Raw genomic sequence first — 115,343 nt, 5'->3', positions numbered from 1 at the left:
CATGTCCAGGTAGAGGGGGGCGCTCTCCGGCAGGTAGCCGATCTTGTGGCGTACTTCCAGGGAGCGCTCCACCACGTCCAGACCGTCCACCAGCACCCGGCCGCCGGTGGGCGGCAGGAAGCAGGTGATGACGCGCATGGTGGTGGTCTTGCCGGCGCCGTTGGGGCCGAGGAAGCCGAGGATCTCGCCGCTGCGCACGGTAAAGGAAACCGCGTCCACGGCGCGAGTCTCGCCGAAGGTTTTGGTCAGCTCCTGGACTTCGATCATCGGCAACAGCTCCCCTCGCGAGCCTCGAACACGCCGCTGCCGCGCGCGGTTCCCAATCGACGTGGAGGAGACATGGCCCTGAGACTCCAGGACCCACTGGAATGCGGAGCCAGCCGGGCAGATTAGGACAGGGCGGGGCGCAGGGCAAGCCCCCCTCCTGCGGCGCGGCACCGTGGTCGTGCCGCCGGCGTCGCGCCGCCGGGCTGTCGCGCCGTCGCGCCCCGCGCCCTTCCAGGCGGGGTCGGGCCGCGGCATTGACAGGCCTGGAAGGAGCGACCTAGATTGCCCGTCCGAGCGGTGGGAGCGGAGGGGATGGATGGCGGGGATGACGTGGGGTGGCGAGGCCGAAGGCCGCCTGGCACCGCCGGCGGCGGCGCACCTGGTGGCGGCACTGTGCCGTCACGATCCGATCACCGGCTCCCACCTGCAGCGCCTGCCGGTGTACACCGAGATCCTCGCCCAGCAGCTCGCCGCGCACCCGCGTCACCGCCTGGCGCTCCAAGACCTTCTGGAATGGCTGCCCCTGGCGAGCACCCTGCACGACGTGGGCAAGCTGCGCGTCCCCCAGCGTCTGCTGCGCAAGCCCGGTCCGCTCACGACGGAAGAATTCGCCCTCATGAAGCGCCACACCACGCAAGGGGGGCGGACGCTGCAGGAACTCTGCTGGCGCGATCCGCAAGATCCCTGGCTGCGCCTGGGCTGCGACATCGCGCTGCACCATCATGAACGCTGGGACGGCAGCGGCTATCCCTTCGGCCTGCACGCCCAGGCGATCCCGCTGGCGGCGCGCATCGTCGCCCTCGCCGATGTGTACGACGCTCTCACTTCGGAGCGGCCGTACAAGCCTGCCTACGACCATGCGCTGGCGCGCAAGCTCATCCTCGGGCAAGCGGGGGCGCACTTCGACCCCGATCTGGTCGAAGCCTTCATGAGCTGTGAAGCCGCGTTCCTGCAGGCGTCGCGACAGGCGGTGCGCGAGGCAACGCCCGCCACACCCGCGCCGGCGCCCTGAAAACACTGCTCCCTGAAAGCAGAAGAATCCCGGCACGACGCGCCACGCCAGGATGCGACGAGGCATGGCGCATCGTCCGGGATCGGTCACGAGGGACGACCGCACGCCGTCGAGCAATGTTTCTGCCAGCGTTCGTGGGTCTGGACGCGTGGGCGTGGCGACGTCGCCGGGGCGCGAACGGCGCTTCGATCGGTGGCAAGCGGAAGAAGCGAACGGCGTCTCAGGCGGTGGCGAATTCGACCGGCACGGGGGCGGGGACGAGACCGGCCGCATGGCCGCGGCGCAAGAACTCCTGCAAGCCGGCGCGGCCACGCTCCCCCAGGTCGCGGGTGAGATCGTTCACGTACATGCCGATGAAACGATCGGCGAGGGCCCGATCGAGGCCGCGGCCGTAGCGGAGCGCGTACGCCACCGCCGGCTCGCGATGGCGCAGACCATAGTCGATGCTGCGGCCGAGGACGCGCACGATCTTCTGCACCACCGGCTCCGACAGATCCCGGCGCACCGCGTTGACGCCGAGGGGAAGCGGCAAGCCGCCGGTCGTCTCCTGCCACCAGGCGCCGAGATCGAGCACCTTGTTGAGATCGTGGCCGGCGTAGGTGAGCTGTCCCTCGTGGATCAGCAGACCGGCGTCCGCCTCGCCGGCCTGAACGAACTCCATGATGCGATCGAACGGCACCTGCACGTGCTGGAAGTAACCGAGGGCGAGCCGAGCCGCCAGGAAAGCCGAGGTGCGCGTGCCCGGCACGGCGATCCGCGCCTCCTTCAGGTCCTCCACACGCATGGGCCGGCGCGAGACGAGGAGCGGGCCGTAACCGTCCCCCATGCTGGCGCCGTGTGGCAGGAGCAGGTAGCGATCGTGGAGGAAAGCGTAAGCGTGGGCCGAGAGCGCGGTGATCTCGAGCTCGCCCTTCTCGGCCCGGCGATTCAGGGTTTCGATGTCCTGGAGGACGTGCTCGAACTCCAGGCCCTCGCGCTCCACGAGGCCCTCGGCAAGGGCGTAGAACATGAAAGCGTCGTCGGGGTCGGGGCTGTGTCCGAGTCGCAGCAGCACGCTCTTGCTCCTCGCGGCCTCGCGGTCCGGCGCACTATAGACGTCGCGACGACAGCCGTCCAGCGGTGCTGGGCGGGCGTGGCTGACCTCGCCCGCGGTCCTGCCGGCACGGTGGATGTACGGCACCTCGACGACCTTCCTCTCACCCGGGGCTGAGGCGCAGGCCGTTGAAGGCATGACACAAGCCGGAGACGAGGCTCTCGTAGGTGTCGCGGTCGGGCTCGACGGCGCCGAAGTCCAGCCGGGCGCTCGCTTGGATCTCGGTGCACAGGCGTTGCCGGGCGCCGTCGACGCGCTGGCGCTCCTCGCGGCTCCACTCGTACAAGTGGAACTGGTCCACCAGACCGACGATCTCCAGGCTGTGGCCGAGGAATTTGAGGCGCTGGTCCAAGGCCGAAACCGCAGCTCTCTCCTCGCCGATCCGCGGCACGTTCAGTTTCTCCACCTGCTCGATGACACCCATGTCGTAGACGAAGCGCCGGCCCAGGGTGCGCATGTGGGTGGCGAAGTCGGTACGGCGCGCCGCGTTCGTGTAGCCCGAGGAGAGCGCCGCCGCCAGCGCATAGAGCATGTGCAAACCACCGCAGGCCCGGGTGAAGGCAGGGCAGTCCCGCGGCAGCTCGGCTTGGGAGAGATCGACCTCGCGGACGAGGGCGGTGTCGGCGAGGAGCGCCGTGGAGGTGTCGTCGTAGAGTCGCTCGAGGTCGAAGCCGCGGCCATGCGCGTTCACCCACCGCGCCGCAGCAGGCGGCGTCACCCGCGCCAGAGCCATGAGCGTCCAGGAGTGATCGTCCACCGGCCCGGGAGCGGGATAGGCCGAGAGCGCTCGAGTGCTGGCGACGAAAGCGCGGAAGTCGTAGCTGCGGCCCTCGTGGGTGAAGCCGAGATCGGGCTCGCACTGGCGCTCGATGAGCGTCTTCAACATGGCGTGCCCGTGGCCCTCGTCGTGCACCGGCACTTCCAGGAAGAGCTTCCCGCCGAGGGCGGTCTCCCGGGTGTACTGTTGCAGCAGCACCTGATAGGCGTCGCCGCCGAGGGGGAGCTCGCGCCCGAGAGCGCGGACGCCGTGGATGACGAGGTTGGAGCGCGAGAGAGCGGTGCAGTGAGCGAGGATGTGCCGGCGCGCCACGGCGAGCGCCGGCAACACCGGGCTCCTCGCCGAGGAAGGCTCGCTCCAATGGAGAGGGAGGCCGGGGCCGTAGTGCAGTTGCCAGGCGATGTCGGCGCTGGATACCGCCGTTCCCGCGGTCGGTGCCGCTCCCCCACCCGCAGCGCCTGCGGCCGGTACCGCTCCCCCGCCCCCAGATCCCGAGGCCGGTGCCGTTCCCCCTCCAGCAGCCGAGCGGGCGAGACGTCGTCGTTGCCCGAACCAGAGAGCCGACGACAGAGCGGACACGAGGGCCACGAGAACGACGAGGAAACGGCGCCGGCTGAGGGGCGATCCGCTCGGTGCCTCCTTGTCCTTCTTCTTCACGCCGCCGTCTCGATCTTTTCGATCCGGATGTGTACCGGATGGCCGTTCAGGTCCACCGGCGCGCCGTCCGCTTGCGGGAGCGCTAGCAATTCGAGCGCCTGGGTCTCGACGCGGATGCCGTCGCCGTGGACCGCCACCGCCCGGCCCACCTCCGGGGCTGCACTGTGGTAGAGAATGCGGATGCGCTCGGTGACCTGCAGGCCCGCTTCCTTGCGCAGCCCCTGCACGCGGTTGACGAACTCCCGGGCCAAACCCTCCTCGAGCAGCTCCGGGGTCAGCTCCTTGTCCAGCGCCACCGTGAGCGATCCCGAACATTCGACGAAGAGCCCGCTCTTCTCGTGGCGTTCGATGGCCACGTCCTCGGGCCCCAGGGTCACCTCCACGCCGTCCACCACGACGGTGGTGGAGCGGCCGCTCTCCAAGGCCAGCACCTCGGCGAGCGGCAGGGCCGCGATGGCACGGGCCGCTTTCTGCACCTCCTTGCCCAGGCGCGGGCCGAGGCTCTTGAAGTTGGCTTTCACCACGAAATCCACCAGCTCCGCCTCGCGTTCGTCGAAGTGCACTGCTTTGACGTTCAGCTCGTCGCGGATCTGCTCGGCGAACTCCTCCAGAGTGCGCCGGGCCCAGGGATCCCGGGTGACCAGGTGGATGGCCCGCAACGGCTGGCGCACCTTGAGACCGTGACTGGTGCGCAACGCCCGCCCCATGGAAACGGCGCGGATGACGAGATCCATGCGCTGGTCGAGGTCCTCGTCCTCCTCCGCCGGCCGGGCTTCCGGCCAGTCGCGCAGGTGCACGCTGTCCGCCACCGCGGCCCCGCGCGCCAGCAGCGGCCCCACCAGGTTGCGGTACATGGCATCGGCGATGAACGGTGTGTACGGCGCCAGCACGTGACAGGTGTGCAGGAGCACGGCGTACAACGTTTCATAGGCTTGGAGCTTGTCCTCGTCGTTCTCGGACTTCCAGAAGCGCCGGCGACTGCGCCGGATGTACCAGTTGGTGAGCTCGTCCACGAACTGCACGATCGGATCGATGGCGCGCTGCAGCTCGTACTCCTCCATGGCCGCCGTCGCCTGGCGCAGCAGGCGCTCCGAGGCCGACAGGATCCAGCGGTCCAGCTGGTGGCGTCGCGACGACGCCGCCGGCCGCTCGAGGCTGGCGGGCTCCCAGCCGTCCACGTTGGCGTAGGTGACGAAGAAGCTGTAGGCGTTCCAGAGCGGCAGAAGGATGGTGCGCAGCACCTCGCGCACGCCGTCCTCGCTGAAGCGCAGGTTCTCGCCGCGCACCACCGCGGAATTCATGAGATAGAGGCGCAAGGCGTCGGCGCCGTAGAGGTCGATGACGGCGTCGGGTTCCGGGTAGTTCTTCAGGCGCTTGCTCATCTTCTTGCCGTCGGCGGCGAGCACCAGACCGTTGACGACGACGTGCTCGAAGGCCGGCTGATCGAACAACGCCGTGGAGAGCACGAGCAGCGTGTAGAACCAGCCGCGCGTCTGGTCGAGCCCCTCGGCGATGAACTGCGCCGGGAAGTTGGCTTCGAAGCGCTCCTTGTTCTCGAAGGGGTAGTGGTTCTGGGCGTACGGCATGGAGCCGCTCTCGAACCAGCAGTCCAGCACCTCCGGGATGCGGCGGCACACACCACCGCACTCGGCGCAGGGCACGGTCACGGCATCGACAAAGTGCTTGTGCAGATCCGTGAGCCGCTGTCCCGAGAGTTTCTCCAGCTCCGCTCGGCTCCCCAGGCACAGATCGGCGCCGCAGCCCTCGCAACGCCACACCGGCAGCGGCGTTCCCCAGTAGCGGTTGCGCGAGATGGCCCAGTCGCGGGCGTTGGCCAGCCACTGGCCGAAGCGGCCGTCGCGCAGATGCTCGGGCACCCAGTGGATGCGGGCGTTGCAGGCGAGCATGCGCTCCTTGATGGTGTCGATGCGCACGAACCAGGTGGTGATGGCCCGGTAGATGAGGACCGAGTCGCAGCGATAGCAGTGCGGATAGCTGTGCTGGAGCGTGGTCCGATGCAGCAGGCGTTTCTCGTCCCGCAGCCGGCGCATGATGTCGGCGTCGGCGTCCTTCACGAACTTGCCAGCGTAGTCCGGGACTTCCGCAGTGAACCGCCCCTCTGCATCCACCGGGCAGACAACCGGGATGCCGTGCTTTTGCCCCAGAGCGTAGTCGTCCTCGCCGAAACCCGGCGCCACGTGCACGATGCCCGTGCCTTCGGCGGTGGAGACGAAGTCGCCGAGACGGACGCGGAAGGCGCCCTGCGCCGCGAGCGCGGTGAAATAGGGAAAGAGCGGCTCGTATTCCAAACCGTCGAGAGCCTGGCCCGGGAAGGTGGCGCGTACCTCGAGGCTCGCCGGATCCTTCCAGTGCGCCGCCACGCGCTCCGCGGCGAGGATGTACTCCTGCTCCCCATCGCGGACGCGGACGTACGGGATGTCCGCCCCCACCGCCAAGCCCAAGTTGCTCGGTAACGTCCAGGGCGTCGTCGTCCAGGCCAGGAAGGAGAGCGGTTTCTCCGCTCCGAGCGCCGACGCCGCCGCCGCGCTGGCGCGGAAGCGCACCGTGATGGCCGGATCCTGCACGTCTTCGTAGCCCTGGGCGGTCTCGAAGTTGGAGAGCGGCGTGGCGCAGCGCGGGCAGTAGGGCATGACCTTGAAGCCCTGGTAGATCAGGCCCTGCTCCCAGAGACGTTGGAAGGCCCACCAGATGGACTCCATGTAGTCCGGGTCCATCGTCTTGTAGTCGTTGTCGAAGTCCACCCAGCGCCCCATGCGCCGCACGGTCTTCCGCCACTCGCCGACGTAGCGCAGCACGATGCTCCGGCAGGCCTCGTTGAAGCGGGCGATGCCGTAGCTCTCGATGTCGCGCCGGGAGCGGAGCTCGAGCTCCTTTTCCATCTCGTATTCCACCGGCAAGCCGTGGCAATCCCAGCCGAAGCGGCGCTCGACGATGGCGCCCCGCATGCTGCGGTAGCGCGGTACCACGTCCTTGATGGTGCCGGCGAGCAGGTGCCCGTAGTGGGGCAAGCCGGTGGCGAAGGGCGGGCCGTCGTAGAAAACGTACTCCGGTCCCCCGGCGCGCTGCTCGATCGAGCGCTGGAAGGTGCGTTCGCGCTCCCAGGCCTGGTTGATCTCTTCTTCCAGGGCAGCGAACTCGACCTTGCTCGTGACTTTGCGGAAAGGCATGACGCTTCCTCGGCCCGGCGTGGCGGTACAAGGTCCGGGCGCCATCATAGCCTGGGCCCGAGTGGAGCTGCCACTCCGAGCCCCGGCCTCGGGGGTGCTGCGACTCCTGGAGGCTCGCGTCGCGGACTACGCCAGGTACTGGCGGTCGCGAATCTTCTGCGGCAGATACTCCTCGGAGATGAAGGAGATGCCCTTGGAGGACAAGGCTTCGAGCTCGAGCTTGACGCCGACCTTCAGCATCTTGTGCAGCTCCTTTTGCCATTCCTTGCGCTCGAACCAGGGGTAGGCGAGCATCTGCTTGGCCCGGCGCTCGTCGATGTCATCGAGCTTGATCTTGACGTTGTCCGACAGGCCGTAACGCTCGGCGTCGAAGGAGGAGAGGCCGACGAAGCGCGCCTGGGGCACGGCCATGCGCAAGCTCTCGTAGGCCAAGTTGATGGAACCCTGCTTCACCACCGAATAGATGTAGAAACCCCAGGGGTCGTTGTCCACCAGCACGTAGAGGGGCAGCTTCAACTCCTGCACCATGCGGTGGCAGAGCCGCCGCACCCCCCGCGGCGCCATGCCGTTGCCGTGCACGATGATGGCGTTGTGCTTCTTCCAGAAACGGTCCTCGTTCAGACGCCGCCAAACGGCATCCTTCTCCACCAGCACGATCATCGCTGCGTCGCTCTTCTTGAACTGGATGACGTTGGCCTCGACGATGGAGGGCACGCTCCAGCCGCCGCTGCCCAGGCGCCGCAGGTCGATGGTGTCGCCGGAGTCCACGATGGTGAGGGGGCCCACCATGGAACCACGGTTGGAGGCGAAGAGGTGCATCTCCTCCCGCAGCGAGTCCATGGTGACCTCCAGGTCCTCGATGATGGGATCCGATTCCTCCTGCTCCTCGAAGGTGTTCTGCCGGCTGTCGGGGATGGTGTGCTTGGTGATGTAGTAGAGATCGCGGATGCTGGTGGTCTTGCCCACGTCCACCAGGTCCTTGCACGCCGACGCCACCAGCATCGTCTGCATGTATTTGCGTGCCTGGGCGACATTGAAGAGGGCGCGGCTCTGGGTCTCGTCCCCGAGCTCGATGATGGACTTCTTGGGGTCGAACTTGACGTTCGCCAGAGTGCGCAGCGGGATCTCCACGTTCGGGTTCTTGCCGGCGTGGATCTGCCGCACCGCCTCCTCGCCGAGCTGCACCAGCTTCTGGGCCACCCCGGCGGCGCCGTCGCGCTTCTTCGTCGTTTTCCGCCGCGCGCTCATCCGTTCTCCTCCAGTCCGAGCCGCAGTTGCGCTTGCTCGTCGTCGTCGTCCCTCGGTTCCGCCGGGCTCTCCACCCGCACCCGCCGCGACGGGGCGACGTACGCTGTCGCCGCCTCGCCGGCGTCGCCGGTGTGCTGGCGGGCGAGCTCGAGGAGCTTGGCCTGCAGCTTTTTGCGGTCCGTCTGGGTGAGCTTGCCGAGAGACTCCACCAGCTCACCGATGTACATCTCGAAGATGCTGCGGCGCCGCTCCTCGCGGCGCGCGTGCTCGCGCCGGCGGAGGTAGGTGCCGAGCTTGCGGCCGCACTCCAGGAGCGCCAGGCGGATCTCCTTCACGATCTCCGGGTAATGGGCCACCGCTTCCTTCGACTCGCTGGTGAACGGCACCCACACCGAAGCCAGGTGCACGAGGAGCACCATCGGGCCCTGGGGCAGCGACGCCTTGGGCTGCGACAGGCCGTACTGCCGCCAGTTCGTTTCCACCGCGGCGCGGAAGATGGCGCACGACGATTGCTGATACTGGAGCGGGGCGCGGTTGGCGAGACGGAGCAAGGTGATCGGCCCCTGCTGCGCGTCCTCCGCCCGTGCCGTCGCCAGCGGTTCGCTGTCGTCGTCGCTCACCTGGCGGAGATCGCCGCCGTAGGCGAGCCCCGCCTCGACGATGAACGGGTTGCCGCGGTAGACCGCCGGCGGGCGGGTGGAGGAGCAGGTGAACTCGGCGCGGATCTCCCGCTCCAGGCCGCGCTGGATCAAGGCTTCGCCGATGGGCACGACACTGGTCGCAGGCGGCGCCAGGATCTTCACCTTGGGGATGGAGCGGTGCAGCAGCTCCACCTCGCCGGGCTTGAGCTCGTGCGGGCGGCGGTTGGGGGCGAGGCCGGCGAGCCCGAGGATCTCGCTCGCCACCTTGGGGGAGACACGGGAGAACTCGCTCTGCAGCGCCGCCGACAGGGTGCGCGCCTTGGTGTCCTTCAGGAGCTGCTGCAGGACTCCCAGCTCGACGCCGTAAGGATGGGGCTGGATCTCTTGCGGCTCCGGCGGCAGCTCGGCGCTCAGGCGCTCGAAATGCACCTCGGGCCGGTCGCGCGGCGGGGAGTAGAAGATCTCGGCGTGCGGATTGGCGAGGGCCACCTGCTCCAGATACTCGTCCACCGAGCGCCTGCCGCCCTTGTAGCTCCCCTGCAGCTCGATTTCGAGACGCGTGCCGTGGTCGGGCTCCCATTCCAGGGTGTCGTCCTTGACCACGACGGGAGCGTTCTTGGTGGTGTCGATGACGATCTCGAAGTGGTGCGCCGGCTTTCCCTTCCCGGTCTTCGAGGTGATCACCACCGGTTTCCCCGTGGTCAGCTGTCCGTACATGCCCGCCGCGGAGATGCCGATGCCCTGCTGGCCGCGGGACATCTTCAGGCGATGGAACTTGGAGCCGTAGAGCAGCTTGCCGAAGATCTTGGGGACCTGGGCCTTGACGATTCCGGGGCCGTTGTCCTGCACCATGACGCGGTAGCGATCCTCGCTGATCTCGACCAGCTGCACCCGCACCGTCGGCAGGATCCCGGCCTCTTCGGCGGCGTCCAGGCTGTTGTCCACCGCTTCCTTCACCGTGGTGAGGAGCCCCCGCGCCGGACTGTCGAAGCCAAGGAGATGGCGGTTCTTGGTGAAGAACTCGCTCACCGAGATCTCGCGCTGCCGCGAGGCCAAGGTCTCCGCCGAGGCGCGTCTGCCTGCCGCCTGGCTCTTTGCCGTGCGCGCCTCGCGCCGGTTGCGCGGCTTGGCGGTCGAGGCCTGGGCGCCGGAGGATTCCGGCTTTTCACGACTCGAGCTCACCCGCGCCGGTTTCTCCGTCGCGGGCATCGCCGGTTCCTCCCGCCGGCTCTTCCTTGGCACCGCCTTCGCCGTCGCTCCTTCTGGCCGTTTCTTCGGCCGCACCGCCCTTGCCGCCGCTTCCCGCCGCTTTTTCTTCGCCATGGGCTTCGCCGCTGCTCCTTCGGGCCGCTTCTTCTCCCGCACCGGTTTCTCCCGTCCCGCTTTTCCTGACCCAGGCTTCTTGGGCGTCGTGCTCGCCGCCCCTCGCTCCGGCGCGGCAGTATGGAGGCGCCGGGCGCTCTCCTCCCCGGCGTCCGTCCCAAAGACCACCGGGGCGCCGGTGGATTTCTTGATGCGAACCGTCACCGGCGCTGATCCTCCCGTGGACAGCGTGCATCCTTCCCGTTGCCAGCGAAGGCAAAGTCTCCCTACATTACGACATGCCCTCGCCGCGGCGGCAAGTGGAGTCGCCACGGGTCGCACGGGGCCTGGAGAATCGCATGCACCGCGCCATCGTGCTCGCATGGCTCGCCGTCTCGCTCCCGGCTCTGGGGTGCGCCAACAGCACGCCGCCCTCGGCGCACGCCGAGGCGCTTCTGGTGCGGCTCCTGCAGCGCAACCAGGTCGCGGTGGTGAGCCTGCCCGAGACGCTGCTCGCCGCACGCCAGACTGCGTGGCGGACGCTCCCGGTGGGTGAGCGCGTCGCCCGCTGGGCCGAGCTCTTCCTGGAGCGCGGCCAGACCACCTATGTCTTCGGTCTCAAGCCCGGCGGCTACGTCGCCGACAGCCTCCTGGTCCAGGATTTCAAGCAGGACTGTGTGCTCTTTTGCTACCGCTGCGCCGAGCTGGCGCAGAGCGACACGCCGCGGGACGCAGTGCTCTGGGCGCTCCGCACGCGCTTCGCCGGGGCCCCGCCGGAGTCCGTCGTCTCCCCGAGCGGCGGCGTCGACTACCAGAACCCGGCGCACCTGGACGATTCCCTGGACATGGTGCGCTCGGGCCACTGGGGACACGACGTCACCGAAGAGGTGGGCGTCGCGGTGCGCGACAAGGCGGGAACGACGCGCTACCCTCCAGGTTCGTTCAGCTACATCCCGAGCGGGCAGCTACGACTGGAGCGCCTGGAGGACGGCGACTTCCTCTACTTCGTCGCCGACGAGAACCAGCCCCGTGGCCGCAAGCTGCGGCAGGAGGCGGGCACGCCCATCGGGCACCAAGGCATCGTCCGCCGCCGCGGCGATACGGTGTACGTCATCCACGCCGCCATCTCCGCTCTGCCCGGAGAGTACGAAGGCAACCGTGTGGTCCGCGTGCCCTTGACCACCTACCTGCGCCGCATCGAGAGCTGGAAGGGCGTCATCGTCACCCGACTCGGCAGCCCTGCGGCAGCGCCGCGCTGAGCCGTCCCGCGCTCGGAGCGCCCTGGTGGGATCGGCCACGGGAACCTCTCTGGAGGTCATTCTCTGCCTTTTTTGTTTTGACACCGCCTGGCGGCGCGCCTACAGTTCCGGCGGTTCGCAAGTTCACCCACTCACCATCGGAGGTATTCCCTCTATGGCAGCGAAGCCCGCGAAGAAAGCCGCAGCCAAGGGCGGCAGCGAGCTCATCATTTCCAAGAGCCGCACCAAAGCCGCGGCAAAGAAGTGCAACGTGTCGCGCGAGTTCTACGGAGCCCTCGACAAGAAGGTCCGCGGCATGATCGCCGAGGCCGAGTCCCGGGCGATGGCGAACAAGCGCAAGACGCTCAAGCCGGGCGACCTCTGAGAGCCGCCCCCCCTTGGAGCCGATCTTCCGATGCAGGGCCGAGTCGACTCGGCCCTGCGCGCTTTCCGCCCCTCAGGTGCGCACCCGGGCCCGGTAGGTGAGGACGGTCTTGCCGCCTGCGGGCACGGCGAGGGTGAACACAGCGGTGGTCGCGTCCTTCTTCACGTGGGGCTGGGAGCTCTCCAGGATCTTCCAGTCGCCGCTGAGCGACTCCTCGACGTCGACGCTCACCGCCTCCTCCTTGTGGTTGCGGAGTTCCACCTCGTAGGCCATCTCGACCGTGTGCTCGTCCACCCGGTTGAAGTCCTTCTGCGTCCGCTTGCTCACCACGTCGAAGGCGCGACCCACCGAGAAGCGCAGCGTCTCGTCCTGGGGAGTGTGCTGTACCTGATTCTCGCCGAGGAACTGCGCTGCCCCCTCCTTGTCGCGCTTGTAGACCCGGACGATCCCCTGTGGGATCGGCTGGCCGAGACCGTTGTCCTTGGAGTTCTTGAACTGCAGCGTCACCTCCACCGGCTCGGCGTCGCCGGAGCGATAGCCCGGAGAGAGGAGCACGTAGGGCATGCTGCGCAGCGTGTAGCTTTTGCTCACCGTGACACCGTCGGCGTCGAAGAAAAGGATCTGCTTTTGTTGCCGATCCATGACGTCGGTGCGCCGCTCCAGGGTGTAGAGGTGGTATTCGAAGAAGGATTCCTGGGCGAACTGCGGCGCCGCGGGTCGCGCTGCTTCCGCAGTGAACATGACTTCCTTCTGCAACGCCGGCGTCACCCGGTTCACGTCGCCGGCGACGAGCTGGAGCCGGGCGTTGCGGAAGCTGCCGCCGCTCGTGTTGTCCAGCGTCACCCAGCCGGTGAGGCCGGCCTTGGTCTCGCTGGGCTCGAGCAGGAGCACGTAGTCGGCGCGCCAGGAGAAGCCGCGGGAGAGGTAGGTGACCTCCACCTCCCGTTCGCCGCTCGTCTTGCCGTCCAGCGTCCACACCAGCGTCGGGGTGGCGATCAGCTGCTCCGGGATGGCGTCGAGGACGACCTCACCGGGCAGCTCGAAGACGATCTTGCCGTCCAGGTCGTAGACATAACCTTCGTTGGCGGCGAGCAGCTTCGCCCGGCCATAGGTGCCTTCCTTGGTGCGGTAGCCGAGTTCGCGGCCGACGTACTTCTCCATGAGCTTGGCCCGCGAGATGAGGTCGTACTCGTAGTTCTGCTCCACGAGATGCAGCGCCCCGGTGCCGACGGGCTGCAGGTGCACCGCCGAAGGTTCGATGCCCGAGGTGACGTCCTCGTAGCGCAGGCGGAAGACACCGCTTTGCGTCGGGATCTTGCGCCGTTCCCGCACCAGGCTCAGATCGTGGTTGTAGATGGTGAGGCCCACGTCCTGGCGCCCGCTGGCGGCGCTCGTGAGATCCGCCGCCGGCGCTGGTCTGCCGCCGGCGAGCAGCAAGAGCCCGCTCAGAACTCCTGCCCATCCTTCGGGCCGTCTCGATCGCTTCATGCTTCTCCTCCTGCCAAGGTGGCCGAGCGGTTGGCCCGGCCGGGGTGTCGCCGCGCGACATTACTACCGGGCACGAGGGGGGAAATTCCAGTGTCGCGCGACGCCGCCTCCGCGGCGGGATCGCCGTCCTTGAGAGGCCCCGCCCCCGTTGCTACGGTCCTCGGATGCTCGATTCCCTGCTGCGGGAGCTCAGCGCCGACGACTGGTTCCAGTCCGCGGTGGCCGCGAGCCGGGTGCGGGAGCGCCGGCCGGCTGCGGCCGCCACCCTCGCGCTCCGACCCGACCTCCGGGCGGCGCTCGAGCGCCTCGGCATCGGTCCGCTCTACACCCATCAAGCCGAAGCCCTGCGCCTCGCTCGTGCGGGCGCCCACGTGGTGGTGTCGACGCCGACCGCGAGCGGCAAGACGCTCTGTTTCAATCTCCCGGTCCTGGAGACGGTGCTCGAGGCCCGCGCTGCTGGCCGTGCGGCGCACGCTCTCTATCTGTTCCCGCTCAAGGCGCTGGAGCACGATCAGCTCAAGAGCCTGCACCGGCTGCGGGACGCCCTGGGCCTGGAGGAAGCTTTCCGCGCCGCCATCCTCGACGGCGACAGCCGCGACGCCGAGCGAAGGCGGCTGCAGGAGCAACCACCGCACCTCCTGCTCACCAACCCGGACATGCTGCACGCTTCGTTGCTGCCCGGGCACGAGCGCTGGTCGCGCTTCTTCGCCGGCCTGCGCTGGATCGTCCTCGACGAGCTGCACACCTATCGCGGCGTCTTCGGTTCCCACGTGCTGCAGATCCTGCGCCGGTTGCGACGGCTCGCCGCCCATTACGGCGCCGCACCGCAGGTGCTGGCGGCATCGGCCACCATCCGCAATCCCGGCCAGCTCGCCGAGCAGCTGTTCGGTCTCCCCTTCGTCACCGTGAGCGAGAGCGGCGCTCCGGCGGGGCCGCGCTCCCTCTTCCTTCTCGACCCCCAGGCGCATGCCCTCGACTTCGCCACCACCTTGTTCGGTCGCTGCGTCGGCGCCGGCGTGAAGACCATCGTCTTCTGCAAGTCGCGCCGCGCCACGGAGCTCCTCTACACCTGGGCGCTGCAGCGCTTCCCGGCGCTGCGCGGGCGGACGAGCGCTTATCGCTCCGGCTACCTGGCGGAGGAAAGGCGGGAGATCGAGGCGGCGCTCTTCGGCGGCAGCTTGCAGGGCGTCGTTTCCACCAGCGCCCTCGAGCTCGGCATCGACGTCGGCGGCATGGATGCGTGCATCCTCGTCGGCTATCCCGGCAGCATCATGTCCACCTGGCAGCGCGGCGGCCGCGCCGGCCGCGGCGACGGCCCGGCGGCGCTGTTTCTCGTGGCCGGGCGCGATGCGCTGGACCAGTACTATGTGGCGGCGCCGCAGACTTTCTTCGCCGCCACGCCGGAGCCGGCGGTGGTGGACGCCACCAACCCAGGTATCCGGGCCGCGCACCTGCTCTGTGCCGGCGCCGAGCAACCGCTGCGCCACGACGAACCCGCCTTCGCCGACCTCGAGTGGCCGCAGGCGCGGGCGGCGCTGCTGCGGCAGGGGGCGCTGCTGCAGAGCGTGGACGGCGAGTTCTGGCTACCCTTACAGGCGCGGCCGCACCGCTTGGTGGATCTGCGGCAGTGCGGCGAGACCTACACCATCCATCGCGCCGAGTCACCGCGCCGCGTTCTCGGCACCATCGGCGGCGCCCGTGTGTTCCACGAGTGTCATGAAGGCGCCATCTACATGCATCGCGGCGCCCACCTGCAGGTGACGGATCTCGACCTCGAGCGACAGCGAGTCCACGTCGTTCCTGCCGACGGCAGCAGCATGACGCAGGCGCGCAGCGCCAAGCACACCGAGATCCTGGAAGTCTGGGCCAGTCGCCACGCCGGGGCCACGGCGGTGCACTTCGGCCGGCTCCGCATCACCCAGCGCATCACCGGCTACGAGAAACGCTCGACCTACGATCAGAAGCTCCTCGGCAGCTTCGAACTGGATCTGCCGCCCACGATCTACGAGACCGAGGGCTGGTGGCTGGAGCTGGATCCGAACCTCGTTCCGGCTCTCGCTGCCGCCTCGCACCACCGCATGGGCAGCCTGCACGCCATCGAACACGCCTGCATCGCCCTGTCACCGCTCTTCCTCCTCTGCGAGGCCGCCGATCTCGGCGGCATCACCTTCACCGAGCATCCCCAGGTGCCCGCCGGCGCCATCTTCGTCTACGACACCTTTCCCGGCGGCATCGGCCTCACCGCCCGTACCTTCGAGCTCGCCGGCGAACTGCTGCAGGCGGTCTTGCAGCGGCTCGAGCGTTGTGACTGCTCCGCCGGCTGCCCGGGGTGCGTGCACTCGCCCCGTTGCGGCGCGGGCAACTATCCGCTGGACAAGCGCGGGGCGCAGGCGGCGCTGCGTTGGCTCCTCGGGCACGAGCCTTTGCCGCGTCCACTGCGCCCGCCGGAATTGCCAACCGGACTGCAGCCGGAGACGTCGCCCGGAGTATCACGGGCGGCGACGACGTCCGGCGGTCCCGCCGCGTGGACGCCCGAGCCGCCGCGGGCCCTGCTGCTCCGGCGCGAGCCGCGCTTGAGCTACCTGGATCTGGAAACGCGCTACGCCGCCGCCGAGGTGGGCGGCTGGCGCCACATCGAACGCATGCGCCTGGCGCTGGCGGTGGTCTACGACGAGAAGCGGGACCGCTTCACCACCTACCACGAGCCGGAAGTGTCCGCCCTCGTCGAGGCGCTCTTTGCCGCCGATCTCGTGGTGGGATTCAACGTTCTGCGCTTCGACTATGCCGTGCTCGCCCCGTACACCCGCCGGCTCCTCTCGCGCCTCCCCACCTTCGACATGCTGCGGGGTTTGCGGGAGCGCCTCGGCTTCCGCGTCTCCCTCGACAACTTGGCGCGCTCGACCTTGGGGACGCCCAAATCCGCCGACGGGCTGCAATCCATCGCCTGGGTGCGGCAGGGAAGACTCGATCTCGTGGAGGAGTACTGCCGGCGCGACGTCGAGCTCACCCGCGACCTCTTCCGTCACGCTCTCGCCACCGGGTCGCTCTGCTTCGAACGCCGGGGCGTACGCTTCCGCACCCCGCCGCTGGACTGGGAGCTGCGACGTCTGGGCGACGAAGCCCAGCGCGCCTGTGCCGCCCGCTGGCGGAGCGCCACGAGCCGGCTCGGGCAAGCGCCGCGCTCTGCCGCCGCCTGGTGACCCCCCGCGCTTCCGTTGTTCGGCTATGATGCCGGGCGGTTTCGGCCCTACCGTGTTCGCCGTGCGGTCCGGCCTGACGAGTCCCGGCGCCAGAGCCGGGGCCCCGAACGCGAGTGGAGCATGAGGAAACGCGAGGTGTGGATCGGCGTCGGCTTGGTGGCGCTGGCGATCGGTCTACGGCTCGTCGGCCTCGACTGGGGTTTGCCGGAAGTCTACGAGGAAGCCTATCCCTTCAAGAAAGCCTGGCCCATGTGGGGCTGGGGCCACGAGCCCCTCGACCTGAACCCGCATTTCTTCAACTACCCGTCCCTCTTCTTCTACGTGCAATGGCTCGGTCAGGGGCTGCTCTTCCTCCTCCTCCGCTTGTTCGGCGTGGTGCACTCGGTCCTCGATTACCGCGCCCTCTACGAGCTCGACAAGACCCCCTTCTATCTCATGGGGCGAACACTCACCGTGCTCTTCGCCGCCGGCACTGTTTGGGTGACCTGGTCTCTCGGCCGGCGCCTGCGCGGGCCGTGGACCGGGGCGCTGGCGGCGTTCCTCCTGGCGGTGAACGCCTTCCACGTCTCCAAGTCGCAGGTGATCGAAGTCGACGTACCCCTCACGTTCTTCGTGATGCTGACTCTCGGCTTCGCGCTGCGCCTCCTGGAAGAGCCGAGGCGGCGCTACTACATTCTTGCCGGCGTCTCAGGCGGCCTGGCGGCGGCGACGAAGTACTCCGGTCTGTTCCTGGTCCTCCCCATCCTCGCCGCCCATGTCCTGGCGTGGCGCCGGGCGGCGCAGGCGCGCGGCGAGGCCCGCGGCCGGCGGCCCCGGCAAGCGGGGTTGCGCTCGGAAGGGCCCGGGCTCCGGCGCGAACCGCTCCTCGCTTTCGTCGTCTTCGGCCTCGCCTTCCTCGCTGCCTCGCCGTACGTCCTCCTCGACTTCCCCAACTTCTGGATCGGCTTCAACTACGAGAGGCTGCACCTGGAGCTCGGTCACTTCGGTCTGGATGCTTCGCCGGCGTTCCCCTACTACGTGCACGCCCTCGCCGCCAACCTGCTGGGCTGGCCGCTCGCGCTCCTCTCCCTCGCGGCGCTCGTGCTCTACCTGGTCGTCCGGCGTTGCGGCTGGGCTCTCGTGCTCGGCATCTTTCCTCTGGTGTACGTCGCCGCCATCAGCTCCTTCTCCATGAAAGCGGAGCGCTACGTCCTGCCGCTCGTCCCCATCGCCTGCCTCCTCGCCGCTGCCTTGGTGGAGGAGATGCTCGCCCGAGTGCAGGCGCTGCGTCCGCGTCTCGCCCTGCCGGCCGGCGTCGCCGCGGCGCTGGTGCTCGCGGCACCCGCCTTCGTGGGCTATGCCCATGGCCTGTCGCGGTTGCGCGACGACACCCGGACGCTGGCGCGTCAGTGGTTGGAGGCGAACGTGCCCGGCGGCGCCTACCTCGTCTGCGAATCCTACGGGCCGGAACCCCTGACCGCCGTGGACGTGGCCAACTTCAGCGAGGACCTGCGAGAGCGTGTCCTGAAACAGATCGAAGCCAGGAAGACGAAGATCTATGCCATTTATCCCCTCCCCATGCTGCAGGTGGGCTCCCAGTACGTCACCCCTTTCTATGCCCTGTACCGTTACGAGGGCCTCGCGGATTACATCGTCACCAGCAGCTCGGTGAGCTCGCGCTACCGCAAGGACCCGGCGCTCTTCGCGCCCATGCTCTCTTTCTATGATTCCCTCGCCGCGCGCTGGACTCTGGCGAAGGAGTTCGGCCCGGCGGAGGGCACCGGGCCCAGGCTCAGCATCTACAAGAACCCGCGCTTCGCTGTCGTCTTCGCCCGCCGCGGCCACATCCCTTCGCCCGCGGCGCTGCCGCCGCTTCCCGAGCCGGTGCCCCGCGTCGTCGGACCTTGTTACCAGCGTGAGGGCGTGAACCTGGAGACCTTCGGTTACTTCGAGGAAGCGGCCCAGGCCTTCCTCATGGCCTCCGACTATGCCGAAGCAAGGCCGAACTTCCGCATTGCCGTCATCACCAGCGCGCTGCGCTGCTACCTCCGTGCCGGCCGCAGCGCCCAAGTCTTCTCCGTCCTCGATCTGGCAGAGCGCGGTGCCAAGACGTCGGAGGAGCGCGAGTATTGGCGCGAGCTACGCCGGCAAGTGCAGTCGGCGGCGGAGGCGCCCAAGCCATGAGCCTGCCGGGACGGGACACTGGCGCCGGCGTGCTCCTGCTGGTGGAGAATCACTCGGTCCCGGCGGATCGCCGCGTCTGGGCCGAAGCGCGCAGTCTCGCCCGCGCCGGCTACCGCGTCTCCGTCATCTGCCCGCGCGGCCGCGCCACCGACCGCGAAGCTCGGGCCAGCCTGGACGGCATCGAGATCTACCGCTTCTCCATGCCCTTCGCTGGCCAGAGCCGGCTGCATTTCCTGCTCGAGTACAGCTGGGGGCTGCTCGTTTGCGCCGGTCTCGTGCTGCGGGTGTGGCGCGAGCGCGGCTTGGCGGTCCTCCACGTGGGCAATCCCCCGGATCTCTTCTTCCCCCTGGCCTGGCTGCTGCGGCCGTGGCGCAAGCGTTTCATCTTCGACCAGCACGATCTCTGCCCAGAGACTTATCTCTCCAAGTTCACCACGGCGCGCCGGGGCTTCACGCACCGGCTGTTGCTGTGGATGGAACGATGGAGCTACGCGGCGGCGAACGCCGTCATCGTCACCAACGAGTCGTACCGCGAGGTGGCGCGCCGGCGCGGCGGCGTCGCCGAGGATCGGCTCTTCGTGGTGCGCAACAGCCCGGACCGCCAGATCTTCCGGCCCCGCCCGCCGGTGCCGGAGCTCCGACGGGGCCACCGCCATCTGGTGGCCTATGTCGGCGTCATGGCGCGGCAGGATGGGGTGGACTTGCTGCTCCGAGCGGCCCACCATGTGGTGCACGAGCTGGGGCGGAACGACGTGCTCTTCGTCCTCGTCGGCACCGGCGACGCCTGGGAGGAATTGCAACGGCTGCACGCCGAGCTCGAGCTCGAGCCGCACGTGCTCATGACCGGGCGCATCCCCGACGAGCCCATGCTCGACGTGTTGGCAACGGCGGACGTCTGCGCCTCCCCCGACCCGTGCAACCCGCTGAACGATGTTTCCACCATGACCAAGGTGATGGAATTCATGGCCATGGGGAAGCCGCTGGTCTCTTTCGCGCTGCGGGAAGCGCGCGTCTCCGCCGGCGACGCCGCGGTGTACGTGCCCGGCGACGACGTCCGCGCCTTCGGTCGCGCCGTGGTGGAACTGCTCGACGATCCGGAGCGCCGGGCGCGCATGGGCGAGGCCGGGTTGCGCCGCATCCGCGACGAGATCGGTTGGGAGCGCTCGGAAGAGCAGCTCCTCGCCGCCTACCGCCGCGTCCTCGGGGCGTGATCACACCCGGGGACGCCGTCAGCCGCTGGAACACCGGCGAGGGTGAAGACGAGGGCGCGGAGATCCGGGGGCAGCGGCGCGGTGAATCGGAGCGGCGTCCCGTGCCGCGGCTGGGTGAACTCGAGCCGCGCTGCATGCAGCGCCGGGCGCCCGAGCCCCAGCGGCTCTCGCGCCGCCTTCTCTCCTGCCGGCGCGGCGCGAGACACCCCGCCGCCATCCGGCACGCCGCCATAGAGTGGATCCCCCCAGAGCGGCATCCCCTGCGCTTGCAAGTGCACGCGGATTTGGTGCGTCCGTCCGGTGTCGAGCTCGAGCCGCAGGAGGGAGCTCTCTCCCAGGCGGCGCAACAGTCGATAGCGCGTCCGGGCAGCGCGGGGACGGAAGTCGCGCCGCGGGTCACTGTAGCCGCTCGCCGACACGGGCGGGACCACCGCACGCCGGAGCGCCGCGGCAGCGGCTTCGGGAAGCAGGGCTTGCATTCGCGTCGGCCGGCGCGGATCGCGGCGGATGGGCAGATCGATCCGTCCCGCCACTTCCCTGGGCACACCGTGGACCACGGCGAGATACAGCCGCCGCATGCGCCGTGCTTCCACTTGCGCCGCCAACTGCCGGCGCGACGCCAGCGTCTTGGCCACCACCACCAGGCCGGAGGTGGCGCGGTCGAGACGGTGCACGATGCCGAGCTCCGCCGCCGGCTCGCCCCGGCTCTGCAACCGATGGAAGAGGCCGTTGAGCAAGGTGTGGCGGAACTCGCCGCCCACCGGGTGCATCAGCATCCCCGCCGGCTTGTCCACCACCACCAAGTCCTCGTCCTCGTAGACGAGGTGGAACTCCGCCGCCACCGAGGCCGCCTCGAGGCCGCGCTGCAGGAGCGCGGGCAGGGTCACGATCTCGCCGCCATGGAGGCGGTGGTTGGCTCGCACCACGCGCCCGTCCACGAGCACGTCGCCGCGGGCGATGTGGCGCTGGATGCGGCTACGCGACACCTGCGCTAGCCGGCCGGTGAGGTAGCGGTCGAGACGCTGGCTGGCGCGCAGGCGGACGGTGAGACGTTCCGGTTGCATTCCGCGGCACTCCCGGAGATCGGTGCCGCTCGAGAGTCTAGTCTTCGCGGCGGAAGACGGCGAGGACGTCCTCGGGCGTGGACGCCTGCCGCAGGCCTTCCTTGAAATCTTCGCTCTGCAGCAGGCGCGAGACCCGGGCCAAGAGTTTGACGTAGACGTTGCTGGCGCTCTTCGGACCGACGGCCATGAACACCAGATCCACCGGGCTGCCGTCGAGGGCGTGGAAATCCACCGGCGTTTGGGTGCGGGCAAAGACGAGGGCCAGGGAGGGGATGTCGTTGGAGAGAGCGTGGGGGAGAGCGATGCCGCCGCCGATACCTGTGCTCATGACGTGTTCGCGTTTGAGCAGCTCGCGCATGATCACTTGGGCTTCGGCGACGCGGCCACCCTGGACGAGCAGATCCACCATCTGCGCCAGCAGCTGCTCTTTGTCCGCGGCCTCCAGACCGAGGGCGACGAGCTCGGTTGCCGCATAATCGACGATGTGCACTGCCCGCCTCCGCTCTCCCCACAGACCGGACGCTGCGGCTCGGAGCAAAACCCAGACAAGCTAACCGCATCGTCTTGCACTGTCAACGGGTCTGGAAGTCGTGCACGTCCGGCGCTGGAACGTTTTCTGCACCGGCCGTTACACCCGGCGCGCGTCGTCCGGAGGGGAGGCGGTCGCGTTTGGCGACCTTCATTCTCGACACCAACGTCCTGCTGCACGACGCTCGGGCCCTCTACGCCTTCAGCAACGCCACCGTCGTCATTCCTCTCGATGTCCTGGAAGAGCTCGATCTCTTCAAGAAGAACGTCGACGAAATGGGGCGCAACGCCCGCGAGGTGATCCGCGAGCTCGATCGCCTGCGCCAGGGCGGCTCGCTCCCCGACGGCGTGCCGGTGAACGGCGGCATGTTGCGCGTGCTGGTGGACTACCTGCCCGAGCGCATTCCCCAGGGCATGGACCTGAGCGTCGCCGACAATCGCATCCTCCTCTGCGCCAAGTATCTCGAGGAGCGGGGCGAGCAGGACGTCGTCGTCGTCTCCAAGGACATCAATGCGCGGGTCAAGGGCGACGCCCTGGGCCTCACCATCCAGGACTTCGAGGCGCAGAAGATCAAGATCGACGAGCTCTACAAGGGCTGGACCGAAGTGGTGGTCACGAGCGCCGCGCTCGACACCTTCTACGCCCAGGGTTACCTCGAACCCCAAGGCCCCGCCCTGATCAACCAATGCTTCATCCTGCGCGACGGCGCCAACCCGCAGAAGAGCGCCATCGCCATTTGCACCAACGGCCGCCTCGAACCCTTGCGCTGCGGCGACGCCAAACCCTGGGGCATTCGGCCGCTCAACGTGCAGCAGAAGTTCGCCCTCGAGCTGCTCCTCGCCGAGCGCTTGCAGCTCGTCACCCTGGTGGGCGGCGCCGGCACCGGCAAGACCTTGCTCGCTCTGGCGGCGGGACTGCAGAAGGTGGTGGAGGAGCGCGCTTACGGCAAGGTGTTCGTCTCCCGGCCGATCATGCCGCTCGGGCGCGACATCGGTTACCTGCCGGGCAGCAAGGACGAGAAGCTGGAGAGCTGGATGCAACCCATCTACGACAACCTCAAGCTGCTCACCGGCTCGTTCTACGACGACGAGAGCAAGCTCAGCTATCTCTTCGACAGCAAGAACCTCGAGCTCGAGGCGGTCACCTACATCCGCGGCCGCTCGCTGCCGCGGCAGTTCATCATCATCGACGAAGCTCAGAACCTCACGCCCCACGAGACCAAGACCATCATCAGCCGTGCCGGGGCACAGACCAAGGTGATCCTGACCGGCGACCCCTTCCAGATCGACAACCCCTATCTGGACGCGTCAAGCAACGGCCTCACCTACGTGGTGGACCGCTTCAAGGGCCAGGAGATCTTCGGCCACGTGCTGCTCACCCGCAGCGAACGCAGCCCGCTCGCCGCCCTCGCCGTCGAGCTCCTCTAGCCGGCACTTCCTGCAATCGGCGCAAGGCTTGCTGGATCGCTGGGGGCGGTGTACCCTGGGAGCAGGTGGCCTCCTTCGAGCCGCCGCTTCCTTTCGAGCTCCAGGCGGTTTTTATGCGGCTCCCGCACCACAAGCTGGTGTACACGATCCAGCGCAAGCCTCCTCCCTGGGCAGCGACCGGCGCCTGACGCCCGCTTCCGCCTCGAACTTCCTTTCCGAGTCTCCGACTCGCGGCATCGAATCAGGTCGATTCCGCCGCTTCGGCGCGCGGAGTCCAGCGAGGAGAAATGGTCATGTCGGTCACCCTGCATCGCATCGCGCCGGAGAACGTGCACGAGACCCTGCGCCGTTCCATCCTGGCCGATGGTTTCGAGATCGTTCTGGATCTGGACAAGAGCCAGGGCGTGCGGCTCTACGACGCCAAGAGCCGCCGCTTCTTCTTGGACATGTTCTCGTGCTTCGCCTCGGCGCCCCTGGGTTTCAACCACCCGCGCCTGGTGGAGCCCGAGTTCGTCGCCCGGCTCGGGCGCATCGCCGTCGGTAAGCCCTCGAACTCCGATCTCTACACCGTGGAGCTGGCGGAGTTCGTCGACACCTTTGCGCGTCTGGCGGCGCCGTCCACCCTGCCCCATCTCTTCTTCGTCGAAGGCGGCACGCTGGGGGTGGAGAACGCCCTCAAGACCGCCATGGACTGGAAGGTGCGGCTGAATCTGGCGGCCGGCCGGGGCGAGCGCGGGCACCAAGTCCTGCACTTCCGCGACTGCTTCCACGGCCGCAGCGGCTACACCTTGTCGCTGACCAACACGGCGCCGGTGAAGACGCTGTACTTCACCAAGTTCGACTGGCCGCGGATCACCAACCCGAAGCTGCGCTTCCCGGTGACTCCGGCGGAGGAAGAGCGCGTCGCCGCCGCCGAAGCGGGCGCGGTCCGGGAGATCGAAGCGGCCTTCGCGGCGCACCCGCACGACATCTGCGCCATCATCCTCGAACCGATCCAGGGTGAAGGCGGCGACAATCACTTCCGCCCCGAGTTCTTCCGTGCGCTCCGCCGGCTGGCGGACGAGCACGAAGCCTTCCTGATCTTCGACGAGGTGCAAGCGGGGATGGGGATCACCGGGCGCATGTGGGCGCACGAGCACTTCGGCGTGCAGCCCGACGCCATCAGCTTCGGCAAGAAGACCCAGGTCTGCGGTACCGCCGTCGGCAGACGGGTGGAGGCGGTGGAGGACAATGTCTTCCGCGTCCCCAGCCGCTTGAACTCCACCTGGGGCGGCAACCTGGTGGACATGGTGCGCTGCCAGCGCATCCTGGAAGTCATGCACGAGGAGCACCTGGTGCAGAACGCGGCACGCCTCGGCGAGGGGCTGCTCGCCGGCCTGCAGCAGGTGGTGGGGCGCCACGGCGACTGGATCGACAACGCCCGCGGCCGGGGCCTGATGTGCGCCTTCGACGTGCGCGACTCGCAGACGCGTAAGCGCCTCCTCGGCGGCTGCGCCGAACGCGGTCTCATGCTCGTCGGTTGCGGCGAGCGCACGGTGCGCTTCCGCCCGGCGCTCACGGTGACGGCGCCGGAGCTGCAGGAAGCCCTGGAGCTCCTGGATCAGGCGGTGGCGGCGCTCTAGCCGCGCTGGGAATCCACCGGCACCTCGATCTCGCCGGTTCCGAGCCGCTCGAGATCGAAGGGCAGATTGATGAGCACCGTCGGCGCCAGCAGGAAGGTGGCGCGGTCCCCGAGGCCTTGCGCGACCACGTTCACGCCACCCCGGGGATCGCGCCGTCCGATGCGCAGACCGGCGAGGAGCCCGTTGTCGCCGTAGAGATCGACGCTCCACTGCGGCGGCACCAGCTGCACCAGCGCCGGTTGCTTCTCGGGGAACTCCGTCACCTCCAGCGTCGCCATCTGCTCCAGGAGCGCTTGCACCCGTCCCGGATCGAGGGCGAAGGTGGAATCCACCTTGTCGCTCGCCACCACCTTCCAATCCTGCAGGCCGTGCCGTTGCAGAACGAAGGTGTCCGCCGGCGCCTTGACTTCCAGCCTGGTCACCGCCGCCGGATCGAAGGGCGGGAAGATCCGCCGGTCCCGGGGTTGCTGGACGAGAGACACCATGCTCTCCACCATCTGCCCTTCCACCTCGAAGACCTCGGGCTTGTCGGGCACCACGGCGTAGTAGCCGCCCTCGCTGAAGGCGAAGCCCAGCACCAGATCGCCGAGGACCTGTCCGTTCCGGCCTTCGAGGACGACGCTCAACTTGCGGTGGCCGAGGCCGAAGCGGAGGGGATCTTCCTTGTCCTCCGCCGCCACGCCGATGCCGCGCAAGCCAGTGAGCTGGAGCAGCAAGCCGCGCAGGCGCACGGGATCGACGCGCCAGGCCACCGGCCCCTCGGTGACCCAGCCCGCGGTCGGATCGCGCCGCACCACGAGATTCCCCGCATTGAGGGTGTTGAAGCGCAGCAGGGCCACGCTGTCCGACGGCACGTCGATCATGCGCTTGTCGCGCCAGCCGAAGGCGCTGGTGAGGGCGCCGCTCAAGAGCGCCGAGGTGGTGAGGAGCACGTCGTCGCCGCCGTCCACCTGGACGTACACCAGGGTCTGCAGGGGATTGATGCGCCCGCAGCGCAGTTCATGGCGGGCCCCCGTCTGGGTCTCGATGCGCACCAGCGCCGCCGGGTGGTCGAGGCCATAGCGGATGAGCTCGCCCTGGCCGAGATTGTCTTCCTGCCGCGCCGCTGCCAGCGTGTCGAGGAAGCTCGCCACCGCCTCGGGCTCGCAGTTGGCCGAGACCGGCTCGACGAGGACCCAGCCCGCTTCGCGTCGCTCCAGGCCGATGCGGCTGTCGCCATAGGCGAACCCCAGGCGCACCACCTCGGCGGGCTGCACGGGCAGGAGCCGCGCCAGCGCGGCGCGCTCCTGCACCGCCTGCCGGTCGCGCCGCTGCTGCCAGAAGACGTAGCCGCCGAGGCCGAGGGCCAGGACGAGAGCCGCCAAGGTGGCGCGGAAGCGCATGGATCCTCCTCCGTCTGCGTCAGCCGCGGGCGCGGCGGTGCAACGTGGCTGCCAACCCCGCCGCGAAGACGACGACAGGGAGCACGATGATGGCGAGGACGTTGAGCAGACGTACCTGCGCCACCGTCATCGCCACGGCGCGCACCTGTCCCTGCTGGTGGCGCACGGCGATCAGGTCCTCGTCCTCGGCGAGCCAGGCGACGGCGTTGAGGAAGAGGTTGCCATTGCCCATGTCGTTGAAGCTCTGGTTGCTGGCGAAATCGGAATCGCCGCAGACGACGAGGCGCGCCTCGGTGCCGCTGGCTCCCCCGGCGCTTTGCAGGTCCTCGCCGCTGCGCAGCGGCTGGCCGGGACGATGCGACACCGCCGGCTCCAGCTCCGGGTGCAAACCGGCCACATCGAGCCGCACCGCCATGGCGACCGACACCGGTCCGGCGAGGTCGCTGGCATCGAAACCCACCTTCGAGCTCAGCAGGTCCGACTCGGCCCAGCTCTCGGGGCTGGTGAAAGCCAAGGAAGCGGTCTCGGCATTGCCGCCGTAGAGCTGCAGGCGCCGCACGGAGCGCACGTTCTGGAAGTAGGTGGGCTGGACGAACTGCTTGGTGATCGGGTGCACGCCGTAGCGGTTGACCAGCGGCGTCTGCGGCCCGCGATTGAGGAGCTGCCCGGTGGGGCTCGGGTCCACCACCCGGTCGTTGCCCACCTGCACGCCCCAGCGCCCCACCCAGCCCTCGAGATTGCTGAGGAAGAGCGGGTCGAAGAGACAGAAGACGCGGCCGCCGCGCTGCAGGTAGCGCTGCACCGCCTCGATCTCCTGATCCAAGAGCCCCGACTTGGCGCCGGGCACCACGAGGACGTCGCAGTCCTCCGGCACCACCCGGGCCTCGGTCAACTGCAGCTTCGCGGTGAGGTAGTTTTCCCGCTGCAGCGCGGTGGCCGCGGCGGAATAGCCCGAGATGCCCTTCTCCACCGGGTCCTTCTCGCCGTGACCGGAGAGGAAGTAGATCTTCTTCTGCCCCGGCCGCGACACCTTGATGAGCGCGTTGGTGATGTCCTCCTCGCCGAAGGTGCGGAGCCTGAGCGCCTTGTCGCCGGCGTCGAAGACCAGGGTTCCCATCTCGTGGACGCCGAAGCGCTCGGCCAGCTCGGGATTCTTGTTCATGTCTTCCAGGCGGATGCGCAAGCCGCGGTTGCGCCGGGAGTACTCGGTGAGCAGGTCGCGCACCGCCTCGCGGGCGTCGCGCTCGTAGTAGACATAGATGTCGATGTCCCGGTGCAGCCCTTGCAGCACGTTCAGCGTCTTCTCCGACAGGGTGTACTCGCCGGTGGAAGAGAGGTCGCGCCTCCAGGAGTGACGGCTCCCGAGGGTGGTGACCAGGAGGAGGATCACTCCCACCAGGAAGGAAAGAACCACGGCGTTCATGCCGTAGCGCGTCGAGCGCTTGCTCAGGTGCCGGGTGAGGTCGCGCCAGGAGAGTACCACCGCCAGCGACCACACCAGGCCGCCACCGGCGAGGAAACCGGTACTCCAGCCGCCGGCGCCACCCCGGGCCAGGGACAGCAGTGCCGCCGCACCGAGAAGGAGCACACCGGCGGCGACGAGGATGAGGAGACGGCGTTGCATCGCAAGCTCCCTAGCGGTACTTCAAGGATTCCAGGGAACGCAGGGTGAGGAAGAGGCCGAAGACGATGAAGCAACCGTAGAAAACCACGTGCTTCGTGTCCAGGACCCCCTTGGCGAAATCCTCGAAGTGCGCCACCAGCGACAGTTCCTGCAACCAGGTGCCCAAGGTGGAGGTGGGATCGCCGAGCAACCCCGCCAGCCACAGCAGGAGCGCCGCCCCCAGCCCGCCGATGCCGGCGACCACCTGGCTACGGGTGAGGGAGGAGATGAACATCCCCACCACCAGGAAGGATTCCCCTTGCAGGAAGACGCCGAGGAAGCCGACGAGCACGCTCGGACCGTGGGGGTTGCCGTAGAAGAAAAGGGTCCCCACCAAGACGAGGGCGAAGAGCAGGAGCATGACGAAGATCGTGCTCGCCGCCAGGAACTTGCCGAGCACGATGGCGCGCTGGCTGAGAGGCGAGGTGAGGAGGAGCTCCATCGTTCCCGCCCGGTGCTCCTCGGCGAAGCTCCCCATGGTGACGAAGGGCAAGACGAAGAGGCTGATCGCCCCGAGGGTGGCGAGGAAGCGGCGCAAGAGGAACTGGTGCACGTCCGCCGGTCCGGCTTCCTGCCCGAGCGAGAGCAGGCGCTCGCGGTAGAAGGTGTCGAAGGCCAGGTAATTGCGCAGCAAGGTCATGAACACCAGACCCACGACGAGGAGGAACACCGCGGTCACCACGTAGGCGATCGGGGAGGTGAAGTAGGTGCGCATCTCGCGCTCGTAGATGGAAGGCAATCCCCTCATGCCCCGCCTCCTTCGGCGCTCACCACGCCCAGGTAGATCTCCTCCAGGCTCGTCTCCTGGGGGCGGAGTTCGAGCAGCTCCCAGCCTTGCTGCACCACGAAGGCGGCGAGGCGGGAGCGCACCGCAGTGCCGCCCTCGCACTGCAGGCGATAGCGCCGGTTGCCGCCGCCGCGCACCGCTTCCAGGCCCTGCACGCCTTGCACCTGGCGGAGCGCCGCCTCCGGGTCCGCTTGCGGCGACTGGAGCTCCAGGAACAACGCCTGCCGCCCGGTTGCGCCGCCGTCCAGCTCGCGCAGCTCTTGGGAGAGCACGATGCGCCCGTGATTGATGATGATCACGCGCTCGCAGGTCATGCTCACCTCGGGAAGGATGTGGGTCGACAGGATGATGGTGTGCTCGCCCGCCAGCGAGCGGATGAGCCGGCGCACTTCCACCACCTGCTTCGGATCGAGGCCGGAAGTGGGCTCGTCGAGGATGAGGACCGGCGGATTGTGCAAGAGCGCCTGGGCCAGACCGGCGCGCTGCCGGTAACCCTTGGAGAGCTTGCCCAGGATGCGGTGCTGCACGTCCCCGAGGCCGCAGCGTTCCAGCGTGTCCTCCAGGCGCGGGCGCTGCTGGCGGCGCGGCACGCCCTTGATGCGAGCGATGAATTCCAAGTATTCCCGCACCCGCATCTCCAGGTAGAGTGGTGGGCTCTCGGGCAAGTAGCCAATGTGGCGTTTCACCGCCTCGGCCTGCTCGAAGACGTCGAAACCCGCCACCTGCGCCGTCCCTGCTGTAGCCGGTTGGAAGCAGGTGAGGATGCGCATCGTCGTGGTCTTGCCGGCGCCGTTGGGTCCGAGGAAGCCGACGCTCTCGCCGCGGCCCACCTCGAAGCTGACGCCGTCGATGGCGCGCTTGCCCGGATAGATCTTGGTCAAATCCTTGGCGACGATCATGCAGGGGTCTCCAAGAGGCCGCAGGGACGCGGGTTTCGGGCACCGGCCATTATAGGGGACGGCGTCGCCGACGCCACAAGCCCGCACCGCTTCACAAGCGGCGGTCTTGGGCATCGGGTATATTGAAACACTGCTCCGGGAGGCCGCATGATTCCCCACGCGACAGCGAGCCTGCACCTGCACGCAGGACGGGAGTTCCGCGAGGCCCAGCGCCGGGTACTCTATCTGCTGCAGGGGCTCGCGGCGCGCGGGCATCGCGTCCTCTTCTGCGGCCCGCGCACCTCGGCGCTCTTCCGCAAGGCCCAGGCCGCCGGCATTCCCTGCGAGGCGCTGACGCTGCGCAGCAGCCACGATTTCCCTTCGGTGGTGCGGCTGGCCCGGTTGGTGCGGGACCAGCATTTCGATCTGGTGCACGCCCACGACGCGCAGAGCCACCACGTGGCGCGGGCGGCGCGGGACCTGAGCGGCGAGCGCTCCCTCACCGCCAATCTCTTCCTCGGCCATCGGGAGCTCGCCGAGCCGGCGGCGACGTTGCTGCCGGCGCACTACGCCGGCCCTGGACTGCACCACATCGCGGTTTCCAAGCCCGTGCGCGACGGCCTGGTGCAGCGCGGCGCCGAGGCGGCGCGCATCGCCATCGTTCCCGACGGGGTGGACTTGCCCGGCCTCCGCCGCGCCCGGAGCAATGGTCACGACCCCTGGGGCCTGCGCGCCCGGGGCCGCCGGGTCGTGGGGACTTGTACCCGCCCGGGGCGGGAGAAGAGCCTGGGGCCCTTGCTCGAAGCCTTCGCGCTCCTCCACCGCCGCCTGCCGGATACGCACCTGCTGGTGGCGGGCGACGGCCCGGGGCGCCCGCAGGTGGAAAAACTCTGCCGCGATCTCGGCCTGGCCGAGGCGGTCACCTTCGCCGGGGTGCTCGAGGATCCGGCGGCGATGTACGCCACGCTGCACGCCTTCGTCGCCCTCACCGACTACGAGAACACCCATACCTGCATGCTCGAAGCGATGGGATCGGGCACACCGGTGGTCGCCGCGGCGGTGCCCGGCGTCCTCGGCCTGGTACGTCACGGGAGCTCCGCCCTGGTGGTGCCGCCGCGAGACGTCCCGGCCCTGGCACAGGCCCTCGGTCTCCTCCTGCTGCAACCGGAACTGGCGCAGCGCCTGGTGCAGGGAGCCAGCAGCGTCGCCGAACAACACTCGGTGGAGCGCATGGTGGAAGCCACCCTCGGCGCTTACCGCGGCCTGGGGCAGATCGACGCCGCGGCGCGGGAGGCGATGCCTCGGGAAGCTCCCCCCCCATGACCGCGTTCGTGAAGATGCACGGCTGCGGCAACGACTTCGTCGTCCTCCGCCATGCCGATCTCGAAGCCTTCCATTTCGACTCCGCCTCCCTGCCCCGCTTCGTGCGCGACGTCTGCGACCGTCACCACGGTCTCGGTGCCGACGGCCTGCTCACTTACGCCACGCTGAGCGGCGAGCGCTTGCGCATGCACTACTGGAACCGCGACGGCTCCCGGGCCGAGATGTGCGGCAACGGCGCGCGCTGCGTCGTGCGCCTGGCCTGGGAGCGCAGCGAGGTCGGCTCGCCGCTCGAGCTCGAAACCGATGCCGGAACCCATGCCGCCGCCATGCTGCCCCGTCCTCCGGCGCCCCCGTGGGTGGAGATCGAGATGGGCGCACCGCGCTGGGACGGGGCGAGCGTTGGCCTCCGCGACGGCAGCAACCTGCTGGACACGCCACTCGACCTCGGCGCTGGGGAGCTCCGGGTCACGGCGCTCGACCTGGGGAACCCGCACGCGGTGGTCTTCGTGCGCGATCGCGCCGCCCTGGCCGCGGTGGAACTGGAAGGCACCGGCCGGGCCCTGGCGGAGCACCCGCTTTTCCGGCGTGGCGCCAACGCCAGCTTCGTCGCCGTCGAGGGCGACGCCCTGCACCTGCGCGTCTTCGAGCGCGGCGTCGGGCCGACCCTCGCTTGCGGCAGCGCCTCGTGCGCCGCCTTCGCCGCCGCCACCCGCCTCGGCCTGCTCACGGCCAGCGCCGGCCCGGTGCATTTGCCCGGCGGCAGCGTCGAGGTGCGCGCCGACGCCGACGGGCGTCTCTGGCTGCGCGGGCCCGCGCTCCGCGTCGCCGCCGGGACACTGGATCCGGAGTGCCTCGGCGTCTGAGCGTCTTCAGCTTCTCTCACCGCGGAGGAATTGGAGCAGCGTCGCCACGTCGTCGCTGCTGCCGATGAAGAGCGGCGTGCGCTGGTGCAGGTCCTGCGGCTCGAGGTCGAGGATGGGCGTGATGCCGTCGGTGGCGGCGCCGCCGGCTTGCTCGGCGACGAAGGCGAGCGGGTTGGCCTCGTAGAGGAGGCGCAGCTTGCCGTGCTGCGCCTTGGCTTCCTTGCTGTCCGCCGGATACATGAAGATGCCGCCGTAGAGCAGGGTGCGGTGGAAGTCCGCCACCAGGGAACCGACGTAGCGGGAGCTGTACGGCGGCCTGCCGTCGGGAGTGCCCTTGATGTGCTCGAGATAACTGCGCACCCCTGACGCCCAGTAGTGGGAGTTGCCCTCGTTGGCGCTGTAGATCTTGCCGCGCTTCGGCAGCTGGATCTCCGGATGGGAGAGCAGGAACTCGCCGACGCTCGGGTCGAGGGTGAAACCGTGCACGCCGTGCCCGGTGGTGTAGACCAGCATGGTGCTCGGGCCGTAGACGATGTAGCCGGCGCACACCATGCTCCGACCTTTCTGCAGCAGGTCCCCGAGGGTGCCGTCTTCCCCCGCGCTGGTCTTGCGGTGGATGCCGAAGATGGTGCCGATGTTGACGTTGGCATCGATGTTGGAGGAGCCATCCAGGGGGTCGAAGAGGAAGACGTACGGCCCCTTGCGGTGATGCTGTGGGATGAGGATCGGATCGGCCATCTCTTCCGAAGCCATGATGCAGAGATGCCCGGTGTGATCCAGCGCCTTGACGATGGTGTCGTTGGCGAAGTCGTCGATCTTCATCACCTGCTCGTCCTGGACGTTGATGCGCCCCGCCTGGCCCAGGATGTCGACGAGACCGGCCTTGTTCACCGCCCGGGAGATGACCTTGGCGGCGATGGTGAGTTCGAGGAGCAGGCTGGTGAACTCCCCTGTCGCTTCCGGATAGCGTTGCTGGCACTCGACGATGAAGCGTGACAGGGTCATGCCCTTGAGAAAGGTCATGGCGGTGCTCCTGGACCTCCGGGTGCGCGGGCGACGAGCGGCCGGCACGGCCGGCAGTATACGACCTCACGGGCGGCGCAAGTGCAGCCCTTTGAGGTACTCCCCTTCGCGGTGCGACAGGCTGATCGGGTGATCGAAGCCGGCGCCGAGCTGCGCCAGCAGTTGCGTCCGGACTCCAGCCTGCGCCGCGGCCTCGAAGACGGCGCCGCGGAATTCCAGCGCGTCCACGTGCTGCGAGCAGGAGAAGGTGAAGAGCTCGCCCTCCGGCGCCAGCAGCTGCAGCGCCACCAGATTGATGTCCTTGTAGCCCCGGCGCGCCGCTTCGGCTTGGAGTTTCTTCTTGGCGAAGGCGGGGGGATCGAGAATGACGAGATCGTAGCGCGCCCCGGCCTGGCGCTTCTCGCGCAGCACCTCGAAGACATCGCCGTGCACGATCTCCCCGGCGGCGAAGCCATTGAGCTCCATGTTGCGCCGCAAAAGCTCCACGCTCGCGGCGCCGCTCTCGACGCTGGTGACGTCGCGGGCGCCGCCGGCGGCAGCGGCCACCGAGAAGCCGCCGGTGTAGGCGAAGCAGTGCAGTACCCGGCGGCCGGCGGCGCGCTGGCGCACCCGGGCACGGTTGTCGCGCTGGTCCAGGTAGAAGCCGGTCTTCTGCCCGCTGTCCGGTTGCACCAGGAAGCGCAAACCCTGCTCGCGGATTTCCACCGGAGCGGCGAGCGGCTCGCCGTGGAGCACGCCCTTCCGCGCCGGCAGGTTCTCCTCCCGCCGCGCCGGGATGTCGCTGCGCTCGTAGATCGTGCGCGGCTCGATTTCCGCCGCCAGGATGTCCACCAGCCGGTCGCGCAGCCGGTCGGCGCCGGCGGTGGTGAGCTGCAGCACCAAGACGTCGGCATAGCGATCCACCAGGACGCCAGGGAGGAAGTCGCCTTCGGCGCCGACGAGGCGGCAGCAGTCGGTGTCGGGGGGCAGGCATTGCCGGCGCAGCTCGAGCGCCGAGCGCACCCGGGAACGCAGCAGCGCACTGAGATCCTCGATCTCCTCCCAGGCGAGGAGACGCACGGCGAGGCTGCGCTCCGGGTTGACGTAGCCGATGGCGACGAAGCCACCCTCGGAATCCTCGAGGCGGCAGAGGCTGCCCGCTTCGAGGGGCGGCATGCTTTCGAAGGCGCCGGAGAACACCCAGGGGTGGCCGGCGCGGGCCGGACGTTCGCGACCCGGTTTCAAGCGCAGGACGGGCAGGGTGAGCATGGCGCCGCCGTGGTTCACTCGCCGCGGTAGCGCGGCGGGCGCTTGGCGGCGAAAGCCTCGAGACCCTCGAGCCGATCGCGGCTGGGGAGCAACTGCGCGTACGCCGCCGCCTCGATCTCCAGGCCCGGAGCGAGGCCCGCGTCGGCACCGGCGTCGATGGCGTGCTTGGCGGCGCGCACCGCGAGCGGTGCCTGCGCCGCGATCTCTCGGGCGAGATGCAGCGCCGCCGACTGCAGCTCCGGCGCCGGGACGAGACGGTTGGCGAGCCCCCACTGCAACGCCTCCGCTGCCTCCAGCCTGCGGGCGGCGAAGATCATTTCCTTCGCCCGTGCGACGCCGACGAGACGCGGCAAGCGCTGCGTGCCGCCGGCGCCGGGCATGATGCCGAGACTCACCTCGGTGAGACCGACACGAGCGTCCGTGGCGAGGAGCCGCACGTCGCAAGCCAGCGCCAGCTCCAGACCGCCGCCATAAGCGATGCCGTGCACCGCCGCGAGGGTCGGGAACGGCAAGCGGGCTACACCATCGAAGGTAGCGCGGATGAGGGTCAGGTACTCGCGCACCTCGTCCAGGGAGAGTCCGGCGCGTTCCTTGAGATCGGCGCCGGCGCTGAATGCCTTGCCCGCACCGCAGAGGATGGCACAGCGGATGGAACGGTCTTGCCGCGCCGCTTGCGCCGCCGCGCCGAGGGCGCGCAAGAGCGGCCGGTCGAGCGCGTTCAGCACCTGCGGCCGCTGCAGCGTCCAGCAGACGACGTCTTCTTCCCGGCTGATTTGCAGCGGCTCCGAGGCGCTCGTGCTCACGTCGTCCTCCGCGTCTCCAGGGTGGGAGCGCCGACGATAGTCGCCTGCTCTGGCAGGATCAACCGCCTGGACCGTGGCGGCAACCCGGCGACGCCGCGTGCAGCACTGTAAGCCTCTTTGTCGCCTGCAATTGCAATGTCAGGACGGTTCCTCGCTCTTGCGGTCGGCGACGGCTTCCCGCATGCTCCGCGCCGGAGGCCCATGCCGCAACACGGACAGGTCGTGCTCGAGCCGGAGATCTTCCTGGAGAACCTGCTCGCGGATCTGCGCCGTCCGGGGCAGATCCTGGTGGCGACGCACGACAACCCGGATCCCGATTCCCTCGCCTGTGCGCTCGGGCTCAAGACCCTGTTCGAAACCGAGCTCGGCCGCGACACCTCGATCGGTTTCGGCGGCATGGTGGGACGGGCGGAGAATCGCGCCCTGGTCGAAGCCTGCCACATCACGTTGCTGCCTCTCGACGACCTCCGCTTCGCCGACTTCGCCAGTGTCGTGCTGGTCGATGCGCAGCCCGACACGGGGAACAATTCCATCCCCGCCGAGGTCATGCTCGATCTCGTGGTCGACCACCATCCGCTGCGCGAGCACACGCCGCAGCGGTCGCGTTGGGTGGACGTGCGCAGCGACTACGGTGCTTCCGCCACCATCGTGGCTCAGTACCTCCTGGCGCGGCAGGTGACGATCACGCCGCTCTTGGCCACAGCGTTGCTCTATGCCCTCAAATCGGAGACCCAGGACTTGGGGCTGCGGGCCAACGCCGTGGACCGCCAGGTCTACTTCCATTTGTTGCCCCTCGTGGACCCACGCGCCCTTTTCGTCATCACCCACCCCAAGGTGTCCCACGAGTATTTCCGCATCCTCGGAAGGCTGGTGCGCCAGACCCAGCTCTACGGCAAAGCGGCCATCGTCTACCTCGGCCGCGTTTCCAATCCGGACCTGGTGGCCGAGATGGCCGATCAGCTGATGCGGCTCGTAGGGGTGGAATGGGCGCTCAGCATGGGCAGCTGCGGCAAGGAGCTCTTCCTCTCTCTCCGCACCAGCCACGAGGGCGGCGGCGCCGGGCAAATGATTCAGCGCCTCGTGCGCGGTCTCGGCCGCGCCGGCGGTCACGGCATGCTGGCCGGTGGTCGCATCGGCGCCGTGCCCCGGGATCGCAAGTCCAGGCTCGACCTCGCCGCCATGATGCGCGATCGATTCCTCGCCGAGTTCAACCTCGGCGGCACCCAGCCCCGGAGCATCCTCGACGATTGAACCGTAGCCGATCCCCGGCCAGCTCAATCCATGTAGACGAAGGCGCTCCGCCGGGGACGCGCTGCCTGGGCGCGCTGCCGCCGCGCCCGGTAGCGACCTTGCTTGGCGGCGAAGTAGCGCGGCTCCTGCTGCGCCTTGCGGGCGGCGAAGCTCGAGTTGCTGCAGGCCTTGCTGCAGTAACGGCTGCCACGGTGGCTCCAGACCAGGCGCGGGCACTGGTGCAGGCTCGCGGCGGGGAGGAAGGCACCGAGTTCTGCCTGAGCGGCGAAGCGCTTTTCCCCGTCCACCGGCCAGCCCGACTCCGGCGCCGCACCGCGCACGAGGCCGTGACAGCGATGCACGACGGTACCGAAGGAGTCTCTGGGCAAGGCGAGGACCTGGAGGAGGGAGGTGGAGAGCAGGGACTCGAAGGGGTCGCCGAGCTCGCTCAGGGGGCGACGGGCGACGAAATCAGGCCAGCCTTGCGCAGTCGCAGCAGCGCCCGACGGCTGCAGCGTGACAGCGGCGAGCCACTGGGACAGGGCGTTTTCTCCCTCCGCCTCCAACCGGTGGTCGAGGAGACGCACAGCGATGACCCGGCGCAGGAGTCCCACGTCCCTGCGTCGTGCGGTCGAGGCGAGGGGATCGATCGGTGCGCCGGCCTGGGGGTGCGGCTCCCGAGCGGATCCGACTCCGTCCCATTCGAGGGCCCGATTCACGACCTCCACCCAGAGCATCCCCGCCTCCCTTACCACCCCGCCGGCCTACCTGCCCTCGCCGACTCTCCGCATCGAAGTAGCTGCACTGCCTCCTTGTCAAGCACGCGCCCGGTCGCTTTGGCACAGCCCGCCGGCGCCGAACCTCCCGACCCGCCCCACGCAGCATCGCTCCTTGGACGGCGAGATCCCGTCGACGACCCCAACCCTTGACGGTGTCGATCGGGGCGCCGAATACTCTGAAAAGCAAGGAGGGTGCACGCATGCGTCGCATGGTTCTCGTTCTCACCTGGGGTCTGCTCTCGGGCCTCGTCCTCCAGTCGGGCGCGGTGGAGATCACCGGCGCGCCGTTGCGCCCGGCGCAGCTGCAATCCCGGGCCCAGCTCGCTTCTCCCCACGCCTTGTTGCAGACCGACAGTACGCTCGCCTGCTTCGAGGGCTACCTCACAGCCCTCCTCAATCCCGGGTGCTTCGAGACACTGGATCCGCCGCACACCGCCGACTGTGTTTCCGCTTCGAGTCATTTCATGGTGCAGTACTTGTTTCCCGACGTCACGGTGACGCACAAGGTCATCGGCTTCGGCTTCTTGAGCAACGACGACGACACGGTGTTCCCGTCGGCGGGTGTGCTCCAACTTCCTATTGTCCAGGGACAGGTGCGCTTCCCGAGCCCCGCGGAGCTCGCGGACTTACCGGTGAAAATGGTCGAGACCTTCGGCGACACTTCGCTCGTGTTCGTCGATATCGAAGCGCAAAACCTCCTCGTGCAACCCGGGGCGAACACGGCGCTCGTGTTGGCGCTGCAGTTCCCGCAGGGCGGCGACCTGACGGCGGTAGGCGTGGGCCCTGGAATCGCCGCCGATGCCGATTATCCCGAGCAGGAGTGCGACATCTTCACGCTCGATGGCGGTACCATCTGGTTCGAATCGGTCTGCTCTCCCACGGACCCGACCTGCGAGCCCCTCGACTGGGGCTTCGTCCTCCTCATGGAACCGGTCCTCCCGGTGGAGTCCATCACCTGGTCGCAGGTGAAGAATCTCTTCAAGACGCCCTGAGGCCGGACGGACGCCTCCATGTGCCCAAGCTTCCTGCCGCGCCTCCTCGTGCCGAGCCTTTGCTGGGCGCTGGTGACCGCGGCGACGGCGGAACCGCGGCGCTTCCCGCTCGCTTCCCCGCTCCTGGGAACACCGGTCGAAGTTCCCCACGACACGACCTTCGCCTGCTTCGAATCCCCGCGTCTCGCCCCGGCCATCAACCCCGGCTGCTTCGTCACCTTCGACCCGCCGCAGCCAGGCGATTGCACCTCTCACGCCTCGCACTATCTCTTGCAGGCCATTCGCCCGAACCTCACGCTGCCGCATCGCCTCTTGGGCTTCGGCTTCCGCAGCAACGACGGGGCGACGATCTTCCCGGCCGCTGGGGCTCTCCTGGTCACGGGGAGCACGATTCCGCTGCCCGGACCGGCTGAGCTGGCGGCGCTGCAGGCTGGGCCAGTGCAGAGCGGCTCCGACACGAGCTGGGTGTTCGTGGATCTTTCGGCGGCGAACGTGGTGCTCCCCGCGGGTGGGGTGGCGGCACTCCTCGTCGTCCTTCGCTTTCCCGAGGGCGGACAGCTGCTCGGAGTGGGCAACGGACCGGGCATCGACGTGGACACGGAGGCTCCCGACCAGGACTGCGATTTCTTCAGCATCGACGGAGGCGAGACCTGGATGGCGCCGGCCTACGATCCCGCCGATCCGCTCTCGCCACCCCTCGACTGGGGGTTCGTCCTGCACCTGGAGCCGGTGCTCGCGGTGACGGCGCTCCCCTGGGGCCAGATCAAGTCCCTTTATCGGACGCCTTGAAGCTCCCGTTGCAGCCGTTCGACGCTGCAACACCGGCGTCCATCCTCCGGGTCGAAGCGACGAACGATCGACGCTCCCACTGCGGAGGGGCGCGCGAAGGTGTGTGCCAGTCGCATGCAGCTGTCACGCGAACGGTGCAGAGCCGAGCTCCCAGACGTGGAGGGATTCGTAGCGAGCTCCGCCGGGGCCGAGGTGGCTCTGCATCAGCGCCACCCGCGGGTGTCGCTGCGCCTCTACCGGGGGAAGTCGGGTGGCGACGAAGGCGGGGCCCGGTCCGCCCGAGGCTCCCGGAGGTGCGGTCTCGCGCACCCGGCCCAGGGTGAGATGGGCCTGAAAGGCTCGCCCTTCCCGTTCCCATCCGAGGCCCGCCATCGCCTCCTCCACTGCACCCACGATCTCGCCGAGCGCCGTTCCCGTGTCGTCGATGCCGACCCAAAGGACTCGCGGGTGTTTCGCGTTGGGGAAAGCACCAGTCGAACCGAGGCCGAGGACGGGGGCCTGACGCTCGCGGAGGGCGCTATCCAAGGCCCGAACGATCTCGGGCAGGCGCGACGACGGGACCTCGCCGAGGAACTTGAGGGTGAGATGAATCCCCTCGGGATGCACCCAGCGGACGCTTCCTGAGGTATCGGCCTTTTGCTGCCGGCGCTGGAAGGAAGCCAGGCTGTCGAGGAGCCCCGGCTCGAGGAGCAGGGCGACGAAGAGTCGCATCCTGGGATCCTACCCTCAAAGCCTCGAGAGCGCTTCGCTCCCTTGACAGGAGCAGAAAATATCCGTATACGTATATCCGTATGGATAAGGCTCCAGTGCTTGCGGGCCTGTTCCGGGCCCTCGCAGATCCCATCCGGCTCAAGCTCTTGAGGCTCCTCGAGGGCAATGAGCTCCGGGTGCAGGAGCTGGTGGAGATCCTGGGACTGGCCCAGCCCACGGTGTCGCGCCATCTGGGAGTCCTCTTCCGCTCCGGTCTCCTGCGCCGGCGCCGCGAGGGCGGCTGGACCTTCTATGGCCTGGATCGGGACGGCCCCGCACTCGGGGCAGGTGGTCTCGGTCAGGCAGTGCAGCATCGGCTGCGCGAGGGTGCGATCGCCAGCGAGGAGATGCAGCGGCTCGAGCGCTGCCTCGAGGCGCGGGCGGCGCGGAGCCGCGACTTCTACGCCCGCATGGCGCCGGAATGGGATGGCCTGCGTGCTGGGCTCGAAATCGAAGGCCTGCACCTGCGTCTCCTGGGCGGGGTGCTGCGGCGCACCCTCGACCTCGTCGACGCCGGCACCGGGACCGGGGCGCTTCTCCCGGTGCTGGCCGGAACAGCGCGGCGGCTCGTCGGGGTGGACCGCGCTCCGGAGATGCTCGCCCTGGCCCGGCGCCGGATCGCCGCGGCGGAGCTGGCATCGGTGCGACTCGTGTGCGCCGACATCGCCCGCATGCCGCTCCCGGATGCTTCCGTGGACGCGGTGTGCTCGGCTCTGGCATTGCACCACGCCCCGAGCCCGGCGGCGGTGCTGGAGGAATTCGCTCGCGTCGTGCGCCCTGGCGGCGCGGTGGTGGTGAGCGATCTCGTGGAGCACGGCGAGGAATGGATGCGCAGCGAGCTCGCCCATGCCTGGCTCGGCTTCCCGGAGCCGCAGGTGGAGCGCTGGTGCCGTGCTGCCGGCCTCGACTGCCTCGACGCCACCCGGCTCCAGCGGCGGCGCGCCGGCGCCGCGCGGCAGCTGCCTGATCTCTTCGTCCTTTGGGCGCGCCGGCCCGGGTTGCCGGAAGCGCGGGTGACGAACACAGAAGGTTCCTAAGTCTCGACCGCTGCAACGCTGAGGAGAAACGATGCAAACGAAGATCGCCAATCCGGCGCTCGCCGATCTCGGCCGGCGCCGCATCGAATGGGCCGAGTCCCGCATGCCCGTGCTCATGGCACTGCGCCGGCGCGCGCAGGAGAGCAAGCCGTTGCAGGGGATGCGCATCGCCGGCTGCTTGCACGTCACCAAGGAGACCGCGGTGCTGGTGCGCACGCTGCGCGCCGCCGGTGCCGAGCTGTCGTGGAGCGGCTGCAACCCGCTGTCGACGCAAGACGACGTGGCGGCGGCGCTGGCCGCCGAGGGCACCTCGATCTTCGCCTGGCACGGTATGAACACCGACGAGTTCTACTGGTGCATCCGCCAGACCCTGGGGCTGGAGCCCACCATGACCTTGGACGACGGCGCCGATCTCATCTTCACCGTGCACCACGAACGCAAGGACCTGGCGGCGAAGCTGCGCGGCGGCACCGAGGAGACCACCACGGGGGTGCAGCGGCTGCGGGCCATGGCCCGGGACGGAGCGCTCCTCTACCCGGTGATCGCGGTGAACGACGCGGAGACGAAGTGGGATTTCGACAACGTCTTCGGCACCGGCCAGTCGTCGGTCGACGGCATCCTGCGCGCCACCAGCATCCTGCTGGCGGGAAAGAACTTCGTCATCGCCGGCTTCGGCCACTGCGGGCGTGGCGTGGCGCTCCGCGCCCAGGGCATGGGGGCCCGGGTCATCGTCACCGAGGTGCGTCCCATCGCGGCGTTGAAGGCGGCACTCTCCGGCTTCAGCGTGCTCCCCATGGAGGAAGCGGCCCGCATCGGTGACGTCTTCATCACCGCCACCGGGATGAAGGACGTCATCCAGAAGCAGCACTTCGCGGTGATGAAGGATGGCGCCGTGGTCTGCAACACCGGGCACTACGACGTGGAGCTCAACCTGAAGGATCTGGCGGCGCTGGCCCGCAGCGTCCGCGAGGTGCGCCCGAACAACGAGGAGTACACCCTGCAGGACGGCCGGCGCATCTACGTGCTCGCCAAGGGACGCCTGGTGAACCTGGCTGCCGCCGAGGGCCATCCGTCGGAAGTGATGGACATGTCTTTCGCCAACCAGTTCCTCTCCATGGTGCGACTCGCCCGTGAAGGGACGGAGCTGGAGCACAAGGTGTATGATATTCCCGCGGCGCAGGACGAGGAGATCGCCCGCCTGAAGCTGGAAACCATGGGCATGGCGATCGATAGCCTGACGGCGGAGCAGGAGCGCTACGCCACGGACTACGCCGCGGGCACCTGAAGTGCAGCGGAGGGTGCGCATGCAGACAAGCGCACAGCAGGTTTTCCCGGTGCCGATGGCGTTGCGCGTCCTCGCCTTCGCCATCGACGCCGTGCTCACCGTGCTCGCCCTGGTGGCCCTGCGGCCGTGGCTCGGCAAGGTGCCGGTCACGGTGTGGAAGGAGACCTTCTTCTTCGGCTGCCTTGCCTGGCTGCTTCTCCGCTTCTTGCTCTTCGGCAAGACGCCGGGGACCTGGGTGCTCTGCCTGCGTCGGACTGGCCGCAGGTCGGCGCCAGCCCGGCGCGGGCAGGTGGGTTCCTACACGCCGAGCCGCGCCGGTCTGATGCTCCGCTTGAGCGCCACCAGCGTGGCACTCGTTGCGGCCCTCTGGGCCGCATCCATGCTTCGCCCCAGCATCGGCGGCAGCGACGCCGAGCAGCTCGCCTCCGTCCTGGTGCTGAACGACGCGCAGCTCCGTCATACCCTCGGCGAACCGGTACGCGTCGACATCCGCGGCGTGGCGCGCCGCGGCGAGCAGGCCGAGGCGGGCACGGCCACCTTCGCGCTCCGCCTGCGCGGGCAGCACTCCCGTCAGGACATGCGGGTACACGCGCGCCGGGTGCACGGCGCCTGGACCATCGAGGAGCTGAGCGACATCGAGGTCGCCCCTGCCAGCGTGACTGCGGAGGTGGCGGAGCGCTGACCCCGCCGTTGCGGCCCCTGGCGGCTTCCCCTATCTTCGAACGTTCTCGGGACGGCGCGGCGACGTGCCCCGCTGCGCCCGCCCAGCACCGCGCCATCTCTCTGGAGGAGTGACGATGAGCCAGCTCGTGGGGACCGCGACGGACACCAACTTCAAGGCCGAGGTCGAAGACGCCGACCTCCCCACCCTGGTGGATTTCTGGGCCACCTGGTGCAGCCCCTGTCGCGCCATTGCCCCGATCGTCGAGGACTTGGCGAAGGAATTCGCCGGCCGGCTCAAGGTCATGAAGATGGACGTGGACGCCAACCCGCAGGTGCCGATGCGCTTCAACATCACCGGCATCCCCACGGTGCTCTTGTTCAAGAACGGCAAGATCGTCGATCAAACGGTGGGTGCCGTGCCGAAGCGCCTCTTCGTCGACATGGTGGAAAAGCACCTGGGCTGAAGCCGCGGCCGCTTCAGGGCGATGGCGTCCCCGAGGCCGGCGTTCCGGGGGCTTGCGGTGCGGCGAACTTGTAGGTGAGGCGAACGGTGCCGGGCTCGGCGATGCCGGCCCGCGCCGCCGGGCGATACTTGGAATCCCGCGCCGCCGCGAGGGCCGGATCCTCGAAGATGCGCGCCGTCGAACTCTCCACCCGCACCCCCAACACTTCCCCCACCCGGCCCACTTCGACCGCCACGGTCACCTCGCCGGATTCGTTCGCCCCGGGTGGATACTGCGCCTGCACCTGCTCCAGCACCGCGGCAGGTTGGAGGTCGGCGTCCGCCGCGGCGCCCTGCTGCTGGCTCCGCTCCGGGGAGCGGAACTGGGTGGCCAAGCGGTTCTTCTCGTCTTGATCCAGGTTCTGCCCCAGCCTGGGCACCGTGTGCCGCAGGCGTTCCTCCCGTTGCAGCACCTGGTAGAAAGCGGTGCGGCCGCGCCACGGCCGTGGCCCGCTCCAGCCGCTGTCGGGAAGTGCGGCGATCTCCGCCTGGATGCGCGGTTCGAGCTCGTCGAGCGCATATTCGCGCCGGCTTTCTTCCACCCCGCTGATGCCGAGCTGCTTGAGCGCTTGCTCCAGGGGAACGCCTTGCTCGAGCAAACGCTGCAAGTGCGGGACGCGCGCCGGGTCACCCACCAGGATCTGCCGGCAATGCACCACCTCGACCACGTCGGTGCTGTCCACTTCACCGTGCACCAGCGGCGCTTCCACTCCCGCGCTCAAGGTGTCCAACGGCGTCGCCGGCAGCGGCAGCGGTGCTTCGCTGCCGGGCTCGTTCTCGAGCGGCCAGGGAGCGAGGGGATCGTCAGGGGGCTTCTGGCGCCCCACCCAAGGTTTGGCGGGAGAAGCCGGGTCCGGAGGTTTGTCCTGTGCCGCCGCGGCGGCGGCGAGAAGCGCCACCAGCACCGCGAGCCCGGAGGAGCCGCGCACCGCCGGTCACCTCGGGATGGCGAGCATGCGGTCCAGCGCCAGGCGCGCCTCGACGGCGATCTCCGGCGCGACCTGCACCGGCCAGCGCTGCTCGCCGTGTGGGATGCCTTCCAGCGTGCGCATCAGATCGATGGGATCGATGCGATACATGGTGCTGCACTGGCAAGCGAAGGGCGAGAGCGTGCGGAGGCGCTGTTCCGGGTGTTGCGCCGCCAAGCGCGCCACCAGGTTGTGCTCGGTGCCGATGACCCAGGAGGAGCCGGGCGGGCTCGCTTCCACCGTGCGGATGATGAAGTCCGTCGAGCCCACCAGATCCGCCTTCTCCACCACCGCGAAGCTGCACTCCGGGTGCACCAGGACGCGGACTTTCGGATCGGCCTGCCGCGCCAGTTCCACGTGCTCGGGCTGGAAGTTCATGTGCACGCTGCAGTGACCTTTCCAGAGCAGGATCCGGGCCCGGCGCAGCGCCTCGGCGCTGTGGCCGCCCCGCTCCTGGCTCTGATCCCAGAGCAGCATCTCGTCCAGACCGAGACCGAGCTGGAAGAAAGCGGTGTTGCGCCCCAAGTGCTGGTCGGGAAGGAAGAGGATCTTGTCACCCTGCTCGAGGGCCCAGCGCATCACGCCTAGGGCATTCGACGAGGTGCAGACGGCGCCTCCATGGCGGCCGGTGAAGGCCTTGATGGCGGCGGTAGAGTTCATGTAGGTCACGGGGACGAGGGTGGCGTCGCACACTTCCTGGAACTCTTCCCAGCAAGTCTCCACCTGATCGATGTCCGCCATGTCCGCCATGGAGCAGCCGGCGTTCCGGTCCGGCAGGAGCACCGTCACCTCCGGCGGTGTCAGCATGTCCGCCGTTTCCGCCATGAAGTGGACGCCGCAGAACACCACCCAGCGCACGCCGCGGGCCTCGGCCGCCTGTCGCGCCAGGGCGAAAGAGTCGCCGGTGCGATCGGCGAAGCGGATCACCGCGTCGCGCTGATAGTGGTGACCGAGGACGAGGAGCTCGCTGCCGAGGGCTTTCTTCGCCGCCGCGGTGCGCGCCGCGATCTCCTCCGGCGCCAGCGCCGTGACGCTGTCGTGCTCCTCCGCCACGGGCGCGAGCGGGAGCGTGCGGCTCGAGCTCATGCCACGCCTCCTTGGAGCGCGCCTGGCGCGTAGAGCGGCGAGGCGCCGCGCAGCCGCTGCACCACGGTCACGACCTTGCGCAGCACGTAGTCCACTTCTTCCTCGGTGTTGAAGCGCCCGAGGCCGAAGCGGAGCGAGCTCCGCCCCAGATCGTCGGGCACGCCGATGGCGCGGAGCACGTGAGAGGGTTCGCTGTTCTGGCTGTCGCAGGCCGCTCCGGGCGAGACCGCCACGTCGTTGAGCTGCATGAGCAGCGCTTCCCCCTGCACGCCGGCGAAGCTCAGGTTCAGGTTTCCGGGCAAGCGCGGCGCCAGGGCGCCGTTCAGCCGGACGTCGGGAAGCGCGCTCTGCAAACCTTGGCGCAAGCGCTCGCGCAGCTGGAGCAGGCGAGCGGCTTCGCTCTCGAGCTCCGCTTGGGCGCGCTCGCAGGCCTGGCCGAGGCCGACGATGCCGGGGACGTTCTGCGTTCCCGACCTAAGGCCGCGCTCCTGGCCGCCCCCCGGCGAAGCGGGAGCGAGACGCACCCCCCGGCGGCGGACGTACAGGGCTCCCACCCCCTTCGGGCCGTAGAGCTTGTGCGCCGAAAGCGCCAGGAGATCCACCTGCAGCTTCTCGACCGCGAGCGGCACCTTGCCCACCGCTTGGGCCGCGTCGGTGCAGAAGAGGATGCCGCGCGCGCGGGTGAGGGCCCCGATCGCCGCCAGCGGCTGCAGCGTGCCGATCTCGTTGTTCGCCGCCATGACGCAGACGAGCACGGTGTCGTCGCGCAGCGCTTCCTGGATGGCCTCGGGCGTCACGAGTCCGTCTGCACCCACGCCCACCACCGTCGTTTCCCAACCCTCGGCCTCGAGGGCCGCCAGCAGGCCGAGAACCGCCTTGTGCTCGATGGCGGTGGTCACCACGTGCCGGCCGCGCTCCCGGCGCGCCCCGAGGGCGCCGCGCAGCGCCAGGTGCAGCGATTCGGTGGCGCCGCTGGTGAAGACGATCTCCCGCGGCTCGGCGCCAAGGAGCGCCGCCACCTGGGACCGGGCCTGCTCCACCGCCCGCGCCGCCACCCAGCCGAAGGAATGGGAGCGGCTCGCGGCGTTGCCGAAGTGCTCCTTCAGATAGGGCAGCATGGCCTCCAGGACCGCCGGATCGAGCGGCGTGGTGGCGTGACAGTCCATGTAGATCGGCAGCTGCATGGGGCTCCCGGTTCGGCCGTCGGCCCAATATAACGTTTTCGCGGCCCCCTGTCGGCGGGGCCGGGGCGGCTGGGGGACAAGGGATTGGGGGCCTCGGCGTCAGTTGCCGAGGGGCACCACCCGCACCTCGCCGGTCCCGGCGGAAACGCGGACGGCGCGGGGATCGACGTGGTCCCCGGCGATGAGGGTGACGCTGCCGCCGCCGACGGCGTTCCCGCGACCGTTGAAGATGAGCTGGTCGTTGGTGAAGGTGGTGGCGGACATGGTGACGCCCTCGGGCAGCGCGTAGACTTCCACGGCCTCGCCGACGTCGGCGACGCCGTTGTCGTTGGCGTCGTCGATGAAGGCCATCTCGTTGTCGTCCGTGCGGTAGTCGAGCACGATCTGGTGGTTCCGCGCCCGCGCCCGCGCCCGGCCCTCGCGGCAGGCCGCGGACAGACGATCGCAGGCCGAAGACATGCGCTGCGACTCGCGGTAGGAGTTGAAGTTCGGGATCGAAGCCGCGAGCACGATGCCGATGATGACCACCCCGACCATGAGCTCGGGCAGCGAGAAGCCCCGGCGGTCCCCTGCGCGCATCACAGCTCCTTCCAGGAGATGACGATGTAGTCGAAGGCGAGCTCCAGAGCCAGCCGGATGGCGTCGCGGCTGTAGAGGACAGTCGGATTGCCGCCGCCGATGCCGTATTCGCTTTTGCCCTGACACATGATTGCGCCCAGGACCCAGGCGTTGCCGGTGATCTTGATGTCGCCCTCGACGTAGACGAGGCCGCGCCACCAGAAGCCGCCCGAGATGTCCAGGTCGCCCTTCACGTAGAGGAGCCCCTCGCCGCTCGTGCTGTTGAATTTCTCCCCGCCGGTGGCGTCGCCTGCGATGTAGGTGATGCCCTCGAGCGGGTTGCCGTCCCTGGACGAGGTGTGATCCGGATCGGCAAGGATCATGTCCACCACGTCCTGGGTGACGCCGAGCGCCTCGGCCAGGCTGTAGAAGGGATTGGTACTCACCGTGTCCATGGCCGCAGGCACCCCCTCGAGGTTGGTGGAGCCGCCCGTCAGCACTGGATCTCCGGTGGTCATCACCGCCGGCAGATCGTCGTAGCCCTCGTCGAAAGCCGAGCACGGCGGGACCGACTCCAGATTCGAGTTCTCCGGCGTGTCGATCCGGTGGTTGTGGCCGCAGACGTTCACGGTGCCTCGCAGGTCGGCGCCGGTGTTGCAGTTGAGCGCGGCGAGGAGGTTGGGGGTGAAGGGAAAGCGGGTCACCTCGACCCGCAGCCGGCGTCTGGCCTCGGTGGAGTGCCCCGCCACCTCGATGACCTCGATCACCGAGCCCTCGGTGGTGTTCTCCGGCGGGATGCGGCTGGCGTCGTAGCGCACGATCTCACCGGCGTCGCGCACGCTGTCGCCGTTCAGATCGCGCCACTTGTGCCGGATGGTGACAAGCTGGCCCTCGCGTAGGTAGTCGAGCGGATTGCTGGCGAGATCCTGCACCGTGGGCGTGAAGCCGGCGTTGGGGTTGGCCGAGGTCGGCGTGGCGCCCCCGGGGGCATAGACGTCCACCTCCCAATCCGGGTCGAGGCCGGGGACGGTGTCCCGGATGCAGGCGTCGAAGGTCTCGCTGTTCACGGTGACATCGGTGCCTGGGCGCAGCGACAGCCGGTTGAGCGCCTCCTGCACCCCCGCCTCGGCGGCGAACTGCGCCTGCGTGCCGCGCCGGTCCTGGCCGGAAACCTTGAGGTCGCCGCCGGCGGTGTAGATGAGCGCCGCGCCTACGAAGCCGAGCGCGAGGAGCAGGGCCAGAGCCAGGACCAGAGCCGCGCCGCGCTCGCTGTGACGTGCCCGCACCATCGTCCTCACTCCTTCCGCGCAGCTAGAGCGCCTGTCGCTCGTTGAAGAAGACCACGACCTTGCCGGTGGACACCGAGGTCCGCGAGCCCACCGCCAAGTCCGGGGCGCTGTCCTTGTTGAAGTCGGCGGACACCATGGTGACGATCTCGCCGACGCTGGAGCTGGAGATCACCGTGCCCTTTTCCGGCAGGAAGCCGTAGGCCCGGTACAGCACCACCGCTCCGGTGTAAGCCGTGCCGGTGCGGGTGCCGACGAAGAGGTCCGGGAAAACGTCATTGTCCACCTTGGCGGCGCTCAGCGTGAGCGGCGCGCCACCCGGATTCACTTGATCGTCGGGGCTGACGCTGGGGCCGCCGGTGCCGAGGCCGAAGCGGTAGCCGCCGCGGTTGTGCCAGACCTGCACGTTGCCGGCGGTGGAGCTGGTGGAAGTGGCGACGACGATGTCCGTGTCGTTGTTGCCGTCTTCCTTCATGTCCAGCGCCAGCACGTCGCTGATGCTGCCGGAGATCGTCAAGCGGTCCACGGCAGTGTAATACTGCAGCTCGATCGGCACGATGATGGCGCCGCCACCACCTTGCAGGCTGTCCTGGAAGGCGGCGCCGTGCACTAGCAGATAGACATGGCTCACGGAGCTGCTGGCACGGCAGCCGACGACGATGTCGTCGACGCCGTCGCCGCTGAAGTCGTGCGCCGCCAGGGTCACGACCTCGCCCAGCGCTTCGCTCACCGGTGTGCCGCCGGAGTACATGAGGAAGCTGGTGTAGATGTCCGTGTCGGACCTCTGGAAGCTGGCGCCGCCCCGGCCGTGCCAGATTTCCACACGGCCGGTGCCGAAGCCCGAGGTGGTGCCGACGGCGAGGTCCGGATAGGCGTCGTCATCGAACTTGCCGGAGACGACGTCGTTCACCGACATGGCCAGAGCGGCGGTGTAGCGCTGCGTCGGTGCCGTCGGCAACCTGCCGGCGTTCGTTCCCGTCTGCGTGATCCACACCGCCAGGTTGGAGGTGGCGGTGCCGAGGCCGGTGACCAGGTCCATGGCACCATCGTTGTTGAGATCCCGCGCCACCACGGCGTTCACGTCCGCCGCCACCACACGCTGGTACGACGGGGTCTGGCTGAAGATGGCCGAGTTGGGCGTGCTCGAGGTCTTGCGCTCGTTCCACCAGGTGAGGATGTCGTTGGTGCCGCCCACGTAGTGGGTCCCCAGGACCATGTCGAAGTCGCCCCGGTTGTCCTCTTTCATGTCGCCAGCGTTGATGGACAGGGCCCGCTCGGTCTCGGAGAGGACGATCTCCTGGAAGCTGACGTCTTGCTGGGCGATGTCGCCGAACTCGACGTTTACCGTCTGGTTTTCCACCACGTCCACGTCGACGGTGTTCACCGTGGACGAGGTGTGGGCGGGCGGATCGGCCTCGGTGACCTGGTGCGCGCCCACCTCGGCGACGAAGTGGAAGTTGCCGCTGGCGTCGGTGGTGGTGACGTCGGCGTCGTCCAGCGTGATGCTGACGTTGGCGATGCCGTTCTCTTTGTTGTCCCGGACGCCGTCGTTGTCCGCGTCCAGGTAGACGATGCCGGCGATCTCGCCGGAGGCGCGGAGCGGGTAGTCGCCGAAGTCGACCTGCACGGAGTCGCCATCCGCCGCCAGGTTCACCTCGACGATATTGGGCGTGCTCGAGGCGTAGCCCACCGAGTCCACCTCGGTGATCGTGTAGTTGCCGACACTCACCGCGAAGGAGAAAGCCCCGAGGGTATCGGTCTGCACCGTGGCCCCGGTGTCGAGGAAGACGCGGATCCCCGCCATCCCCCAGTCCTGGCCGCTGTCGAATTGACCGTTGCGGCCCTGGTCGTGATAGACCAAGCCGTGGATGAAGCCGGTGCCGCCCTGGGAAACGTCGCCGAAGTTGAGCTCCACGTAGTCCCCCGGGATCGGCACAATGGCCACCGTGTTCGGCGTCGTGCTCACGTAGCCAACGCGGTCGATTTCGGTGATGGAGTAGTTGCCCGGGGGGAGGACGAACTGGTAGCGCCCGTCGGCGCCGGTCTTGGTGGCGTTGCCGTTGCTGCAGCGCACCACGACGCCGCCCAGGGGGACCTCGGCCTGCTCCCGCGTGCCGTTCTGGTTGTAGTCGTGGAAGACGACGCCGATGACTCGGGCCGCCGTCGTCTGCCGGTTGCGGAAGCTCACCGAGGACTCCAGGACGTTCCACTCGGCCTGCTTGCGCGGGTGCAGCCCCTCGGTGGTGGCGGTGACGTCGACGCGCTCGATGAGGGCGAGGTCGTTGGCCGGCACCGGGTCGAGAGCGGCGATCTCGGTCTGCGAGAGCTGGCCGTTGGCGTCGGTGTCGCCGTGCAGGACCGCCGGCGTATCCGTGTCGTTGTCGTCGTCCACCCAGTAGCGGAAGAGCGGCTGCGGCACCATGCCGTCCTCGTCGGCGGCGGGGCCGCGGAGCACCGCCAAACCTGTGTTGGTCACCGTGTTGGCGGCGCCGTCGCTGCCGTAGACGAAGGCTTTGAGCACCAGATCGTTGGGCGTGTCCGAGTCCTCTTCCTCGTCGTCAGCGGCGTCACCGCTGGAAACGCTGCCGTCGCGGTTCGAATCCACCGTGAGCAGGATGGTCTCGGCGCCGGTCTCGAAAGCGCGGGGCGGCGTGTAGCTGGTGCTCCCGTCGAGGGTGACCGAGCCATTCTCCAGGTCTGGATCGAGGGCCGCCGGCGCCGCGGCGGCGTCGTCGTTTTCCAGCGGGAAGAGGTTGGCGTTGAGGCCGACGCTCCAGGGCCCGGCGTAGACGAAGCGGTTCTGGCCGCGGGACATATCGGCCTGAGAGCCGGCGGAGCGCAGGATGCGCGTGACTTCGTCCAGGGCCACCCGGGCGTTGTCCGTCCCGGAGACGCGACCGCGCTCGTGGTGCAGCTGCGTTCCCATCTGGCTGGTGACCAGCATCGTCGCGAGCAAGGCCACGCCGACGACCATGGTCGACACCAGGAACTCGTAGAGAGTGAAACCGTGTTCGCTTCGTGCCTTTTTCATGGTCATGCCCTCGTCAGAAGTAGGTCACCAGTGTCGTGACGCTGTCACTGCTCGAAGTCACCACACGCACCTGGACCTCGACCTTGCGCATCCCGTCGATGGGGTCGTCTTCGATGACATCCCAGGAACGAGTGAAAGCGCCCTCGATGGGGTTGTTCGGATCGTCGTGGGTGCCGGCACCGAGATCGGCGTGGAGCTTCGGCAGGCTGCGGAGTTCTTCCACCTTGGCCTGCGCCAGCGCGTTCGCCCGGCTCATCACCCGGGCGCGGGTGGCGTACTGGGAGGCTCGCGGCGCCAGCTGCATGAGCATGATGGTGCCGATGCCGAAGATCGTCAGCGCCACCAACGCCTCGACCATGGTGAAACCGGCGCGACGCCCCTCGTGTGCGATCTTTTTCGGCATCTCGAACCTCGTTTCGTCCGTCTCCGACGCGACGCTCCACGCCGCACCACGGCATCGGCACCGCATCGCTCCGCCTCCACGCACGTCCCGTGCCCGCTGCACCAGGGCCACCCTCGCGAGGGCACCGCCGCTCCAGAACGGCAACCCTGGATATGCCGCACCGCGTCTGGATCGGCGCGGCGCGCCGCTACGGGCACTTTCCGCGCCGCTTGGGGCGGCACGCCGCCTTGCGGGCTCCGCTTTTGCGCGATAGCGTGCAATGTGCGCAATATGGCCGCGGCGACGCTCGCGCACGCTGGGCGGCGCCGCGAGTCCGGAGGGCCGGCATGGATCTCAGCTTGCATCTCGTGCGCCACTTGCGGCCCGCCGTGGAGCGCCGCTCCCGCCGCACCCCCATGCGCCGCTCTGCCAACCCGACGCACCTCGGCGTGGAGCGTCTCTACTTCAAGCTCGAGTGCGCCCAGGTGACCGGGTCCTTCAAGGTGCGCGGCCCCTTGGGGCTGCGAGCGGTCTGCCACGATCCCCGGGAGTGGGTGACCGCTTCGGCGGGGAACCACGGTCTCGGCATGGCCTACGCCCTGCACGGACTCGGCCGCCCGCCGCGGCTCTTCGTCCCTAGGTCGAGCCCGCAGGTGAAGCGAGACGCCATCGCCGCGCTGGGGGCGGCGATCACCGTCGTGGACACGGAGAGCTTCGACGCCGCCGAAGCCGAAGCGAGGCGCTGGGCGGCGTCCACCGGCGCTCTCTACGTCTCCTTCGACGATCCGGCGATCATGGCGGGGAATGGCGGCACGCTCGGTCTCGAGATCCTGGAGCAACTCCCCGAGCTGGCGAGCCTGCTGGTGCCGGTCGGCGGCGGCGGCCTCATCGCCGGGCTCGGGTGCGTGATCAAAGCGCTGCGCCCGCAGGTGCGCCTCGTCGGGGTGCAATCCGAAGCCACACCGGCCATGTTCGAATCCCGCCGCCGTGGCCAGGTGCTGCTCCAGCACCACGGGCCGCCGACGCTGGCCGACGGCTTGGAAGGCGGTGCCGGGGCGCAGAGCTTCCCGTACGTGCAGCGCTGGGTCGACGACATCCGTCTGGTTTCCGAAGCGCGCCTCGCGGAGAGCATGGGCTGGTTGTGGCACCAGGAAGGGTTGCGCGTGGAGGGCTCGGCCGCCGTGGGCGTGGCGGCGCTCCTCGACGGCCTGCGCCTGCCGGAGCCGGTGTGCGTGGTGCTCACCGGACGCAACGTGGACGAGGACACCTGGAAGCGGGCGGTGCAGCCCTGATCATTCCCGGCGCTCGTAGACGATCTCTCCACCCACGACGGTCAGCATGGCGCGCGCCTGCAGCAATTCCCGTGGCTCGACGCGGAGCAGGTCGCGGTCGAAGACGCTGAGATCGGCGCGCTTGCCGGTCTCCAGCGTGCCGCCTTCGCTCTCGGTGAAGGAGGCGTATGCCGCCCAGGCGGTGAAAGCGCGGAGCGCTTCGGAACGGCTCAGGCGCTGCTCGGCGTGCCAGCCACCGGCGGGAGCGCCGCTCGTGTCCTCACGGGTGACGGCGGCGTACAAGCCGAGGAGCGGATCCAGGGATTCCACCGGCGCATCCGAGCCAGCGACGATCATCGCACCGGTGGCGCGGAGCGACCTCCAGGCGTAGGCGCCCTTTTCGCGCTCCGGGCCGAGCCGCGCTCCCGCCCAGGGCATGTCGGAGGTGCAGTGCGTCGGCTGCATCGACGGCAGGACGCCTAAGCCCGCGAAGCGCGGGATGTCGGCCGGCGCCAGCACCTGCGCATGCTCTACCCGGTGGCGGCAGTCGGGGCGGGGCAGCTCGCGTTGCAACGTTTCATAGGTGTCGAGCACCATGCGGTTGGCGGCATCGCCGATGGCGTGCGTCGCCAGCTGCAACCCCGCCGCGTGCAGCGGCCGCGCCAGCTCGAGGAACGCCGCGGCGTCGTGCTGCGGCAGGCCGAGCGTTCCGGGCTCGTCGCTGTAAGGCGCGAGCAACGCCGCGCCGCGGGAACCGAGGGCGCCGTCGGCGTAGAGCTTGACCGCGCGCAACGCCAAGTGCCCGCTCGGATCGAAGGGATGCCCGCCATCCCGGCAGAGGAGCTGGAGGAGCGAGTCCGTCGCCGAGCCCGGCTCCGGCGTGCCGTCGAGGAGCGCGTAGACACGCAAGCGCAGCTCGCCTTGTTCCAGCAGCAAGCGGTAGTCGTCGAAATCCTCTGCCTGGATGCCCGCATCGTGGAGCCCGGTGAGACCGAGAGCGGCGGCGTGCGCGAGCGCCAGACGCAAGCGTCGTTGACGCTCCGCCGGGTCTGGCGCCGGGATCTTCGGGGTGACGAGATCCATGGCCCGGTCCACCAGCACACCGGTCGGTTTCCCGTCGGCGCGCCGCAGGATGCGCCCACCCGCAGGGTCCCGCGTGGCGGCGTCGATACCGGCCAAGCGCAAAGCCGTGGCGTTGAGCAGCGCCGCATGGCCGTCCACCCGCCGCAGGTAGACCGGGTGATCGGGCACGGCGCCGGAGAGCTTTTCGTGCTCCGGGAAGGCTGTGTCCGGCCAGTCGTTCTGATCCCAGCCGCGACCTTGGACCCACTCCCCCGCCGGCAGCGCCGCGGCGCCGCTCTGAACGCGCTCGATCACCTCGTCGTAGCTCCGCGTGCCCACCAGATCCACCTGGCTCAGCGCCCGCCCCAGACCTTGTACGTGCACGTGCGCATCCACGAGACCCGGCACCGCGGTGCGCCCGCCGAGATCCACCACCTGGGTCGCGTCTCCCACGTAACGCCCCATGGCTTGGGCCGAGCCCGCAGCGACGATGCGGCCGTCGCGGACGGCGAGGGCAGAAACGTGCGGCTCGTTCTCGACGCGCTCCGGGGCGGGGCCGGCGAGCGTATAGATGTTCCCGTTCGTGAACACCTGCGTCGCCGGCGCCGGTCGTTCGGCGCAAGCGGCGGCGAGCAGGGTGACCACGACCCCAGCGAACGCAGTGGCTCTCGCTTGCATGCATGCCTCCGGGAGAAACGCCGGTGTATTCTCCGCTGCCGGCCCGCCCGGTGACAACGCGCGAATGCGGCCGCGGCGCCGGCCCGCCGAGAGGGCGCCGTCTCGAGGAGACAGCGCGGGGAGGCAGCGAGGGTGGACGAAGGCACGCTCCGACGGGCGCGACGGAATCTGCTCCGCTGGTACCGGCGGCGCCAGCGCGACCTCCCCTGGCGCCGGACTCAGGATCCCTACGCGATCTGGGTGTCGGAGATCATGCTGCAGCAGACGCGGGTCGAAGTGGTGGTGCCGTACTACGAGCGCTTTTTGGCCCGCTATCCCGATGTCGCCCGGCTCGCCGCCGCCCCCCTCGATGCGGTGCTCCAATCCTGGTCGGGCCTCGGCTACTACGGTCGTGCCCGCCGGCTCCACGCCGCCGCCCGGCGTGTGGTCGCGGCACACGGGGGCGAGCTCCCGGACGACATGGCGGCGCTACGCCGGCTCCCCGGGATCGGCCGGTACACCGCGGGCGCCATCGCGAGCATCGCTTTCGACAGTCCCGAACCTTGCCTCGACGGCAACGCTGCCCGCGTCCTGGCGCGCTTTTCCCTGGAACGCACGCCGGTGGAAGCGGCGCCGGCGCAGAAAAGGTTGTGGGAGCTCGCGGCCGCCTGGGCCCGGGGCTCGAGCCCGGGAGAAGCGAACCAATCCTTGATGGAGCTGGGCGCGGTCCTCTGCACCAAGGCGGCGCCGCGTTGTGCCGACTGTCCGCTGGCGTCGGCGTGCAGGGCCCGCGCCCGCGGTCTCGCCGCCGCGCTCCCCCGCTCCCGCCCTCGACCTCCACGCCTGGTCGTGCACCTGGGCGCGGCGCTGTTGCGGCAGCGAGCCAAGCTCCTCCTCGTCCGCCGGAGCAGCGGCCGCTTGCTGCGCGATTGGTGGGAGCTCCCGACCGGCAGGCTCGAGGCAAGGGACGGCGCTACCGCGTTCCGCCACCAGGTCACGGCGCGCGGCGGCATCGAAGTTCGCTCCTGGCGGCGGCAGCCGTCCGGCTTCCGCCACGCCATCCTCTCGCACCGGCTGGAGGTCGAGCTCTTCGCCGGCACCGCCGCCGGGTCGCCCCTTGCGTCGCCTCCTTCACGGCGCGCCGCCACCGCCGCGACACCTCTCGCCAACCTCGAGCTCCCCTCTCTCGACTGGCGCTGGGTCGACCGGGAGCGCTGCCGGAGCTTGCCGCTCACGACGCTGACGCGGAAGGCGCTGCGTACCGCCGCGCGCTTCGATGCCCGCTGGCTAGAGTACGTGCACGAAAGCGTAGGCCAGGACTCCGCCCGCGAGCGGCGTCGCCACCCACCCGAGCAGCACGTGTAGGAAGGCGCGCCGGCCGAGGGTGCGCACGCCCTTGGCGAGACCGATGCCGAGGGCGCCGCCCGCCAGCGCTTGCGACATGGACACCGGCAAGCCCCAGAGGGCGAAGAGGTGCACGGTGAGCGCTTGCGCCAGCATGACGACGAGCGCCGTCGGCGGTTCGAAACGCACCAGCTTGTCGCCCACGAGATCGACGAGACGCCAGCCGAAGCTGGCGATGCCGAGAGCGATGCTGCCGCCGGCAAGCGCCGCCCCGGGAAAGGGGGCGAGCACACCGCTCGCCACCACCACGCCGCTCACGTTGGCGGCGTTGTTGGCCCCGAGGGCGAAAGCACACCAGGCCCCGAGAGCGACGAGCGCGGTCCGCACCAGCGGATCGAGCTGGAGGAAGCCGGCGTGCCGCCGCCGACCGAGACGGCTCAAGAGGGCGGCGCCGGCGAAGCCCAAGAAAGCAGCGACGAGCGGCGTCAGCACCCATCCCTGCAGAATGCGCCCGAGAGCGGCTGCGTCCAGCGCCACGCCGCGTCCCCAGGCTCCGCCCACGATCGCTCCCACCACCGCCTGCGAACTGCTCGATGGCAAGCGGAGGACGACGAGGACGGTCATCGAAAGCGCCGCGGCGGCGGTGATCGCGAGGGCGCTCCGCGGCGTCTGCTGGCTCAGCGTGCCGACGGTATGCAGGGTGCGGGCGCTTCCCATGCAGGCGCCGAGGACGACGAAGACCATGGCCACCACGAGGGCGGTGCGATAGCGCACCGCCCGGCTCGCCACCGCGGGACCGTAGATGCTGGCGGCATCGTTGGCACCCAGCGCCCAGCCCAGGAACAGGGCCCCCAGCACTCCCCCCAAGCACGAGCCTCCCTGGCGCGGCGCTTCAGAAGCGGCGTTTCACCGCCATGCGCACCACCATGTCCGCCACTTCCTCGGCCTGATCGGAAAGCATGCCGAGGGCCTGGACGAGATCACGGAGGTGCAGCTTGTGGGCGCGCTCCACCTCGAGGTCGAAGATCCGCCGCAGCAGCCGGCGCTCCCGCGTGTCGCACTGGCTTTCCAGCTGGTCCACCTCGTTCGCCAAGGTCTGCACTTTGTCCAGGTCGGCCAGCAACAGTCGCACGGTTTCGGCCATGGCGGCGCAAGCTTCGAGATTCTTGAGCAGGAAGGAGTGCAGCTCGTCGCGCAGCGGCGGCGGCACCTCCAGCTCCTGGAGGGAGAAGAACTCCACGATGTTCTCGGCGCTGTTGGAGATGCGGTCGAGGGCCTCGAGGAGTACCAGCAGATCGGCGCGGGATTCGGGCAGCAGGCGGCCGGCGTAGAGCTCGAGCTCCAGGGCACGCCGCATGTCGTCGGCCTGTGACTCCAGCGGGTGCACCGGGTTGGAGAGATCGGCGAGGCGTGCGCGCGACCCATCCAGACAACTCGGGAAGGTTTCCTTCAGGCTGCCGAGGGCATGCATCACCTGGGCGACGTAGGCGTCGAGCTTCTCCTGCAGGCGCTTCTCGCTCCGCCACAGCCGGAACATGCACCCTCCTGGCGGCCTAACGCAGCGCTTCCTCCAGCGCCGTGCGCGCGTCGGTCTGCGCGTCCCGGTACTTGACGATCACCGGGGTGTAGAGCCCGAGGCCCGCGGCGGCGGCGAAGTCGCCGCGCAGCGCCCGGCTGCCGGGGACGACGACGGCGCCCTCGGGGATCTCGAGACCGCTGCCCGGCTGGGGCCGGATGATCTGTTGCCGCGGCAGGTCGTAGACCGGCGTCGAGGCGGTGAGGATGACGCCAGCGCCGAGGACGGCACGTCGGCGCACCAGCGTGCCCTCGTACACGCCGCAATTGCCCCCCACGAGCACGCCGTCTTCCAGGATCACCGGCCGCGCCCCCGGCGGCTCGAGGACGCCGCCGATCTGCGCCGCCGCCGACAGGTGCACGAAGCGCCCTACCTGAGCACAGGAGCCGACGAGAGCATGGGAGTCCACCATGCTGCCTTCTTCCACCCGGGCGCCGACGTTGACGTAGGCCGGCGGCATGATCACCACGTCGGGTCCGAGGTGGACGCCGCGGCGGACGCTGCTGCCGCCGGGCACGAGGCGGAGGCGGCGCCCCACACCGTCCAAGCTCTGGGTCGGCAGATTGTGCTTGTCGAAGAAGGGCAGGCGCGGGTGCACCGACATGTCCACGATCTTTCCGGCGCGAAAGCCGACCAAGATTCCCGCTTTCACCCAAGCCTGCACGAGCCAGGTGCCGTCCGGCGCCGGCGCCGCCGCCCGCACCGTTCCCGCCTCCAGGGCGGCGAGCAGAGCCTCGAAGGCCGCCGCCACTTCCGGGGCGGCGACATCGCGCTGGCCCTCGTAGGCCTCGAGCAGGATGCGGCGTGTCTCTTCCATCATTTCCCTTCCCGGATTCTTTCAGGGCATGGCGCGCAAATGCAGGGCGGCGCGGCGGTAGAGCTGTACGGCGGCGCGTAGCTCGTTCTTGGAAAGTCGCTCCTCCGCACCATGCGCCACCAGGATGGAGCCGGGGCCGCAGAGGAGCTTCTGGCCAAAGTGCTGGAGATGCGCCACATCGGTGTTGAAGGCCACCACGGTTTCCGGCGCGCCGGGCAGCACCATGAGCTGCTGCGGTTCGTTCGCCGTCTCCACGCTCCACTCTGCCGGGAGGCGGGAGCGGGCGCACAAGGCCTCCAGGCGCTGCCGCACCGCGGCGACGCTGTCGACGACGCGCACGTGGATCTCCGCCTCGGCGCGAGCGGGAACGACGTTCGCCGCCACCCCGCCGCGGAGGACGCCGATGTTGGCGCTGCCGCGCCCGAGCTCCGGATCCTCGCCCCAGTCGGCGGCGTCGATCGCTTGCAAGAGCTCGAGCAGAGCCAGCACCGCCGAGCGACCCTGCTCCGGATACCCAGAGTGCGCCGCCGTGCCCTGCAGGCGCAACGTGAACTTGAGGCCGCCCTTCTGGGCGCGGGCGAAGCGCGAGTCCGTCGGTTCGCCGACGAGGGTGTAGCGCACCGAGCCGAGCTCGAGGGTGGCGTTGGCGTGCTTGGCGCCGATCGAGTCGGTCTCTTCACCGACCACGAAGAGCAGACCCAGGTCGCGCACGCCTTCCTGCACCAGCGTCGCTGCCGCCACCGTCATCGCCGCCAGGATGCCTTTGGCATCGCACGACCCGCGACCATAGAGCCAGTCGCCGTCCTCGCGCGCCGGGAAGTAGGGCGGCACGGTGTCGAGATGGGTGCAAAAGAGAACGCGCGGCGGTTCCAAAGTGGCGAGAACGTTGGCCCGCCCGGGCGCTACGGCCAAGAGCTGGACGGCGAAGCCCGCCTCGCGCAGCACCGCGGCGCTGGCCTCGGCCATCGGGCCCTCCTCCCCGGTCAAGGAGGGGATGTCGACGAAGCGGCGCGCCAGGGCCACAGGATCCACGTCAACCGTCCACGATCTCGAGGCGCACGCGCCGGAAGTTCTTGCCCTTGCTCTTGACCTCGACGACGCGGACGGCGCCGATCTCGCTGCTGTTGCCGACATGCGTGCCGCCGTCGGCCTGTAGATCGAGACCCATGATGTGCACGGTGCGGATGATCCGGATGTCCGCCGGCAGCAGGTTCACTTTGGTGCGGATGAGGTCGGGGATGCGGAGCGCCTCGTCGCGCGGCAGGAGGCGCACCTCCACCGGACGGGCGGCGCGGATCTCGGCGGCGATCGCGGCTTCGAGGCGGGCGGCGAAATCAGCCGGCAGCGCTCCCAGTTCGAAATCGAGGCGGCCGCGCAACGGCTCCATGCCGCCCCCGGTCACCGGCGCCCCGTAGTCGCGCCAGATGATCGCGCTCAGCACGTGCAACGCCGTGTGCGTGCGCATCAGCTGGTGCCGGCGCTCCCAATCCAGGCTGCCACGCACCACCGTGCCGGCCGCGAGCGGCGGCCCGGGCACGGTGTGCCACACCTTCTCGCCCTCGCGCTCCACACGGGTCACGGCGCGGCGCTCGGAACCGAGATCGAACCAACCGAGGTCGTGGGGTTGCCCGCCTCCGGTGGGATAGAAAGCGGTGCGGTCGAGTTCCACGCGCTCTCCCTCGCTCGCCACGACGGTGGCATCGAAGACTCTGAGCATGGCATCCGTCTGGTAGAGCAGCTCGGTCATCGAGGAGCTCCTTCCTGCCCCATGGGCGCCCAAGCATGCACTGGCAGACGGGCCTGGGGAAAGGCCACACACCGTCCCGCCGTCCCACCGACCCTCCGCCTCCGTGGCATCGCCGTTGCTTCCCCTACGGGTACGCGAGGTTTCGAATCGGTGCGCCCAAGAGCACCGCGGTGAGAGGCGGAGGGAGCCTGCCTCGCCGCCTCGATTCGTTGCAGGGAGCAAGGATGCGACTCCGGCCCAGCATGCTGCACTTGTGTCTGGCGTGGTGCGCCCTGAGCGCGAGCCTGCCTGGAGCGCCGGCCGCGAGCGAGGGCCTGCGCACCGAATGCGGCGAGGTGCGCCTGCGCCGCTTGGCGATCGGCAAGTCCTACTCCGTCTGGCGACTGGCGGAGTCACCCCTGGTGTTCCAGAACCTGGGGAACGTGACCTTGGAGGTGCGGGTCGAGATCGTCGTGCCCTCGCACCACGATCTGCGTCCAGGAGCCCAACCGCTCCCGGACCGGCGCTGGGTGAGCTTGGAGCGGGCCCATTTCCGCTTGCCGCCGCATGCGGAGAAACGCACCGACGTCCGCCTCACCTTGCCCTACGAGCCCGATCTCGCCGGCAAGACCTTCCAGGTCGAATTCTGGAGCAACGCCGTGGACGCCCGCGGTCGCCGCTCCCGCGCTCGCGTGCATCGGCTGCTGTTCACGGTGGCAATGGACTACCGGGACGACACGGAGGCGCAGTTCTCCTCCCGATCGGGACGCTGAGGCGCGAACCGCGGCAGGTGATGCCAGGCAGCCGGAGGCCCATGCGACAGCCACAGGTCCGCAGCATCACGAGCCTGTGCGCCGCCGGGGTTTTCCTCTGCAGCGCGGTGCAGGCCGGCGAGCCCGGCTCCGCCGCGGTGGGTCTGGGCCTGGAGGCAGCGCTCGGCGCCGGCGCCGTGGCGCGCGTGGATCCCGCCGCCGCGCTCTTCGAGAACCCCGGGCGCCTGGCGCTGCTGCGGCGGCCGGAAGCTTGGTCGAGCGCCACGGCGAGCGACGGTCAGGACACCGGTCGACTCGCCTTCACGGCCCCACTCCTCGCCGGTCCGGTGCTCGGCCTCGGTGTTTCCCGTCTCGGCGCTGCGGCTTTCGGCGCGCCACGCGAGCTCGTGCATCTCGCCGGAGCCCAGACGCTCGGCGCCGGCGCCGCCGCCGGTGCGGCTCTCACCTTGCAATCCCAAACGGAGGCAGGGGCTGTGCAGACGAGCTTCGGTCTGGATCTGGGGCTGCACTGGGGCCTCGCGGATCGCTTCGCTGCCGGGGTGGTGCTAGCGAACGCGGTGGAACCGCGCCTCGCCGGCAGCGCCAGCGCCCGCGAGTGGCGGGCGGCGGCGGCGTGGACGCAGCCCCTGGCCTCGTACTGGAGCGCCGGGCTCTGCGCTGGTGTCCAAGCCCCCGAGTCGGCACGGCGGGAGCTGGCGGCAGCTGCAACGCTTCGCCGCGGCAGGATGGAGGTCGCCGCCGGCATGCATGCCGGAGACTGGCGCTACGGCGCGAGTCTCGCCCTGGGCGCCTGGCGACTCGGTTACTCCCACGCGGGGGAGGCGGTGCACGAAGTGGCGGTGCAGCTCCGCTTCGGCCCGAGCCGGGACGAACGCCGGCTGCGGCAGCAACGGCAAAGCGAGCTCGAGATGGCCGGGCGCGTGCACGACCTGGTGGGAAGTGGCGAACGCCTGCGCCTCGTGGCCTTGACCGAGGCGGCGGATTCGGCTTTCGCCGCGGGTCGCTTCACCACCGCCACCGATCTCTATGCCGCCGCCGCGGCGCTGGCGCCGGGGGAGTCGCGGGCCGAGGACGGCTTGCGCCGCGCCCGCAACGCTTCCTGGGTGCGGGAAGCGGACAGCCTGCAAGCGCGCCGCGATGACACCGGCGCCCTGTTCGCTTTGCAACAAGCGCTGCGCCATCTCCCCGAGGACAGCACCAGCGCGCGCCGGCTGCAAGAGCTGCGGCAAGCGAGCGCGAACTCGCGCAGCACTGCCGACGCTGCAGCCCGGCGCTTCGCCACCGGCGAACAGGCTTTCGCGCAGCAGCGCTACCTCGATGCGGCGCGGGCCTTCGAGGCCGTGCTTCGTCTGCGGCCGGACCATCCACAGGCGAAGCAGAGACTGCAGCAGGCGCGGAACGCCCACGAGCTCTGGCGGCGCGGCATCTTGCAGAACGCGCGGCAGCGCTTGGAGAGCGGCGACTTCGCTGGCGCCGCGGCGCAGACCCAGCGTGTCCTCGACCTGGAGCCGCGGGAGAACGAAGCCCGCAAGCTCCTGGCCCGGATCGAGCGCCATGCCCAAGCGGCCAGCGCCGCCGCGCCGGCGGCGGCAGGGCGGAGCGAAGACGCCGCCCCGGTGCCGCCCGAAGTCGCCGGGCGCTACGACGAGGGCATGCGCCTCTACCGCGCCGGCGATCTCGTCGGCGCCATGCTCGCCTGGGAAGAGGTGTCGCGCCTGGCGCCGCACTACCAGGAAGTGGACGGCAACCTCTTGCGCGTCTATCGAGTCACCGGCCTGGAGAGCTACACCGAAGGCAGGCTGCGCGAGGCCGTGGACATCTGGGAAAAGGCCCTGAAGCTGGACCCGAGCAACGTGCAGCTGCGCCGCTACCTGAACCAGGCGCACGTGAAGCTGACGCGCACGACCGTGGTGGAGCCGCAGGAGCCTTAGAGCGGAGAAGTCATGTTCCACAGCTTGCGGGTCAAGTTCGTCCTCTACTTCGTCGGCTTCACCACGGTCTCCGTGGTGCTGTTGGCGAAGGCGCTCTTCGACCACGAGCACGAGGCGCTCCTGGGGGAGCTGCGCAAGCGCCTGGCGGTGGAGTCGAGCAGCCTCGCCATCCAGTCGCGGGAGGCGATGGAGACCAACGACGACCTGAGCATCCTGGCCACGCTGCGGGGGCGCCGCGTCACCGAGAGCCTGGAGTACGGCGCCGTCCTGCACCCCGACGGCACCGTCTTCGCCCACAGCGACGTCAAGCAGCTCGGCCAGCATTTCGACCTGCCCCCGGAGGCCCAGGAGCTGCGCGACGGCTTCGTCTACCGCACCCAGCAGCACCAAGGGAGCCCGGTGATCGAGGTGTGGACGCCGGTGCAATCCACCCTCGGCGGCGCCCCGGAGCGCATCGGTCTCGTCTGTCTGGCCCTTTCCCAGGAGCCCTTGCTGCTCACGGTGCAGAGCGCCCGTGTCGCCGCCATCCGCGTCGGCGGCCTCTTCATTCTCCTCGGTCTGGTCGGCACCGCCTTCATCACCCGCACGGTGACCAAGCCCATCGGTCAGCTCGTGCAAGGGGTGCGGCGCATCGCCGCCGGAGACCTGGAGCACAAGATGCGGCTGCACCGTGCCGACGAGATCGGCATGCTCTCCGATTCCTTCGATGCCATGACCGACGAGCTGCAGCAGGCGCAGCAGGAGCTGCTGAAGAAGCATCTCTACGAGAAGGAGCTCGAAGTGGCCGGGAAGATCCAGGCGGCGCTGCTTCCCCGCGGCGCTCCGCGCCTGCATGCCGCCACCGTGGCGGCACTTTCGGTTCCCGCCCGCGTCGTCGGCGGCGACTTCTACGATTACCTGCAGCTCCCCGACGGCCGCACCGCTTTCCTGGTCGCCGACGTGGCGGGCAAAGGCGTTTCCGCCGGCCTGGTCATGACCGCGGTGCGCAGCGCGGCGCGGAGCGTCTTCGGCTACACCGCCTCCCCCCGGGAGGCGCTGGCGGCGCTGAACGAGCAGGTGCTGCGCGACTTCGACCGCAAGACCTTCGTCACCCTGCTCGCCATGGTCCTCGACACCAAGGGAGGGCGGCTGTGTATCGCCAACGCCGGTCACCCACCGGTGCTGTGGGTGCACGGCGACAGCGGCAAGGTGGAGATGCTGCAGCAGCGCGGCGCCGCCGTCGGCGTCCTCCCGGGCGAGCAGTTCCGCCGCGTGGTGGAGGAAATCGAGCTGGCTCTGGAACCCGGGGATATGGTGCTCGGCTACAGCGACGGGGTGACCGAGGCTCGCGATCCAGGCGAGGAGCTCTTCGGCGAGCGCCGCCTGCTCGGCTTCGCCCGCCAGAACGCCGCGCTGGAGCCCGAGGCCTTCTTGCAGCGGCTGCAGGCCGAGCTCGTTTCCTTCGCCCAGGATTCGGGGCAATCGGACGACATCACGGCGCTGGCCTTGCGCGCCGCGGGCGCTCCGGCGCGGCTCGCCGCCACCTCGGTCGAGGAGGCCTACGCATGAGGAACTTCCGTGCCCCGCTGCCGGGAGAAGTGCTCGTGCACACCTCGCCCGACTTCTTGCAGGAAGCCTTCACCCGCCTCCGGCCCCTGCTCCGGCCGGCGGTGCAAGCAGGCTACGAGACGAGCCGCGTCTTCCTGATCCTGGACGAGGTCCTTTCCAACGTGTACCGGCACGGCTATCGCCGCGCCAGCGGTCAGCCCATCGGCATCCGGCTGCGCCTCGAAGGCGAGCGCTGCCGCATCACGGTGCGCGATCTGGCGCCGCCCTTCGACAGCGTCTGGCACGGCAAGCGCCGCTCGCTCCCGGCACCGGAAAGCGGCGCCCCTGGCGGGCGTGGCCTGGTGATCATGTACCGCATGTGCCAATCCATGCAGCACCGGGTGCACGCCGAGGGGGGCAACGAACTCGATTTGGTCATGCGGATGTTGCGGCGCTCCGCCCCGGAACGGCCGGAAACGAGCGGCGAAACCGTGTGCAGCACGGAGGAGGATGACGGTGTGGCGGAGAATCGTTAAGGGCTGGAGCCGGGCGACTCCCGCGACCGGGGGCCGCTTGCACGTGCTCGTGGAAGCGGGCGACACCAGCGAGCTCGCCCGGCGGGCGATGACGCTGCAGTCGGTGCTCCTGGACCTGCACCGGCAGCTGGCCTCGGTCGAGTCCCTGGAGGAACTGGCCCGCACCATGGCGCTGGCGCTGATGGGAAGTCTCGCTTGCGAGCGTCTGGTGGTGCTGCGCACCGAGGAGCGCCGGCGCTTTCGTATCGTCGCCAGCCGGGGCGACGTGAGCACGGCGCTGCAAGAGTCGGCGGCGGACATCGCCGGCCAGCTGGCGCCGTTCCTGCCCCATGCCGAGCCCTTGGCGGCTCTGCATCCTCCCTTGAGCTCCGCCCTGCAAGGCGTGGCGGCGCAGTGCGAGACCCTCGGCTTGGCGCGTGCCGGCTGGCTGAACGTCGACCGTCAGGTGGATTGGGTCGTCCTGGTGGGGCCCAAGCTCTCCGGACACGAGTACGACGAGTTCGATCGCTCCCTCTTGCAGGCCACCTTCGACGCCGCCTGGCTCGCTTGCAGCCGCTTGCTCCTGGTGGGCAAGCTCGAAGAGCGCAACAAGGAGCTCTCTGACGCCAACCAGCGCCTCCTTTCCATCGACGATCTGAAGTCGGCGATCCTCACCGGCGTCAGCCACGAGCTGCGTACACCGCTCACCCGCATCTTGAGCTACGCCGAGGCCATGCGCGACGGCGAGCTGCCGGGGGACGAGCGGCAGGCCTGCGTGGACATCATCCTGGGAGCAGCGCAGAAGCTCTCCTCCCACGTGGATCGGGCCCTCGCTTTCGCCCGCGTGATCGGCGGGCGCACGGTGCCGAAGTGCGAGCGCGTGGCCTTGCACCAGAGCGTGGAGGACGTGGTGGTCCTGGAGACGGCGAATGCCTGCGACCGGGGTGTGGCGCTGGAGCAGCGTTGCACGCCGCTCGTGACGCTGACCGATGCGGAGTACGTCCGCATCATCCTCAAGAACCTCGTGGACAACGCGCTCAAGTTCACCCCTCGGGGTGGACAGGTGCTGGTGGAGCTGGTGGCGGCAAGCGGCGGCGGCGCCACGCTGTCGGTGAGCGACAGCGGACCGGGCATCCCCGAGGAGGCGCGGACGCGCATCTGGCGACTCTTCGAGCACGGGGACATCTCGCTCCGTCGCGAGACCCAGGGTCTCGGCCTGGGGCTGGCGCTGGCGCAGCGTCTCGCCCTCGAACTGCGGCTGGAGCTCGAGCTGGCGCGGACCGGTCCGGACGGCAGTGTCTTCCGCCTCCACTTCGCCGAAGCGGCAGCGGCGGCAGCGGAACGTCAGATCGCGACGCAGGCGCTGGAACTGGTGCCGGTGCGCGCTCTCCCGGAGCCACCGGACCGGCGCTGAGCCCGCTTTGCTCGGGGAGCGCCGCTTGTGTTCCAATCCGCTCATGCGGTGGCAGCTCCCCGACGGCGCCCGCGCCGCCTTCCTGATCGGCGCCCTCGCTGGCTGCGTGCGGGTGCTGCACTTGCTGGACTACGCGCGCCTGCCGCTCTTCGCACGGCCGACGGTGGATGCAGCGCTGTACCTGGAGCAGGCGCAGCGCATCGCCGCTACCGGGACGCTGCCCGAGGTCTTCTTCAAACCGCCTCTCTACCCTTACCTCCTCGGTGCCTGGCTGCGCTGCGTCGGTCTCGAGTTCTTTTGGCTGCGCCTGCCCTTCGCCTTGCTGGGAGCGCTCACCGCCGTGCTCACCTGGCGGCTCGGGCGACGACTCTTCGATGCCCGTGTCGCTTTTCTCGCCGGCTGCATGCAGGCGCTGCAGCCCACCGCGGTCTTCTTCGAAGGCGAGCTGCTCGAGGTCGGTCTAGCGACTTGCATCCAGCTCGGAGCGCTGCTGGCGGTGCTGCAGGCCGGGTGCGCGCCACGCCCTCGCCACCGTTTCGCTGCCGGCTTGGCTCTAGGTCTCGGTTGTGTGGCCAAGCCGAGCTTCAGCGCCTGGGCATTGCTGGCGCTCCTCTGGCTCGGCCGCCGCGGCGCCCCGCTGGCGGCGACGGGCCTGCTCCTCGCTCTCGCACCGGTGACGCTGCACAACGCGCGGCACGGTGACTTCGTCCCGGTGGCGTCGAATTTCGGCCTCAACTTCTACCTCGGCAACAACCCCTGGGCGAACGGCCGGATGGCGCCGGCACCGGAGCTGCCGGCGGAACCGGCGCGGGCGCGGCGCACCGCGACGAGCCTCGCCGTCGCCGCCGCCGGTCACGAGCTGCGGCCGTCGCAGGTGAGCCGCTACTGGTTCGACCGCGGCCTCGCCGAAGCGGCAGCCGCGCCGCTGCACACGCTCGTGCTCTTGGGTCGCAAACTCTTCTACGTTTGCAACGGCGCCGCCATCGCGGACAACGAGGATCTCTCCGGCTTGCCGCGCTATCTGTGGGTCTATCGACTCCTCCCGGCGGGCCCGTGGCTTCTCGCCCCCCTCGGGCTCTTGGGGCTTCTGCTTTCCCGCCGCACCCGGGAGCTCCTGCTGGCGCAGAGCTTCGTTGGCGTGCAGGTGCTGGTGCTGCTGCCCTTCTTCGTCGTCGAGCGCTTCCGCTTGCCCTGGGTCCCAGTGCTGGCCGTCTTCGCCGCCTGGTGGTTGCTGCGGCTTCACTCCTTCTGGGGCGAGCGCCGCTTCTGGAAAACCGCCGCCACCGGGGTCGGAGTGCTCGGGCTCTGCAACCTGCCTCTCTTCGGGGTACGAGAGCCCGCGGCGTTGGACCTGGATTACAAGATCGGCTACGCCTACTTGCAGGAAGGAAATCTCGACGCCGCCCTGGCTGCCTACCGCCAGGCGGTAGAGCGGCGGCCGGAATCGGCACTGGCGCGCAACGCCCTCGGCACGCTGCTCGCCGAGCGCGGGGAAGACCTGGACGAGGCCGCCGCGCTGGTGCAGAGCGCGATGGCGCTGGATGCCAGCCACACCGCGCATTTCGCCGAGAGTCTGGCCCTGGTGGAGCTGCGGCGCGGACGACCGCAGGCGGCCCTCGACGCCTGCGCCCGCGGTCTCGCGGCCGCTCCCGATCCGCCGCTGCGAGGCGCGCTGTTGCGGCGCGCCGGGGAGGCGAAGATCGCCCTGGGTCGGGCCGGCGAGGCCCGGACCGATCTGCAGCAGGCCCTCGAGCTCCTGCCGGAGGGCGAGCCACGCCAGCAGGTGCGAGTCTTGCTGCACGACCTGGAAGGCGCGGCCGAGACAGACAGCGTCCCGCCGTGAGACAATTCCCGCAGCGATCCGGCGCCACGGGAGCGCGAGCGGAGGCAAGCGTGAACCTGCTGCACAGCCCGCGCATCTTCGGGTTCGTCGCCCGGCAGATGCTCTGTTCGGTCCCCATGGAAGCGCGGCGGCTCGCCCTCACCTTCGACGACGGCCCCAACCCGCGGGAGACGCCGCGCTTGCTGCGCCTCCTCGCCGAGCATCGCATCCAGGCGACTTTTTTCCTCCTCGGGCGCAACGTGCGGCGCTTCCCGCAGCTGGTGCAGGAGATCGCCGCCGCGGGACACGAGATCGGCAACCATACGCACAGTCACCTGGCGCTGCCGCTGCTGCCGCGACGCGCCATGCTGCGCGAGCTGGAGCGCACCAACCGCCTCATCCACGCCGCCACCGGCCACTGGCCCCAGCTCGTGCGCCCGCCTCTCGGCTGGTTCAGCACCGGGGTGTTGCGCACGCTGGCGGAGCACGGCTATCGGCCCGTGCTCGGCGACGTCTACCCGCAGGATTGCACCCGCCCCGGCGCCGCCGTCATCGCCGCCCGCGTCCTCGCCCGGGTGCAGCCCGGTTCCATCGTCATCCTGCACGACGGTGTCCCCTACGGGCGCGCCGACCGCAGCCAGTCGGTGGAAGCGGTGGCCTTGCTGATCGAGCAGCTGCGGCAGCGGCAGTACACCTTCGCCACCATCAGCCATCTGCTGGAGAGCGCGGGCGGAAAAGAGGCGGCGCCAGCGCCCCTCTCATGAAGGCTCGGCGAGGAAATCTTTCAGCACGGCGTTGAAGCTTTCCGGTGTTTCCAGATTGGGGAAGTGGAAGGCCCCGTCGATCTCCAAGACGTGGGCGCGCGGCGCCTGCGAGGCGATCTGTGCCGCGGTGTGGCGGAAGTCGTCGCGGTCCTCGCGGCCGCAGAGCACGAGCAGGGGCTGCTTGCACTCCATAAGCCGTTGCGCCGTGGGCGTGCCGGTGTCGGTCTCCTCGCTCTGCAACCAATCGCCGCGACAGCGTTCTTGCATGGCGCGCACGCTGCGCTCCAGCTCCGGATCGGCACGCACGCCAGCGAAGGCGCGATCGCTTCGCAGCAATCCGAGAGCGCCGGCGAGGTCTCCGGCACGGGCGCTCTGCCGCATCGCCTGCAGCAAGCTCCGCCACTCTTCTCCCGCTTCGACCCCCCAGAGCAGCGGCGCCACCAGCACCGCAGCGCGCAGCGCCCGGGGCTCCCGCAGGCAAAGCTGCAGGGCGGCGTCGCAGGCCACCCCATGGGCGAGCACCATCCCAGGGTGCAACCGATCCATCCCCACTTGCACCAGGGCGCGCCGGGCGTCGGCGGCGAAGCCGCTCCAGCCGTGGCCGGTAGGGGCGGTGGCCGACCGCCCGTGGCCGCGCCAATCGAGGCGAAAGACCTTGTGCTCGCCGCGCAGCGCTTCGCTCTGTGCCGTCCACTGCCGGTGATCCAGACTGATCTCGTGCAGCATCAGGACCGCGGTGCCTTCGCCCACCACGTCCACGTACATGTTGGTGCCGTCGCTGGTGAAGAAAGGCATGGACGCACCTCCGGCGGGGCACACGCTATCATGCCCCGGCCAGTGACGGAACCCCGGGCAGGTCGAGCCTTGCGCATCGCCTTCGTCAACGCCACGAAGAAGTGGGGAGGGGTGAAGACATGGTGCCTCGACATGGGGAGCGCCCTGCAACGGCAGGGGCACGCGGTGTGGATCTACGGCCGTGCCGGTGACTTCGTGGAGCGAGCGCAGCGACGGGGTCTCGCGGCGCGAGCCGTGCACTTCGGCCCCGACTTCGATCCGCTCTTGGTGGCGCGTTTCCTCCGCTGCTTCGCCCGCGACCGTGTCGACCGCGTGGTGGTGAACGTGAGCAAGGACCTGCGCACCGCCGGCGTCGCGGCGCGGCTGCTCGGCATCCCCACCATCCAGCACCTCGGCGCGCCGGGCGATCTCTGCGACACCTGGAAAGTGCGGGCGAGCCAGCGGCTGCTGCGGCCGCGCCTGCTCGCCTGCAGCGAGTTCGTCCGCGCCGAACTGCAGCGCCGCGTGCCGCTGCTGGGCGCCGCCGACTTCGCCAGCCTGCATCCAGGCACGGAGCTCGCAACCGCACCGGCCTCGAGCCACGGTGCGGTGCGCGTCCTCGTCAGCACCAGCCGTCTCGATGCGGACAAGGGGCATCGGGACCTGCTCGACGCGGCCGCCGCGCTCGCCGCCGAAGCCTTCGACTTCCATCTCGTCCTCGTCGGCAGCGGCACGGAGGAAGCGAGCCTGCGCGCCCAGGCTCGGCGGCTCGGTCTGGAATCGCGCCTCACCTGGGCCGGATTCCAATCCGAGGTGCGACCTTTCCTGCAAGCCGCCGACGTGTTCGTGCTCCCCTCCCTTTGCGAACCCCTCGGTATCGCCTTGCAGGAAGCCATGGCCCACGGCCTCGTCCCGGTGGCGCGCCGCGCCGGCGGCGTGCCGGAGATCTGGCCGCCGGGTCTGGAAGCACTCCTGGTGTCCCCGCAAGCCGGAGCCAACGGCTTGCAGCAGGTGCTCGCGCGCGTGCTCCGCAGCAGCGATGAAGAGCTGCAGCGCTGGAAGCAGCAGACCTGGGAGCACGCCGGTCGCGCCTTCGCCCTGGACCAGCAGGCGCGCCGCTTGGCCGCCTGGCTGGCGGCCTCGGGGCGCCCCTGAGCCCTTTCGGAGCCGTGCCTCAACCACACGACCGCGGGCCCCGACCGTTCGCTGGAAATCCTTGCCTGGGGAGCCTTTGCGATGGACTCCCGGGACGGAGCGAGGCAGCATGCGGGCATTGGAGGCAGAGAGCCCGGTCGCGCCCGCGGCGAGAGGTCGCCCACGAGGGGCGCTCGACGGGCTCCGAAGAAGGAGGAATGTCGTGCGAGCCGTGGACGCAGCTCTGAGCAAGAGCGCCGAAGCACTGTGGCCGGTGTTTCAATTCGCCAACAACCGGCTCAAGCCCGGCAAGCCCTTCCAGCCGCGCTGGGCGCCCGCAGCGTTGCCGCGCAGCTGGGAACGCAGCTTCCCCAAGCTCGGTTGGCCGCGCGAGACCGACTCGCTTTGCCCGCAGTGCGTGAAGGAAGTGCGCGCCGAGATCCTCGCCGACCGCGTCGAGCCGCGGGTGCTGGTGGAAGGCAATCCAGGCGAGATCAAGGCCACGGTCATCGAGCGCGACGGCAAGGTGCTGATGGTGAAGGACTGCCCCAAGCACGGCCGTTGCGAGGACGTCATGGCCATCGACCCGGCGTTCCTGTCGCGCATCGAACGCCTCTACCCGGGCCGGGACTTCAAGTCGCCGACCACGGAGTTGCGCCAGCACGGCACCTCGTCCATCCAGTACGGCCGCGGCGCCGTGCTCACCATCGATCTCACCAACCGCTGCAACATGATGTGCGACCCCTGCTTCATGGACGCCAACCAGGTGGGCTACGTGCACGAGCTGTCCTTCGCCGACGTGCAGAAGATCCTGGACGACTCGCTCTCCATCCAGCCGCGGCGGCAGATGTCAGTGCAGTTCTCCGGTGGCGAGCCCACGGTGAGCCCCATCTTCCTGGAGTCCGTGGCCTACGCGAAAAAGGTGGGCTACTTCAGCATCCAGGCGGCGACCAATGGCATCCGCTTCGCCCAGGACCTGGATTTCGCCTACCGGGCCCGGGAAGCGGGGATGCGCCTGGCGTACCTGCAGTTCGACGGCACCGACAACGCCAGCAACGCCCATCGCAAGATCGGCAACCTCTTCGACGTCAAGCTGCGGGCCATCGACAACCTGGCCAAGGCGGACATCGACGTCGTCCTCGTGGTCACCATCGTCAAGACCATCAACGACGACCAGGTGGGACCCATCATCGACTTCGCCATCGAGAACTCCGACAAGATCAGCGTCGTGTCCTTCCAGCCCGTGAGCTTCACCGGCCGCGACGAGGACATCAGCGATGCCGACCGCGAGCGCATGCGCTACACCCTGTCGCACCTGGCCCACGACGTGAAGAACCAGACCGGCGCCACCGATCCCCTGGTGGACTGGTATCCCCTCTCCGGTCTGGGGCCGTTCTCCGACATGGTGGACCTGATGAAGGGGGCCGGGGCCGACTGGGGTTCGCTCAAGTGCGGCTGCCATCCGAACTGCGGCATCGGCACCATTCTGTTCGTGAACACCAAGACCAAGCAGATGGTCCCGGTGTCGGAATTCCTCAACCTGGAGCGCCTCCTCGCCGACGTGCGCACCATCACCGACGCCAACCGCGGCCGCGCCCTCACCAAGGCGCAGCTGGCCCTGGCGCTGCTGCGCAACTTCGACGCCCAGCGGGCACCGCTGTCGCTGAAGGATTTCCTCAAGAAATTCGACAAGCAGTCCGGCGGTCACGCGGGCTTCGACGATCAGCCGGACTACGATTGGCGGGTGCTCTTCGTGGCCGGCATGTGGTTCCAAGATCTGTTCAACTACGATTTCCGCCGCACCGAGATGTGCATCATCCCCTACGGCACGCAGCAAGGGGAGATCTCGTTCTGTGCCTACAACACCGGCGTGGGCTGGCGGCAGATCGTGGAGCACATGCACATGAACGCCACCACCGCCGAGTGGTACAAGCAGCACGGCAAGCACGGCGTCTACGCCAGCGGCAAGGATCTGGCGCTGCCCATGTACGACGATCCGGTGACCACCCGGGTGCCGCAGCGCCGCCCGCAGCAAGTGACCCTGAAGCTGGGCGGCAACGGCAATGGGAATGGGAATGGCAACGGCCACACCGAAGCGACGGCAGTCCAGGCACCTAGCGGCGTAGGTTGCGGCACCGGCTGCGGCTGCGGCTGAGAAGCGCGGGGCGCCCGGAACCGGCGCTCGCATCGCTGCATTCCAAGGGATGGAGGGGAGACCCTTCATCCTTTTTTTTGCCCCTGCCAGCATGTAGCATGACAGGGTCCCGCCAAGGTGGTGAGCATGTCGCGTCGCATTGCCGTCGTCTTCCTGGTGGCACTCTGCCTCGGTTCGTTGCCTGGCGCGAGCGTGGCCCAGAACCGGTTGGCCACGGGTCAGCATCCGCCGGCCCTCGAGGCGCAGGTGGACAGCTGGTACCTGGAAGCGATGGAGGCGATCTACCAGGGACGCCCGAGCGAAGCGGACCGCGTCGCCACCGCCATGGAACGCGCGGTGCCGGAGGATCCGCGGCCCTATCTCTTGCGGGCGCGCATCCTGCGCCTCGATCTCCCGGATCAGAACGAGGACCGCGACGCCATCGGCGCCAAGGCGGACGCGATCAAGCGCGCCTGCGAACAAGCTCTGTCCGCCTCCGACGCGATCGTGAAACGGGATCCAGGTTCCGTGGCGGGACATCTCTACCGCGGCTGGGCCTTCATGTTCCTGGCCCAGGTGCACGCCCTTTCCAACGAGTACTGGGGCGCGGGCCGGAAGGCGGCGGCGGGAAAGAGCGACTTGGACTTCGTCCTCGCCGGCGAGCCGGGAAACCCGGACGCGCTCCTCGTCCAGGGCGTCTACCTCTACTTCGCCGACATCCTCCCCGGGATGGTGAAGTTCGCCCGCGTCTTCCTGCGCGTCCCGGGCGGCCACCGGGAGCGCGGCCTGGAATACATCGCCGCCGCGGCCGCACGGCAGGGCTACACCGAGCTGGATGCGAAGACGCTGCTGGCCGTGGTGCTCTTCGGCTTCGAGGGTCGCCTCGAGGAGGCCCGGATGCACTTCGACGCCGTGCTGGAGCCCTACCCGGACAACGCCCGCCTCATCGAACCGGTGGCGGCGATGAGCTTCTGGTTCCCACGGGAGATGGAGGCCACGAGGCAACGCACGGAGGAAACGGCGCAGGTCGTTTCCAACAGCCCCGAGCAGGGGGAGCGCAACGTCGCCGCCCGCTTGCAGTTCTACTTGGGGCTGCAAGAGTTCCTCACGGGCCGCGTGCAAGCGGCCCGGGAGCGACTCGAGACCCTGAGCCGCAATTTGCCCACCGATCCAGATTGGCTGGAAGCGGATGTGCTGCGCAGCCTGGTGGATCTGGACCGAATCCTCGGCGAGGACGAGGTGGCGAGTTCCCGCCTGGCGGCGCTGCCGGAGAAGAGTCCGCTCCGCAGCCGCCTGTACCGCGTCCTGCAGGAACCGGCACCGCTGGAGCAGGAGCGGCGCAATCTGCTGGCGCTTCAAGGCGACCTGGAAGCGATGTACGCCGGGGCGCCGGATGGGGCGGCGAGTGCCCTCGCGGGGCTCCAGGACCAGAGCAGCCCTCCCCTCGATTTCTATCGAGGTGAGCTCGAGCTCCTCCGCGACCGGCCCGAGGCGGCAGAGCCGTACTTCACCCGCCTGACCCAGGTGAAGGGTGATGGTTGCTGGTCCTTGTTCCGCTACGTCGCTTACCTGCGCCTGGCGGAGATCCAAGGCGGCTCGGGGCACTACAGCGCCGCGGCGTCGACGCTGCAGAAGGCGATGGACAGCCGGGAGCAGCGTGATCTGCTGCGGCACGTGACCCGAGCTCGGAAGCGCTACTACGAGAACGGTGCCGCTGCCCCGGCCGGCACACGCACGGCAACGCGCCAGGATGGGCCCGGCAGCGCCCGCGCCCAGTCGCAGTGATCAGCCCCCGTCCCGCGCCGCGCCCTGCCACACCGAGCTCCCCGCCCAGCGATAGAGACGAAACGGCCCGCGGATGACTGCAGGGAGCGCATCGTCGTTCGGCACGTAGGTGCGTGCCGAAGGCACGGGGTCGCCGGGAAGCAGAACCAGGAGATCCGGCTCCAGCTCGAAGACGAAGCCGAAGGCCGCGTCGGTATCGTCCGGGCCGGTGGGAGTCATCTGTCGCGCCGCCGCCACCCGCGGGCTGATGCGTCCTTGCACGTCTTCGACCCGCAGGCCGCTGTGGTAACCGAGGGCGCCGACACGGGCAGCGCCGACGATGGCTTCGGGCACCGCATGCGCTCCCAGCCAGCGACCGATGCGCTCGTAAGCGACGTCCACTTCCGGAGCCGCGGTGCGGCCCCCGGCGGTCCAACTCGGCTGGGCCACGACCAGGAGCAGCGCCGCCACCAGGGCCGGCCGCGTGCGCGTCCGGCGCCACACCGCTTCGACGGCGAGCAGGTAGCCGAGGGGAAGGACGGGCGCGAGCAAGCGCTGCACTTCCGCGCCGCGCGCGGGCGCCATGGAGAACAGCGCCAGCGCCAGCAACCCCCAGGCGAGTCCGAGACGGCGTCCGAGCCAGAGGCGGCGATGCAGCCACTCGGACACCAAGATGGCGAGAGCGAGGACCATCACCGGACGGCGCAGCACCAGGTCGAGCACCAGACTGGCGGCGCGATACAAGCTGGTAGCCGAGGGTGGCCACGGTTCCCACGTGGCAGGATGCTGGCCGTAGTGCGCCCAGCGCCAACCGAGGCACAGCACGGCCCCGGCGATGGCGCCGGCCAAGGGCAGCCAGGCCCGCAGGCGCCGCGGTTCGCGCAACCCGGCGCCGAGCGCCACCGGGAGCGCCACCAGCACGAGGTCCGTGCGCACACAAGCAGCGAGCGCCGCCCACGCCGCGAGGGCGAGGTCCGAGCCCGTGTCGCCCTTGCCGGTGCGCAGGATCGGAATCAAGAGCACTAAATAGAGCGCCGCGAGCGGTCCGCTGGCACCGGAAATCGTGTGCGCCACCACGAGCCGATCGAGAGCGAGGAAGAGGGCGGCGCCGGCGCCGACGAGAGCGTCGCGCGGCCCGTCGAGAACGCTGAGCAGCCCGGCAACGCCGAGGAAGATGCCGAGGATCATGACCCAGAAGGGGGCGCGGGAAGAGAACGAGAGCAGCGAGAGCACCCCGACCCAGATCGGGCTGTCGGCCAGATCGCGCTTCTCTCCGGGGTTGAACGCCAGACCCTCGCCGCTGCGGAAATTGGTCGCCACCCTGAGCGCCGTGTAGCCGGCGTCGTCCGGCTGCAGGCCCACCTGCAAGCACAGATGGGCCGTCAACCCCAGGAAGATCGCCACGGGTATCAAGCCGAGGAGGGTGCGCATCGAGGTCCCGGGTTCTTGGTGGCGCGGCGAAACCACGCCGCGTTCACGCCAGAGCGGCCAGACCGCCTTGGGTTCCCACCCAGACACGCCCGTCGTGCACCAGCATGCTGGTGACGTGAGCGTGCGGAAGACCGTCGAGCAGTCCTAGCCTCTTGCCGCGGGACTCGAGCGCGGTGCCCCGTGCAGGATCCAGACTGGCGCTCGCCGCGACCCAGGCGCCGGCGTGCGACCCCACGTGGAGATTGCCTGCATGGACCAGCACCGCGGTGATGTGGTTCTCCGCTTCGCCTTCCCAGGCGTAGCTCTCGAGGCGATTGCCTTGCCAGCGAACGAGTCCATGATCGGTGCCGATCCAGAGCCGCTCGAGCCCGTCCCAGGCCAAGCAATTCGCACGCCCCACGGCCAGGTCCCAGCGTTCCGGGCGCGGCGCCGCCGGGGACCAGAGGTAGTAGCTCGCCCCGGGCCGGGCGGCGAGGACGAGCCCGGGGGCACCGGCACCGGCGAGGAAGAACGACGGGTTCTCGCCGCGAAACGCCACCTCGCTCCAGGCGCCTTGCACACGCACGTGCAGCCCGGCGCTGCCGAGGGCCAGCAACATTCCCTGCCAGGACACGAGCTGGTGCACCGCACGCCCGGGAAACTCCAGGTCGCGCAGCCAGCGCCCGCGGAAGTCGCGGCCGAAGAGGCCGTGCCGGGTGGCGCACCACAGCGTGCCGGCCTCGGGATCATGCGCCAGGGCGTGGACCTCGGGGGAGCGCTGCTGCCGCACCACGCTCTCGCAGGACCAGTGTTCGTCGGCGAAGTGGAGGACGCGACCGCCATCGCCACCGCAGGCCAGACCGCGCGGCGTCGCTGCCAGGCAGGCGATGCGCGCTGATTCGGGCTCGGCGGCGGAAGCCCGCCAGCGCGATTCCGGCAGGTTGCGCCAACGGCGGGAGAAAGTGGTGATCCGTGGCGCGAAAGCGGCGGCCTCGGGGCGACGACGGAAGCGCAGCGCGCCGCGGCCGCTCGCTCCCCCGTCCGGGAGCACCTCGCGCGGCGTGGCGGCACCGGCCCCTTCCACGAGTCGGCACAGGCTGCTGTGTTGCACGCACCAGAGCTCGCCACGATGGCTCGCCAGGTGGCGCACCGGAACTTCGTCGAGCGGCTCTGCCTCCACCTCCCCGCTGGCGGCAGCCTCGAGGTCGGAGAGAGGCAGGCGGTACAGTCCGGTGGCGGTGCCGAGATAGAGATGCTCGCCGTGGGCGCAGACCGCATGCACCCGCCCGTGCTCCACCGGCCCTTGGGGGTCGCCGAACTGGATCCGACCCCAGCGCCGGAGTTCGGCCGGGCGTTGCAGAAGATCGCGCCTCCGTGCCACGTGCGCGCACCCATGCACGCCGACGACGACGTACTCGCCCGCCTGGATCACGGTGGTGGCGTAGCGCGAGGTCAGGCCTTCCTGCTCGCTCCACTGGTAGAGGGACGGTTCCTCGGCCGCGCCCGTGGCCAAGAGCAGGATGCCGCAGTTGTTCGAGATCACCAGGAGGCGCAGGCGCTCCGGCTGGCACTCGAGGGCCAGGAGATGCAGCAACCGCGCCTGTGGCAAGGGCAGTTCTAGGAGTTCGAAACCGCCGGCCCCCTCCCGGTAGATCCGCCCGCCGCCGGTGGTGGCGTGCAGTCGGCCGTGGACGAAAGCGATGCCGTTCAGATAGGCGCCGGTGCCGCGGGCGTGCGCTAGGGCTCGCTGCCACCGCGGTCGCGGCGCGCCGGCGAAGGTGTCTTGCAGCAACCGCGCCGCGTCGTCGCTCCAGGCCAGGCCGTTGGGAGTGGCCACGGCGATGCGACTCCCTTCCTGCGCCACGTGCAGGACCGGATGGGCGGGGATGCCGTCGGCGGTGGTCCACTTGGCCTGACGGCCGCTTTCGGGATCGAGGAAGGAAAGACCGCCCTGGTGGGCGATCCACAGTCCGGTGGACGTCGGGCAGATGGACTGGATGCCCGTCGAGTGCGTGAAGACTCGGTCGATCATGCGCGGACCCTGGCGCGATCCTCGTCGTTCTCCAGCGCGGTGTCGTTCTCCACCGCGGTGGCGGAGCCGTTCCGCGCTCCGGCTCGTTCCTTCGACCGCTGGCGCGGGAGTACTGCAGTGTAACAGTCAGCCTCTGCACCAGGCAATACCGCACCCGGCAAAGCTTTTGACCGCTCGGGCGCCATTTGGCATCATCGCTGCGATCGCGCCGGGTCGGTCCCCGTGCGCGCGAGAAACCGAAGAAAGGAGCCCTCGTGGCGCCTTCGACGACCTCCTCGTCCCGCGTCGACGCGCTGGTGCGCGAGCAGGAACAGCATTTCCAGCACTGGGAGAAGATCAAGGACGTCGTCGACCAGTGCATCGACATGATGCTCAACTACCGCCAGAGCGGTCATCCCGGCGGTTCGCGCTCGAAGGTGCATGCGATGCTGGTCCTGCTCCTGGGCGGCGTCATGCGCTGGGACCTGCGCCATCCGGAGAAGCGCTTCGGGGACCGTTTCGTCCTCGTGGCCGGGCACTGCACCCCCTTGCTGTACTCCATGCTCGCCGTCCTTTCCGAGTCGCTCCGCGTCCTCCACCGGGAGACCGGCGAGGCGCGCTATCGCATCCCGAAGTCCGAGGAGTTCGCTCTCCACTGGGAGGACCTGCTGCTCTTCCGCCGCAACCGCGGCCTCCCGGGCCACGCCGAGATGGAGGGCAAGACGCTCTTCGTCAAGGCGAACACCGGTCCTTCGGGGCACGGGTCCCCGCCGGCCGCCGGTATCGCCATGGCGCTCAAGCGCGCCGGTGCCGAGGGCGTCCGCGTCTTCGCCCTGGAGGGCGAAGGCGGCCTGACCCCGGGCGCCGCCCACGAGACCCGCAACTCCGCCTGGGGCCTGGGGCTGGACAACCTGGTGTACTGCGTGGACTGGAACGACTTCGGCATCGACGAGCGCCCCGCCAGCAGCGTCGTGCACGGTTCGCCGGCGGACTGGTTCGGCGCCAGCGGCTGGCGCGTCATCGGCGTCGAGCAGGGCATGGACTGGCCGGAGTTGACCCGCGGTCTGCTCGAGACCGTGCACGGCGACAACCCGCAGCATGTCCCCAGCGTCTGCTACTTCCGTACCCGCAAGGGGCGGGGCTACGGCGTGCTCGACGCCAAGTCCCACGGCACGCCGCACAAGCCCAACAGCGAGCTGTACTGGAAGGGACGGCAAGAGTTCGCCGCCAAGTACGGCGTGGAGTTCGCCGGGATGAACGACCCCGTGCCCGCCAGCGCCGAGGCCTGGCGCCAGCAAGTGGTGCACAACTTCACGGTGGTCATGAAGGTGTTGCACGACGACGTGGAGTGCGTGCGCTACATGGCCGACCGCCTGGTGGAGCTGGGAGATTCGGTGCCCGAGTCCATCCCCAGCTTCCGCTTCCCCCGGCCCGGCAACCCGGCGACGGATCCGGAGCTCACGGACTACGAGCGCTATCCCCAGGAGCTGTTCGAGAAGCCCGGTGCCAAGGCGCCGAACCGGGCGGCCCTCGCCAAGTGGGGCGCGTGGGTGAACGCCTGGTCGCAGGCGAAATACGGGCGCCCGCTGTTCCTGGCCATGTCGGCGGACCTCGCCGATTCCACCAACATCGCCGGTTTCGCCAAGGGTTTTGGCAGCTTCGCCGGCTACGGCTGGTACGAGCGCACATCGAATCCCGAGGGCGTGCTCTTGCCGCAAGAAATCACCGAGTTCACCAACGCCGGCATCGCTTGCGGCATCGCTTCCACCAACCTATCGGAGCGGCCGTTCGAAGAATGGTCGGGCTTCATGAGCGCCTGCTCGACCTACGGATCCTTCGTCTATCTCAAGTACGGCCCCATGCGTTTGTTCAGTCAGGTCGTCCAGGATTGCCAGATCCGCCTCGGCAAGGTGCTCTGGGTGGCCGGCCACTCCGGTCCCGAGACGGCGGAAGACTCGCGCACGCACTTCGGCATCTACGAACCGTACGTGACCCAGCTCTTCCCGGACATGCAGGTCGTCGACCTGCACCCGTGGGAACACAACGAGGTGCCCGTGGCCATCGCCGCGGGCCTCCGCCATGGCGCCCCCATCCTGGCGCTGCATCTGACGCGGCCTGCCATCGAGATCCCCGACCGCGCCGCTCTGGGGATCCCGTCGTACACCGCCGCAGCGCGCGGCGCCTATGTGCTGCGTGACTACCATCCGGGGCAGCCGCAGCGCGGTGTGGTCATCGTGAGCGGCACGTCGACGACGGCGAACTTGGTACGCATCCTCCCGGACCTGGCGCAGGAGAAGCTCAACGTCAAGGTCGTCGCGGCCATCTCGCCGCAACTGTTCTGGTCCGAGTCCAAGCGCTACCAGGAGAGCGTCCTCTCCGCCAGCGAGTGGATGGACTCCATGGTGGTCGCCAACCGTGGCCGGCGCACCCTCACGGACTGGATCCCGCACCGCATCGCAGCGGAGTACGCCATGACGCCCGACTGGGACGACCGCTGGCGCACCGGTGGCTCTGTCGAGGAAATCGTCGAGGAAGCGCACCTGTCGCCGCGCTGGCTCCTGCAGGGCATCGAGCGCTTCGTCCGCGAGCGCGACACCCGGCTCCGCCGGCTCCGCGAAGCCGTGGAACAGGCAGAGAAAGCCTAGTCGGGCGGAGCCCAACGAGGCCACCGCAGCGCCACTCGAGTCGCCCCCGGTACTGCAGGCGGCCGGCGCACGTCATTTCCTCGGCCAGCCTCTGCTCCGCGCCGGCCCTTCGTCCCTTGTTGAGCACATTCTGCGCTCAGCGCTACAGTTTCCCTTCCCTCGTCACCCCCACCACCAGACGTCGCTTACACCCTGCCCCTCGGACAGCGCTCAGGTGCCGGAGAACGGTGAGCGCTCTCTCCGAGTCCCGGCCCGAGAGAGCGGAAAACAACGAGAGGTCTGGCACGCTCGGTCCGCGACTCCGATGGAGAACAGTGAGCGCTCGGTTCAGGCTCCACTGCCGGAGGTTCGTGCACTCAAAGGGTGCACTGTCTTGTGATCGTGCACTCGTTTTGTGCACCCGGCCCCCTGGGTACGACACCACGGCTTGCATTCGCCGTTTCTAAAGGAAGATTCGTGCCGGACAGAAGGATTCGTGCCGGAAGGAAGATTCTTGCCTGATAGAAGATTCGCGCCGGTGGAGGAATGTGGGGCTGCTCGTGCCCGAGTCCTAGGTGTGAACGCTGTTGACGAACCGTGTCGCCGGCGTAGTCAGCGCGGTAGACAGGAGGACCACAGAAGCCTCGGCCCGAGAGGCGACGCGCGAAACTCTTCCCATGCCCGGAATTGTGAGGCTTTTCACCTGCAGGGATCCGTGGTGAACGCTTGTGACGCTTTCACCGGCGCCGGGGCGATCAACGGGCCCGTGTGGTCCCTGCACCCGTGGCACGGGCGTTGCCACGGCGGCTGGCGGCGAGCTCCGGTGGCAGGCCGAACTGGACGTCTTCGCGAATGAGCTCGCGCTCCTCGATCTGTGCCCCCTGCGCCGCCAGCCAGGCAAGCACCTCTTGCACCAGGTGCTCGGGCGCCGATGCACCGGCAGTGACGCCGACGTGCTCGACTCCCGCGAGCCAGGAGGGGTCGATGTCGGCCACTCCATCGACGAGGTAAGCGCGCGCCCCGTTTTCTTCGGCCACCTCGCACAAGCGCTTGGAATTCGAACTCGATTCCGAACCGAGCACGAGGACCACTTGGGCCCCGTCGCCCACGAGGGCTTTCACCGCTTCCTGGCGATTCTGGGTGGCATAGCAGATGTCGTCCTTCGGGGGGCCGGTGAGCCGAGGGAAACGCGCTTGTAGGGCGGCGACGATGTCGCGGGTCTCATCGACGCTGAGCGTCGTCTGCGTGAGATAGACGAGCTTGTCATGGCGCGGCAGCTGCAGACGCTGGGCCTCCTCGACGCTGCCCACCAAATGAATGCGCTCCGGCGCCTCTCCGGTTGTGCCCAGGACCTCGTCGTGACCCGCATGGCCGATGAGAAAGATCTCGTAGCCTTGTTTGACGAACCGGCGCACCTCGAGATGCACCTTCGTCACCAAGGGGCAGGTGGCATCGATGACACGTAGCCGCCGGCGCTGGGCATCCTCGCGCACGCTGGGTGAGACACCATGGGCGCTGAAGATGACCACGCGCCCTTCAGGGACCTCGTCGAGGGAATCGACGAAGATGACCCCACGGGTGCGGAACCCTTCGACGACGGCGCGGTTGTGGACGATCTCCTTGCGAACATAGAGCGGAGGCGGAAAGAGATCCAGCGCCAGATCCACGATCTCGATGGCTCGATCCACGCCGGCACAGAAGCCGCGGGGACGCATGGCAGTGGCTCGCACGAAGCGCCTCCTCACTCGGCAGGACCCGAAGTGCAGTGTAGGGCCAATGCGAGTTCCGGACCAGTTCCGAAGCCAGCGGCCCGGAGTGCGCTGGAGAGGGCCCGCGGGGCTGGCGCGGAGGCCTTTACCGGTGAACCCACGTGGCGCGACCCAGGGGGTAGCGATCCCGCCGAGGGGACGAGAGCAAGTCAGGGGAAGACGGCACCGTCAGGGGATGCAACGGTGCCATCAGATGTCGAAACGCAGACCGCCGCGCACGAAGGCGCCGTCCATGTCCACCTTCAGGTCCACGGGAACCCCTTGGATGAGGAAGCCCTGCGAAGGCGATCCCCAATGGTATCCCGCTTCTCCGAACAGACCCACTGCCGGCGCCAGCCGGATGCCGAGACCCGCCGCCGCTTGCCAACCGAAACCGGTGAAGGTCTCGTCCTCGGCCAGCGCGTCGAGCAGGGGATCGCCGGTGCCGCCGCCGCCCACGTTCTCCAGGAACAGCATCTCGTAGGAGAGCGTGGTGGATACGAAGGGCGAGACCGTCTCGCTGACCGGCAGCCGCAGCCGCAAGGTCACGCCCAGCGGCAGGAGGTGCGCCGAGGTGTGATCCGATTCCACCACCTGCAGCGGCAGGTTCTCGAAATTCGCTTGGGAGAGAACCAGCACATTGTCGGTGCTGCGGTAGTAGTAGTCGGCGCTGAAGCCGATCTCGAACACGTTCTGCAACGATCCGCCCACTTCGAATCCCAGGAAGAGGCCATCGGTGGCGCTGTCCTCGCCGACGCGCAGGCCGCCTCCTTTCAGCGCCAGATACGATTCCCGTTGGGAACCGTAGAGGCTGGTGCGAGTACGGCGATGCTCCAGGACCACGCTGCCGTCCACTGGCGGGCCCCAGGTCTTACGCGCATACGGGCTCGGAGCGAACGTGCCCGGGCCTTGCAACCTCTCGCGCCGCCCGACCGCACTGCGGCTGGCCGGTGCCTCCGAGGCGCCTGGCGCGGCCCAGGGACCTGGGTCATTCCGGCGCACGGACATAGAAGAGCTTGTGAGCTGGGACAACCAGGAGCTCGGTCTCTCGGGAGCATCCGGGACCGTACCTGGGGTGAACCCGGAGGCTGCGTCCCGGCTGCGGACCGCGTCGACCGTGAACTCGACGATGGGGTCCCTTGCCGGCACCGCGTCCTGGGCGAGCTCGGGGACTGGTGCGCCACCCGCAGCCTCTCCCGCTTCCCCGGCGCCGGCCTGATCTGCCACGGCGACGGTCCACACGGCGAGAAGCCCTGGAGCGAGCAGCGCTTCGGATTTCTGCATCCATCGAAGCATCTCGGACCTCCCGAAGACGGCACTCGTCTGACGTCTCTATGCACAGAGAGTTCCGCCTCTCGGATCTCTCCTGTGCGCACCGTATGTGCTTGCCACAATTATACTTACATCGACGGCAGAGCGCTCGGACGGAGACGTCGATCAGCGCGCCCGTTGTGCCTTGGACGACAGGCGCGTGTGTCAGGGGCAACTCGAATGCAGCCCATGATACAGGGTTCTTCGAGCGCTGTCGCTTGGCTGCTCCGACCATGCCCCGATGGCCTGTGAGGGGGAATCAGGCACCTGGAGTGCCCCTCCGCAAGCGGGGCAGATTCAGCTCCGGACGTGGACTTCAGCGCAGGACGTGGAGCGCGAACGGGGTCGTGCACGCCGGGCCCGGGGCGTGCTCCATGAGGGTGCTCCCGTCGCGTCGGCGGTAGATGAGGCTCGCCGACACCGTGCCGTGGGTGCCGCCATGCTTGCAGATACGAAAGCCCCGCGCATCCCGGGGCACGTGGCTGGCCAGGAGGCCGAGCAGCAGCTCGCGCACGTCCGGACCGTGAGCCACCGGGAGAGACTGGAGCTCGGAGAGGACGAGTTCGCCGAGGACGTGCTCATTCGAAAGCACATGCGCTCCCGCGCCCAAGGACACTGTTTGCAGGTCGCCGTTCCAGGTCGCGAGGCGCACCGCGCTCGGATCGGCGATCAAGAGGTTGAAGCTGTTGTAGAGCTCGCGCTCCAGCCCCTGCTCCAGGCGGCGGGCGGCAGCAGCGCCGTCGGGCTGCGCCAGCACCTCGCTGCAGAGCAAACCCCGCGACCGCCGCCGGGGGTCGAAATCGCCATCCCGCCGGTTGGTGATCACCACCACGAGGCCGGCGGCGTTGGTGCCGATCCACGTGCCCCCGGCCTGCTCGTCACGCGGTCGCAGGACGCGCATGCCCTCGAGGACGGCGGCGGCCGGCGTCGTAGCCGGACGGGCGTAGGCCTCGTCACGGCTCGCCGCCACCACCAAGGGCAGATCCTCAAGCCAGCGCACACCCACGATCAGCACGCACACGGACGCCACTTCCCGGAGAGTCAACCATTGGCACGAGCCGAGTCGGCATCGGGCCGCGATGGCGACACCACCCAGAGGATCAGATAGAGGATCACCGCGGTGCCACCGCCCAGGCCGAAAAGCACGAAGAGGACGCGCACGAGGGTGACATCGATGTTGAGGTATTCGGCCAGACCCACGCAGACGCCCGCGATCTTCTTCTCGCTCTCGATGCGATAGAACTTCCGCGCCATGGCGCCGCCTCCAGGTGGATCCGTCCCAAGGTAGCACAGGGCCGCACGAGGCATCACCAGACCTTGGCATGTGCATTGCCCCAATAGCGGACGAAGCTTCCAGCGACTCCGTGGTCGTGTCGCGGCGGCTCCTGCCTCCGACCTGGGACGGACAGGATGCGACGTGGACGCAGAACGATGCGCCTCGCCATCGGCGCTGCTTGGTTGCTCGTCTGCACCGCACCTCCCTGCCATGGTTTCACCGTCGACGCCCGCCGGCTCGCCATGGGCGGCGTCGTCATTCCGGGATGCCAGGAGCTGCTGGCGCTGAACGTGGCCTACCACAGTGTCCCGGCCCGACCGGGGGTGACGGGCGTGGTCGTTCCCCTGCCGCTCGGCTTGGTGCAGCTGACCCAGGACATGCCGACCTTCGATCCGCAGAACGAGAACTTCTCCGTCACCCGCTTGGCCAACCTGGCGATGAACCCGCCTTTCTACCTCGAACTGAGCCGGCCTTCGGACCTGGACGGCGACATCACTCTCCGGGTGTCACGCAACGAGTTCTCCATCCTCTTCGAGGACGCGGAAGCCTTGCTGCCGCAAAAGCCGTTCGAGGTGGGTGGAGTGTGGTCCGTCCCCACGGTCGGTACGGCGGTCGGACACACCCGCACCTATCTCTCGCCGCTTCTCTACCTCGAAGGAGAGCTCGCCTTCGACGACGCCTTCTACGCCGTCCTGGCCCGAGGCGAGCCCCTACAGCCCCATTCCACCTACGAGCTCGACGCTCGCGGCGAGACGCTGGCGGGGTTCTCGGTGCACTGTGCCTGGAGCGCGCCGCTGCGGACGGACGTGCGAGGCAACGGACTCTACGCCGGCGCCGGTGCCAAATACCTGCTCGGCCTCGGGATGTCCCACGCCACCTCGCAGCTCGCCCTGAGCACGGCAGACACGATCTTCGGGGCGCAGAACTCGCTGCGCGCCGATTACAACGCCCGCATTCGCTACGCCGAGTTCGGCCAGATCGGCAACGGCTACGGCATCGATCTCGGCCTCGGCTACCGTGCGGGCGCCGTGGACGTCGGCGTCGGCGTGCGCGATCTGGCGGCGCGCGTCCACTGGGGCCACACCCTGGTGTGGGAATCCGTCCTGGATCAGGCGACGGGCCAGGTGCAGAACACCATCGTCGCTCGCAACGACCCCTTCGTGCAGAGCTTGCCCACCCAGGGCACCTTCAACATCGGCTGGATGGGAAGAAGCACGGCGCTGGCAGCAGACGTCACCTCGAGCCGTCTCGGCACCCTGGTGCACTTCGGCGCCGAGCGCCGAGCCGGGCCGCTGGCGATGCGCGGCGGCGTCATGACCGACTACGACGCCCGTTTGCAGTGGAGCGGCGGCTTCGGTATCGGCGCCAGCGGTTTCTCCTTCGACGTGGCGCTGCAGTCGCACCACCGCACCTTCACCGGCGAGCGTGGTCTGATGCTGGCCACGTCCTTCGGGGTGCGGTGAGGAGAACGAAAGCGTGGAGGGCAGAATCGATGACACCCATGGATGAATGGACACGAATTGCCAGGAGGCTCGCCGGGCTCGTGCTCTCGAGCTTGCTCTTGGGCTGCATGGACAACCGCATCACGCTGGAAGTCGACGTGGCGAGCTTCCTGGCTCCGAGCGACCGGAGCGGCCCCTACGACGCACCCGCGGGTTCCCCCGCGGTGGACCACGATCTGCCACCCATCGAGGTCCGCATCGAAGGCTACGACCAGCTGAACAAAGCGGAGTCGGTGGATCTGGAGCTCGAAGTCCGCTTCGACAACCAATCGGGACAGGGCCAGGTTCGCTTCAGCTTGTTCTTTTCCGACAGCGCTACCGGCCTGTTCGAAACGCCGGCAGTGGCGGTGGCCGAAGCGCCTCTCGCCCCGCTCACGGCGAGCACGGGGACCGCGTCGATCCATGGCGATGCCCGCCTGCTCGAACTCTTCCAGAACCGGCAGATGTGGATCGGCATCCGCTTGCACTGGGCGCCCGAGACCGCCGACGCCCTGGTGGGGGACTACACGATCACGCGTCTCCATGCCACGGTGGTGTCGAACCTGGATCTGTTGTGATCCTCCGGCGCGCGGGGGCCGTACCGGGATTCAGGGCGAGGACAGATTGATCAGCGCCGGCTGGGGATCGCGATCCCCCTGCCCGTCCACGGCGCGGGACTCGATCGTGTGCAGGTCGTCGTTCTCCTGCACCTGCAAGCGGCCGGAGAGGTTGGCACCCTCGCGCTGACAGTCTTCCAAGCGCCGCCACGCCCCGGGACCACCGGCGCGCGTCTCGCGGATCTCGATGGCTTCGATGAATCCGTCGCCGGGAAGCGCGTCGAAGGTGATGAAATCCAAGGCGCGCACGCCCGCGGTGACCACTTGGTACGCCATCCGCGTCTCCGGCGGTGGGCGGGTGAGACCTGGAGCGACCTGCACCCGGTCGGTGAAGGTCGAATCCCGTCCCTTCACTTCCACGGTGTGAGTTCCTTCGGGCAGGTGCACCCAGACGACGCGGTCGAGCGAGATGACCATCTGAATCACCTGGCGGGCCGAGCCTTGTTGCACCACCGGTGTGATGCGAACGCCCGTGTCGGTGCGCTCGACGCGGAGCTCTTGCAACGACCAGTTGCCGTCCGGTCCCACCGTGCCCAGGAGTCGCACCGCCAGGGACTCGGAGGGCGCGAGCACGTGGGCGTGCAGCACCGCGTCCACCTGCGCCACCGCTCGTGCGGCGGACACCTTCCCGTTCGCTCCCGCTTTCGAGCTGCTGTCTCGAGTCTCCGTGGGACCTCCGGGCGCATCCGGCGCCGGAGGCGCCCCGGGTGGGCGCTGGCAGGCGAGGCAAAGACCGAGAACCAGTGTGACGAGAAGCCGGGCACCGCGACCCCTACCGCCCTCGAGAATCGACGAGCCCATGTCTCCTCGCTCAGTGCGTGCGCGCGATGATCACGTCGATGCGGCGGTTGAGCGCCCGTCCGTCCTCGCTGTCGTTGGAAGCCACCGGCTGAGTCGAGCCGCGCCCCACCGCGGTGACGCGACTCTCCGTCACCGCGGCATGTTGCAGCAGCCAGTCCCGCACGGCGTTGGCGCGCTCCGTGGACAGGCGCTGATTCTTGTCGGCGTTGCCCTTCCCGTCGGTGTGGCCCTCGACGACGAGCCGCGCTCCGGGGAAGGCGCGCACGGCTTCGACGATCTTCTGTAGGAGCGGCTCGCTCTCGGCGGGAAGCTTGGCGCTGCCGCTCGGGAAACCCAAGCCGTGGAGTCGCAAGACGACGTCGCGATCATCCACCAGCACCTTGCCCTCGGACTGGGTGAACATGTCGCGGACGGCGGTGACCGTGTTCGCCTCCTCGCGGTACGGCTTGAGCTCCGCCACCATGCCCTCGAAGTCGCGGACGTGGTCCTTGAGCTCGGTGATCACTCGCTGGAGCGAATCGGCCTGATCGGTGCGGCGGGCCAGATCGATGCGCAAGCGGTTGCGCTCCCGCACCACGCGGTCGCCCTCCACCTGCAGCTGCTGCAGCACCGGCCCCAGGCCGCGGCTGAAATCGCCCTGCAAGCCGAAGGGTTCCAGATCGCGCTGCGCCTGTGTCTCCCAGTCGAGGACGAGTGCCTCCATCCGGGCGCGGTTGTCACCCTCGCAGCTCTCTCGAATCGTCTCCAGGAGCCAGGTGGCGTGCTCGGCCTCGCGACGGGCCAGGTCGGCCTCGGCTCGTGTGGCCTCACCGATCTCGCCCGCAGCGATCTGCTTTTCCGTGCGCTCCACCGCATCCAGGGCCCGCACGTAGCTGCGCGGCGCATATTCCCCCGCCTTGCCCTTCTCGGCGGCGACGAGGAGCTGACGTGTCCGCCCGACCAATCCCACGCTCATGGCTTCCCTGTACGTCTGATCGTAGAGCCCGAGGAGCGAGGTCGCTTGCCTTTCCGCGGCGTCCCGCCGTCCGGCTTCGAGCTTGCGCGCTGCCGCCATGAGGACGTTCTCGGCGGTTTGCCACGAGGTGGGTGCGACCGAATCGGCCCGGGCCTCCTTGGCCTGTTGCCGCCGTTCCAGCGGTTTCGGCCACAGGTTGCGGGCGCGCTGCATGGCCTCTTCCAGCTCGCCGAGCCGCTTCTCCGCCGTTTCGAGGCTGGCCGTGCTCTTCTGGCTCTCGGCCGCCACCACCGCCTGCTTCGCCTTCTCGTGCGTGGCCGGGGCGAGCACGGCTGCATCCTCTGCTTCCAGTGTTTGCAGGCTCCGCCGCAAGGACGCCTGATCCGCCGCCGCCGGACGGAGCGCGGCGAGAAGGGTCCAGGCCAGGAGGCACACCACCGCGCCTGCAGCACGCTGCCGTTGCCGCCGCCGCGCGTCACCACTCTCTCTCGCTTCGCACACTGCGTTTCTCTCCACGTCCCTTCCTCCCCGCGCTGACGCAACCACTTGCGCCGGGCCGAGTGTGCCCGGGGTTCCGGCCGGCGTCAATCGCTCTGGACGCCGCGCCCCGGCACCACCTAGGATCTCGGCGCCGTACGCTGGAGGGGCGCTCTCGTGCAGGCCGATCTCTTCGATCAGGACTTGAACGCGATTCTCGCCGCCAGCACCTACGACGATTTCGCCGCCCGACTCCGGGCCTACGACTGCAGACGCTGTACGCTTTGCAAGAGTCGCACCCGCATCGTCGTCGACCGGGGCAACCCCAGCGCCCGGATGCTCATCATCAGCGAGCGCCCTGGTGACAACGAGGATCGCGAGGGTCGCGCCTTCGTCGGCCGTTCCGGCGAACTCCTCGACAAGATCCTCGTTTCCATCGGCATCGACCCGGACCGCGATACGCTCATCACCAACGTGGTGAAGTGCAAGCCCGAGATCGATCGGGCCCCGACGAGCGACGAGGCCACCGCTTGCCTGCCCTTCCTGGAGCGGCAGATCGCCTTGGTCCGCCCGCGCGTCGTGCTCCTCCTCGGGCAAGTGGCCCTCAAGTGGATGGATCCTTCGCGCCGGGAGTTCACGATGGAGGAGGAAGCGGGACGTTTCTTCGAGCTGCCCCGCTACCCGGGAGTGCAGTTCATGGTGCTCTACCATCCGGCTTTCCTGCTGCGCGATCCCAGCAAGAAGCGCCCTACCTGGGAGCACGTGCTGCGCTTGAAAACGTATCTCGAGGACCACGCCCAGATCTGAGCGGCTCAGTGCTGCGACCAGGCGCGGAGCGCGGTCAGCAGTCGCAAGGTGCGGTTGCTCTGCGTTCCAGCGACCACCACCTGGACCTCCGCCTGCCGCGACAGCGCCGCGATCACATCGGTGCTGCTCGGACGCGCCTTCTCCGTGGCGCGCTGCTCGTACCAAAACCAGGGTCGTCCGCCGCGGGGCGGCGCCGCGGTCCAAGCCACCGAGGTCGCGTCCAGGTCCGGACAGTCGAGCGCGATGGCCCCCCCGAAGAGATCGGCGCGCACCCACGCCGCCCAGGTGGCGAAGAGGGCGCTCCGCCCCAAGCCGAGGAGCGTGGCGTTGCCGCGCCCGGTGCGCACGGGATAGGTGCTCTCGACAAAAGGCCGCACCGTGTCCACCAGGAAGTCGAGAAGGGAATCGCCGTGGGCCTGGGCCTCCGCCCCCGGCGGTGAGAGCTCGTGGACATCGCCGGTCGTCTCGACGGCGACGACGAGCATTTCCTGCAGGCCTTCGGGCTGGCGAGCGAGGATCTCGTCCAGCGTCCACTCTTCCTTCCCCGCGGCGAGGGCGGCGTCGAAGAGATCTTGTCCGTCGAGAGCGTAGAGCACCGGGTAGCGCCGCGTGCCGCTCTCGGTGTAGTCCGGCGGCAAGAGAACGAAAACGCGGCGGCGCACTCCTGCGGTCCGCCACTCGTGCACGATCACCTTGAGTTCCACGTCTCCGGAGTAGGTCGTGGTCCGCACCGGTTTCGGCGCTGGGGGAGTCGGCACCTGTGGGGCTGCAGACCGTGCTGGTCCTGCAAACAGCAGTGCTGCCAACAGGGCGGCGCCGCAAAACACGAAGCGCAGCGCGGCACCGCCGGGACCCACGGGCACGAATCGCCGCGCCTGCCGCCGCGCTCGCACACCGCACTCGAGCCGAGAGAGCAAGGGACGACCTCCCAGGGTCGCGCCGATCATGCACGTCGTTTCGCGGCGCCTGCAAGGGACCGGGGCGCTCCGCTCGCGCGGCGTCGCAGCGGGCTTCCCGCCGCTACCTTCGCCCTCCCCCGACGTCCTCGCCGCGGGATGGCACGCGGGTTGCCCTCTTTCCAGGCGCCGGCGCCAAGAACCGGCAACGACGAGTTCTTCGCGAGCCAAGGAGAAGACCATGAACTTCGAGATCGAGTTCGAGGAAGTGCAGGAGAAGAAGCGCTCCCTCGGACTGCTCGTAGCCTGTGCCTTGGCACTCGTCGGTTGCGTGTGTCTCTGGCGCTCGCTCACGTAGCATCTCCTTGACCCGCGATCCACGCGCTGCGGCGGCCGCCCACTCGACGGCCGCCGCTTCATTCTTACCCCGGAGCTTCCTTTTCCTCTCCCCGGATGCTAGGGTGCCTCATCCGGTTCGCCGCCCCTGGCCCGCGCGCGGGCCGACCGCCGCCGCAGGAGGCGCCCCATGGAACGGCCTACGAACCGGCTCCTTCAGGCCACGAGTCCCTACCTCTTGCAGCATGCCTACGACCCGGTGGACTGGTATCCCTGGTCGGAAGCCGCCCTGGCGCGGTCACGCCAGGAGGACAAGCCCATCTTCCTCAGCGTGGGCTACTCGTCCTGTCATTGGTGTCACGTGATGGAGCACGAGTCGTTCGCCGATACGGAGACGGCGACACTCATGAACGCGCTCTTCATCAACATCAAGGTGGACCGGGAGGAGCGCCCCGACATCGACGACATCTACATGCAGGCGGTGCAACTCTTCACCGGCGGGCACGGCGGCTGGCCCATGAGCGTGTTCTTGACCCCCCAACTCGAGCCGTTCTTCGCCGGCACCTACTTCCCTCCCGGACCGCGGCATGGCATGCCGGGCTTCAAGACCGTGCTACAGCTGGTGGCCGACGCCTACAAGGAGCGGCGCGGCGATGTGGCACGCACGGCGCAGCAGGTGGTGTCGGCGCTGCAAGCGTCCCGCCCGCCGGCAGAGGCGGAGACCCCGGATGGCGACATCCTCCGCGGCGCTTTCGCCATTCTGGAACGGCTCTACGATCCGGCGCATGGCGGCTTCGGCGGCGCGCCGAAGTTCCCGCACAGCATGGATGTGTCCTTCCTGCTCCGTTACGGCAGGCGGAGCGGCGACTCGAACGCCACCTCCATGGCCTTGGAGACGCTGCGCCGCATGGCGGCCGGCGGCATCCACGACCAGCTCGGGGGCGGTTTCCATCGCTACGCCACCGACGCGCGCTGGCTCGTGCCGCACTTCGAGAAGATGCTCTACGACAACGCCCTGCTCGCACGGGCCTACTTGGAAGCGTTCCAGGTGAGCGGCGAGCCGTTCTTCCGCGACGTCTGCACCCGCATCCTCGACTGGGTGAGCCGTGAAATGACCGGCCCCGACGGCGGCTTCTACAGCGCCCTGGACGCCGACAGCGAAGGCGCCGAAGGCAAGTATTACGTCTGGACCCCAGCGGAAATCGAGGCGGCCTGCGGCCCCGAGACCGCGCGGGTGCTCTGCACTTACTTCGGCGTCTCGGGGTCGGGAAACTTCGAGGCGCACACCAACATCCTATGGGTGCCGCGGGCTGCCTCTTTCGTCGCCGCCGAGCTCGGGATCACGGAGGCAGCGCTGGAGAATGTCGTCGAGGCCGGCCGGCGCGAGCTCTTGGCGGCCCGCGCGCGCCGCGTCCGACCGGGACTGGACGACAAGGTCGTCGCCGCTTGGAACGGCCTCATGATCCGCGCCTACGCCCAGGCGCATGCCGTGTTGCGGCTGCCGGAGTATCGGGCCCGCGCCGAAGCCGCCGCCGAGCTGATTCTGCGCCACGGCCCGCAAGGCCCCTTTCGCACCCTGCGGCAGGGCCGCACCTCCGGCCCCGGTTTCCTCGACGACTGGGCGTGCATGATCGCTGCTTTCCTCGATCTTTACGAAGCGAGCTTCGCACCGCGCTGGCTCGAACTGGCGCAGGAATGGAGCGCGCGCCTGGACGCCGAGTTCGATGATGGTGCCGGAGGCTGGCGTTACACCGGGAGCCAGCACGAGAAGCTGCCGGCGGCAGCGCGCAATTCCCTGGACACCTCGACACCTTCCGGCGGCTCGGTGCACACCGGGAACCTGCTCCGACTCGGCCTGCTGACCGGCGAGGAGCGCTGGCGGGAAAGGGCGGAGCGCAACCTGCGCGCTCAAGGCATGGAGCTGCGGCAAGCCAGCACCGCCATGGGGGAAATGCTCTGCGCCCTCGATCTGTACCTGGGGCCTGCGTGCGAGGTCGCCGTGGCCGGCCGAGGCGACGAGGCCGCCGCCTTGGTGCGCGCCGTCTTCGCCCCCTACATTCCGAACAAGGTCGTGGCGGGGTGGCCGGACGCAGGCTCCGCCCCTGAGCTCGCGCTCCTCCAGGGCCGCAGCCTCGTGGGCGACAAGCCCGCCGTCTACGTCTGCCGCGAGCATGTCTGTCTGGCCCCGGTCACCCGCGCGGACCAGGTACGGCAGGCCTTGGAAAAGGCGGTCTTGAGCCCAGCGCGGGAGTCGGCATAGCGGCATCGTTGCGGCGGTGTCCGGGGCTCCATGCTTCGGGCCGAAGTGGCGGAGCCGGGCGGGCACCAGCGGGCGCGATGGGGCTTGCGCCGCCCGGGAAGATGCGTTTCCTTGCAACCGGATCCGCCCCGGCCCGAGAGCAGCGGTGCCGGCTGGGCAGCGCCGGTGGTGTGCTACCATGGCCCCGCTCGGTCGCCGCCCACCCCGCCTTGCTGCGCCGGGGGGCACATCGCCTGCACGCCATGGCCGTGATCGGAAGAACTTCCGCCCGCGGAGGTCGTCTCTCGATGCGCGAACGCCGCACACTGGAGCAGCTTCCGGGGCGGGCGCTCCCGGCGCTCCTCTGCGCACTTCCCTGGCTCACCGCGGCGGTCGTGTGGGCCCAGCAGCCGCAGCCCAACCCCGACGAGATCCAGCGCCAGCGCGAGGAGCTGGAGCGGCGCCGGATCGAGTACAAGGGAGAAAAAGCCCGCGTCGACGACTTGAACGCTCGCGTCGAGCGCTACAAGAAGCTGCGGGAATCGATCCCCTTCAGCAACGTCCCCGGCTCCTCGAACCTGCTCCAGGTGTACGTGAACCGGCACGACGTGCAAGACGTTGCCCGGCAGCTCTACTTCCTGTGCACCGACGCCACGGAAGAGGGCTTCAAGCGCGACTACTGGCGCCCCTTCCTCGTCCTCAACCAGGGCGACAAGTATCCCGGCGGCGTCCCCGAGTACGGGCCCTTCGATGTGCAGCATCCGGAAGAGAACGTCGCCGTGTTCCCGAACGTTCGCAAGCGCGACCTGAGCGCCGTCGTCGCTGAGATCGCCACGGCGGACACGGCCGTCGCTTTGCAGGTCACGACTCCCGTCGTCCAGGCCTACGAGCGCCGGCTGCGCGAGCGGGTGGCGAAGCAGAGCCTGGGTGCAGGGGTGCCGCCACCGGTCACCGGCCCGGCGAGCATGCCCGGGGAGAACACCCTGCCGCTCCTGGCGGCGGGAGCCAAGGAACCGCACGACACCTACCCGCCGCGGCGAATCACCGACGAGGCCTCGCTCGCCGCCAGCGGACGGGTCGAGCGCAAACCCGTGCCGGTGGACCGCGAGATCGCCCTGGATCCGGCGCCGGCGTCCTGGGCCTTGGGGCAGGAAGTGACCATGCTCGGCGCGGGTTACGAGGGCTACAACACCAGCTACGAGCCAGGGAACTTCGAGCTCCTGCCGGAAGGCGGTCCGGTCGCCTTCTTCGGTGGGCGTGATCCCCTGGGGAACCCCCGCACCCAGCCAGGCTTGTACTTCTCCTTCAATCAGAAGCTCTGGCACTTGCTGTTGCTGAACGAAATGGCCTTCGCCGCCTTCAGCGCCGGCGACGCGCCCGCGGTCAACGGGGGCTCGCTCAACGCCGGACTGGACTACGAGATCGGTCCCGTCGGCGGTGCCGCGCTCATCGGCTACGCCGCCTTCAACACCATCGGCGAGACCGATGCGGGTATCTCGATCACTGGCAAGTTGCGCTATGCCCTCGCCCCCCGGGTGTACCTGGGCGCCATCTACACCATCTCCGACGTCGAGATCATCCAATCGGAGACCAACGGGCAGAAGCGCACCGGGATCATCCGCCCCGGTTTCGCCGGCATCAGCCTCACCGTCCGCTGAGAAGCAGACTCGCGAAGGGGGCGCGGTGATCCTGCGCCCAGGAAAGCGGCGCCTGCTGCAATTCCCCTACCGGCGCCAGGCGAGAAGGCCTGAGAACCTCGAGCGCGACGTCGCGGCGGCTGGATTCCCACCCCTCGAGAGCGACGGCGAGTCCCTGCAGGCGACCGAGTTCCTCTCCCAGCGCCGCGGCGATCTCCTTCACGTCGGTGAACGGCACCACCACCACATGGCGATCGAGCGGCGTGTCGTGGGTCTCGCAGCGCCGCAGGAGCACCACGCCCCAGAGGATCGACTGCTCCCAGAAACCGTGCACTGCGCCCAGAGCCTGTTCGAGACGCACGGTCTCGTGCCAGTGCCGAAGCGCCGCCTGCGCCGTGGCGGGAAGAGGGCCACGCGGCCACTCTTTCTCCACCGACGCCAACGCTGCTGCCAGTGTGGCACACCACGCTTCCAGTCCCGGGCCCGCCTCGGCGAAGACCAAGGTCGGCGAGAGACAACCCAGCTGATCGAAGAGCGCCACATCCCGCGCCAGGGCCGCCGCCGTCGCCGCGTTCTGCCCTTGGATCGACACCAGGGCGCCACTCCAGCGGCTGCCATAGTCGAGACAGCGTGGCGGCCGGGGCAGCGACGCCAGCTGCTTCTGCACCGCGGCGATGGCCACGTCGCTGCCCTGGACCGTGACCAGGTCGGCGGCGCTTAGCACGGCGGTTTGCATGACGTCCTCGGCATGGGGCCACCAGAGAACGGCGGTGCTGGCGGCCAACTCCGGAACGAGCGTCGCTAGATCTTCGAGCAGGAACACCGCGAACAGGGGCTCGCGCCTCGCCGGGCGCAGCCACTGCGCCGCGCCCAAGAGCCAGCCACGCAACAGGACGGAGAGCGTGGGTGGGAGGACGTTCCCGGCCAGGATGTGCACCAGACGCCGGGGCAGGCGGCCTTCGCGCTCGAGCTGCTCCAGCCGTGCGACATCGAGACCTTCTTGCGCCCATGCGGCCGCGAGAGATTCTGCAGCGTGCGGCGCGAAGGTCACCTCCCACGCAGCATCCAGGCCCGCGGGCGACAGTGCCGCCGAAAGGGCGAGAGCTTGCCGCCACGGGCCCGGACCGCGAGCGCGCAGTTTCCCGAGGGCATCGGCGAGGTGCTCGAGGCGCGCCGGGAACGAGCGCGACCTCCACACTGTCGCCGCCGCTTCGAGCTCCTGCCACGCATGCGTCACGCCCTCGGCCGCGAGAACCGGAACCTGCAGCTCCGAAGCGCCGAGCGGACGCCAACCTACCGGTGCGGGGCGAGCGGGCAGATGGTAGGAGTGGGGCAAGATCACGAAGTCGGACTCCGCCGGCTGGAAGCGCGCGGTACCTGCTTCCGCGTCTGCCGTGTCCCGCCTGGTGGTGTCCCGCTGGGACGTGTCCCGGTTCTTCGCGTCCCCGTCGCGTTCGAGGTGTTCGTGCATGAGGCCGCAACCGCGCAGCTCGGAGCGCGGGCAGCGTCCGTGGAGGATGAAGCTGGCGCCCCGGGCCTCGCCGAGATCGGCGGTCAGGAAATGCGCCACCGTAGCGCGGTTGCCGAGATCGTGATGGGCCAGCAGGGCTGGACCTCCGGCCTCGTGAGGAGCGCGACACGTTCCGGTGCTCGCATCGAGGAGTCGCGGGCGCAGCCAAAAAGGCATGGACCAGACCTCCTCGTCGGTGACAGCAGCCGTACCCAGCAAAGCAGAGCGCAGCGACAGCGTGTAGTACTGCGAGGCGAGCTCGGTCATGCCGTATTCCGAGACCACGTGTGTCGTAGGCACGCCCAAGTGACGCCCAAGAGCCTCGCGGAGGGCGGGACGCGAGAGCTCCCGCGTCCGGCCCTTGGTGCCCCCGGTTTCGAAGACGCGGCTCCCTGGGGGCAACTGCACCGACCAACGGGAGGCCGCGGCCGCATCGAGCATCTCGACGAAAGCGAAGGCGGTGCCGAGAAGGCAGACGGGCTCGCCCGCCGCCACGGCTTCGGCGCAAGCCTGGCGCAGCTCGTTCCACTGCAAGCGCCCGGCCCGGATACAAGGCGCGCTCGTTGGCGTCCCCCACCGCCGGCGCACCTGCTCCAGCATGTAGCCGAGGGAGGAGTGCGGCGTCTCGCTCCAGGGAGCGACGAGGAAGAGCATGCGGATGCGCTCGACGTCGGGCAGCACATGGTGTCCGAAGCTGCGCCCGAGTGACAGGTCGTAGAGCGCCAGCGAATCGAGGTGCACGACGCCGGGCCGGCCGGTGGTGCCGCTGGTGTGGAAGCGGGCGCATTCCGCCTCGGCCGGGAAAGTGGCGACGCGGGTGTGGCGCAAGGCTTCGACCGGAAGCGGCGGCACCTCTTGCGCGCGCTGCACTGTCGAGGGCGAGGCACCGAGGGCGCGGGCATGGGCGCGATAAGTGTCCACACGCTCGTACTGGTAGGCGAAGAGGGCGAGGGCGAGGCTCTCGAAGCGCTGCTCCTGCGCTTGCATCGCTGCCGTATCGAGACCGTAGCAGGCCGCGAGCGTGGGGCCGGCCGCGACGAAGCCCGCCGGTGCCGACGCCATCCACTCGAGCAGCGCCGCTTCCAGCTCGCGGCTCTCGGCATCGGCTGGCTGCTGCGAAGCGGAACCCAACATGCGGTGACCCTTGGATCAGACGCTGGCCGGGATGCGGCTCATCAGCTCGTCCAAAACCTCCAGCATCCCGCGCCATTGTGCCGCACCGAGCACGTACGGCGGTAAGAGCTCGAGCACCTCGCCCTCGTCCCCGGCAGGCAGGAGGATCCAGCCCCGCCGGAGAGCGGCGTGCACCACCTCCCGCACCCGCGCGCCATCCGCTCCGTGCGGTCCGCCGCACTCGATACCCCAGAGAAAGCCGCGGCCGCGGATCGCCACGACACCTTCCCGACCGGAGAGCAGCGCGGCGAGCTCCTCACCCAAGACGGCGCCGCGCTCCGCCACCCGGGCGGGCCAGTCCTCCTTTTCCAGGAGATGCAGCGTGGCAGACGCCACCGCCGCGGCGAGCGGGTTGCCGAGGAAAGTCTGAGTGTGACGCGCCTCGCCGCGCGAGCGCTCCCAGCATTGCATCACCGCCTTCGTACCGATGCAAGCCGAGAGTGGCAGCCCCCCGGCGAGGGACTTGCCGAGACAGAGTAGATCCGGAACGACGTCCGCCTGGCTGCAAGCGAACCAACTCCCGGTGCGCCCGAGGCCGGTGAGGATCTCGTCGGCGACGAGGAGCCTGCCTCTACGGGTGCAGATCTCGCGCAATCCCGGCAGGAAATCCGCGGCGGGCACGACGACACCGCCGCGGCCCTGGATCGGTTCGACAAAGACGGCGCCGATCGCTTCACCAGCGTCACTGCCCAGCAAGGTGTCGAGCCGCTCGAGGATCTGGTGCACGGCAACCGGAGCTCCGTCTCCCGAGCTCGCGGCCCCGTGCCTGCGCCCCGGGTAGGGCAAGTGCACGACGTGCGGATTGAGCTGAGCGCGGAAGGGGCCACGGAAGTGCGCCCTCCAGGTGAGTGACAAGGCACCGTAGCCGAGACCGTGGTAGGCGCCCTCGAAGGCGACGGCGCCTGGCCTCCCCGTGGCCAGAGATGCCGTCTTCAGCGCCGCCTCGATGGCGTCGCTGCCGGAGCTGCCGAAGAGCACCACCTCCAAGGCCGCAGGAGCGAGGCGGGCGAGCTGCTCGGCGAGCTCCACCTTGAGAGCAGCGGGATGCACGTCGCCCATGGCATGGACCAGGCGCCCGGCCTGTCGCAGCACTGCCGTTCGCTGCACCACGTGCGTGTGCCCCAGGATGCAGACGCCGAAGGCCGCGGTGAGATCGACGAAGCGGTTGCCGTCGGCGTCCCAGACATTGCAGCCCGAGGCGCGTTCCCAGAAGAGCGGGAAGGTGTCGTCGACGAACGTGGTGTCGGCGCACTCGACGCGCTGCAGGCGCGCCGCCAGCTGGCGCGACCGCAGTCCCGGCACCTCGGTGCGCAGCTGCGGCAGGAGGTCGGGAGGCCCCACGTCAAACCCCGCGCTCGACGCCAGGCCAAAGGAGCTTGTGCAGCTGCAGCTGGTAGCGCGCCGGGACGCCGTCTTCCAGCAGCCACTGCGCCAGCTCGGCGCGGATCGGGCTCTCCCAGGCGGGTGAGAACAGGACCGTCACGCGCTCGTGCAAGCGGTGCTCGCGCAGCGTGTCCCGCGCCCACTCGTAGTCGCGCCGCGATTGGATGACGAACTTGACCTCGTCGTGCGCTGCGAGGAGGCTCAAGTTGGACCAGTCGTTGCGCTCCATCTCCCCGGAGTCGGGCGTCTTGAGGTCGACGATCTTGCGCACTGGCGCTGGCACGGGGGCGATGCTGAAGGCGCCGCTCGTTTCCAGCAGCACTTCGTAGCCCTCTTCCAAGAGTCGTTGCATGAGCGCTACCGCCGCCGGCTGCGCCAGGGGCTCCCCTCCCGTCACCTCCACGAGCCGCACGGGGTAGGAATGCAGCTCATACAGAATGGCGTCGAGACTCATCCAGCGGCCTTCGTAGAAGGCGTATTCGGTGTCGCAGTAGTTGCAGCGCAGCGGGCAACCGGTGAGGCGCACGAAGGCGCAGGGTCGGCCCGCCTGAGTCGACTCTCCCTGCAAGGAGTAGAAGATCTCGTTGACACGCAGTTCCGTATGCGACATCGCCTCGCCCTCGCCCTTCGCCGGCGCAGCCTTTCATGATAGCGCCTTCGTCACGCCCGTGCCGGCAGCGGCGGTCCGGGAGGGGAGCGTGAAAAGAAGGAGACCATCATTCTGGGCTTGACCTCTCGGCAGCGCAGCGTTAACGTTTCCGCTGCGGGGGAGACGAACCCTGCGGTTAAGGACCAAAAAAGAATCGAGCCAAACGCGAACTTCGCAGTTCGTCCTCGATCCAAGGACCGTGATGGAGTGCCATTGGCACTCCGGATCCTGGTAAAGGTACCTCGGACAGCCGAGGTACCTTTTTTTTCGGCGCCGCAGTGACTCTGACGTCGCCTGAGGCTGGGAAATACTGGTGTGGGACCCTCGTCGAGGGGAAGTCGTGGACCACTGGCTGGCTGCATTGGCGCAGATCGACACGGCGCTCTTCCGCTGGATCAATGGCGGTCACAACGCCTTCTTCGATCGGCTCATGCCCTTCGTCACCGAGCTCGGCCACTGGGAGGTGCCGATCCTGGTGGCGTGGACGGCGCTCCTGCTCTTCGGCGGCTCCCGCGGCCGCACGGCGGCGCTCCTCGTGGTGCCGCTGTTGGCGCTGAGCGACCAGCTGAGCAGCAACCTCCTCAAGGACCTCTTGGATCGGCCACGGCCCTGCAACACTTTGGCCGCTGTGCATCTGCTCGTCGGTTGTGGCTCCTCCTTCTCCCTCCCCAGCTCGCACGCCGCCAACTTCAGCGCCGTGGCGCTGCACCTTTCCTGGTTCTACCCACGGGCAGCACCCTATCTGGGTGGCTGGGCGCTCTTGGTGGGCACTTCCCGTGTCTACGTCGGCGTGCACTATCCTGGCGACGTACTGGTGGGGTTCCTGGTGGGGATTCTGGCGGCTTGCGTCGTGCGCGGTCTCTACCGCGGCGCGCTCGCGCTGCGGCGCCGGCAGGTTTCTGCCTCGACCGCAAGGTGAGAAAGACTAGCCCTGCGACTCGTTGCGCTGGAACCAGGGCGTCTCGCCGAGGATGCGATCGGCCACCTCGGTGGTGAGCGCGTCGGCGTTGACGACGAGACCGCGCAGGTTCCGCCGCACCCGGCGCGAAGCGCGATTGCACCAGGAGCGGGTCATGGCGAGCTCCTGGGCGCAAGAGGCCCCGGCCTTGAGCAACGTGTCGGTGCGGGACGTCACCGCCACCATGGCGTAGGTGTCGATGACCACGTCGGCGATGCGCCGCAGCAAGTACTGGCGGGCGACGAAGCTACGGCCGTGGCGGCGGAGCAAGCCTTCGACATGGCCGGGCAGGCGGTGCACTGCCGTCTCGATGCGGCTGGCGCACTCCGCCAGCTCCGGGTGGATGTCCCGCAGGCGCTCGCGCAGGAAGGTCTGCTCCACCCGGCGCCCGAAGTAGCGCGAGAGGACGCCGAAGTCACGGGCTGGATGGCGCAGCGCCCGCGCCACCAGCTGCAGCTCCTCGCCGGGCCCGCGCAGCCCCATGCCAGCGATGAAGAGACGCAGGATCTCGTTGGTGCCCTCGAAGATGAGATTGATGCGCGCGTCTCGCAACATGCGGCCGAAGGGGTATTCCTCCATGAAGCCGTTGCCGCCGTGGATCTGCAGGGCCTCGTTGACCACGAACCACAGGGTCTCGCTGCCCAGGATCTTGCAGATCGCCGCCTCCAGGCTGAAGTCCTTGAGGCCGCGGTCGGCGATGCCGGCGGTGAGATAAGTGGCGCTCTCCACCGTCCAGGTGCGCGTGCTCATCTCGGCGAGCTTGTCCTTGACGAGCTCGAACTCGGCGATGGCGTGGCCGAACTGCCGGCGCTGCCGGGCGAACTCTGCCGCCAGCTCGATCAGCTGGCGCGAAGCCCCGACGCACCCCGTGGCGAGACCCAAGCGGCCCTCGTTCAGCACCCCCATGGCGATCTTGAAGCCGCCGCCCACCTCACCGAGGAGGTGGTCCGCCGGCACCCGCACGTTCTCCAGGTGCACCTCGTTGGTCTCCGAACCGCGGATGCCGATCTTCTTCTCCGGCGGCCCGATGACGACACCAGGCAGGTCGCGGGTGACGACGAAGCAGGTGACCTTCTGGTTTTCGTTCCGCGCGCTCGGCAGGTCCACCTTGGCGAAGACGGTGAAGACGTCGGCGAAGCCGGCGTTGGTGATCCACTGCTTGGTGCCGTTCAACACCCAGGCGTCGCCGTCGGCGACGGCGCTGGTTTGGATGCTGCCGGCGTCGCTGCCGGCGCCGGGCTCGGTGAGGGCGAAGGCGGCGTACTTCTCCCCCGCCGCCAGGGCGGGCAGGAAGCGATGCTTCTGCGCCTCCGTGCCATACAGGATGATGGCCTTCATGCCGATGGACTGATGCGCCCCCACGGTCACGGCCACGGCGGCGGAATGGCGGGAGATCTCTTCCAGCACCTTGCAGTAGGCGGTGACGCTGAGACCGCTGCCGCCATACTCCGGCGGGATGATGATGCCCATGACGCCGAGACCAGCGAGCGTGTCCAGCACCTGCCGCGGGATGGCACCCTCGGCATCGATCCGGGCGTCGTCGATGTGCTCCGCGGCGTACTTGCGGATGGACTCGCGCAGCATCTGGACGACCTCGGCCTCGTCCGGACCCATGCTGGGGAAGGGGAAGAGGAGATCTTGGGACAGCTCGCCGGTGAAGGCGCCGCGCGCGAAGCTCCGTGACATCAAGGGCACCTCCTCGAGACCGCCTGGGGAGCAGCAAGGATCAGGCCGCCGCGAGCGGGAAGGACCAGGGCGCCACCATCATAGGGTCGAGAGAGGTGTCGAGCCTTCTCTGGTGTCGAGTCTGCAGAGGGGGAACGCGCCTTCCCCTCAGGGGATGGAGTAGAAGGAGAGCTCGATGCTCGCCGACAGGGAAGCCCGGTTGGTCGGACCGGGACCGAAGGGGTTGTAGAAAACGACGACCCACTCGCCCGGATCGGGGTGGAGATGGAGCTGGGTCGGCCGGGTCTCGCCGTAGGGTGGCTGTTCGTCCGGCAGCTGCGGCCAGAGGATCCGGAGCGGCGGTGGCGGCTGCTGGTTCTGCTTGGCGTCCTCGCGCTCCTGATTCTGCAGATCCGTCTGCTCCTGGGCGAGCACGGCGAGAGGCTTGCCGGCGTTGGCCGGGTCGGCGTACACCGAACGCGCGAGGACGTACGCCTCCACCTCGATCTCGCCTCTCAGATTCGTCCAGTTCACCAGAATCTCGGGGTGATCCTTCTCTGGAACCGAGACGAAGACCTCCACCCGAGTACCACCGTCGACGGGCCGTCTTTGGAAGGAGTCGACCGTCAGAGTGCGGCGCTCCACGCGGGCGAAAGTCTGGGTGTCCTCGCAGGCCGGGAGGAGGAAGAGCAGGGAAGCGAGTCCCGCGCCCATGAACCCGGCCCCCGCCTGCAGTCTTTTCCCCATGCTTCGTCTCCTTGCTCCCGCAGCGCCGGGGAAATATAACATCACTCTGGCGGCGGCGCGAGTCCCGTGGTCGCCGCCCTCCCGGGAGCCCGCTTGAGCGACACTGGACCACAAGTACCAGAAGCCTCGGACCCGTACGCCAAGTTGCAGTACGGCCGGCTCTTCGCCTGGCCCGAGCGCCTGCAGCGGGAAGGCCCCTTCCTGCTGCAGGTGCTGCAGGAAGGACCCGAGCCGAGCCTCCTCGATCTGGGCTGCGGCACCGGCGAGCATGCGCTGCACTTCGCTGGCGCCGGCTACCGCGTCCTCGGCGTGGATCGCTCCGAGGCGCAGCTCGAGCAGGCGCGCCCGCGCGCCGCCGGCACCAGCGCTCGCTTCGTCGCCGGCGATCTCGTCCGCCTCCACGAAGCGCTGGGAGAAGAGCGCTTCGGCACCGCCTTCTGTCTGGGGAACACACTCGTCCATCTCCAGGAAGCGAAAGAGTTGGCAGCAGCGTGTCGCGGTGTCCATGCGGCGCTGCGACCGGGCGGCGCCTGGGTGATCCAGATCCTCAACTACGCGCGCCTGGCCCAAGGCGAGCGCCATCTGCCCCTGCAGTTCCGCCCCGATGCAGAGGGCGAGATCGTCTTCCTTCGCCTGTTGCGCCATCTCCCGGACCGCCGCCTGCAGTTCTTCCCCACCACGCTTCGCCTGCGACCGGAGGCAGCGGTGCCGGTGGAGGTGGTTTCCAGCCACGTCACGACGCTACGAGGCTGGCAGCGCGACGAACTGGAGCCAGAGCTCCACCAGGCCGGCTTCGAATCGATCGTCTGGTACGGAGACTTGTGCGGAAATCCCTTCCAGCCGCAATCGTCCACGGATCTCGTCTGCGTCGCGCGGCGCCACTGAGCGCCGCCGCCCCTTTCCTGTCCTTTCACGCCAGAAATCGCCGTATGGCGGAACGGCTCTTGCCAACCCGATGCGAGCAGCCCGGTCCACACGCGACGTCGGGCGCAGCACAGTGGAAGCGCGCGGAACGACCGCCTCCGGGCGCGTCGGACGCGCAGAGCCCAGATGGAGAGGTAGGCGATGAACAAGAGCACCCGGATCCTTCTCGCTCTGGCCGGCTGCGCGCTGCTCGGTGTTTCGAGCGCCGCGGCGCGGATCGAGAGGGTGAACCTCGAATTCAGCCCGTATGCCGGTGCACTCGTGGTGGACGAGCAGCTCGGCTTCACCGAACGTGTTTCGCCCCTGGTCGGGGCGCGGCTCGGCATCGCCCTGTCGCCGCGGATCGCCTTCGAGGCCCAGGGCGGCTGGTCGCGCTTCGAGCTCCCCACCACCGTCGAGCCGGTGCAGCGGGACCTGGGGATGGTGAGCGGGGGATTCTCCCTCGATCTCACCAGCCACGCGCACGTCCGGCCCTTCATCACCATCGGCGGCGGTTACGCCGAGGACATGAGCACCGACGCGGCAGGCGCCATCCAGGATCCCTTCGCCCAGATCGGCGGAGGCCTGAAGATCGTGGGCTCGAGCGGCCTCGGTGTGCGCCTCGAGGCCTGGCAGCTCATGCTCGGCACGCGCAGCAGCGGCACCAACAACGTGATGCAGAACACCGCCATCGGCGCGCGTCTCGTTCTGCCTTTCGCCCGCAAGCATGGCGACATCGACGGTGACGGCGTGGCCGACAACCGTGATCTCTGCGCCTCGACGCCGAACGGCGCCACCGTGGATGCCAAGGGCTGCCCGACCGACGGCGACAGCGACGGCATCTGGGACGGCCTCGATCTGTGCAGCGCCACGCCGGCGGGAGCCAGCGTGGATGGTTCCGGCTGCCCCGCCGACGCGGATCGCGACGGCGTCTTCGACGGCATCGATGTGTGCGCCGCCACCGTGGCCGGCGCGGTCGTGGACGCCCGCGGTTGTCCCACCGATGGGGACAAAGACGGCGTGGTGGACGGCCTCGACAACTGCCCGGACACGCCGGCGGGTACGCGCGTCGACGCCTCGGGCTGCAAGATCTCCCAGCTCGAGTACGAGATGCTCGACACCGGCAAGCTCCGCCTGCAGGGAGTCAACTTCATCACCGGCAGCGCGCAGCTGGATCCTTCCAGCTTCGCCGTCCTCGACGAGACCGGCGAGGTGCTGTCGCGCTGGCCGCAGCTGCGCATCGAGGTGGGCGGCCACACCGATTCGCGGGGCAGCAACGCGACGAACGCCAAGTTGTCCGAGCGCCGCGCTCAGGCAGTGGCGGACTATCTGCTGTGGAAGTTCCCGCAGATCAGCAGCTCGCAGCTGCGCGTGCACGGCTATGGCGAGGAACTGCCCGTGGCTTCGAACGTGGACGAGCAGGGCCGCTCGCGCAACCGTCGCGTCGAGCTCACCGTGCTCAACCGCGAGGAGCTGCGTCAGATCCAGGACTCGCAGAAGCAGCAGCAACAGCAGCAGCAGCAGGAGCAGCAGCAGCCGCACTAGGAGGTTGCGTCAGGGCGTCCGGTCCCGCCTGGGGCCGGACGCCTGGGCGCCCCGCCCCAGGGTCCCGACGTCTGGTCCCGATCTTGCAGATTGCGAGACGAGACGACCCTCTGGAAATGGGCGGGAGAGGCGAGGTCCTCGGCGAAGTGCGTCACGTGTGGTGCGGGGATGGGTCGATGGATGCGACCGAGAACCGCCGCGATCTCCCGCCCTTTCCATTCTGCCCCACGCCCGGCGCTTTCTGCCTCTGAACGCACCGATTCTCCCTGCTCCGATTCCCACCCGTCTCCCCACCTCCGATTTCCACCGGTCTCCCCTGCTCTGATTTCCACCAGGTGTGGTGGAGAAACCGTCAGGCGCCGAATTCCCGCCCCACCGCTTCCAGTCGCGCCCCCAGATCTGCCAGCGGCTCATAAACTCCGGCCGACAAGAAAAGCGTCCCCGCTTCACCCACCGGGACACCGGTTCGCGTCAGGACGAAAGCGCGGCGCGCCAGCGCCTCGCCTGCCGCCTGGGCGTCGTCCGCCAGCTGGAGGGCGTAGTCCACCAGCACCGCACCTTGGTCCTCCAGGAAGACCAGATCGAGACACACCTCGAGAAGGGCGGCGCCGGAGGCGTGCAACAGTCGGGTGCCGCGCCAGAGCTGTGACGCCGCCTGGGCCCGCGCGTGGATCGGCAGAGCGAGAGACGGCAGCAAGAGAGCGAGAGCTGCATCGATGTGGCTCGTGGCGCCGAGTCGCGCTGCGACCTCGCGGGCACAGGCGCCGAGGATGGGGGCCGAGGCGTCGAGAGGCACCTGCCGCAGCACTTCGTGCAGCAAGGCTTCGAGTCCCCGGGCCGTCCCCCACTCCGGCTCGGTGCAGCGGCGGACGCGAGGCTCGCTGCCGCGACGCAAGAGTGCCGCGTGCGCCACAGACCAGGCTTGGCGTGTCTCGCGCAGCACCTCCACCTCGGCCGCCGGGCGCGGCGAGGGCGCACTCCGCACCGGGGGGCGCAGCTCTCCTGCCTGGACGATGCACCATGCCGCTTGCATGGGGGTCGTGGCCCCGGCCGGCACCGGCGCTGGCAGCTCGCCGAGGGGGCCATCCCCCAGCGCTCCCGGGACCTCCTGCAGCGCCTTCAACAAGCCTTCGGCGCGCCGGCCGGCGAAGGCGCCCACCGCCAAGTAGTCCCGCGCCCGCGTTGCCGCGACGTAGAGCAAGCGCTTCTCCTCGGCGCGCTCGCGCTCGCGCTCCCGCGTGGCGAGCGGGGCCCAGCCCGGTGCCTGCAGCGCCGCACCGAGATCTGTGGCTTGCAACCGCATCTCCGCCGTGCCCTCGGCGCGGTCGTAGACGATGGCCTCGTGCTGTGGATTGCCGCGCGCCGCGAGGTTGGCGAGGACGACGCAGGGGAACTCGAGTCCCTTCGCCATATGCACCGTGAGCAGGCGCACCTGCTCCGGGTTCTCCTCCTCCGGCGTCCACTCCGCCAGGCGCGGCGCTTCCTCGTCGAGATCGCGCAGGGCGTTGACGAATTCGCGCAAACCGGCGGGGCGACTGTTCTCGAAGCCGCGGGCTCGCCGGAGCAAGGTGTCGAAGTTGGCGAGGGCACGGTCGCCCTAGGGCTGCGCCCCGTACACCGCCCGGGCCGCGGTGCATTCGAGCAAGCGCGCGGTGACACCGCCGACGCCGCGGCCATGACGTTCGGCGTGCAGCACCGCGAAGGTCTCGAGGGCTGCATGGAGCGGCGATTCCGGCGCCGGCGCCAAGTAGTCGAAGCGGCCACAGCGCTGGCGATGCTGCCAGAGCGCCGCATCGCTGGCGCCGAAAAGCGGTGAGCGCAACGCCGCCGCCAGCGCCAGTTCGTCGCCGGGGTCGTCGATCGCGGCGAGAGCATGGAGCACGTCGCGCACTTCCTGGCGCTGGAAGAAGAGCTTGCCCCCTTCCTGGCGGAAGGGCAGACCGGCGGCGCGCAGAGCATCCTCGTAGTGTTCGATGCCGGAGGTGCGGGCGAAAAGGAAGGCCACGTCGCCGGGCTGCAGTGCCCGTGCACCGCTCGCCTGGCGCACCGGCCAGGCTTCGTCCAGGGCCCGTTGCACGAAGGCGACGAGGGCCAACGCCTCGGCGCGCCGGGCGGTATCGGCATTCTCGGCGCTCCCGGCCGCGGGAGGGACGATCCACACCGCCGGCCCGCCGGTGGTGGCGGCGGGCAAGGGCACCAGAGGGACGTGCCGCGGCTGCGGTGGATGCGCCGCACCGGCGCCGAAGAGGGAAGCGAAGACGCCGTTCACCCAGTGCAGGATCGCCGGCCGGCTGCGGAAGTTCTGCACCACGTCGAGGACCTCGCCGCCGGAGCGCCGCACGATGGCGCAGCATTGTTCGTAGACGTCGAGATCAGCGCGGCGGAAGCGATAGATGGATTGCTTCGGGTCGCCCACCAGGAAGAGCTGGGCCCCTACCTGCACATCCTGCCAGGACAACGCCGCGGGGCCTGTTTCGGCGAGGTAGAGCACGAGCTCGGCTTGCAACGGATCCGTATCCTGGAACTCGTCGACGCAGAGCATCCGCACGCGCCGGCCGAGATCACGGCGCACTGCCAGGTCGTCACGCAGCAAGGCCCGCGCTTCGAGCAGCAAGTCCTGGAAGTCCAGCACTCCGAGCCGGCGCTTCTCCTCGGCGTACGCCGCCAGGAAGCGTCGCGCCCAGAGCAGCGAGCGCCGCAGCACTCGTCCCGCCAGATCTTGCTGCAGCGCCTCGAGCCGTGCTTGCAGCGCTTGCCGCAGCGCCTTGCTCGTCTCCAGGCCACCAGGAATCCAGGACTCGCGCCGACCGAGCCCGGGCTTGACGCTCGTTCCTTGCAGGAAGAACGCGGGCCACGCCTCGTGATCGAGGTCTTCGAGCGCCTCGAAACGCTGTGCCAGCTGTTCGAGATGCAACCGGCCCCGGTCGTTCCGATCGCGGCAGTGGTCCTGGGCGTGTTGCCAGCTGTCGCGCACTTCCTGTCGCAAGGCTTGCAGACGCGTTTCCAGGGCCTCGGTCTCCGGCGGCAAGCGCACCACCTCGGCGAGATCGCGATTGTCGTAGAGAGCGCGCACCACGCCTTCGAGATCCGGGTCGAGGCGCACGCCGGTCTGCAGCGCGGCGCGCAGCAGCTCGGCGCCGCGCGGATCCTCCAGCTCGCGGTCCACCCAGCGACGCCAGAAATCGCGCTGCAGCTGCAGCGCCTCCAGCTCGTCGAGGACGCGGAACTGCGGATCCAGTCGCGCTTCCGCCGGACGCTCACGCAGCAGGCTCGAGGCGAATGCGTGGATGGTGGAGATCTGCGCCCGATGCAGTTCACCGAGGGCTCGGCGCAGGCGCGCCTGCGCCGCCGCCGGCGCAGCGGGCACGCGCGTCTCCAACGCCTGACGCAAGCGCAGCCGCAGCTCCCCCGCCGCTTTCTCGGTGAAGCTGATCGCCACGATGCCGGCCATGTCGGCGACGCCGCTCTCCAGCGCGTGCAGCAGCCGCGCCACCAGGAGTGTGGTCTTGCCCGTACCCGCTCCCGCCTCCACCACGAGCGGCCGATCGAGGCTCTCCACGATGCGGGTGCGCACCGCCTGATCGGCGGGCTTCCAGTCTTCGGGAAGGAGCGTGTCAGTCATCGTCCTCCGTTCCCTTCCCGAGCGTCTGCAGCTCCAGGCCGAAGTCGGGCAACGCTTGCCAGCGTGCGTCCTGCCGGCTCGCCGACTTGCGCTGCACCAGGCGCTGGATGCGGGCGTCGCACAGACCGCGATAGTCGCAGGCGCGGCAATGCACCCCGTTCTCCCCCGGCTGCGGGAAGAATTCTCCTGCCTCGATCCCGGCCGCCACCTCCCGCACCAGGGTGTCGAAGTCCGCTCGCCGCGCCAGCACCCGCGTGCCAGCCAGGCGTTGCACCTCGAAGCCACCGCGGCGGGTCACGTGGACGAAGCGGCCCTCGCTGTGCTCCAGGCAAGCCGTGTCGCCGCGGCTGGCGGCGAGCAGGTAGAGCACCAGCTGCACCGCCCCGGGTTCGCGTTTTCCGGCGCGGGCCCGGCCGCTCTTGTAGTCCACCACGCGCAGGCCCGGGTGGCGCAGGTGCCGGTCGATGCGGTCGATCTTGCCGCGCAAGCGCAAGGCATCGGCGCCGCGCTGCACCGCCGGCGACACCGGCCCCTCGGGGCCGAAGGCGAATTCGAAACGCCAAGGCACCCAGCCCGGATCTTCCGCCGCCCGCTGCCGCTCCTGGCGCAGGAAGCGCACCAGATCGTCGCGGAGCTGTTGCTTGCGAATGTCCCAGAGCAGCGTCGCCCGCTGCGCTCCTGTCTCCTCGCGGGCGGCGAAGCAGGTGCTCGCCGCTTGCAGCAAGCGCTCGCGCAGGGTCGCGAAGCTGGCCGCTTCGAAATCGACATCGTCCGACTCGAGACCACGATGGAAGGCTTCCAAGATTCGATGGACTAGGATGCCCACCTCCAGCGCGGAGGGTTCGCGACGCTCCTCACGCTCCAGCGGTTCCAACCGCAGCTGCTGGCGGAGGAAGAACTTGAACGGGCAGGTGGAGTACAGCGCCAGCTGCGAGGCGGAGAAAGGCTGCGAGCGCACCCGACCTGCGAGCTCGCTCCGCAGGGCTGCGTCGGCGAGGAGACCGTCGAAAGCGGTGAAGCGCCGGCGCACCTGCCGGGAAGCGGCGAGGGCGAGGCCGCGCGCCGGCCCGGGGCCCAGCAGGCGGACGTAGCGCCGCGCTGCCGGCGGCGGCAGCGCCGCCACGGCGATGTCGTCGAATTCCTCCAGCGAGAGGATGGGTCCGGCCGACGGCGTCTCGCGACGGCGCAGCGGCACGCGCTCGCACCAGGAAAGTCGGGCGAAGTCTTCGTAATCGAGGCGGCGACCTTCGCGCCCTTCCGCCAGCTCGAGGAGCAACTCGGAGGGCAACCGCGCCGCCCCCGTCGCCGGGTCGAGGCGGGCGTAGCCGAGCACCAGCTGGCGGCGGGCGCCGGCGCTCGCAGCCTGGAAGAGCCAGCGCTGCCGCTCGAGCTGGTCGGCACGCAGCGGCAGCGCACCGGGCAGGCCGCTCTTGTCGCCGACGACGGCGCGATCCCGGTCGGGAAGAACGGGATCCTCGGCGACCGGCCCGGGCCACTCGCCTTCTTGCAGACCGGCGAGGCAGAGCACGTCGAAATCCAGACCGTAGAGCTCCTCCGCGGTGCCGAGAGTGACGCCGCCCGGTCGCGACGCCGGCGCCGGCACCCGCGCTTCCCCCAGCAGGTGGCGCAGCGCTTCGCGAAAGTCGGAGCGCGACGGCCGCGGCGCCGGCAGCGCGTCCAAAGCGGCGAGTGCGGCGAGTGCGGCGCGCAGGGCCCGCGTTTCTTCCGTGTCGACAAAGACGCGCTCCACGCACTCCGCCGTGAGGGCGGCGAACTCGCTCCAGCGCGCCCGAGCCGGGAAACGGCGCAGCTCCGCTACGAGGGCTTCTGCGACCTGCGCCAGCTCGGCGCAAGCCGCCGCTGCGGCGAGCGCCGTACGGGAGGGTGCCTCCGCCTCCGGCGGCCGGCTGTCCAGGAGCGCCTGTCGCTCCCGCCTGAGCTGCCGGCGCCAGGCTTCGATGCCGACGCCGAGCCCGGCGCGTCGCGCCACCCGTTCCCACGCCGAGGGCACCGGGTCCGCGGCGATGCCGGCCCACTCCTGCCAGCGCGCCGGAACGAGGAGGAGGAACTCCAGCACCGGGGTGGTGGCGAACTCGCCGTCGGCGAGATCGAGGAGACGCGAGAGGGCGCGGCCGGAACGCCGCGAGGCGAGGGCGAAGAGCGTGGGTGCGGTGATGGGCACGCCGGTCCGCTCCAGCGTTTCCGCCAAGAGAGGCAGCGCCGCGGCCGTGCGTGTCACCACCGCCATGCGGTCGAAAGGCACCTCTCGATCGGCGGCGCGCAGGAGCCGCCGGGCGACCTCCCTTGCCTCCGCCTCCTCGCCAGGGGCCGAAAGAATCTGCATCTCGACGGCCGCAGCAGGAGGAGCGGCCGGTACGGGAACTGGTTGGAAGCCTTCCTCTTGCAGCCAGTCCACCAGTCGAGTCGCCGCCCCACGCGGGCAGTAGATCTCCAAGTCGACCTCTTCGTCCCGCGCCAAGGTCAGGAGGAGCCGGCGCTCGAGCACGTTCAGGGCCTCGAAGCCGTAGATCCACAGTCTCCCACCGAGCGACAGGTGCGGCGGTTCCAGACCAGCCGCCCGCTCCAGCAGGGCCGCATCGTCATCGAAATGGGACTCGAACGAGCGGCGCTGGCCGATGGCGAGCTCGAAGACGTGGCGCAGCCGCGGCCCGAGATCGGCGCCGTGCTGGAGGAGGAAGCGTTCCAGGGTGCGGGCTCGCACCAAACCGGCGGCGGCTAAGCCATCGAAGCAGCGCAGCATGGCGGCGCGGAAGCCGCGCTGGTCGAGAGCCTGCGCGAAGAAACCAGGGGGTCGCTTCTCCCGTCCCAGGACCCACCGCGCCAGCGCCGCCGCACCCGCCGGCGCCAGGCGCTGGCGCTCTTCACCCCAGCGCGCCGCTGCAGTCAGCGTCGCTGCCAGCTCGGGCCAAGAGAAAAACTGCAGCGGCAAGGGGCCGAGACCAGCGGCTGCTGCGGCCTGCGCCAGATGCGGGCCGAGGCGGGGCTGCGGCACGAGGACGCGGAGCGGGGTGAGCGGCGCCGTCTGCCGGGCCGTGTCGAGGTCACGCAGGAGTCCCGCCTGCAGATCGGGATGGAACGGCGCCTCGCGAAAGCAACGGCGCGGTGCACGCGTCGGCATGCACGCATTCTAGCCGCGGCGCCTCGAGGTCGCGAGTTCTCTACTGGGCGGCTTGCAACTGCAGCAGCGCCAACGCTTGCGCCACGATCTCGAGGGGCAGAGCGTGCACGCCGTGGGCGCCGCGATCGAGAAAAATGGCGACCACGGTGCCTTCCGCGTCGACGAACGGGGCACCCAGCAGCTTCGGGTCGATTTCCGGCTCGCCGGCGGCGAAGGCAGTGCTCGCTGGCCACTGCTGCGTGCTGCTGATCGGGGTGAGGAAGCTGGAATAGTAACCGAGTCGTCCTGACTTCCCGGGTCCGACAGAGAGAACGCCGACCCAGAGAGGTTCCTCCGCCATTTCCTTCGGCGCCACCAGAGCTGCTTCCACGTCCTCGGTGAGGTTGCCGCTCGGGTCGAAGACGAGCTTTGCCGGGACGAGGGCGGCGGTGGCGGCCAGGGCGGCGGCGGCCCGAGCGGAGTCCGGGGCCACCTCGAAGACGGTGAACTCGCCGTGCACGTCGGTGAACAGAGGCCGCCACTCGAGAAGCGCCGTGCCGTGCCGACTGAGCAACGGGGAGGAGACGGGTCCGGGGACGACGAGCCGGGCCGGGTCGACTTGGATGACCACGCCGCAATGGGCGAACTGGAAGCCGGCTTCCACGGGTCGCAGCAGGCCCAGGACCGAGGGTCGCGCCCGCCGCGCCGTCTCCCGCCAGGGCCGATCGGTGTCGCGCAGTTGGAGAACGCTCAAGAGAGGGAAGAGGAGGACGAGGACGAGGCCCGCGAATCGCACCACCCGCTCCACCCGCATGCGCTTGGCCCTCCCGCCACTCGAATCTGCACACCGGGCCGCTCGCTCGCGCCGCCCGACGGGTGCACTCAGATCATTGCAATCGAAACAGAATCAATATTTTGCCGAAGAATCCCTGGCTCCCCCTGGGACCGCTTCGTGGCTGTGCAGCGCGAGAACGCAAGATGGTTGCCATCTGGCTGGGCAGCGTTGCCGGGGCTCGGGCTGGTCGCCTTGCCCGGGAGGACCCTGGATGCTAGCATCCTTCCTGACACCGCCCTGTCCGCCCAACCCACAGTCACTGCGGAAGCTAGACCCAGGAGGAGGGCATGAACCGCGCGGCGGAGCCTTACCTCAGAGTGAGCCAGGTCGTCAACGGTTTTACCGCCTCGCGGGTCCTGCACATGGCGGTCGACCTCGACCTTTTCACCTCCCTCGCCAACGAGGGCAAGACGGCGGCCCAGCTTTCGAGCCACCTGGACGTGCAGCCCGAGGCCTTGGAGCTCCTGCTCAACGCCCTCACCTCTCTCGGATTTTTGCGCAAGGAGTCGGAGCGCTTCTTCGATACTCCGGTGAGCCACACCTACCTCTCCCGCTCCGGCCCCAAGTACATGGGCCACCTGATACGACACCAGGCCCGGAGTTGGAGCGCTTGGGGCCGGCTCATGGAGGCGCTGCAAACGGGCAAGCCGGTCTGCAAGCCCGTGCCGATCGACAAAGCGAATGCCGAGCTGGAGGATTTCATCCGCGGCATGCACGAGCTGGCCCTGGCCCGTGGTGACGCGCGCTGGCTCGCCCGCGTCATCTCGCTCGTGCGCTGTCGCACCCTTCTCGACCTCGGCGGCGGTCCGGGGACGTATGCCGCCTTGTTCTGCCGCGCCAACCCGCAGCTCGAAGCCACGGTGGTGGACCTGCCGGCCACCCTCGAGATCACCCGGCGCATCCTACGGGAGTTCGATCTCACCGGTCGGGTGCAGGTGCAGGCAGCGGACTACCGGAGCGAAAAGATTCCCGGCGGCCCCTACGACGTGGCCTTGCTGTCCAATATCCTCCATGCGGAGACGGAGGCGACCAATCTGCAGCTGCTCCGCAACGTGTACGAGGTGCTGTCGCCGGGGGCGCTGGTGATGGTGAAGGATCACGTCATGAGCGGGGATCACACGGAGCCGCAGAACGGCGCGCTCTTCGCTTTGGAGATGCTGCTCACCACCGACGGCCGTACCTACAGCTTCGACGAGATCTCCCGCTGGCTGCAGCGCGCTGGTTTCACCGACACCACCGAGCTGCCGCTGGATCCCCCCTCGCCGGTGTCCTTGGTGCTGGCGCTCCGGCCCGGAAAGCGAGCCCTCGTCCTCTTGCCCCGGCCGGCTGCCAAGAGGGAACCGGCTGCCGGCGCAGTGGCCTCGTCGCTTCCACCTGCGGCCCCCTTCGCGCCCGCCACGAAGGGCGCTGCACCATCGGCCGCCGCCGGCACCACGCTGCCGGCGCAGGCGTCGCCCCGAGCCGGCGCACAGGCTCCCAGGCCGGGGGCCACGCGCGTCCCGAGCCCAAGCCGTGGCCCTGCCCGCGGCATCCACGCCCGAAGGACCCGGGCGGCATCGCGCCCTCGGTCGCGAGCCAAGAACGCCAGGCCCCCGCGCTCTCCACGCTCCGGGGGCAGCTCCCGCCCCGGCCGCTCCCGCCGCCCCCGCGCCTCGCGCTGACCCCTTGGCGCCCTCGACCGGACTTCGCTCGTCAGCACTCGTCCACCACGAGTGCACGGCAATCGCTACACTGCCTCGATCGGGAGGACATCGATGCAGCCACGAGCCGTGCTCTTCTCTTTTCTCGCACTGCTCCCGGCCTTCGGCACCGCTCAGGCGGCGCGCCACGTGGATTTCGACGTCAACAAGATTCCCTGCTGCGAATACTCCCCCTACGACGCCATCGTGTGGACGGGTACGGACTCTCTCATCACCCTCGCGAAGCTGGCGGCCTATTGTGCACCGATTCTCTGGTTCTCTCCCGACGAGCCACTCCTCGCCGGGGCCGAGGGAACGGACATCCGCATGCCCACCTCCTTCCCCTTCGAGGCCGCCCCCGATGCTCCGCTGGTGTACTACCGGGTGCGCACCCTCCTCCGGCGCCTGAACTACAGCGGTGCAGGCTACTTCCCCACCCCGGACGACCGTGGCCAAGGGGTGCTCAACCTGAAGGCCGTCGCGGGGATCGATCTCGATTACTTCTATTACTACCCGTCGGAAGCAGGATTCGGCGGCCACCACCACGACGTCGAATCGACCGAGATGAAGCTCGTCGTGTGGGCGCGCCCCCAGTGCAACGATTGCCCTCTCTCCATCATCATCGCCACGGTGAAGTGCAAGGCCCACGGCGTCCTCTGGTACGACAACACTCTCGGCGTCGACCAGGACACGCGTTTTCCGATGACCGTGCTGGTGGAGGAGGGCAAACACGCGGGCTGCACCGACAAGAATGGCGACGGCTATTACACCCCGGGCTACGACGTCAACCGGCGCGCCAACGATGCCTGGGGCGTGCGGGACATCATCAGCGGCGGCCATCTCTTCGCCGGCAGCTTCCAGTCCTGGTTCGCCAAGGTGCGCACCCCGCCGTACCGCGTCTTCCCGCCTCTCCCGGAGGA

Annotated in this window: 90 protein-coding genes (2 of these 90 cut by a window edge); 40 read left to right on the top strand and 50 right to left on the bottom strand. The window is 69.2% G+C overall.

The annotated features are described in order from the left end of the window. Positions 1 to 267: the 5' end (the start) of an ATP-binding cassette domain-containing protein gene (locus VFE28_10640; protein ID HZM16453.1), read on the bottom strand. It extends 663 nt beyond the left edge of the window; the window shows 267 of its 930 coding nt (coding positions 1-267); its start codon is at positions 265 to 267; the stop codon falls past the left edge of the window. Positions 268 to 583: 316 nt separating this feature from the next. Here VFE28_10640 and VFE28_10635 point away from each other — a divergent pair, with 316 nt between their 5' ends. After that, complete coding sequence (locus tag VFE28_10635) at positions 584 to 1,279, top strand: HD-GYP domain-containing protein (GenBank protein HZM16452.1); 696 nt, start codon at positions 584 to 586, stop codon at positions 1,277 to 1,279. A 220-nt stretch (positions 1,280 to 1,499) separates the two neighbouring features. On the opposite strand, the gene VFE28_10630 is transcribed toward VFE28_10635, so the two are convergent. The 5 genes from VFE28_10630 to VFE28_10610 all read right to left on the bottom strand — a co-directional run bounded on the left by VFE28_10630 (position 1,500) and on the right by VFE28_10610 (position 10,411). Further along, positions 1,500 to 2,459, bottom strand: a complete 960-nt coding sequence (locus VFE28_10630; protein ID HZM16451.1) for an MqnA/MqnD/SBP family protein — start codon at positions 2,457 to 2,459, stop codon at positions 1,500 to 1,502. A 16-nt stretch (positions 2,460 to 2,475) separates the two neighbouring features. After that, a complete protein-coding gene (locus VFE28_10625) occupies positions 2,476 to 3,477 on the bottom strand; it encodes a hypothetical protein (protein HZM16450.1) in 1,002 nt (333 codons plus the stop codon). A 326-nt stretch (positions 3,478 to 3,803) separates the two neighbouring features. Further along, positions 3,804 to 6,995, bottom strand: coding sequence for an isoleucine--tRNA ligase (gene ileS / locus VFE28_10620; GenBank protein ID HZM16449.1), 3,192 nt, complete (start codon positions 6,993 to 6,995; stop codon positions 3,804 to 3,806). A 126-nt stretch (positions 6,996 to 7,121) separates the two neighbouring features. Further along, positions 7,122 to 8,243: a DNA topoisomerase IV subunit A gene (locus VFE28_10615; GenBank protein ID HZM16448.1), complete on the bottom strand. Its 1,122-nt coding sequence runs from the start codon at positions 8,241 to 8,243 to the stop codon at positions 7,122 to 7,124. Beyond that, entirely contained in the window at positions 8,240 to 10,411 is a 2,172-nt protein-coding gene (locus VFE28_10610) for a DNA topoisomerase VI subunit B (GenBank protein ID HZM16447.1), read from the bottom strand. The genes VFE28_10615 and VFE28_10610 overlap by 4 nt, the downstream gene beginning before the upstream one ends. Before the next feature lie 134 nt (positions 10,412 to 10,545). Here VFE28_10610 and VFE28_10605 point away from each other — a divergent pair, with 134 nt between their 5' ends. Beyond that, positions 10,546 to 11,445, top strand: coding sequence for a hypothetical protein (locus VFE28_10605; GenBank protein HZM16446.1), 900 nt, complete (start codon positions 10,546 to 10,548; stop codon positions 11,443 to 11,445). A gap of 154 nt (positions 11,446 to 11,599) precedes the next feature. Beyond that, positions 11,600 to 11,809, top strand: a complete 210-nt coding sequence (locus tag VFE28_10600) for a DUF1931 domain-containing protein (GenBank protein HZM16445.1) — start codon at positions 11,600 to 11,602, stop codon at positions 11,807 to 11,809. Positions 11,810 to 11,881: 72 nt separating this feature from the next. On the opposite strand, the gene VFE28_10595 is transcribed toward VFE28_10600, so the two are convergent. Further along, a complete protein-coding gene (locus VFE28_10595; protein ID HZM16444.1) occupies positions 11,882 to 13,297 on the bottom strand; it encodes a DUF4139 domain-containing protein in 1,416 nt (471 codons plus the stop codon). Between the two features lie 164 nt (positions 13,298 to 13,461). Between VFE28_10595 and VFE28_10590 the strand changes: the two genes are divergently transcribed. From VFE28_10590 to VFE28_10580, 3 genes are all read left to right on the top strand, one after another. Continuing rightward, positions 13,462 to 16,497 (top strand): DEAD/DEAH box helicase, encoded by a 3,036-nt coding sequence (locus VFE28_10590; GenBank protein ID HZM16443.1) that lies wholly within the window; start codon positions 13,462 to 13,464, stop codon positions 16,495 to 16,497. 120 nt (positions 16,498 to 16,617) lie between these two features. Next, on the top strand, positions 16,618 to 18,660 hold the full coding sequence (locus tag VFE28_10585) for a glycosyltransferase family 39 protein (protein HZM16442.1): 2,043 nt from the start codon (positions 16,618 to 16,620) through the stop codon (positions 18,658 to 18,660). Next, entirely contained in the window at positions 18,657 to 19,871 is a 1,215-nt protein-coding gene (locus VFE28_10580; protein HZM16441.1) for a glycosyltransferase family 4 protein, read from the top strand. The genes VFE28_10585 and VFE28_10580 overlap by 4 nt, the downstream gene beginning before the upstream one ends. Here the strand turns inward: VFE28_10580 and VFE28_10575 are convergent. Then, on the bottom strand, positions 19,847 to 20,935 hold the full coding sequence (locus tag VFE28_10575; GenBank protein HZM16440.1) for an RluA family pseudouridine synthase: 1,089 nt from the start codon (positions 20,933 to 20,935) through the stop codon (positions 19,847 to 19,849). The two genes, VFE28_10580 and VFE28_10575, sit on opposite strands and share 25 nt — an antisense overlap. Positions 20,936 to 20,972: 37 nt before the next feature. Continuing rightward, positions 20,973 to 21,425: a PTS sugar transporter subunit IIA gene (locus VFE28_10570; protein HZM16439.1), complete on the bottom strand. Its 453-nt coding sequence runs from the start codon at positions 21,423 to 21,425 to the stop codon at positions 20,973 to 20,975. Between the two features lie 179 nt (positions 21,426 to 21,604). Between VFE28_10570 and VFE28_10565 the strand changes: the two genes are divergently transcribed. Then, positions 21,605 to 22,891 carry a PhoH family protein gene (locus VFE28_10565; protein ID HZM16438.1) on the top strand — a complete coding sequence of 429 codons (1,287 nt, stop codon included), beginning with the start codon at positions 21,605 to 21,607 and terminating at the stop codon, positions 22,889 to 22,891. Positions 22,892 to 23,184: 293 nt separating this feature from the next. Then, on the top strand, positions 23,185 to 24,513 hold the full coding sequence (gene lat / locus VFE28_10560) for an L-lysine 6-transaminase (GenBank protein ID HZM16437.1): 1,329 nt from the start codon (positions 23,185 to 23,187) through the stop codon (positions 24,511 to 24,513). Here the strand turns inward: lat and VFE28_10555 are convergent. Genes VFE28_10555 through VFE28_10540 form a run of 4 tightly spaced genes read right to left on the bottom strand, consistent with a single transcriptional unit; the run spans position 24,510 to position 29,244 of the window. Beyond that, on the bottom strand, positions 24,510 to 25,895 hold the full coding sequence (locus VFE28_10555; GenBank protein HZM16436.1) for a DUF4340 domain-containing protein: 1,386 nt from the start codon (positions 25,893 to 25,895) through the stop codon (positions 24,510 to 24,512). The genes lat and VFE28_10555 overlap by 4 nt on opposite strands. A gap of 19 nt (positions 25,896 to 25,914) precedes the next feature. After that, positions 25,915 to 27,519, bottom strand: coding sequence for a Gldg family protein (locus VFE28_10550; protein ID HZM16435.1), 1,605 nt, complete (start codon positions 27,517 to 27,519; stop codon positions 25,915 to 25,917). 10 nt (positions 27,520 to 27,529) lie between these two features. After that, complete coding sequence (locus VFE28_10545) at positions 27,530 to 28,306, bottom strand: ABC transporter permease (protein HZM16434.1); 777 nt, start codon at positions 28,304 to 28,306, stop codon at positions 27,530 to 27,532. Continuing rightward, on the bottom strand, positions 28,303 to 29,244 hold the full coding sequence (locus tag VFE28_10540; protein ID HZM16433.1) for an ATP-binding cassette domain-containing protein: 942 nt from the start codon (positions 29,242 to 29,244) through the stop codon (positions 28,303 to 28,305). Before VFE28_10540 ends, VFE28_10545 begins: the two co-directional genes overlap by 4 nt. A 147-nt stretch (positions 29,245 to 29,391) precedes the next feature. On the opposite strand from VFE28_10540, the gene VFE28_10535 reads away from it, so the two are divergent. Continuing rightward, the gene (locus VFE28_10535) at positions 29,392 to 30,546 is read left to right on the top strand and encodes a glycosyltransferase family 4 protein (GenBank protein HZM16432.1); all 1,155 of its coding nucleotides are present in this window, start codon (positions 29,392 to 29,394) and stop codon (positions 30,544 to 30,546) included. After that, positions 30,543 to 31,409 carry a diaminopimelate epimerase gene (gene dapF / locus VFE28_10530; protein ID HZM16431.1) on the top strand — a complete coding sequence of 289 codons (867 nt, stop codon included), beginning with the start codon at positions 30,543 to 30,545 and terminating at the stop codon, positions 31,407 to 31,409. Before VFE28_10535 ends, dapF begins: the two co-directional genes overlap by 4 nt. A gap of 6 nt (positions 31,410 to 31,415) precedes the next feature. On the opposite strand, the gene fbp is transcribed toward dapF, so the two are convergent. The 3 genes from fbp to VFE28_10515 all read right to left on the bottom strand — a co-directional run bounded on the left by fbp (position 31,416) and on the right by VFE28_10515 (position 34,483). After that, a complete protein-coding gene (gene fbp / locus VFE28_10525) occupies positions 31,416 to 32,432 on the bottom strand; it encodes a class 1 fructose-bisphosphatase (protein HZM16430.1) in 1,017 nt (338 codons plus the stop codon). A 66-nt stretch (positions 32,433 to 32,498) separates the two neighbouring features. After that, a complete protein-coding gene (locus tag VFE28_10520; GenBank protein HZM16429.1) occupies positions 32,499 to 33,680 on the bottom strand; it encodes a class I SAM-dependent rRNA methyltransferase in 1,182 nt (393 codons plus the stop codon). 14 nt (positions 33,681 to 33,694) lie between these two features. After that, the gene (locus VFE28_10515; GenBank protein HZM16428.1) at positions 33,695 to 34,483 is read right to left on the bottom strand and encodes an enoyl-CoA hydratase-related protein; all 789 of its coding nucleotides are present in this window, start codon (positions 34,481 to 34,483) and stop codon (positions 33,695 to 33,697) included. A 201-nt stretch (positions 34,484 to 34,684) separates the two neighbouring features. Between VFE28_10515 and VFE28_10510 the strand changes: the two genes are divergently transcribed. Continuing rightward, positions 34,685 to 35,734: a DHH family phosphoesterase gene (locus VFE28_10510; protein ID HZM16427.1), complete on the top strand. Its 1,050-nt coding sequence runs from the start codon at positions 34,685 to 34,687 to the stop codon at positions 35,732 to 35,734. A 23-nt stretch (positions 35,735 to 35,757) separates the two neighbouring features. On the opposite strand, the gene VFE28_10505 is transcribed toward VFE28_10510, so the two are convergent. Then, a complete protein-coding gene (locus VFE28_10505; GenBank protein HZM16426.1) occupies positions 35,758 to 36,450 on the bottom strand; it encodes a hypothetical protein in 693 nt (230 codons plus the stop codon). Positions 36,451 to 36,692: 242 nt separating this feature from the next. On the opposite strand from VFE28_10505, the gene VFE28_10500 reads away from it, so the two are divergent. Together VFE28_10500 and VFE28_10495 are read left to right on the top strand one after the other, a co-directional pair. Further along, on the top strand, positions 36,693 to 37,484 hold the full coding sequence (locus VFE28_10500) for a hypothetical protein (GenBank protein HZM16425.1): 792 nt from the start codon (positions 36,693 to 36,695) through the stop codon (positions 37,482 to 37,484). Positions 37,485 to 37,502: 18 nt separating this feature from the next. Next, a complete protein-coding gene (locus VFE28_10495) occupies positions 37,503 to 38,273 on the top strand; it encodes a hypothetical protein (GenBank protein HZM16424.1) in 771 nt (256 codons plus the stop codon). A gap of 123 nt (positions 38,274 to 38,396) precedes the next feature. Here VFE28_10495 and thpR read toward each other — a convergent pair whose 3' ends face one another. Then, the gene (gene thpR, locus VFE28_10490; GenBank protein HZM16423.1) at positions 38,397 to 38,984 is read right to left on the bottom strand and encodes an RNA 2',3'-cyclic phosphodiesterase; all 588 of its coding nucleotides are present in this window, start codon (positions 38,982 to 38,984) and stop codon (positions 38,397 to 38,399) included. A 95-nt stretch (positions 38,985 to 39,079) separates the two neighbouring features. On the opposite strand from thpR, the gene VFE28_10485 reads away from it, so the two are divergent. The 4 genes from VFE28_10485 to trxA all read left to right on the top strand — a co-directional run bounded on the left by VFE28_10485 (position 39,080) and on the right by trxA (position 42,472). Further along, positions 39,080 to 40,060: a metalloregulator ArsR/SmtB family transcription factor gene (locus tag VFE28_10485; GenBank protein ID HZM16422.1), complete on the top strand. Its 981-nt coding sequence runs from the start codon at positions 39,080 to 39,082 to the stop codon at positions 40,058 to 40,060. A 31-nt stretch (positions 40,061 to 40,091) separates the two neighbouring features. After that, complete coding sequence (locus VFE28_10480) at positions 40,092 to 41,345, top strand: adenosylhomocysteinase (protein ID HZM16421.1); 1,254 nt, start codon at positions 40,092 to 40,094, stop codon at positions 41,343 to 41,345. Between the two features lie 19 nt (positions 41,346 to 41,364). Then, positions 41,365 to 42,027: a hypothetical protein gene (locus VFE28_10475; protein ID HZM16420.1), complete on the top strand. Its 663-nt coding sequence runs from the start codon at positions 41,365 to 41,367 to the stop codon at positions 42,025 to 42,027. A 115-nt stretch (positions 42,028 to 42,142) separates the two neighbouring features. Continuing rightward, on the top strand, positions 42,143 to 42,472 hold the full coding sequence (trxA, locus tag VFE28_10470; protein ID HZM16419.1) for a thioredoxin: 330 nt from the start codon (positions 42,143 to 42,145) through the stop codon (positions 42,470 to 42,472). A gap of 13 nt (positions 42,473 to 42,485) precedes the next feature. On the opposite strand, the gene VFE28_10465 is transcribed toward trxA, so the two are convergent. The 7 genes from VFE28_10465 to VFE28_10435 all read right to left on the bottom strand — a co-directional run bounded on the left by VFE28_10465 (position 42,486) and on the right by VFE28_10435 (position 51,026). Then, a complete protein-coding gene (locus VFE28_10465) occupies positions 42,486 to 43,439 on the bottom strand; it encodes a TonB family protein (GenBank protein ID HZM16418.1) in 954 nt (317 codons plus the stop codon). A 6-nt stretch (positions 43,440 to 43,445) separates the two neighbouring features. Then, positions 43,446 to 44,564, bottom strand: a complete 1,119-nt coding sequence (gene nadA / locus VFE28_10460) for a quinolinate synthase NadA (GenBank protein ID HZM16417.1) — start codon at positions 44,562 to 44,564, stop codon at positions 43,446 to 43,448. Further along, the gene (locus VFE28_10455) at positions 44,561 to 45,748 is read right to left on the bottom strand and encodes a cysteine desulfurase family protein (GenBank protein HZM16416.1); all 1,188 of its coding nucleotides are present in this window, start codon (positions 45,746 to 45,748) and stop codon (positions 44,561 to 44,563) included. The genes nadA and VFE28_10455 overlap by 4 nt, the downstream gene beginning before the upstream one ends. A gap of 99 nt (positions 45,749 to 45,847) precedes the next feature. Beyond that, entirely contained in the window at positions 45,848 to 46,327 is a 480-nt protein-coding gene (locus VFE28_10450; protein ID HZM16415.1) for a GspH/FimT family pseudopilin, read from the bottom strand. After that, positions 46,327 to 47,595 carry a pilus assembly PilX N-terminal domain-containing protein gene (locus VFE28_10445; GenBank protein ID HZM16414.1) on the bottom strand — a complete coding sequence of 423 codons (1,269 nt, stop codon included), beginning with the start codon at positions 47,593 to 47,595 and terminating at the stop codon, positions 46,327 to 46,329. Before VFE28_10445 ends, VFE28_10450 begins: the two co-directional genes overlap by 1 nt. Positions 47,596 to 47,617: 22 nt before the next feature. Then, a complete protein-coding gene (locus VFE28_10440; protein HZM16413.1) occupies positions 47,618 to 50,623 on the bottom strand; it encodes an SdrD B-like domain-containing protein in 3,006 nt (1,001 codons plus the stop codon). A gap of 13 nt (positions 50,624 to 50,636) precedes the next feature. Further along, entirely contained in the window at positions 50,637 to 51,026 is a 390-nt protein-coding gene (locus VFE28_10435) for a type II secretion system protein (protein ID HZM16412.1), read from the bottom strand. Between the two features lie 326 nt (positions 51,027 to 51,352). On the opposite strand from VFE28_10435, the gene VFE28_10430 reads away from it, so the two are divergent. Further along, positions 51,353 to 52,297 (top strand): pyridoxal-phosphate dependent enzyme, encoded by a 945-nt coding sequence (locus tag VFE28_10430; protein ID HZM16411.1) that lies wholly within the window; start codon positions 51,353 to 51,355, stop codon positions 52,295 to 52,297. Here the strand turns inward: VFE28_10430 and VFE28_10425 are convergent, their stop codons facing one another. After that, complete coding sequence (locus VFE28_10425; GenBank protein HZM16410.1) at positions 52,298 to 54,016, bottom strand: amidohydrolase; 1,719 nt, start codon at positions 54,014 to 54,016, stop codon at positions 52,298 to 52,300. Between the two features lie 132 nt (positions 54,017 to 54,148). On the opposite strand from VFE28_10425, the gene VFE28_10420 reads away from it, so the two are divergent. Further along, a complete protein-coding gene (locus VFE28_10420) occupies positions 54,149 to 55,360 on the top strand; it encodes an A/G-specific adenine glycosylase (protein ID HZM16409.1) in 1,212 nt (403 codons plus the stop codon). On the opposite strand, the gene VFE28_10415 is transcribed toward VFE28_10420, so the two are convergent. Genes VFE28_10415 through VFE28_10395 form a run of 5 tightly spaced genes read right to left on the bottom strand, consistent with a single transcriptional unit; the run spans position 55,283 to position 59,479 of the window. Next, on the bottom strand, positions 55,283 to 56,197 hold the full coding sequence (locus VFE28_10415; GenBank protein HZM16408.1) for an anion permease: 915 nt from the start codon (positions 56,195 to 56,197) through the stop codon (positions 55,283 to 55,285). The genes VFE28_10420 and VFE28_10415 overlap by 78 nt on opposite strands. A gap of 34 nt (positions 56,198 to 56,231) precedes the next feature. Next, a complete protein-coding gene (locus VFE28_10410; GenBank protein HZM16407.1) occupies positions 56,232 to 56,876 on the bottom strand; it encodes a DUF47 family protein in 645 nt (214 codons plus the stop codon). A gap of 16 nt (positions 56,877 to 56,892) precedes the next feature. Next, on the bottom strand, positions 56,893 to 57,735 hold the full coding sequence (locus VFE28_10405; protein HZM16406.1) for a 2,3,4,5-tetrahydropyridine-2,6-dicarboxylate N-succinyltransferase: 843 nt from the start codon (positions 57,733 to 57,735) through the stop codon (positions 56,893 to 56,895). A gap of 18 nt (positions 57,736 to 57,753) precedes the next feature. Further along, positions 57,754 to 58,764, bottom strand: coding sequence for a M20/M25/M40 family metallo-hydrolase (locus tag VFE28_10400; protein ID HZM16405.1), 1,011 nt, complete (start codon positions 58,762 to 58,764; stop codon positions 57,754 to 57,756). A gap of 1 nt (position 58,765) precedes the next feature. After that, positions 58,766 to 59,479 (bottom strand): alanyl-tRNA editing protein, encoded by a 714-nt coding sequence (locus VFE28_10395; protein HZM16404.1) that lies wholly within the window; start codon positions 59,477 to 59,479, stop codon positions 58,766 to 58,768. 224 nt (positions 59,480 to 59,703) lie between these two features. Here VFE28_10395 and VFE28_10390 point away from each other — a divergent pair, with 224 nt between their 5' ends. The 7 genes from VFE28_10390 to VFE28_10360 are packed head-to-tail and all read left to right on the top strand — an operon-like array spanning position 59,704 to position 68,204. After that, positions 59,704 to 60,231 carry a hypothetical protein gene (locus tag VFE28_10390; GenBank protein ID HZM16403.1) on the top strand — a complete coding sequence of 176 codons (528 nt, stop codon included), beginning with the start codon at positions 59,704 to 59,706 and terminating at the stop codon, positions 60,229 to 60,231. Between the two features lie 41 nt (positions 60,232 to 60,272). Beyond that, complete coding sequence (locus tag VFE28_10385; GenBank protein HZM16402.1) at positions 60,273 to 62,162, top strand: hypothetical protein; 1,890 nt, start codon at positions 60,273 to 60,275, stop codon at positions 62,160 to 62,162. Between the two features lie 12 nt (positions 62,163 to 62,174). Then, on the top strand, positions 62,175 to 63,710 hold the full coding sequence (locus tag VFE28_10380; GenBank protein HZM16401.1) for a SpoIIE family protein phosphatase: 1,536 nt from the start codon (positions 62,175 to 62,177) through the stop codon (positions 63,708 to 63,710). Next, positions 63,707 to 64,225 (top strand): ATP-binding protein, encoded by a 519-nt coding sequence (locus VFE28_10375; protein HZM16400.1) that lies wholly within the window; start codon positions 63,707 to 63,709, stop codon positions 64,223 to 64,225. The genes VFE28_10380 and VFE28_10375 overlap by 4 nt, the downstream gene beginning before the upstream one ends. Further along, complete coding sequence (locus tag VFE28_10370; protein HZM16399.1) at positions 64,206 to 65,618, top strand: HAMP domain-containing sensor histidine kinase; 1,413 nt, start codon at positions 64,206 to 64,208, stop codon at positions 65,616 to 65,618. Before VFE28_10375 ends, VFE28_10370 begins: the two co-directional genes overlap by 20 nt. A 25-nt stretch (positions 65,619 to 65,643) precedes the next feature. Next, the gene (locus tag VFE28_10365; protein HZM16398.1) at positions 65,644 to 67,461 is read left to right on the top strand and encodes a glycosyltransferase family 39 protein; all 1,818 of its coding nucleotides are present in this window, start codon (positions 65,644 to 65,646) and stop codon (positions 67,459 to 67,461) included. A 50-nt stretch (positions 67,462 to 67,511) separates the two neighbouring features. Further along, positions 67,512 to 68,204 (top strand): polysaccharide deacetylase family protein, encoded by a 693-nt coding sequence (locus VFE28_10360; protein HZM16397.1) that lies wholly within the window; start codon positions 67,512 to 67,514, stop codon positions 68,202 to 68,204. Here VFE28_10360 and VFE28_10355 read toward each other — a convergent pair. Continuing rightward, positions 68,199 to 68,999, bottom strand: coding sequence for an alpha/beta hydrolase (locus VFE28_10355; protein HZM16396.1), 801 nt, complete (start codon positions 68,997 to 68,999; stop codon positions 68,199 to 68,201). The two genes, VFE28_10360 and VFE28_10355, sit on opposite strands and share 6 nt — an antisense overlap. A gap of 69 nt (positions 69,000 to 69,068) precedes the next feature. Between VFE28_10355 and VFE28_10350 the strand changes: the two genes are divergently transcribed. The 3 genes from VFE28_10350 (at position 69,069) to VFE28_10340 (ending at position 74,031) form a co-directional block, all read left to right on the top strand. Next, complete coding sequence (locus VFE28_10350) at positions 69,069 to 70,133, top strand: glycosyltransferase (GenBank protein HZM16395.1); 1,065 nt, start codon at positions 69,069 to 69,071, stop codon at positions 70,131 to 70,133. Between the two features lie 202 nt (positions 70,134 to 70,335). Then, complete coding sequence (locus VFE28_10345; protein HZM16394.1) at positions 70,336 to 72,267, top strand: radical SAM protein; 1,932 nt, start codon at positions 70,336 to 70,338, stop codon at positions 72,265 to 72,267. 126 nt (positions 72,268 to 72,393) lie between these two features. Next, positions 72,394 to 74,031, top strand: a complete 1,638-nt coding sequence (locus tag VFE28_10340) for a hypothetical protein (GenBank protein ID HZM16393.1) — start codon at positions 72,394 to 72,396, stop codon at positions 74,029 to 74,031. Here the strand turns inward: VFE28_10340 and VFE28_10335 are convergent, their stop codons facing one another. Both VFE28_10335 and VFE28_10330 read right to left on the bottom strand, forming a co-directional pair. Continuing rightward, positions 74,032 to 75,441, bottom strand: a complete 1,410-nt coding sequence (locus tag VFE28_10335) for a hypothetical protein (protein ID HZM16392.1) — start codon at positions 75,439 to 75,441, stop codon at positions 74,032 to 74,034. A 43-nt stretch (positions 75,442 to 75,484) separates the two neighbouring features. Continuing rightward, the gene (locus VFE28_10330; GenBank protein ID HZM16391.1) at positions 75,485 to 77,452 is read right to left on the bottom strand and encodes a two-component regulator propeller domain-containing protein; all 1,968 of its coding nucleotides are present in this window, start codon (positions 77,450 to 77,452) and stop codon (positions 75,485 to 75,487) included. Between the two features lie 254 nt (positions 77,453 to 77,706). Here VFE28_10330 and VFE28_10325 point away from each other — a divergent pair, with 254 nt between their 5' ends. Continuing rightward, positions 77,707 to 80,076: a transketolase gene (locus VFE28_10325; protein HZM16390.1), complete on the top strand. Its 2,370-nt coding sequence runs from the start codon at positions 77,707 to 77,709 to the stop codon at positions 80,074 to 80,076. 734 nt (positions 80,077 to 80,810) lie between these two features. Here the strand turns inward: VFE28_10325 and VFE28_10320 are convergent. From VFE28_10320 to VFE28_10305, 4 genes are all read right to left on the bottom strand, one after another. After that, the gene (locus tag VFE28_10320) at positions 80,811 to 81,785 is read right to left on the bottom strand and encodes a 4-hydroxy-3-methylbut-2-enyl diphosphate reductase (GenBank protein ID HZM16389.1); all 975 of its coding nucleotides are present in this window, start codon (positions 81,783 to 81,785) and stop codon (positions 80,811 to 80,813) included. A gap of 228 nt (positions 81,786 to 82,013) precedes the next feature. After that, entirely contained in the window at positions 82,014 to 82,646 is a 633-nt protein-coding gene (locus VFE28_10315; protein HZM16388.1) for an outer membrane beta-barrel protein, read from the bottom strand. Positions 82,647 to 83,430: 784 nt separating this feature from the next. Further along, entirely contained in the window at positions 83,431 to 84,135 is a 705-nt protein-coding gene (locus VFE28_10310) for an NRDE family protein (protein HZM16387.1), read from the bottom strand. A gap of 20 nt (positions 84,136 to 84,155) precedes the next feature. Next, positions 84,156 to 84,368 carry a PspC domain-containing protein gene (locus VFE28_10305; protein HZM16386.1) on the bottom strand — a complete coding sequence of 71 codons (213 nt, stop codon included), beginning with the start codon at positions 84,366 to 84,368 and terminating at the stop codon, positions 84,156 to 84,158. 177 nt (positions 84,369 to 84,545) lie between these two features. On the opposite strand from VFE28_10305, the gene VFE28_10300 reads away from it, so the two are divergent. Both VFE28_10300 and VFE28_10295 read left to right on the top strand, forming a co-directional pair. Further along, entirely contained in the window at positions 84,546 to 85,853 is a 1,308-nt protein-coding gene (locus tag VFE28_10300; protein ID HZM16385.1) for a hypothetical protein, read from the top strand. Positions 85,854 to 85,882: 29 nt separating this feature from the next. Then, a complete protein-coding gene (locus VFE28_10295; GenBank protein ID HZM16384.1) occupies positions 85,883 to 86,449 on the top strand; it encodes a hypothetical protein in 567 nt (188 codons plus the stop codon). A gap of 30 nt (positions 86,450 to 86,479) precedes the next feature. Here VFE28_10295 and VFE28_10290 read toward each other — a convergent pair whose 3' ends face one another. After that, positions 86,480 to 87,112 carry a hypothetical protein gene (locus tag VFE28_10290; protein ID HZM16383.1) on the bottom strand — a complete coding sequence of 211 codons (633 nt, stop codon included), beginning with the start codon at positions 87,110 to 87,112 and terminating at the stop codon, positions 86,480 to 86,482. A gap of 187 nt (positions 87,113 to 87,299) precedes the next feature. Further along, on the bottom strand, positions 87,300 to 88,745 hold the full coding sequence (locus tag VFE28_10285; protein HZM16382.1) for an OmpA family protein: 1,446 nt from the start codon (positions 88,743 to 88,745) through the stop codon (positions 87,300 to 87,302). A gap of 153 nt (positions 88,746 to 88,898) precedes the next feature. Between VFE28_10285 and VFE28_10280 the strand changes: the two genes are divergently transcribed. Further along, positions 88,899 to 89,528, top strand: a complete 630-nt coding sequence (locus VFE28_10280) for a uracil-DNA glycosylase (GenBank protein HZM16381.1) — start codon at positions 88,899 to 88,901, stop codon at positions 89,526 to 89,528. Between the two features lie 5 nt (positions 89,529 to 89,533). Here VFE28_10280 and VFE28_10275 read toward each other — a convergent pair whose 3' ends face one another. Beyond that, positions 89,534 to 90,232: an alpha/beta hydrolase-fold protein gene (locus VFE28_10275; GenBank protein ID HZM16380.1), complete on the bottom strand. Its 699-nt coding sequence runs from the start codon at positions 90,230 to 90,232 to the stop codon at positions 89,534 to 89,536. A 718-nt stretch (positions 90,233 to 90,950) separates the two neighbouring features. Here VFE28_10275 and VFE28_10270 point away from each other — a divergent pair. Further along, on the top strand, positions 90,951 to 93,020 hold the full coding sequence (locus tag VFE28_10270; protein HZM16379.1) for a thioredoxin domain-containing protein: 2,070 nt from the start codon (positions 90,951 to 90,953) through the stop codon (positions 93,018 to 93,020). Between the two features lie 287 nt (positions 93,021 to 93,307). Then, complete coding sequence (locus VFE28_10265) at positions 93,308 to 94,657, top strand: hypothetical protein (protein ID HZM16378.1); 1,350 nt, start codon at positions 93,308 to 93,310, stop codon at positions 94,655 to 94,657. Here VFE28_10265 and VFE28_10260 read toward each other — a convergent pair. The 3 genes from VFE28_10260 to queE are packed head-to-tail and all read right to left on the bottom strand — an operon-like array spanning position 94,644 to position 99,312. Beyond that, positions 94,644 to 97,280, bottom strand: coding sequence for an acyl-CoA reductase (locus VFE28_10260; protein HZM16377.1), 2,637 nt, complete (start codon positions 97,278 to 97,280; stop codon positions 94,644 to 94,646). The genes VFE28_10265 and VFE28_10260 overlap by 14 nt on opposite strands. A gap of 15 nt (positions 97,281 to 97,295) precedes the next feature. Further along, positions 97,296 to 98,660, bottom strand: coding sequence for an aspartate aminotransferase family protein (locus VFE28_10255; protein ID HZM16376.1), 1,365 nt, complete (start codon positions 98,658 to 98,660; stop codon positions 97,296 to 97,298). Position 98,661: 1 nt separating this feature from the next. Next, positions 98,662 to 99,312: a 7-carboxy-7-deazaguanine synthase QueE gene (queE, locus tag VFE28_10250; GenBank protein HZM16375.1), complete on the bottom strand. Its 651-nt coding sequence runs from the start codon at positions 99,310 to 99,312 to the stop codon at positions 98,662 to 98,664. A 379-nt stretch (positions 99,313 to 99,691) separates the two neighbouring features. Here queE and VFE28_10245 point away from each other — a divergent pair, with 379 nt between their 5' ends. After that, on the top strand, positions 99,692 to 100,270 hold the full coding sequence (locus VFE28_10245) for a phosphatase PAP2 family protein (GenBank protein ID HZM16374.1): 579 nt from the start codon (positions 99,692 to 99,694) through the stop codon (positions 100,268 to 100,270). 6 nt (positions 100,271 to 100,276) lie between these two features. On the opposite strand, the gene VFE28_10240 is transcribed toward VFE28_10245, so the two are convergent. Beyond that, positions 100,277 to 101,995 (bottom strand): acyl-CoA dehydrogenase family protein, encoded by a 1,719-nt coding sequence (locus VFE28_10240; GenBank protein HZM16373.1) that lies wholly within the window; start codon positions 101,993 to 101,995, stop codon positions 100,277 to 100,279. 147 nt (positions 101,996 to 102,142) lie between these two features. Next, on the bottom strand, positions 102,143 to 102,721 hold the full coding sequence (locus VFE28_10235) for a hypothetical protein (protein ID HZM16372.1): 579 nt from the start codon (positions 102,719 to 102,721) through the stop codon (positions 102,143 to 102,145). 93 nt (positions 102,722 to 102,814) lie between these two features. On the opposite strand from VFE28_10235, the gene VFE28_10230 reads away from it, so the two are divergent. Together VFE28_10230 and VFE28_10225 are read left to right on the top strand one after the other, a co-directional pair. Further along, the gene (locus tag VFE28_10230; protein HZM16371.1) at positions 102,815 to 103,606 is read left to right on the top strand and encodes a class I SAM-dependent methyltransferase; all 792 of its coding nucleotides are present in this window, start codon (positions 102,815 to 102,817) and stop codon (positions 103,604 to 103,606) included. Between the two features lie 180 nt (positions 103,607 to 103,786). Further along, on the top strand, positions 103,787 to 105,169 hold the full coding sequence (locus tag VFE28_10225; GenBank protein HZM16370.1) for an OmpA family protein: 1,383 nt from the start codon (positions 103,787 to 103,789) through the stop codon (positions 105,167 to 105,169). A 352-nt stretch (positions 105,170 to 105,521) separates the two neighbouring features. Here the strand turns inward: VFE28_10225 and VFE28_10220 are convergent, their stop codons facing one another. From VFE28_10220 to VFE28_10205, 4 genes are read right to left on the bottom strand one after another with little or no spacing between them, the layout of a single operon-like run. Beyond that, complete coding sequence (locus VFE28_10220; GenBank protein ID HZM16369.1) at positions 105,522 to 106,736, bottom strand: 3'-5' exonuclease; 1,215 nt, start codon at positions 106,734 to 106,736, stop codon at positions 105,522 to 105,524. Between the two features lie 30 nt (positions 106,737 to 106,766). After that, on the bottom strand, positions 106,767 to 108,791 hold the full coding sequence (locus VFE28_10215; GenBank protein ID HZM16368.1) for a UvrD-helicase domain-containing protein: 2,025 nt from the start codon (positions 108,789 to 108,791) through the stop codon (positions 106,767 to 106,769). Continuing rightward, positions 108,784 to 111,930 (bottom strand): PD-(D/E)XK nuclease family protein, encoded by a 3,147-nt coding sequence (locus VFE28_10210; GenBank protein HZM16367.1) that lies wholly within the window; start codon positions 111,928 to 111,930, stop codon positions 108,784 to 108,786. Before VFE28_10210 ends, VFE28_10215 begins: the two co-directional genes overlap by 8 nt. 40 nt (positions 111,931 to 111,970) lie before the next feature. After that, entirely contained in the window at positions 111,971 to 112,723 is a 753-nt protein-coding gene (locus VFE28_10205; GenBank protein ID HZM16366.1) for a hypothetical protein, read from the bottom strand. A 308-nt stretch (positions 112,724 to 113,031) separates the two neighbouring features. On the opposite strand from VFE28_10205, the gene VFE28_10200 reads away from it, so the two are divergent. Together VFE28_10200 and VFE28_10195 are read left to right on the top strand one after the other, a co-directional pair. Then, complete coding sequence (locus tag VFE28_10200; GenBank protein ID HZM16365.1) at positions 113,032 to 114,405, top strand: methyltransferase; 1,374 nt, start codon at positions 113,032 to 113,034, stop codon at positions 114,403 to 114,405. Between the two features lie 93 nt (positions 114,406 to 114,498). Then, positions 114,499 to 115,343 carry the 5' portion of a hypothetical protein gene (locus VFE28_10195; protein HZM16364.1) on the top strand. 640 nt of this gene lie beyond the right edge of the window, so 845 of the gene's 1,485 nt are visible here — the first part of the coding sequence; it begins with the start codon at positions 114,499 to 114,501; its stop codon lies beyond the right edge, outside the window.

The organism is Candidatus Krumholzibacteriia bacterium, from assembly GCA_035649275.1.
Classification (GTDB): Bacteria; Krumholzibacteriota; Krumholzibacteriia.
Note: the sequence above shows the minus strand (reverse complement) of the source record. Positions and strands in the feature narration are given on the sequence as shown.

What these genes read in the sequence shown, in the direction of transcription:
- VFE28_10635 (HZM16452.1), top strand. Translation starts at nt 584, where the DNA reads ATGGCGGGGATGACGTGGGGTGGCGAGGCCGAAGGCCGCCTGGCACCG.
- ileS (HZM16449.1), bottom strand. Translation starts at nt 6,995, where the DNA reads ATGCCTTTCCGCAAAGTCACGAGCAAGGTCGAGTTCGCTGCCCTGGAA.
- VFE28_10615 (HZM16448.1), bottom strand. Translation starts at nt 8,243, where the DNA reads ATGAGCGCGCGGCGGAAAACGACGAAGAAGCGCGACGGCGCCGCCGGG.
- VFE28_10605 (HZM16446.1), top strand. Translation starts at nt 10,546, where the DNA reads ATGCACCGCGCCATCGTGCTCGCATGGCTCGCCGTCTCGCTCCCGGCT.
- VFE28_10600 (HZM16445.1), top strand. Translation starts at nt 11,600, where the DNA reads ATGGCAGCGAAGCCCGCGAAGAAAGCCGCAGCCAAGGGCGGCAGCGAG.
- VFE28_10595 (HZM16444.1), bottom strand. Translation starts at nt 13,297, where the DNA reads ATGAAGCGATCGAGACGGCCCGAAGGATGGGCAGGAGTTCTGAGCGGG.
- VFE28_10590 (HZM16443.1), top strand. Translation starts at nt 13,462, where the DNA reads ATGCTCGATTCCCTGCTGCGGGAGCTCAGCGCCGACGACTGGTTCCAG.
- VFE28_10585 (HZM16442.1), top strand. Translation starts at nt 16,618, where the DNA reads ATGAGGAAACGCGAGGTGTGGATCGGCGTCGGCTTGGTGGCGCTGGCG.
- VFE28_10580 (HZM16441.1), top strand. Translation starts at nt 18,657, where the DNA reads ATGAGCCTGCCGGGACGGGACACTGGCGCCGGCGTGCTCCTGCTGGTG.
- VFE28_10575 (HZM16440.1), bottom strand. Translation starts at nt 20,935, where the DNA reads ATGCAACCGGAACGTCTCACCGTCCGCCTGCGCGCCAGCCAGCGTCTC.
- lat (HZM16437.1), top strand. Translation starts at nt 23,185, where the DNA reads ATGTCGGTCACCCTGCATCGCATCGCGCCGGAGAACGTGCACGAGACC.
- VFE28_10555 (HZM16436.1), bottom strand. Translation starts at nt 25,895, where the DNA reads ATGCGCTTCCGCGCCACCTTGGCGGCTCTCGTCCTGGCCCTCGGCCTC.
- VFE28_10550 (HZM16435.1), bottom strand. Translation starts at nt 27,519, where the DNA reads ATGCAACGCCGTCTCCTCATCCTCGTCGCCGCCGGTGTGCTCCTTCTC.
- VFE28_10545 (HZM16434.1), bottom strand. Translation starts at nt 28,306, where the DNA reads ATGAGGGGATTGCCTTCCATCTACGAGCGCGAGATGCGCACCTACTTC.
- VFE28_10540 (HZM16433.1), bottom strand. Translation starts at nt 29,244, where the DNA reads ATGATCGTCGCCAAGGATTTGACCAAGATCTATCCGGGCAAGCGCGCC.
- VFE28_10535 (HZM16432.1), top strand. Translation starts at nt 29,392, where the DNA reads ATGATTCCCCACGCGACAGCGAGCCTGCACCTGCACGCAGGACGGGAG.
- dapF (HZM16431.1), top strand. Translation starts at nt 30,543, where the DNA reads ATGACCGCGTTCGTGAAGATGCACGGCTGCGGCAACGACTTCGTCGTC.
- fbp (HZM16430.1), bottom strand. Translation starts at nt 32,432, where the DNA reads ATGACCTTTCTCAAGGGCATGACCCTGTCACGCTTCATCGTCGAGTGC.
- VFE28_10520 (HZM16429.1), bottom strand. Translation starts at nt 33,680, where the DNA reads ATGCTCACCCTGCCCGTCCTGCGCTTGAAACCGGGTCGCGAACGTCCG.
- VFE28_10510 (HZM16427.1), top strand. Translation starts at nt 34,685, where the DNA reads ATGCCGCAACACGGACAGGTCGTGCTCGAGCCGGAGATCTTCCTGGAG.
- VFE28_10505 (HZM16426.1), bottom strand. Translation starts at nt 36,450, where the DNA reads ATGCTCTGGGTGGAGGTCGTGAATCGGGCCCTCGAATGGGACGGAGTC.
- VFE28_10500 (HZM16425.1), top strand. Translation starts at nt 36,693, where the DNA reads ATGCGTCGCATGGTTCTCGTTCTCACCTGGGGTCTGCTCTCGGGCCTC.
- VFE28_10495 (HZM16424.1), top strand. Translation starts at nt 37,503, where the DNA reads ATGTGCCCAAGCTTCCTGCCGCGCCTCCTCGTGCCGAGCCTTTGCTGG.
- thpR (HZM16423.1), bottom strand. Translation starts at nt 38,984, where the DNA reads ATGCGACTCTTCGTCGCCCTGCTCCTCGAGCCGGGGCTCCTCGACAGC.
- VFE28_10480 (HZM16421.1), top strand. Translation starts at nt 40,092, where the DNA reads ATGCAAACGAAGATCGCCAATCCGGCGCTCGCCGATCTCGGCCGGCGC.
- VFE28_10475 (HZM16420.1), top strand. Translation starts at nt 41,365, where the DNA reads ATGCAGACAAGCGCACAGCAGGTTTTCCCGGTGCCGATGGCGTTGCGC.
- trxA (HZM16419.1), top strand. Translation starts at nt 42,143, where the DNA reads ATGAGCCAGCTCGTGGGGACCGCGACGGACACCAACTTCAAGGCCGAG.
- nadA (HZM16417.1), bottom strand. Translation starts at nt 44,564, where the DNA reads ATGAGCTCGAGCCGCACGCTCCCGCTCGCGCCCGTGGCGGAGGAGCAC.
- VFE28_10455 (HZM16416.1), bottom strand. Translation starts at nt 45,748, where the DNA reads ATGCAGCTGCCGATCTACATGGACTGTCACGCCACCACGCCGCTCGAT.
- VFE28_10450 (HZM16415.1), bottom strand. Translation starts at nt 46,327, where the DNA reads ATGCGCGCAGGGGACCGCCGGGGCTTCTCGCTGCCCGAGCTCATGGTC.
- VFE28_10445 (HZM16414.1), bottom strand. Translation starts at nt 47,595, where the DNA reads ATGGTGCGGGCACGTCACAGCGAGCGCGGCGCGGCTCTGGTCCTGGCT.
- VFE28_10440 (HZM16413.1), bottom strand. Translation starts at nt 50,623, where the DNA reads ATGAAAAAGGCACGAAGCGAACACGGTTTCACTCTCTACGAGTTCCTG.
- VFE28_10435 (HZM16412.1), bottom strand. Translation starts at nt 51,026, where the DNA reads ATGCCGAAAAAGATCGCACACGAGGGGCGTCGCGCCGGTTTCACCATG.
- VFE28_10430 (HZM16411.1), top strand. Translation starts at nt 51,353, where the DNA reads ATGGATCTCAGCTTGCATCTCGTGCGCCACTTGCGGCCCGCCGTGGAG.
- VFE28_10425 (HZM16410.1), bottom strand. Translation starts at nt 54,016, where the DNA reads ATGCAAGCGAGAGCCACTGCGTTCGCTGGGGTCGTGGTCACCCTGCTC.
- VFE28_10410 (HZM16407.1), bottom strand. Translation starts at nt 56,876, where the DNA reads ATGTTCCGGCTGTGGCGGAGCGAGAAGCGCCTGCAGGAGAAGCTCGAC.
- VFE28_10405 (HZM16406.1), bottom strand. Translation starts at nt 57,735, where the DNA reads ATGATGGAAGAGACACGCCGCATCCTGCTCGAGGCCTACGAGGGCCAG.
- VFE28_10395 (HZM16404.1), bottom strand. Translation starts at nt 59,479, where the DNA reads ATGACCGAGCTGCTCTACCAGACGGATGCCATGCTCAGAGTCTTCGAT.
- VFE28_10390 (HZM16403.1), top strand. Translation starts at nt 59,704, where the DNA reads ATGCGACTCCGGCCCAGCATGCTGCACTTGTGTCTGGCGTGGTGCGCC.
- VFE28_10385 (HZM16402.1), top strand. Translation starts at nt 60,273, where the DNA reads ATGCGACAGCCACAGGTCCGCAGCATCACGAGCCTGTGCGCCGCCGGG.
- VFE28_10380 (HZM16401.1), top strand. Translation starts at nt 62,175, where the DNA reads ATGTTCCACAGCTTGCGGGTCAAGTTCGTCCTCTACTTCGTCGGCTTC.
- VFE28_10375 (HZM16400.1), top strand. Translation starts at nt 63,707, where the DNA reads ATGAGGAACTTCCGTGCCCCGCTGCCGGGAGAAGTGCTCGTGCACACC.
- VFE28_10355 (HZM16396.1), bottom strand. Translation starts at nt 68,999, where the DNA reads ATGCCTTTCTTCACCAGCGACGGCACCAACATGTACGTGGACGTGGTG.
- VFE28_10340 (HZM16393.1), top strand. Translation starts at nt 72,394, where the DNA reads ATGTCGCGTCGCATTGCCGTCGTCTTCCTGGTGGCACTCTGCCTCGGT.
- VFE28_10335 (HZM16392.1), bottom strand. Translation starts at nt 75,441, where the DNA reads ATGCGCACCCTCCTCGGCTTGATACCCGTGGCGATCTTCCTGGGGTTG.
- VFE28_10330 (HZM16391.1), bottom strand. Translation starts at nt 77,452, where the DNA reads ATGATCGACCGAGTCTTCACGCACTCGACGGGCATCCAGTCCATCTGC.
- VFE28_10305 (HZM16386.1), bottom strand. Translation starts at nt 84,368, where the DNA reads ATGGCGCGGAAGTTCTATCGCATCGAGAGCGAGAAGAAGATCGCGGGC.
- VFE28_10300 (HZM16385.1), top strand. Translation starts at nt 84,546, where the DNA reads ATGCGCCTCGCCATCGGCGCTGCTTGGTTGCTCGTCTGCACCGCACCT.
- VFE28_10295 (HZM16384.1), top strand. Translation starts at nt 85,883, where the DNA reads ATGACACCCATGGATGAATGGACACGAATTGCCAGGAGGCTCGCCGGG.
- VFE28_10270 (HZM16379.1), top strand. Translation starts at nt 90,951, where the DNA reads ATGGAACGGCCTACGAACCGGCTCCTTCAGGCCACGAGTCCCTACCTC.
- VFE28_10265 (HZM16378.1), top strand. Translation starts at nt 93,308, where the DNA reads ATGCGCGAACGCCGCACACTGGAGCAGCTTCCGGGGCGGGCGCTCCCG.
- VFE28_10260 (HZM16377.1), bottom strand. Translation starts at nt 97,280, where the DNA reads ATGTTGGGTTCCGCTTCGCAGCAGCCAGCCGATGCCGAGAGCCGCGAG.
- queE (HZM16375.1), bottom strand. Translation starts at nt 99,312, where the DNA reads ATGTCGCATACGGAACTGCGTGTCAACGAGATCTTCTACTCCTTGCAG.
- VFE28_10240 (HZM16373.1), bottom strand. Translation starts at nt 101,995, where the DNA reads ATGTCACGGAGCTTCGCGCGCGGCGCCTTCACCGGCGAGCTGTCCCAA.
- VFE28_10235 (HZM16372.1), bottom strand. Translation starts at nt 102,721, where the DNA reads ATGGGGAAAAGACTGCAGGCGGGGGCCGGGTTCATGGGCGCGGGACTC.
- VFE28_10225 (HZM16370.1), top strand. Translation starts at nt 103,787, where the DNA reads ATGAACAAGAGCACCCGGATCCTTCTCGCTCTGGCCGGCTGCGCGCTG.
- VFE28_10215 (HZM16368.1), bottom strand. Translation starts at nt 108,791, where the DNA reads ATGACTGACACGCTCCTTCCCGAAGACTGGAAGCCCGCCGATCAGGCG.
- VFE28_10210 (HZM16367.1), bottom strand. Translation starts at nt 111,930, where the DNA reads ATGCCGACGCGTGCACCGCGCCGTTGCTTTCGCGAGGCGCCGTTCCAT.
- VFE28_10205 (HZM16366.1), bottom strand. Translation starts at nt 112,723, where the DNA reads ATGCGGGTGGAGCGGGTGGTGCGATTCGCGGGCCTCGTCCTCGTCCTC.
- VFE28_10200 (HZM16365.1), top strand. Translation starts at nt 113,032, where the DNA reads ATGAACCGCGCGGCGGAGCCTTACCTCAGAGTGAGCCAGGTCGTCAAC.